Here is a 113,000-nt window from a genome sequence, read left to right on the forward strand (position 1 = left end):
CGCGCCGCACTCGGCGCCGAGGGCCTCTTCGTCCGCGACGTCGAGCGTGTGGAGCGACCAGAGCGCGACGCCGCGGAGGGCGGGCTTCGGGGCCTCGGCCGGCCGCTGCGCGGCGAGCGCGAAGATGGCGGCGGCCGCTGCGACGTACGAGCCTCTTGTTGCGAGACGCCTGCCCACGTGTGCCTGAAAGAGGGTGTACCACGGCCGGGGCCCGGGAGTGCAACTCGGGGGGCATGAACCACCTTCCGGTTCGAGGCGCTCGGGGCAGCGGAGCTCCGCGAAGCTGAACCGAGCGCGCGGGGGTGTGGGGGCAGAGGAAGGCCCGACGATTCTCCGCGCAGCGGAGAGTCGGCTCAGGGCCGACCGGAGCCCCCCACGTTGACCGATTCACGCAACCGTTTCGCGCCCCCGGGGCGGGCCGTGACGTTTGCGCGAAACGAGATCGGCTCTTCTCGAGAAAGCGCCTGATTTGCGCTCGGCATCGGCCCTGCATTGGCGACCCGCGCGCCTTTCCCCTCCCGCCGCCTCTTCGGCGGCGTGAACGCCCCGGGGCGCGAGGAGTCCCCATGGCCGAGAGCCGAAGTCCCACCGTCTTCGCCCACGCTCCGCGCCACCGCGAGCAGGACAAGCGCGAGCCGTTGACGCCCGAGCTCGAGCGCGACCTCGCCGACCGCTTCCGATGTGGTGATCGCGACGCCGGCCGCCGCATCGTGGAGGCGTGCCTGCCCTTCGTGATGACCATCGCCCTCGAGTACCGGCGCTGGGGCATCCCGATCGAGGACCTCGTCCAGGAGGGCAACATCGGGCTGCTGAAGGCGGCCGAGCGCTTCGATCCGTCGCGCGGCTGCCGGCTCGTGACGTATGCCGCGTACTGGATCCGCGCCGAGATCCGCGAGCACGTGGCGCGGGGCTACCGGATCGTGCGCCTCGGCTCGTCGAAGAGCGAGCGGCGCGTGCTGCGCATCTACCGGCGCACGCACGAGCGGGATCCGGACGTGCTCGCCGCGCAGAGCGGCCTGCCTCGGGAGCGCGTGGTGGCGCTCCTGCCGCTGCTCATGGCGCGCGACGTGAGCCTCGACAAGAAGAACCCCGAGGGCGACGCCCCGCTCGACCGCCTGGCCTCGCCGCTGCCCTCGCCGGAGGATCAGGCCTGCGAGGACGAGGCGCAGCGGCAGGTCGCCACGGCGCTGCGGCAGATCGTGACCGAGCTGTCGCCGCGCGAGCAGAAGATCGCGAACGCCCGCTGGCTGAGCGAGGATCCCGCGACGCTCGAGCAGCTCGGCGCCGACTTCGGCGTCAGCAAGGAGCGCGTGCGGCAGATCGAGGAGCGCGCGAAGAAGCGCGTCCGCGCGCGCCTCACCGAGCTCCTCCACTAGCCGCTCGCCCGCCCCTCCCCTCCCCTCTCCCGCCGGGAGAGGGGCTGGGGGTGAGGGGCGGGACGGGGGTGAGGGCTCAGATCTCCAGGACCAACCCTTCCTTCGCCGCGATCGTGTTCGGGAAGAGCTCCCGCGCGCGGCGCTCCTTCTCGCGGACCATCGCGTCGGTCTGGCTTGGATCGTGGTGGTGCAGGATGAGCTGCTTGACGCCCGCGGCATTCGCGAGCTCGCAGCCTGCGGCGAACGTGGCGTGACCCCAGCCCGTCTTCGGGCCGCCGCCGACCTCGCCCGCGTACTCCTCGGGCGTGTACATCGCGTCGAAGATCAGGACGTCCGCGCCCTGGGCGAGCTTGCGCAGCTTCGGGTCCACGATCGCGTAGTGCTCGGAGTCCGTCACGTACACGAGCGACTTGCCCTCGTGATCGACGCGGTACGCGTAGACGCCGTTCGGGTGGTTGCCGCGCGCGTTCGAGACGCGCACGTCTTGTTTCTTCCCGATCGTCACGACCTCGCCCTCGTAGAGGTCGCGGAAGGTCATGTTCGCGCCCATCTCCGAGAGGTGGACGGGGAAGCTCGGATAATCCATCTGGCCCGCGAGCGTCTCCTCGAGCGTGCGCGAGACGTTGAGGCCGCCGAAGAGGTGGATCGTGTTCTTGCGGACGAAGGCCGGCGTGAAAAACGGGAAGCCCTGGATGTGATCCCAGTGGACGTGGCTGAAGAACATCCACGCCTCGATCGGCATCTCCCGGAGGAGGCTCTGCCCGAGGAGGCGCAGACCCGTGCCCCCGTCCAGGATGATCAACGTCTCGCCGGCCCGCACTTCGTAGCAGCTCGTGTTGCCGCCGAACTCGACCGTGTCGGGTCCGGGCGTGGGGATGCTTCCGCGGACACCCCACATCTTGAGTCGCATCCTGATCGCCCTTCCGGCCCCCGCCCTTGGTCCGATTCCCCGTGATAAATGCCTTCCGGGCGCAACGTCAAGCGAGAGGTGGCCCTTACGTGACTTTCTGGCGGCCTGCCTTGGTTCGGCTATCGTCGCCCCGATGCCGGAGCGCGCAGATGCCATCGTGGTCCTCGGTTGCCGCGTGCTTTTTTCGGGTCGGCTCACGACCGCCGCGGCGCGCCGCGCCGCCAAGGCCGCCGAGGCCTATCACGCGGGTGTCGCGCCCCACATCGTGACCAGCGGCGGGCGGCGCTGGGGGGCGCAGATCGAAGCGGAAGCCTTGCGCCGCGAGCTCGTCCGTGCAGGGGTGCCCGAGGACGCCGTCACGAGCGAGCTCTGGTCGCTGACGACACACGAAAACGCGGCGTTCTCGGCGGAGATCCTGCGCAGGCGAGGGGCGCGGCGGGCTTGCGTGGTGACGTGCGCGTGGCACGTCGAGCGCGCGATCCAGGACTTCCGCGCCGTCGGCGTCGACGCGTGGCCGCTGCCGTCCGAGGGCGTGCGCGCCGGTCTTCTTCGACGCGTGTATCGACGTGGCCACGAGGTCGTGTGCACGTGGCTCGACAGGCGCGCCCTGCGCCGCGCGCACGTGCTCGTCCGCGCCGTGCCCGCGCCCGTCCCCCGTGTGTCCGGCGCGCGAGGCGCCGAGGAGAACGCGCGATGAAGTGCCAGGTTGTTCGGCGCGCAGGCCTCGTGATCGGCCTCGCCGCCTCACTCGCCGCGTGTGACCGACCGTCCACGAGCGCGACGGACGCAGGAGTCGACGCGGGATCCGACGCGGCGATCGTGGTCGCGGACGAGGCGCGGCAGCGGCAAGAAGCGCTGCTCGCCGCGGAGCATCGCCGCGCGGCCGCCGAGATCACGAGCACGGATCAGCAGAGCCGCGACGTGGGCGTGCGGCGCGCCGCGGCCCGCGCGCTCGCGAGGATCGGCGGCCCGGAGGCGCGACCGGGGCTCCTGCGCGCGCTCGCCGACGAGGATCCGGAGGTCGTCACGTGGGCGGCCTACGGGCTCGGTTTTTCGTGCGCGACGGGCGACAAGGCCGTCGTCGCGGCGCTCGTGGCCCGGTCGCTTTCGCTCGCCGAGACGAGCGCGAAGGGCGCCGCGGACGAACCCGGAGGCGTGAAGCTCGATCCCCGCGTGGCGATCGCGCGGGCCATCGGCCGTTGCGGCGCGGAGCAGAGCGAGCCGACGCTCGTCGCGTGGCTCTCGGGCACGGAGGCGCAGGCCTCGGCCGCGGCGTTCGCGCTGGGGGATCTCGCCGCGGTGAAGGAGCGGCTCCGCGAGGAGACGCTGGCGGCGCTCCTGAACCTCGCGGCCGGCAGCGCGTCGGCGCCGCCCGCGCCCGAGGGGCTCTTCGCCATCGGGAGGCTCGAGAACGTGCCGAACACGGTGACGACGCGCCTGCGTGATGTCGCCGGCGCGCGCCTCGCCGAGCCCGGTCCGTACCGGATCTTCGCCGTCCGCGCGCTCGGGCGCGCCGGGCCGGAGGCCGCGGCGGATCTCGGGCGTGTGCTCGCCGGGGCGACGCTCTTCAGCGCGGCCGAACGCGCGGAGGCGGCGCGCGCGCTCGCGCGGCTCGGCGGCGCGGGACAAACCCAGCTCGCGGCCACGCTGCCCGCGCTCGTCCCGCCGGGCGGGGCCGTCGCGCTCACGGCGCTCGGCGAGGAGATCGGCGTCCTCCTGGCCACGCTCGACGCGCTCGAGCCCAAAAACAAGGCGAAGAAGTGGCTCACGGATCTGGCCTCGATGGAGCCGCCGCCCTCCGCGCCGGTGACGGTGCTCCGGCGTCTGTCCTGGATCCGGTGCAGCGCGGCGGCGGCGCTCGCGGGCGCCGACGTGCGGGATCCCCGGCTCACGCGCTGCGACGTCACGGCGGCGCTCGCGGCGGGGGACGGCGCGGACGCGGGCGCGAAGGCGCCGGGGCAGCCCGGCTCGATCGGCGCGCGCGTGATGGTGAAGGTGCTCGATCGAGCGCCGATCGAGGGGGCGCGGCGCGTGGTGTTCCTCGCGCACGCGAAGGGTGGTGATCTGCGGGCGCGCGAGGCCGCGATCGAGCTCCTGCCCAAGCACGAAGAGCTCTCCGAGGAGGCGGCTCCGATCCTCGAAGCGGCGCTCACGGCCGAGGCGCCGGGCCTCGTCTCGACGGCGGCGGGGGTGATCGCGCAGAAGCCGAACCTCGCGTCCGAGCCGGAGAAGCGCAAGAAACGCGGCAAGAAGAAGAAGGGCGCGGAGGACGAGGCCGCCGCGGAGGAGGCCGTCACGCGGCCGCCGTCGCCCGCGATCGTGAAGGCGATCGTCGCGGCGCTCGGCCGCGCCGACGTGGAGAACGATCCCGAACACGTGAGCTCGATGATCGACGCGGCAGGCGCGCTCGGCCTGAAGGAGACGCTCCCCCGGCTCGAGGAGCTCTGCCGCTCGTCGTGGCCGGAGCTACGCAAGCGCGCGGCGAAGGCCATCGGGCTCGTCGCGGGCAAGACGCCGGCGTGCAAGGCGCCGGCGGGCGGCGGGCCGAAGCCAACCGAGCTCGACGCGCGCGCGGCGGGCCAGGTGACGCTCAGCCTGGAGACGGACGTCGGCGAGGCAACGCTCGTGCTCGACGCGGACGTCGCGCCGGTGGCCGTCACGCGGATCGTCGATCTGGCGAAGGCCGGATACTACGACGGGATGGTCGTGCACCGCGTGGTGCCGGGCTTCGTGACGCAGCTCGGCGCGCCCTTCGGCGACGGCTACGGCGGCCCGTCGGGCAAGGCGCCGCTGCGCTGCGAGACCTCGCCGATCCCGTTCGAGCCGCTCACCGTGGGCGTGGCGCTCGCGGGCCGCGACACCGGCTCGAGCCAGATCTTCGTGATGCACGCGCGCCACCCGCACCTCGACGGTCAGTACGCGTGGATCGGCCGCGCGACGGGGCCGTGGAGCTCGTTCGTCGACGGAGACCTCGTGCACAAGGTCTCCGTCAAGCCCTGAGCCCGCGAGGCTCAGCCTTGCTGCCCGTGTTTCTTCTTCTTGCCGTTCTTGCGGCGCATCTCGTCGCCGCTATCGCCGTGGCCCACCTGGAAGATGTGGAACCGCCCGCCCCGCGCGAGCACGTCGGCGGGCTTCGGCCGCTCGCGCGCGAGGTCCATGAACCGCTGCTGCGAGCGCACCGGCGTCGCGCCCGCGGGCGTCGCGACCCGCGTGTAGCCGCCGTCCGCGTTGAGCGCCCACGTCTTCGCCGTGTCGGCCGCGAGCGTCGCGAGCATGTCCTCGGCGCGTGAACGCGCGGCCGGGTCGAGCAGCGGCACGAGCAGCTCGACGCGGCGGTGGAAGTTCCGCGGCATCCAGTCCGCGCTGGAGAAGTAAAACTCCTCGCTCCCGCCGTTCGCGAACCGGAAGATCCGCTTGTGCTCGAGGAACCGGTCGATGAGCGCGCGCACCTGGATCCGCTCCGAGAGCCCCGGGATCCCCGGCCGCAGGCAGCAGATGCCGCGCACGAAGAGCCGGATGTCGACGCCGTGCTGGCTCGCCGCGTAGAGCGCGTCGATCACGTCCACGTCCACGAGCGCGTTCATCTGCGCCACGATCTCCGCCTTCCGCCCCGCGCGCGCGTGCTCCGTCTCGCGCGCGATGAGCCCGAGGATCGCCTCGTGCAAGCCGAGCGGCGCCACCACCAGCCGGTTCCACCGCGGCGGCGCGCTGTACCCCGTGAGCAGGTTGAAGAGCGAGGTCACGTCCTCGCCGAACTCGCGGTTCGCCGTGAAGAGGCCAACGTCCGTGTAGAGGCGCGCCGTGTGCGGGTTGTAGTTGCCCGTCGAGAGGTGCACGTACCGCCGCAGTTTGTCCTTCTCGCGCCGCACCACGAGCAGCGCCTTCACGTGTGTCTTCAGCCCGAGCAGGCCGTAGATCACCTGCGCCCCGCTCTGCTCCAAAGTCCGCGCCCACTGGATGTTCGAGGCCTCGTCGAAGCGCGCCTTGAGCTCGACGATCGCCGTCACCTGCTTGCCGTTTTCTGCGGCGCGCGCGAGCGCCTTCACGATCGGCGAGTCGCCGCCGGTGCGGTAGAGCGTCTGCTTGATCGCGAGCACGTTCGGATCGTCGGCCGCGCGCGAGATGAACTCGACCACCGGGTCGAACGAGTCGTACGGGTGGTGCAGGAAGACGTCCCGCTCGCGGATCACGGCGAACGGATCCTCCACCTCGCGCAGCGCCACCGGCACCTGCGGGGTGAAGCGCTCGTCGCGTAGATCCCGCCGGTCCTCCTCGCCCACCACCGAGACGAGATCCGCGACGCTGAGCGGCCCCGAGACGCGGTAGACGTCGAGGTTCGGGTCGATGCCGAGCGCGCGGCAGAGGCGCTGCACGCTCGCGCCCACGCCACCACCGACGCCGATCTCCACGCGCACCGCGTTGCCACGATCGCGGCGGCGCAGCTCGGCCTGGATCGTCTCGAGCAGGTCCTCGCCCTCCTCCTCGTCGATCTCGAGGTCCCAGTTGCGCGTCACGCGGAACGGGTACGTGCCGCGCAGCCGCGAGACGGGGAAAAACTCCTTCACGTGACGCGCGATCACGTCCTCGAGGAGCACGAACGCCCGCGCGCAGCCCTCGACCTTCACGCGCATCAGGCGGCTCAGCATCGGCGGCACCTGGATCACGCCGAAGCCGGGCTCCTCGCCCTCGTGCTCGCGGCTGAACATGATGCCGAGGTTGATGCTCTTGTTGCGCAGGTGCGGGAACGGGTGGCCGGGGTCGATCGCCAGCGGCGTCAGGATCGGGAAGATGTCCGTGCGGAAGCGCTCGTCGAGCACCGCGAGCTCGTGCGCGTCGAGCTCCTCCGGCCGCACGATGCGCACGCCGACCCGGTGCAGCGCCGGCAGCATCTCCGTGTTCCAGAGCCGGTAGGCGTTGTCGAAGAGCGCGTGCGCCCGCGTGCTGATCGCGTCGAGCTGCTGCTTCGGCTTCATGCCGTCGGGCGGGACCTCGGTGATCGTGCGGTGGATCTGCGCCTGCAGGCCGGCCACGCGCACCATGAAGAACTCGTCGAGGTTCGAGAAGAAGATCCCGAGGAACTTCAGCCGTTCGAAGAGCGGCACCTCCATCGAGCCGGCCTCGGAGAGGACACGCGCGTTGAACTCGAGCCACGAGAGCTCGCGGTTCAGGTACTGCGCCGGATCCGAGTCGCCCGGGGCCGGGAGCATGGACGAGTTGCGCGAAGGGACGACGACATCGGGCGTGGGAGGGGTCTCGACCGTCACGGCCGGTAGTCTAGCCCAGTCGATCGCTCGGAGGCTCGTGAGAAGGCAGCTCGCGGCAGGCCGCTCGGCTCCTTGCGGCGTGTGCTTTCTGCTAGCGTGGCGCGCCATGGAGATCTGGCGCTCTCCTCTGGACTTTCGCTCTGCGTGTGAAGAAGCGCGGCGGCGCGGCGCGCGCGTCGGCCTCGTTCCCACGATGGGAGCCCTGCACCGCGGCCATCAGACGTTGATCGAGGAGGCCCGCAAGCGCGCCGACTTCGTCGTCGTCTCGATCTTCGTCAACCCCACGCAGTTCGGCCCGAACGAAGACTTTTCGCGGTATCCGCGCGACCTCGAAGGGGACGCGGCGAAGTGCGCGGCGTCGGGCGCGCGCGGCGTCTTCGCGCCGGCCCCCGCGGACATGTACCCGCCCGGCGACGAGACACGCGTGCGTGTCGGCGCCACGGCCGCGGGGCTCTGCGGCGCGCACCGGCCCGGTCACTTCGAGGGCGTGGCCACGGTGGTCGCGAAATTGTTCGCGCTCGTAGGACCCTCCGTCGCGCTCTTCGGTCGCAAGGATTATCAGCAGCTCAAGGTGATCGAGCGCTTCACGCGGGACCTCTTCCTGCCCGTCGAGGTCGTTGGTGTACGAACGGTGCGCGAGCCGGACGGGCTCGCGATGTCGTCGCGCAACGCGTACCTCTCGGCAGAGGCCCGCGGGCGGGCGCTCGCCATCCCGCGCGCGCTCGCGGCGGCCGCGCGCGCATTCGAGGCGGGGGAGCGTCGCGCCGGCATGCTGACGGCGCTCGCCCGCGGGCACGTCGCGCCGGTCGCGACGTCGATCGACTACGTGGACGTCGCCGACGCGGACTCGCTCGCCGTGCTCGGCCCCGAGGAGCACACGCCCGATCGGGCGCTGCTCGCGCTCGCCGTCCGCATCGACGGCGCGCGGCTCATCGACAACCTGGTCCTCGGCGAGGATCCGATCCCGCTCGAGCCTGAAGGAGAACGTCATGCGTGAACGCGAGGACGGAAACAACGGCGTCTTCGTCGTCTTCGAGGGGATCGACGGCGCGGGGACCACGACGCAGGCCGACAGGTACGGGTCGTTCTTGCGCGGGCGACGCCGGCTCGCGCACGTCACGCGGGAGCCGAGCGGCGGACCGATGGGCTCGTTGCTCCGGCTCGTGCTCACGCAGCGCGTGAACCTGCCGTCGAGGCACCGCGACGCGACGATGGCGCTGCTCTTCGCGGCCGACAGGCTCGATCACATCGAGGCCGAGGTCGCCCCGCACCTGCGCGACGGGTACGTGGTCATCTCGGATCGGTACGAGCTCTCGAGCATCATCTACCAGTCGATCGGCCTCGAGGACGAGGGGGCGCGCGCCGACATGATCGCCTGGATTCGCCACGCGAACCGCCACGCGCTCAAGCCCGACGTCACGGTCGTCGTCGACGTCGATCCGGAGGTCGCCGCGCAACGCAGGCGCGCCCGCGGCGGCGCGAGCGAGCTCTTCGAGGAGCCCGAGCTCCAGGCCCGCCTGGCGCGCGCTTACCTGCGCGCCGACGAGATCATCGGCGGGGATCGCCTGGTGCACGTCGACGGCAACGGCGATGTCGATACGGTCACCGACGCGATCATCCGCGCGCTCGAGCCGTACGTGGGTGAGGGGCCCTGACGAGCCGCTTCGCATGAGCGACACGGGCCACGCGCATCACTTCCTCTCGCGGCTCGACCGGCTCTCGGTGCCGCACCTCGATCTGGCCCTGTCCCTCTACCGCGACGACGCCCTGCTGCGGCACATCCTGAGCACCTCGCGTGTCCCGGAGGGCGCGGAGCGGGTGGCCGTGTCGCTCGCGGATCCCGTGAAGGGGCCTTTCCTGGTCGTCACGCGTGACGGGAAGTTCGTCACGTGCCTCGGCGAGGGGATGAGCGCCAAGAACCTCCACGTCGTCACCCGCGAGCGGCTCGACGCGGTGATCGGCCGGGTCACGCGGTTGCGCGAGCGCAGCGAGCGCGCCATCGCCGCGCAGGACAACGCCCGCGAGTTCATGAGCGCGCTCTACGATCGCGGGCCCTGGTTCACCCGCGAGCAGTTCCAGGCCGTCGCGGCGATGCAACCGTTCCTCGCGACCCACCTCTTGCGGTGGATCATCGAGGATTTCATGGACGTCCAGACGATGCGCCAGCGCCTCCTGCGCGAGGTGCCGAAGAGCGGGAAGCTACATCGGAGGTTCGACGAGCTCTTGCACGTGTTCTGGTGCCGGAGCTGGACGCTCGGGCACCTGTCGGTGCTCGCCGCGATGGACGGCAGAGCTCCCTACGAGCACCTGCCGGAGGCCGCGCGGGACCCCTTCCTGAGGCTCTCGTTCTCGTGGCTCAGCGTCTCGCAGTCGCTCGTCGGCAACGCGCTCCGTGGCCTCTGGAGCGCGGCGCGCTTCGGCAAGGAGCTGCTGCCGGTCTACAAGAAGGACAACGACAAGGCCGACACCCTCCTCCAGACGGTCGACGCCGTGTTCACGCTCGCGGTGATGGGTTGTCGTCATGCGCGGCTGCGGGCGGAGATCCGGAAGGCGCTCTCGCCGAACGACCTCCCGCCGGAGGCGCCGCGCTTCGTGGCGGCCATCCGGACGCTCGCGCTGCAGGTCCTCGACGCCGAGGACAAACACGGCCCGACGTCCGTCCTCCATCAGCACGGCCGGGAGGGAGCGACACGCGCGGTCGCGTTCGCGAAGCGACTCCCGCCGACGTCGCCCTACCATTTCAAGGAGATCGAGGACGTACCGCCGGAGATCGCGTATCGCGTCCTGCTGCTCGACGGGACGGACTTCGTGAACCATCGCGAGGCGATCGTGCCGATGACGTACGCGCTTCAATGGCTCTCGCACGCGACGGCCGACGATCTCTACCTGCCTGCCGATTACATCGCCGCTGTCCGCACCCCGTACGACCCGAGCCACGTGCTCGCGATCCTCCGCGACGATCGCAAGATCGAGAAGTCCGCCCTCGCGGAGGCGGCGAAGGCGCAGCAAACCGGCCCCGCCCGCAGCGCGCCGTGCCCGTGCGGAAGTGGGAAGAAATACAAGCGCTGCTGCGGCGAAGGCTGAGCGGGCCTCACCCCCCAACCCCCTCTCCGCACAGCGGAGAGGGGGCGAAATGCGCTGGATCCAGGTGGATACTCCCTCCCTCTCCACTGTGTGGAGAGGGAGGGTTGGGGTGGGTGAGGCCCGTGCCTGTGGAACCCCCTCTGCGCGCCCCGCTCTTCACGGGTGCCTCCGCGCTCTTCACGGGTGCCTCCACGCTCTTCACGGGTGCCTCCGCGCGCTTCACGGGTGCCTCCCCGCTCTTCACGGGTGCCTCCACGCTCTTCACGGGTGCCTCCGCGCGCTTCACGGGTGCCTCCGCGCTCTTCACGGGTGCCTCCGCGCTCTTCACGGGTGCCTCCGCGCGCTTCACGGGTGCCTCCCCGCTCTTCACGGGTGCCTCCCCGCTCTTCGCAAGGCCCTCCCCGCTCTTCGCAAGACCCTCCCCGCTCTTCGCAAGGCCCTCCCCGCTCTTCGCAAGGCCCTCCCCTCAAGGCGCGTGGCAAACCGCCTCGATGTTGTGCCCATCCGGGTCCAGCACGAACGCCCCGTAATAGTTCGGGTGATACATCGGCCGGAGCCCGGGTTTGCCGTTGTCCTTGCCTCCGGCGCGGATCGCGGCCTCGTAGAACGCGTCGACCGTCGCGCGATCCTTCGCGACCAGCGCGACGTGCTGGCGATACCCCACCTCGCCCCCCGCGCCGAGCCAGAAATCCGGCTTGCCCTTCTCCCCGAGCCCACACACGCCGGGGAACTCCATCATCACCGCATACCCGAGGGGCGCGAGGGCGGCCGCGTAAAACGCCTTGCTCTTGTCCAGATCACGGACGCCAATCGAAACGTGGTCAATCATGGGCGGGAGGATACCCGAGCGAAGGAGCCGTGTCGCCACGAATTCCTTCGCCCGGGGCGCCTCCCCGACAAACGCCCCCGTCAGTAAGCGCTCGAAGGCTCCGACGACGGCTCCGGCGCCGGCGTATCCGCGATTTCGCAGACCGCGTTCGCGATCGTCACGTCGTCGAGGTTCCAGCCCGACACCGTGAAGACGCCGCCGTTGCCCACCTCGAAGCCGAAGCGCACGCGCATCTGGGGGTTTCGGTATGCCGTGAGGTCGTACGTCACGAGCGTCCACGCCGCGTCCTTGAGCGCCGGAGGCCCGCCCGAGTTCCACACGTTGACCCACGCGTTGCCGTCGAAGACGTCGACGGTGTTCGTCATGTACGGGCCGTAATCGCTGTTCAGCCAGCGATAGAAGGAGAGCCAGAGCGAGCCCGTGCCGCTCGTGTCGAGCACGGGGCTCACGAGGTACTCGGGCGGGTGGACGGCCTCGGCCGCATATCCTCCGATGTTCACGCCCGCGATGCCGTTGTCGGCCGTCGACGTCCGGTCCGTGTCCGGGTCCTCGGCGCCGTGCGACGCGTTGCCCGGCGAGGCCTTCGCGGGGCCGATCTGCCACTCGCCTTCGAGCGTCCAGCCCGCCGCGTTGTCCGCGAACGTCTCGTGCAGGTACACGACGTACCCCTCGGCCTTGCCGCCCGTACACGACCCGGCCGAGCACGTCTCGCCCAGCGTGCACGCATTGCCATCCTCGCACGCTCCGCCCTCGTTGACCGGCACGGCCACGCAGACGCCCGTCGCGTCACATTGACCCACGTTGCAGTCGTTCGCGGCGGACGCGCAGGCCACGCCGGGCGTCGGCACCCGCTGACAAACGCCCGACGCGTCACACATCCCCGTGTTGCACTCGTCCGCGACCTCGCTGCACGCGCCGCCCTCGTTCTTGGGCGCGCCCACGCACGCTCCCGTGGCCGCTTCGCAAACGCCCCTGTTGCAGTCGTCGCCGGCGCTCGTGCAGTCCTTCGGCCCTCCCCCCTGGCAGGCGCCGGCGGCGCAGGTCTTGCCCGTCAAACACGGGTCGCCGCCTTGCTCGCAGGCGAGGCCCTCGTTGCCGGGGACGGGCTCGCAGGCCCCCGTCTGGGGGTCGCAGACCGCGACGTGACAATCGTCGGGCACGGGCGCGAAGTGACAGCTCTTCGGCGAGCCGACGCAGGCGCCGCCCTTGCAGGACGACGAGACCGTGCAGGCGTCGCTCGACACGCATGGCGCTCCGTCGAGCGCGGGCCCTTCTTCACACGAAGCCGTGGCCTCGTTGCAGGTCACGACCGAGCAGGTCGCGGCCTTCAGCCCGCAGTCGTTCTGCACGCCCCCGACACAAACGCCGGACTGGCAGGTGTCCCCCACGGTGCAAAAGAAGCCATCCTCGCAGGAGGTCCCGGCCTGGCGCGGGATGACGGCGCAGCGCCCGGCCTCCTCGTCGCAGACGGACACGAGGCAGGGCGGCGTGTCGACGAGCGAGCAATCCGCCGGGCAGCTCGTGGCCCCGAGGGTGCTCTCGCCGCCGCCCGCGCCGCCTTCGCCTTCGCCTTCGCCCTCTCCCTCTGCCTCGGTCTGGCCGCGCGTGACATCAAACGACGGCCGCGCGCACGCCGTGGCGACGACGCACACGGACGCGGCGAGAATGCGCCCCCAATTCATCCATTCCCTCATCGTGGACCCTCCAAAGCGCCGCGGGGAGGCCGGAGTCCTCGCCCGCGCGGCGCGACGACGCACCCTTGTCCGGAACGGCGCGCGTAGCCGCGACGCACCAGTTTTTCCAAATTGCACGTTGGTGATCGCAATCAGACGTCGCCCGATTGCGATCCAGACCCCGTAAGGCCATCATTTCGGCCAATGCCGCTGGTTCGATGCCCTCGTCGAAACCCATCTTCCATTCGTGGGTGCTTGCCGCGCACGTCCGTGCCGTATACATCGATCTCGCTCCGTCGTCGCCTCCCGAGCGCCTCGCGCCCTCTGAACTTCGCGGCCTCCGGAAGCGCAAATCACCCCGATCGGTAATGGACACGAGGCACCGAGCGGATGGTCGTCATTCTCCAGATTCGCCAGGAGTAAACATGTTTTTCCGCGCATCCCGCATCACGAGCACCACGCAGGTCGGACATCCGGGGCAGAGGGCCACCTCCGGCTTCCTCGGCCCCAGGACCCTCTGCGCCCTCGCGGCGCTCTGCGTCTCCTCGCTCGGCCTCGCGTGCAGCGCCTCCGGCGACCGTGATGGCCGGGCTTTCGGCAACGTGGAAGAGACGAGCGGCGCGGGGGACGGCGGAGGAGGTTCGAATCAAGGCGGCGCCCCCGGCACGGGCGGCGACATGTTCGATTTCGACGGCGGCATGCTGGGCACCGGCGGAGGCGGCGGCGAGGAGGCCTGCGCCCAGACCGGCGGGAAAGCCGAGCCCGTCGAGCTCGATCTCATCATCCTGCTCGATCGTTCGGGCAGCATGTACGGCCAGAACTGGAACGGCGCGACCGCCGCGCTGAAGCAATTCGTCGAGGATCCGGCCTCGGCGGGGATCAACGTGGGTATCCTCTATTTCCCCATCGATACCCCGCCGGACGGGCTCGTTTGTAACTTCAAACATTACGACGACCTCTCCGTCCCGATCGGGGCCTTGCCCGCGAACACGAACGCCCTCGTGCAGTCCATCGACGCCGAGAGCCCGAACGGCGGCTCGACGCCCATGTACGGCGCCCTCGAAGGCGCGCTCTTCGCCGCGACCGCCTACAAGGACGCGAACCCGAACCACAAGGTCATCCTGGTCTTCGCCAGCGACGGCGATCCCAATAGCTGCCCCGGCAACCAGAACGACATCCCGAGCATCGCCGGCCTCGCGAAGAGCGCCCTCGACTACAACGGCGTCGAGACGTACGTCGTCGCCATCAATGGCGCGAGCGTCCTCAACCTCGATCAGATCGCCGCCGCGGGCGGGACCCAGAAGTCATTCGACGTGACCGGCAACATCTCGCAGTTCGCGCAGAAGATGAACGAGATCCGCTCGAAGGCCCTCGCCTGCGAGTTCCTCGTCCCCGAGCCCCAGGGCGGCCAGCCGCTCGAGCTCGACAAGGCCACCGTCAAGCACACGAGCGGCCAGGGTATCGCGAAGGAGATCCCGCAGGCCCAGGGCGCCGCCGACTGCGGCGTGGGCCCTGGCTGGTATTACGACGACCCGAAGGACCCGAAGAAGATCATCCTCTGCCCCGGCTCGTGCCAGGTCGTCCAGAGCGATCCGGACGCGAAGCTCGACGTCTTCTTCGGGTGCAAGCCCGACATTCACTGAGCTACGGCTTCTTCTTCAACGCCTCCAGGGCCTCGCGCAGCTCCTCCTCGGTGAACGGGAGCCGCGCGAGCGCCGCCTTCTCGTCGGCGAGCGCGAGCTCGAGCGCGCGCTCGGCCTCGCGCGCCCGACCGATCCAGGCCGACGCTTCCCCCGTCCGATCCCCGAGCCGCGCCGTCCCCTTCATCATGTCGAGCCCCTTCTCGAGGAGCACGCGGTACCGCAGCCGCATCGCCCCCTCGAAGAGCTGCTTCTCGCGAAGCGTGTCCGCCGCCGCGGGCGGAGGCACCCGCATCACGTCGCGGTGGAGCTCCTGGTAGAGCTGCCCCACGCGGTAACCCGCCATCGCCGACCAGTGGGCGTCGAGGCTGCGCATCGCCTCGGTGTACGCCCCCTGCGCGTCGAGCAGGCCCTGGCAACGCTTCTCGAGCGTCTCGGCGAAGTTCGGCGGCACGGGCACGAACGTGATCGCCTCGCTGCGCTTGCGCCGCACCTCGCCCACCGCGAACCAGAGCTGCGCGAGCTCGATCGGAGGCTTGCCCGACACGCCGAGCCGCTCGCGCTCCACGAGGTCCCGCGCCACCGAGACCTCACGCGCCGCCTCGTCCACGAGGTCCTGCTCGACGAGGCCGAGCGCCCGCGCCCCGCGCGCCTCGATCTGCTCGAGCACCACGAGGTCCTTCCGCGCGAGGAGCTTGTCCGCCACCACGACGAGCTCGCTCCAGCGCTCGAGGTACGCGAGGACGCGACCGAGACGAAAGAGCGCGCTGCGCTCGAGCGCGTGGCCGGGGAAGCGACGCAGGAGCTCGCGATGCCGCGCGGCCGCAGTCTCGCGCTCCCCGAGCGCCTCGTAACCGACGGCCGCGTTGTAGAGGCTCGCGGCCCCGATCTCACCGTCCGGCGCGAACCGCTCGAGCTTGTCGAAGACCTCGGCGGCCTCGTGGTGTTTTCCGGCGAGGAGCAGCGCCTTCGCCCGCTCGAACTCCGCGACGAGCTCGGCTTCGCTGTAGGGCGAGACCACGACGGGCGAGACCTCGACCACGGGTCCGACCGCTGCCTTCGGCGCCGGGCGCTTCGCCTCGGGGCGAGGGCCGGACGAACCACAACCGGCGAGCAGGCCGACGAAAAGGAGCACGAGGACCGTACGGGGAGAATCCATCATAGGACGGCCGGGGGCATCGCGGACGAACTCGGCCCTGCGGAACGGCGGGCGAAGAAGCACATGAGCCGCGCGGAAAGGGGATCCGAGGCCCCTTGTCCTAGGGTACCTTGAAACCATCGCGTGCGGCTCCCCGACCTCGGGGGGCGGCTCGATGATGGACCAGCAAGCGGGGCTCCTCGAGATCAGGACGGGAGCCCTCACCTGGAGGTGGGCATGATGAAGCGGGAGTACGGGACCGATTCCGATGCCGAGCGGCTGAACCATGCAGAGATGCGCCATCGGGAGCTCGACGCGCGTCTCGCCGAGCTCGGGCGACACGCGTACCTGACGCCCTCCGAGCAGCTCGAGATGGCCGAGCTGAAGAAACAAAAGCTCAAAGCGAAGGACGAGATTCACGCCCTCCGCCGGGGAGCGTCCTGACCCGAGGACGACCGGCCGCGGGGCGATCGCCCTTCGAACGAACGAGAGCGCCGATCGGCGAGGCCGATGCGGCGCTCTCGGCGTTTTACGAGCCCTACTTCGGCGACGCGGCAGGCGCGGGCGCGGCAGGCGCGGGCGCCGCAGGCCCGGGAGCCGCGGGAGCCGCAGGCCCGGGAGCCGCGGGCGCCGCAGGCCCGGGCGTCGCGGGAGCCGCGGGCGTCGGAGCGGCGGGCGGGGTCGCGCTGGGATCGTCCTTCTTCTCGACGCCCTCTTCGCCCTTCTTCTCGTCCTTCTTGTCGGAAGGCGCCGCGTCCTCGACGCTCTCGATGCCGCCGTACACGTCCTTGTTGAGATCAGTCAGCGCGTCTTCGAGCCGCTTCTTCTCGTCGCCCGTGAGCCCGCCGGGCGTGTTCTTCTCGATGGCGGCGGCGACGGCGAGCCAGTGGCGCGCGTTGTCACGGAAGTTGCGGCGCGGATCGGCCACGCCGCCCGGCACGCTGGCCGCGAGCGCGAGCCCCGCGAGCCGGTAGTCGGTCATGCCGCGGAGGTAGGCGTACTTCGCTTGCTCGGCGTCCGAGAGCGAGTCGATGTCGGGCTCGAGCACGCGGAAGAGCGCGAGCGCCTTCTCGTACTGGTTCTCCTCGTAGTGCTTCTGCGCCCGCTCGAGGTCCTGACGGTACGTGGCGCAGCCGAACAGCACGCTGCCGCCGAGCGCCAGCGCAGTCGCGATCGAGACGAGCGAGGAAAACCTACGCATGGCGGGACGATATCCCCGGGCTCGCCCGGTGATCAAGTGTCTCCCGCGGACGAAACGCGGCGCCTCGCCCCGAGGGCCCCGAGCGCGGCGAGGGCGACGAGCGCCGCGACCCCGCCCCCGTCGCCGGCCGAGCTGCCCGGGGCAGCGCAGGCGCACGTGGTGCTCGCTTGTTGCGGCGGCGGCGTGGCCGTCGCGCCGGGCTTCTTGTCGGCGGATGTGCAGGACCAGCGCTCGGCCCCCCGGTAGCTGCATGGCTCGATCACGGTCCCGCTCGCGCGGCGGGCGAGGATCTTCACCTCGGGGCCGTCGATCGCGACCTCGAGGAAGTGGTGCACCGACTCGAAGAGCTGCGTCTCCGGGCCGCGGCGCTTCTGCTGGTAGAGCGGCGCGCCCGCGCCCCCCGACACGACGTACTTGAGCCCCTGCCCTTCGCCGCGCTCGTAGGCGTGATCGTGCCCCGACACGACGAGCTCGACCTTGTTGTCGCGCAGCATCGGGACGATGCCTTGTGACGCGAGGCGCGTGTTGCCTCCGTGAGGCCCGCTCGAGAACGGCCCGTGGTGCAACACGGCGATGCGGTGCTCGAGGCCCGGCTCGTCGAGCGCGCTCGCGAGCTCGGCCCGGAGCCACTCCTTCTCGTCGCCGGTCCACGTATCCATCGCGTTCAGCAGGAAGAACCGCGTGTTCGACCAGCGAAACGAGCCGTAGAGGTGCGGCCGCTCCCGCCCATCGGCCTCCGTCGGCGCGAAGTAGCGGAGGAAGTTCACCTGCCCCGTGGGGTCGGGCGCCGTCAGCTCGTGGTTGCCGACGGCGACGAACACGCTGCGGCTCGCGAGCAGGTCGCCTTCGATCTGGAAGAACTCCTGCCACTGCGCCTCGTTGTCGCCGTCCTGGACCATGTCGCCCGTGTGCACGAGGAAGTCGGCCGGCGCTCGCTCGATGGCGCGGATCACGGCCGCGTGCGAGGCCGCGTCCGAGCGGCTGTCGCCGTACACCACGAACTTGAAGGGGCGATTGTCGGCGGGCGCCGTGGTGAACTCCACGGGCTTGCTCTCGGCGTCGCCGATCTTCACGCGGTAGGCGTAGGTGGTCGCGGGCGCGAGGCCCTCGACGCGGATCGCGTGGAAGCGCTTCTGCGTCTCCGAGGCCTTGGAAGCCTGGAAGCCCGAAGGCCCGGTCACGAGGACCGTCGCCGGCTCCGGCGTCGCGATCTCCAGCTTGATCGTGACGGCCGTCTGGCCGAGCGCTTGCAGGTACGGCCCCTTGCGGATCGAGGCCGCCTCGGCGGAGCCCGCGATCACGAGCGAGGAGGCCGCGATGGCGAGCGCGAACCGGATCAAAAACGAGGGGGGCACGACGCTGCCTAGCATGGATCTTGCGCTCATTTCCAGCCGGAGGGCGCGCGACCACGACGGAGGTGTGATGGGGTGCGCGGCTGGAAGAATCCGTCGACACAGGGAACCACCATGTCATGATGCTGCGCCGTAGCCTTACGGACAGACGGGATTAGGGGATGGTGCAGCGCGCGGGCGGAGAGCCACAGGACGACGCGGGGATCAACCTGGCCGCGTTCCCTGAAGAGAACCTGCCGCGCCAGTTCGGCAAGTACACGCTCCTGCGTCGGCTCGCGGCCGGCGGGATGGCGGAGATCTTCCTCGCCTTGCACCGCTCGGTGGCGGGCTTCGAGAAGCTCATCGTCATCAAGCGCATCCTGCCCTCGATGAACCACGACCAGGCGTTCATCGAGATGCTGCTGCACGAGGCGCGTGTCGCCGCGACGATGTCGCATCCGAACATCGTGCAGACCTTCGACGTCGGTCAGGTCGACGGGACGTACTTCATCGCCATGGAGCACATCCACGGCGAGGACATCCGCTCCATCGTCCGCGCGATGCGCAAGAAGGGCCTGACCGAGTTCCCGCTCGAGCACGCCGTCGCGATCGGCCTCGGCACCTGCGCGGGCCTCGCCTACGCGCACGAGAAGCGTGACCTCGAGGGCAACCTCCTGCACATCGTGCACCGCGACATCTCGCCGCAGAACATCGTCTGCACGTTCTCGGGCGACGTGAAGATCGTCGACTTCGGCGTGGCCAAGTCGAGCTCGCAGGTCGGTGAAGACACGAAGGACGGCCAGCTCAAGGGCAAAGTCCCGTACATGTCGCCCGAGCAAGCGTCGGGCGGCGACGTCGACTGGCGCAGCGACATCTTCGCCGTGGGCGTGCTGCTCTTCGAGCTCACCACGGGCAAGCGGCTCTTCAAGGGCTCGAGCGAGTTCGAGACGCTGAAGCTCATCTGCGAGAAGGACTATCCGCGCCCGAGCCAGGTCAAGCCCGGCTACCCGCCCGCGCTCGAGCGCATCGTGATGAAGTCGCTCGAGAAGAAGCGCGAGGAGCGCTACCAGAGCGCGCGCGAGATGCAGAGCGACCTCGAGGCGTTCGTGCGCGAGGAGCGGATCCCGGTCTCGCAGATCAGCCTCACGCAGTGGATGCAGTCTCTCTTCCAGGACAAACTGGAGCAGCAGAAGGAGGCGCTGCAGGACGTCAAGCAGCTCGCCGACATCATCGCCATGCAGCACAGCCCCTCGATGTACGAGGGCACGGTGACGAGCGGCGGGGGGCTCTCGGCGAGCGGCGTGGGCAGCTCGCAGCCAAAACGTTCGAGCGTCGGGCTCTGGATCGCGCTCGCGACGGTGGTGCTCGTCGGCGTGGGTGGCTTCTTCTACATGCGCAAGCAGGCCGCGGACCGCGAGGCGCAGATGCGCGCCGAGGCCGAGAAGGCGCAGGCCGTGCGCGAGAAGGAGACGAAGGGCGCGGTCGACATGAAGTGCGGCGGCGACGAGGGCTGCTCGATCTGGATCAACGGCGAGCTGCAGAAGCAGGTGACGCCGGCGAAGCTCGAGGGGCTGCCGCTCGACAGCGAGATCAAGCTGAAGCTGACGAAGGAGGGCTTCGAGGCGCACAGCGAGTCGATCACGCTGTCCGAAAAGGAGCCCACGCGCGCCGTGCACGTCGAGATGAAGACCGGCTCGGTCACGGTGGTCTTGAAGGTCGATCCCCCCGCGACGGTGTGGCTCGACAACAAGCCGCTGAAGGGCGTGGTCGACAAGATCGAGGGCCTCTCGGCGGGCGAGGAGCACAAGGTCGTGCTGCAGCTCTCGGGGTACGTGCCGAAGACGATCTCGTTCACCGCCGAGAAGGGCGAGACGAAGGTCATCCAGGAGCGGCTCGTGAAGGCCGACCCGACCGCGGCGGCGGCGGCGAACACGGGCAGCCCGAGCCCCGGCGGCGGCGGCAGCGGCAAGGTGCGCGTCACGTCGAAGGGCGGCTTCTGCAACGTGACGATCAACGGCGTCGGTTACGGGTCCACGCCGGTCGAGGCGCAGGTCAACGCGGGCACGGCGCGCGTGAACTGCAAGCCCGACGGCGGCGGTCCCTCGCAGTTCCAGGCCGTCCAGGTGAAGGCCGGCGAGGTCGCGCGCGCGGCGTTCAAGTTGAACTAGTCGCGGTCGAGACGCGCCGAGACGCGTCTCGACGAACTCAACGCGGCCGGCGTCGATACCGCAGCCGCGTCACGGGCAACCCGTCCGCGATCGCGTGATGCTCGCGCGGGCTCCTCGCGCCGTACGGGTTCTCGGCCATCCGCGCCGAACCCGGCTCGTCTCCGCTCGGCTCGAAGGCCTCGTGCGCGCCGATCTGCGCCTCGTACATCTCCGCCCGCTCCGCCACGTCCGTCTGCACGTAGAACGCGCCGCCGTCACGCAAGAGCCGCGCGATCGAGTCGAGCAGGCCCGGCCCCATGACGAGGCGCTTCGCGTGCTTCTTTTTCCACCAGGGATCGGGGAAATGCATGAAGAACGTGTCGATCGAGGCGTCCGGACCGAGCCGGGAGAGCGCCTCGCGCGCGTCCGCGTTGAGCACGCGCGCCCGCGCGCCGAGGCCCTGCTTCTTCAGACGCTCGTCCACGATCGACGACCACTTCAGCCGGATCTCCAGGCCGAGGAGCCGGCGATCCGGCGCGGCCGCGGCGCGCTCGAACAGGAAGCCGCCGCGGCCCGGGCCGATCTCGATCTCGACAGGAGAATCCCCCGGCAAGATCGAGGCGATGTCGACCGGACCCTCGTCGGGGAAGCGAGCAGCGTGAGCGTAGGGATGGTTGGGGCGCGGCCGGAACACCATGACGGGCGCAAACAAGCACACACGCGGCCGGATGGGTAGCGGGCCTGTGGTTCGGCCGGTATGGTCGCGCCCGTGACGCCTCGGGACGTGGGCAGACGCCTGGCCCCTTACGCCTTCCCCCTCGCAGCGAGCCTCGTCCTCGGCGCCCTCGCCGTCCGCGGCATCCTCGAACGCGCAGGCCGCCCCGCGCTGCCGCTCGACGACGCCTTCATCCACCTGCAGTACGCGCGTCGCCTCGCCGAGGGTCACTTCTTCTCGTACATGCCCGGCGAGGGGTACACGACCGGCGCGACGAGCTTGCTCTGGCCGCTCGCCCTCGCGCCGCTCCACCTGCTCGGCCTGCGCGGGCTCTCCTTCGTCTGGGCCACGTGGCTGCTCGGCACGCTCGCGCACGCGGCCCTCGCCGTCGAAGCCGGGCGCCTCGCGCGTCGCCTCGCAGGCCGCGCCGCGGGCGTCGGCGCCACGCTCATGTGCCTCGGCTTCGGCGCGTTCGCCTGGTTCGCCTGGAGCGGCATGGAGACCATCCCCTTCGCGTGGATGCTCCTGCGCACGGCGCGCGTGTCGGCCGCGTATTGCGAGCCCGATCCGAGGGCGCCCGCGCCGGGCCGTCGCCACGCGATCGAGGTCGCCGCGTTCGGCTTGCTCACGCCCCTCGTTCGCCCCGAAGGCGCCGTCGCCTCGGCGCTCGCCGTCGCCGCGCTCGCCTCGCGCCCGAGCGGCGAGGGCAAACCGCGCAGGCTCGTCGCGCTCGTCCCCGCCATGGGCCCGCTCGTCGTGCCGCTCTTGCACCTCGTGATCGCGGGGCACGCGGCCTCGTCGACCACGATGGTCAAGTGGCTCCCGGCGAACCCCGCCTACGACCGCGCCGGCGTGATCACCTTCGTCCAGTCGAACCTGCGCCTGCTCTGGCAGAGCGTGCTCGACGGCGGCGAGTGGAGCGCGGTGTTCGTGCCCGAGAACTTCCTCGTCCCCACGATCCTCGGCGTCGGCGCGCTCGTCTTCCGCGCGCACCGCGAGCGCCTCCCGTGGCATGGCGCGTTCGTCCTCGCGCTCGTCCTCGCCACGGCGCTGCCGTGCACGTACCTGAGCTTCCTCTGGAACCGCGTCCGTTACGTCTGGCCCTTCTACGGCGCGCACTTCGTGCTGCTCGCCTGCCTCGCCCGCGAGATCGGCGGACTCGCGCGTCGCTTCGGCAAGACGCAGGCGCCCGTCACGCCCATCGTCCTCGGCCTGTTCACCGGCGCCCTCGTCACCAAGCTCCCGTGGACGCTCTCGGACCTCGCGACGAGCGCGCGCGCGATCGATCACCAGCAGGTCACGCTCGGCTTCTGGGCGCGCGAGAACCTCCCGCGAGACGCGCGTATCGGCGTGAACGACACGGGCGCGATCGCCTACGTCTCCGAGCGCCGCACCTTCGACGTCGTCGGCCTGACGACCGAGGGCGAGTCGCGCTACTGGACGTTCGGCGCGGGCTCGCGCTTCGAGCACTACGAGAAGCTCTCCGCGGAGCGGAGGCCCACGCACTTCATCGTGTACCCGCAGTGGATGGCCTGTCCACCCGTGCTCGGGGAGGAGCTCCACCGCGAGACGGTCGTTGATCAATCGATCCTTGGAGGTCCAACGATGATCGCGCACGAGGCGCGCTGGGACCTGCTCGGCACGGGGGCGCTGCCGCGCGTGGCGACGCCGGAGGGCGCGCTCGCCGACGAGATCGACGTCTCCGACCTCGAGTCGGAGGAGACCCACGGCTACGCGCGGCTCGGCGCGTCGGACCAGGACAACGTCGCGGTGATGGCCGAAGCGCCCCGAGGAGAAGAAGAAGATACGCCCCCCGCGGAGATCGCCGACGGAGGGCGCATGCGCCGCTCGCTCGACCGCTTCAGCACGAACCTCGCGCAGGGCCGCGCCGCCGCGCTCGTCCTGCGCGTCTCGGCCGACACCGACGTCGAGCTCGTCGTGCGCGCCGGCGGCATCGAGGTCGGATCGGCGCGGATTCCGGCCGGACCGTGGGTCGAGCGTGTGGTCATGATCCCGCCGGATCGCGTCTGGGCCCGGACGGAGCTCGAGGTCACGCCGCGTGAAGGCGGCGTGTTCCATGCGTTCCACTACTGGCTCTACCAGTGACGCGCTCGGCTCCGCGGATCACGGTCCGTCCAGCCGATGCGTGGCGTTCACGCTCGCCAAGGTCTCCGTGACCGTCGCGATCGCCCGCCGGATCGCGCCCTGTGGCAGCGGCTCCGGCCGCGCGGGCGCGATCGCCGCGCAGAGCGCCAGCGCCGTCACGTAGAGCGCGCCCATCACCGTGAGCAGGCGGCGCGTCTCGCTCGGGATCCGCACCCGCTCCTTGCCCGTCGCCTCGATCGCCACGAGCCTCGCGCGGATCTGCACCGGCCCGAGCACGATCACCGCCCGATCGCCCTCCTCCACCTCGAGCGAAACCGGGCCCATCACGAGCCGGCCGAGCCCGTCTTTTCCGTGTGTTCGTCCTCGCGCGCGCGGCGGCACGTGGAGCGTGAATTGCCCCTCTCTCACCTCGGCCACGGCGATCGCCTGACCTCCGTACTCCGCCGTCGGGATCCGCGCGAGCGTGTCCGGGGCCTGCCCGATCCAGCACGCGCCGCCTTCGAGCACGTGGCGCACGCCGAGCACCTCGGTGCCACGCAGCGCGACGAGCTCGAGCGCCTTGTGTGCGCCCTCTGCCGCCTCCACATCCCGACCCGCGGAGGCCTTCTCCCCCTCCGTCCTCGACGCGAAAAACGGCTCCTTCGCCATGGTTCCCTCGTAAACCTTCCTGGTTCCGGGGCGGCTCGATCGGGAGTGCGCGCGCGGCGCGTGATCTGCCATGCACGATGGACGGACACCTCCGTACGTTGTAAATGCAGCCCGTGCGAAAGCGGCCTCTGGGCAAAACCTCCCTCGAAGTCTCCGAGCTCGGCCTCGGCACGTGGGGGCTCTCCGGCGACGGCTACGGGCCCGTCGTCTTGCCGGAGGTCGATCGCGTCCTCGATCGCGCCGTCGCGTCCGGCGTGAACCTCTTCGACACCGCCGACGTCTACGGCCGCGGCGCGATGGAGAAGAAGCTCGGCGCGCGCCTGCCCAAGGACAAGACCTACGTCGTCACGAAGATCGGCACCGACCTCGAGGCCTCGCCCGCGCAGAAGCGCTTCGACCCGAGCTACCTGCGCGTCGCCTTCGAGCGCTCACGCGAGCGGCTCGATCGCAGCCCGCTCGACGTGGTCCTCCTCCACAACCCGACGGAACACGCGCTCGCGAAGACCGAGACCGTCGCGTTCATGAAGGAGCTCGAGGAGCGCGGCCTCGTGCGCGCGTGGGGCGTGAGCGTCGGATCGGTCGAGGTCGGGCGCGCCGCGATCCGCGCGGGCGCCAGGGTCATCGAGCTCGCCTACAACGTCTTCTTCGCCAAAGACCTGCACGCGCTCTCCGCGGACGTGAAGGAGCACGGCACGGGCGTCCTCGCGCGGAGCGTCCTCGCCCACGGCCTGCTCACCGGCCACTGGAGCCCCGAGCGCGAGTTCTACGCGGGCGACCACCGCGCCGATCGTTGGAACTCCAAAGAACTCGCCCAGCGCATCCAGCAGCTCGACGCGCTCCGCCCCTTCGCCAAGGCCGAGGACGTGGGCACGTTGCGCAGCGTGGCGCTCCGGTTCGTCCTCGCGAACCAGCTCGTCTCCTCGGCGATCGTCGGGCCCCGCTCGGTCGCCCAGTTCGATCAGCTCGAGCGCGAGGCGGGCGAACCGCCGTACCTCAAGGACACCGTGATGGTCGAGCTCGCCGCGCGCCTCAAGGCGGTCGGCGTCGAGGTCTGACGGAGCGAGCGCCGAGGCACCATGGAGAGCGCCAGCATGGATACCGATCTGGAGGCCGTGCTCTCCATCGCCCGCGAGGCGGCGGAGATCGTCCGCGCGGTCTACCGGACGCCCTTCGCCGTGGAGATGAAGGGCCCGAACGATCCGGTCACGCGCGCCGATCGCGAGGCGAACACGCTCATCTGCGCGCGCCTCGCCGAGGTGTTCCCGGGTGTCCCGATCATCGCCGAGGAGACGCCGCCGGAGAGCCTGGCCGAGGCGCGCGAGATGGTCCGTCACGAGCGCGTCTTCTTCGTCGATCCCCTCGACGGCACGCGCGAGTTCGCCGATCGGAACCCCGAGTTCGCCGTGATGATCGGCCTCGCGATCGCGGGCCGCGCCGCGCTCGGCGTGGTCGTGATGCCCGAATCGGGCGAGGCGCTCTGCGGCCGCGTCTCTTCGTCCCCCGTGGCCTTCGTCGAGGGCCCGGACGGCGCGCGCCGCCCGCTCTGCGTCACGGATCAGCGTGATCCCACGAAGGCCACGATGATGGTCTCGCGCTCGCACCGCCCGCGCCTGGTCGAGCCCGTGGCCGAGCGGCTCGGCGTCCGCCGCATCGTCCCGTGCGGATCGGTCGGCGTGAAGGTCGCGCGTGTCGCCACGGGAGAAGCCGAGATCTACGTACACGGCGGCAGCGGCGCGAAGCTCTGGGACACCTGCGCTCCCGAGGCGATCCTCGTCGCCGCGGGCGGCCGCTTCTCGGACCTCGACGGCGATCCGATCGACTACGCCTACGGCGGGCTCGCGCTGGAGAACGGCCTCGTCGCGACGAACGCCGCGCTGTTCGACACCGTGATCGAAGCCCTCACCGCTTTGCGCTAGGCTCTGCGCAGCATGCGCGAGCGAGCGAGCGTGGTGATCGTGGGGGGCGGGATCATGGGCCTTTCCGTCGCCTGGCACCTCGCGAAGAACCACGGCATCACGGACACGGTCGTCGTCGAGAAGGGCTACCTCTGCGGCGGGGCGAGCGGCCGCAACGGCGGCGGCGTGCGGGCCCAGTTCGGCAGCGAGGAGAACATCCGGCTCATGCAGGAGAGCATCCGCATGTGCCGCGACTTCGCGGCCGAGATGAAGATCAACGTCTGGTTCCGCCAGGGCGGCTACCTCTTCCTCGTCCGGAACGAGCGCGCGCGGAAGAACCTCGAGAAGAGCGTCGCCCTGCAGAACGAGTGTGGCCTCGCGACGCGCCTGCTCGAGCCGAAGGAGGCGCAGCGCATCGTGCCCGAGCTCGACATCGAGGGCGTCTTGCTCGCGAGCTACAACCCCGACGACGCCGTCGTCTTCCCGTGGCCGTTCGTCTGGGGGTACGCCGAGGGCGCGCAGCGGCTCGGCGTCGAGATCGAGACCTTCACCGAGGTGACGGGCTTCGAGACGCGTGGCTCGCGGATCGAGGGCGTCGTGACGAACAAGGGCACGATCCGCGCGCGCCGCGTGGTCAACGCCTGCGGCGCGTGGAGCCCGCTCGTCGCGGCCCTGCTCGACGTGAAGCTGCCGAACCGCCCGCACCGCCACGAGATCTGCTCGACCGAGCCGCTCAAGCCCTGGCTCAAGCCCCTCGTCGCGGACCTCTCGAACGGCCTGTACTTCTCGCAGTCGATGCGCGGCGAGATCGTCGGAGGCATCTCGAACGAGGACGTCCCCGAGGGCCTCGACATGGGATCGTCCCACAGGTTCCTCGCGCTCTACGCGCGCGCCCTCACGGCGGCGGTGCCCCTCCTCGGCAAGGTGAAGGTCTTGCGCCAGTGGGCGGGCTGCTACGACCTCACGCCGGACGCGAACCCCATCGTGGGCGAGGTCGACACGATCGAGGGGTTCTACCAGGCCTCCGGCTTCATGGGCCACGGCTTCATGATGGCGCCCGTGATGGGCAAGCTCCTCGCGCAGCACATCGCCGAGGGCACGAAGCTGCCCCTCTTCGACCGCTGGAACCTGCGCAGGTTCGCCGAAGGCAAGCTCCTCTCGGAGTCGATGATTATCGGGTAGACTCGGGCCCGTGGGCGAGCTTGTCCTGATCACGGGGACGTCGAGCGGCATCGGTTTGTCCGCGGCGATCGAGTGCGCGGCGGCGGGGCACAAGGTCGTGGCGACGATGCGCGACATCGACCGGCGCGAGGCGCTCGAGCGGGCCGCGAGGGCGCGCGGCGTACGGGTGGACGTCGAGCAGCTCGACGTCGTCTCCGCGACCGCGGGCGACAAGATCCGCGAGCTCGTCCTGAAGTACGGGCCCTTCTTCGCGCTCGTCAACAACGCGGGGATCGCCATCGGCGGGCCGTTCGAGGAGCAATCCGAAGAGGACGTGCGCCTCCAGCTCGAGACCAACCTGCTCGGGCTCATGGCGACCACGCGCGCGATCCTCCCCTCGATGCGCGGCGCCGGCCGCGGCCGCATCATCAACGTGTCGAGCACCTCGGGCCGCGTGGCCATGCCTTGCCTCTCGATCTACGCGGCCTCGAAGCACGCCGTGGAGGGCTTCAGCGACGCGCTCCGCTGGGAGGTCGAGCCCTTCGGGATCGACGTGCTCGTCGTCGCGCCCGGCACCTTCCGCACGCCGATCTTCTTCGAGAACCTCAAGCGCGGCGCGCACGTCGCCGCCGAGGGCCCCTACGCCGCGCTCATCCGCAGGGTCGAGGCGCTCGCCCTCGATGGAGCGCGGCGCGCCCCGCCCCCCGACGAGGTGGGTCGGACCCTCTGCCGCCTCGTCGGAGAGCCCTCCCCCCCGTTCCGGACGATCGTGGGTCGCGACGGTTTCGCGATGACGACCCTACGCGGTGTGATGCCTGACCGTTTATTCGCGCTGGGGCTCCGCCGAGCGCTCTCGCTTTCGCGGGTTCGTTGACACGTCGAGCGACCACGAATAGCGTGCTGCGCGAGATCGCAGGCTAGCTGGGTCGCTTTCTGCAGTCATCCGGGGGACTTGGCCTCCGGGGGAATCGGCTCACTCGTCTTCGGCATCGCGCTGTCATTCGTTTCCGCTCTTGAGTGGCGCCGTGGTCGTCGTGATGCGGGGGGCATCTGGGGCCAGTCCAGCGCACGCCCGCCGTGCCGAAGCCGCTTCTGAGGGAACGCCGGAGGAAGACATGTTCCGCAATGCACGCCGAATTTACCCCACCCTTCGCTCGCTCCTCTTGGGGGCCGTCGTCGCCTCGGGGGTGACCGTCGCGACGAGCGCCGTCGTTGGCTGTGGCGGGGACGAGAATGATCCCGCGACGCACGTCAAGAAGCTCTCGGATCCGGCCACGCGCGTGCCTGCCGTGAGCCGCCTCGTCCAGTTCTTCGAAGACGCGATGACGAAGGACAACAAGGACAGGAACGGCCCGAACGTCAAGCCGCTGCTCGACAAGATCGTCGAGCCGATGTCGCAGCTCTGCGCGACCGGTGATCTCGACGAGAAGACGCAGTCGAAGGTCGTCAAGTTCCTCTCCGACGCGCGTGATGCCCGCGGCGCGCCGTGCCTCATCAAGACGCTGAAGGACTACAAGCCCGACAGCACGGAAGAAGACGTCCGCGCCGCGGCGCGTGGCGTCGGGCCGATGAAGGCGAAGGAGGCGGCGGGCCCGCTCTTCGAGGCGTTCACGAAGCTCCGCCACTCGAAGCCGAAGGCGTCGCTCATCACGCGCGACGTGCACGACGCGCTGCTCGATCTCGCCGATCCCTCGTGGGAGAGCCAGTGCACCACGATCATCGGCAAGCCGATCGCCGACCGCAAGGACATCAACGTCCTCAAGGACGAGTTCTACCACCAGATCACCTGCGCCGAGATCCTCGGCCAGTTGAAGGCCGCGAGCGCGGTCAAGCCGCTCATCAAGATCGTGCTCTCGCCGGTGAAGGCGGACGCGCAGGCGACGGCGATCTACGCGCTCATCAAGATCGGCAAGCCCTCGATCGATCCGACGGTGAAGCTCCTCCAGGGCGGCGACAGCGAGCTCATGGACTACGCCAAGGGCGAGTTCCTCAAGGCGAACACCGGCGCGGACGGCAAGGTGCAGGACGCCGCGAAGAAGATGGCGGACACCGCGTACGTCGCGCCCGCCGCGCTCATCCTCGGCAGCATCGGCCGCGAGGAGGCGGTGCAGCCCATGATCGACGCGATCGCGAAGGCCGACGACACCGGCAAGGTCGTCATCGCCCGCGAGCTGCTCAAGCTGCCGACCTCGGACACGGCCCTCAAGGCGGTGCAGGGCGTCTACGAGAAGACCTCGATCACGATGACGATCCCGCCCGGCGTCGGCGCGCGCGAGCAGCTCCTCGAGACGATGGGTTACCTCTTCGACGCGAGCCTCGTGCCGTGGATGGTCAAGAACGCGCTCGACGCGAAGGGCGAAGACGCCGACCTCGAGCCGATGCGCGCCTCGACGCTCCTCGCGGTCACGAAGCTCATGAAGGCCGACCAGGTCGCCGAGGTCGACAAGCTCTTCAACTCGAAGACCACCGGCCCCGACAACAAGCCTTCCACGCTCGGCAAGGGCTTCGAGAAGGAATACAAGATGGCCACCGAGCTCCTGAAGGAGTGCGGTGACAAGCTCGACTGCTACTTCGGCAAGCTCGCGGATCCGAACTCGCACGTCGGTGACAAGCAGTTCATCGGCATCAAGAGCGCGTACATGGTCGGCGTGCTCGGCGGCGACGCCGCGCGGCCGAAGCTCGTCGAGCTCCTGCCGAAGATCACGAACGCCGCCACGAAGTTCATCTCGGTCCAGGTGATCGACCGCCGCTCCGCGAAGGGCGACGCGACGATCGCGGGCCAGCTCCAGAAGATGGTCGACGAGGCCGAGGCGACGAAGGACTCGAACAAGATCGCCGCGGTCAACCCCTTCAAGACGGTCATCTACCGCCTGAACGCGCGCGGCCAGTAACAAACGCGCGTCGGACGCCGGACCCCCCTCTTCCACCGGAGAGGGGGGTTTTGTTTTTCTGCACGGTGAATCCAGGCGTAGTATCCGGCCGCTTTATGCTGGTGCTGGAGGTAACGCAGGGGGTCCTCGCGGGGCGGACGTTCGAGGTCGGCGAGGAGGTCGTTCGTATCGGACGCGCGCCCTCGAACGACGTCGTGCTCGAGGACCAGCACGTCTCCGGAGAACACGCGCGGATCGTCGTCGGTGCCGAGCGCGCGCTCCTGCACGACAACCGCTCGACGAACGGGACGACGCTCGTGCGCGGCGATGAGCGCAAGCGCGTGACGCCGGAGACCGGGCCCGTCGAGCTCGAGTCCGGCGACGTCGTCGAGCTCGGCTCCGGCGACAACGTGGCCGCGCTGCGCGTCAGCCTCGAAGGCGACGGCGACAAGGCCCGCGTCGTGCAGCTCAAGCCCATCGAGGAGATCGTCCCCGCCGCCGCCAAGCTCGAGCGGGATCCGAACCAGCTCGGCAAGCTCTACGCCGCGCAGAAGCGCATCGCCGCCGGCAGCGATCTCGATCAGGTCCTCATCGAGGTCGCAGACGCCGCGCTCTTCCTCGTCCCGAGCGCCACGCACGTCACCGTGATCCTGCGCGACGACGAGGACGGCGGTGATCGCGGCGCCGTCGCCTACGTGCCCGTCATGACCCGCGTGCGCCTCGCGAGCGGCGCGGGCGGCCCTCCGCGTGGCCCCGTGCCCGTCGCGCGCAGCGTCTACCGCAAGGTCGTCAAGGAGCGCGCCGCCGTGCTCGCCGCCGACGCGCCCACCGACGTCGGCCGCACCGAGTCCATCATGGGCGCCTCCATCCGCAGCACGATCGGCGTCCCCCTCTTCCGCGGCGAAGACATCATCGGCGTCCTCCAGATCGACAACCGCAGCGCGCCCGGCATGCTCCACGCGCACGACGTCGAGCTGCTCGGCGTCCTCGCGTACAACGCCTCGCTCGCCGTGGCCAACGCGCGCCTCATCAAGCGCCTCGTCTCGGCCGAGGAGCGCCTGCAGAAGGAGAACACCTTCCTGAAGGGCCGCGAGGAGAAGCGCCGCGGCGGCAAGGACGTCGTCATCATCGGCCAGAGCGAGCCGATGCAGCGCGTCCTCGCGCAGCTCCAGAAGGTCGTGAACACGCGCGTCACCGTCCTGCTCGAGGGCGAGACCGGCACGGGCAAGGAGGTCATGGCGGCGCGTATCCACTACACCTCGAACCGCCGCGACAAACTCTTCGTCGCCCAGAACTGCGCCGCGCTCGCCGAGACGCTGCTCGAGAGCGAGCTCTTCGGCCACAAGAAGGGCTCGTTCACGGGCGCGACCGAGGACAAGAAGGGCCTCTTCGAGATCGCCGACGGCGGCACGCTCTTCCTCGACGAGATCACCGAGACGCCCCTCTCCTTGCAATCGAAGCTCCTGCGCGCATTGCAGGAGGGCGAGATCCGCCCCGTCGGCGCCACGAGCCCGAAGCACGTCAACGTCCGCATCGTGACCGCGACGAACAGGAACCTCGAAGAAGAGGTGAAGAAGGGCCGATTCCGCGAGGATCTCTACTACCGCCTGAACCAGTTCCCGATCCGCCTGCCGCCGCTCCGCGAGCGCCGCGAGGACATCCCGCTGCTCGCCTCGCACTTTTTGAAGCGGTACGCCGAGGAGCTCGGCAAGCACGTCGGCGGCTTCGCGCAGCAGGTGATGGAGCTGATGATGGCCTACGACTGGCCCGGCAACGTGCGCGAGCTCCAGAACGAGGTCCAGCGCATCGTGATCCAGCTCGATCCCGGCGCCTTCGCCACGCCCGACCTCCTCTCGCCGCGAATCCGTCAGGTCGAGGGCCTCGTCAACCGCGCCGGCGTCACCCGCGGCACGCTCAAGGACATGATGGACGTCGTCGAGAAATACCTCCTCCTCGAGGCCCTCCGCGATCACAACAACAACAAGACGAACGCCGCCAAGACCCTCGGCATCACCCGCGAGGGCCTGCACAAAAAGCTCCGCCAATACGGCATCTGAGCCGAGCGTATTGCCAGGACAACCCCGCCGGTTTGTCCCTCCACGATCCGTCTCGGCCTCACCCCTCGGCCGCGCCCTCGGCCCGTTCGTCGAGGCCCGCCCGCGGCGCACGCCGGCCTTGAGGGGAAAGCGCAACTCGGTTACACTTCGTCCGAACGATGTACAGCATCGAGAGCCACGTCGGCAGGCTGATCGAGGTCCGGTTCTGGTCCCCGGTCGGCGAGGGCGAAGCGATGAGCTGGCGGCGTGATCACGACGCGATGCTCCAGTCGGTGGTCGGCAACTACATCGTCCTCGTCGATATGACCGACGCCAACGTCTTCCCCCCGGACATGGTGGAGGCGTACGTCGCGACGATGCGCAACGAGCCACGCCTGCTACGCGCGGCGCTCGTCCTCAGCGCGAGCCCGACGCTCTCGCTCCAGATCCAGCGAATCCTCCGGGACGCCTTCCACCCGCATCGCCGCACCTTCCGCGACGTCCGCGAGGCCGAGCTCTTCCTCGGCGAGGTGGTGACGCTGCCCGAGCGCGCGCGGCTGCGGGAGATCATCGAGCGTCGCGCCGAGCAGGGGGCGCCGATCAGCGCGCAGCCGGCGAGCGTCGGAGCTCCTCCGAGCGCGGGGACGCCGCCGAGCTTTCGCGGGCCGCTCACCACGCGCACGCCCACGCCGGCCACCGTGCGAATCCCGGCCACCCCGCGTTCGTCGTCGAGCGGGCACGGCGAAGGGTAATCTGCGCCGCGGCAGCCTCGCTCCTCCGCTTCGCCTCGCTCCACGCGCCGACCCCTCATGACGACCTCGCCCACGCCTGCCTCGCGGACGCTGCTCGCGGCGCTCGCCGTGGGGACCGCCGGGGGGCTCGGCGCGACGGCCGTCGACGCGGCGTTGCTCGTCCTCCGCTCCCGCACGCCGCCCGCGCCTTTGCGCGAGGTCGCGGGCGCGATCGCCGCCGCGGGCGCCGTTCATCTCGGCGCGGGCCTGCTCGGCGGCCTCGGCTTCGCCCTCGCGGCCCTGCTCGCTCGGAAATTCGACCCCGCGTCCGCGGCCCTCGCCCCCGATTCCCCCGAGGGGCGCGCCCGGCGCGTCGATCGCGTGGCCGCGCTCCTCCTCCTGGCAGGTTTGTCCTTCGTGGTCATAACCTTGACAAACCGGGCGACCATGCTCCCGGCCACGCTCAAGCGGCATGCGTTCGTCGCGGCGGGCGTCGTCCTGGCAGCCGCGGCCGGCGCCCTCGTGTTCGGGCTCGCGCGGCGCGCCGTCGCGGTCGCCTGGTCCTTCCTCGCGCCCCGGCGCTGGGCCCTGCTCGCGCTCTGCGCCGCGGGCGAGCTCGCCGCGATCTTCGCCTTCCTGCGCGCCCCGCACGCGCAGCAGACCTACGTCGCGCTGCTCGCCGCCTCGTTTTCCCTCGCCGGCCTCGCCTGCCTCGCGACCGTCCGCCGCATCCCCCGCGCCGCGCAGATGGGCGCGGCCGTCGGCGGGCTCGCCTGGGTCGTCACGATATCCATGCAAGGCACCTCGGCGCGGGCCTACCACCTGCTCCGCATGGGCCGCACCTTGCCCGCGGCCGTCCTGCGCGAGCTCCCGAGCGTACGCCCCGAGCCCTTTGCCGACGACGTCGCGCACGCGGTCACGCTGGCCATGACCCCGCCGCCCACGACCGCGTCGGCCGAGGACAAACCATTGCCGATCCCGACCGGCTCGACCGAGCGGACGAACCTCCCCGATATCGTCCTCGTCACCATCGATACCCTGCGCGCCGATCGCCTCTTGGGCCCGGCCGGGCTCACCGATGTACACATGCCCGCCCTCGCCGCGTTCGCCGCCGAGGGCGTGGTGTTCCGCAATGCCTTCGCCGCCGCACCGGCCACGATTGGCGCCGTCACCCAGATCATGACGGGCAAGCACCAGCGCGACCTCGTCCACCTCAGCGTGCGCAGCAGCGTCGCGGCGCCCCTCTCCCCCGACACGGACACGCTCGCGCGCCGCCTCGGCGCCGTCGGCTACGAGACCCTCGCCCTCGTCGGCGGCCGGCTCGTCTCGTATTACCCCTCCGTCGCGCTCGGCTTTTCCCGCGTCCTCGAGGACAGCGGCCCGGCCCGCGCCCCGCTCCGCGCCCCGGACATCGTCGACGCGTTCACCCGCATCGCCTCCCGCCCCGACCGCCGCGCGCCCCTCTTCGCCTGGCTGCATTTCATGGAGCCGCACGACCACGCGATGCTCCCCGCCCCGATCCCCGCCGGATACGCCGCGGCCGTCCGCCTCGTCGACGCCGAGCTCGGCCGCCTCTTCGCCTTCCTGCGCGCCTCACCACGCTGGAGCGCGACCACGCTGCTCGTGCTCGCCGATCACGGCGAGGGGCTCGGCGAGCGAGGCCTCGTCCACCACGGCCTCGCGCATCCCCTCCACATCACCATTCCTTTCGTCGCGCGTTTCCCCGGGATCGCGCCGCATATCGAGCCCGCGGCCGTCTCGCACCTCGACGTCGCCCCCACGCTCCTCGCCGCCGCCGGCGCCTCCGCCCGCGATCTCCCCGGCCGCCCGCTGCAGCACGAGGGCCTCTCCTCCAGGCCGATATTCTTCGAGAACGTGGGTTATGCCGAGACCTCGATCCCCGTGGAGATGGGCGTCGTCGAGCTCCCCTGGTTTTATTCGTTCGACGTCCGCGCGCGCCGGAGCGTGCTCGTCGACCTCGACGCCGATCCCGCGGGCCTTTCGAACCTCGCGGACGAGCGGGCGGACGAGGCGGCGCGGCTCGCGAAGCTCCTCGCCGCGTCGCTCCGCGCGCGCGACTGACGCCTCTGCTCGTCACGTGCCGGTCTTGCGGAGCGGTATCTCGGTCGCGTCCACATTTCCTTCCGAGACGACCTCCGCCACCTCCCGCCGGACCGTCGTGCTCACGGGCTGCTCCTCGAGCTCGGTCGCCTTCGACACCCGGATCTCCTCGGTCACCACCGGGCGCTTCGACACGTCGACCACCTCCTCGCGAATGGGCACCACGACCGCCTCCTCGCGGAATGCCGTCCCTCCGGCGGCCGACGCCTGGACGCCCTCGGCCGTGGCGGGCAGGCGCTCGACCGTCACCACCTCGCGCGATACGGGCACCGAGAGGTGCCGCTCCTCCGTCACCACCTCCTTGCGAATGCGGACCTCGCCGACCTGCTCGGTGTGCGTGGTCGCCTGCACCTCTTCCTCGTGCAGCGTCACGCGGGCCGCCTCGCTCGCCCGCTCGGCCTCCTCGAGCCGCAGCGCGCTCTGGAGCGGCTCGACCTGGGACTTCTGCCCGCCGCCGAGGCCCACCGACTCGAGGATCCCCTTCTCGATCCCGAGCTCCTCCCGCCGCTGCGAGAGCACGATCTTGCCTTCGCGGACCTCCGCGATGACATCGCAGGAAATCAGGTAATCCTTCGGGAAGAAAAAGCCCTTCTCCACGAGGAAGCTGTCCGCCTGGATCGACACCACCTTGCCGAGCTTGTGCCCATCCACGCTCCAGACTTCCATGCCCTCCCGGACCTGACCGACGAACGGGTTCGCCATGACGCGACCTTTCATGCAAAGGGTTGCGACCGCCCGATCGCATTCGCGGGCGTGCCCCGCGGCGACCGTCGTCGGTGGAATTGCAATGGTTATGCCTCGACAGCGGCGCCACGCCTGGGGACGCGCGGCCGGGATGTTCCACGGCTGACCCCGGCGCCGTTCTGCCTTGGCGCCGCGGCCGTCCGGTGATAAGGCCCGCGCCATGATCGTTGGCGTGATCGGCTCGGGATCGATCGGCCCGGATCTGGCGTATGGCTTCGTATCCGCCATCGCCAGAGAAGGTGGCCGCGTCTATTTGCACGACATCAAGCAGGAGGCGCTCGACGCGGGCATGGCTCGCATCGCGACCTACGTGACGAAGGCCCTCGCCCGCGGCAAGCTCTCGGAGAGCGCGGCGCGCGCCGTCAAAGAGGCCCTCGTCCCCACACTCTCCCTCTCGGATCTCGCCTCGTGTGATTACGTGCTCGAGGCCGCGACCGAGGACCTGCCCATCAAGCGCAAGATCATCGCCGCGCTGGAGTCCGTGGTCCGGCCCGACTGCCTGATCGGCTTCGCCACGAGCGGCATCCCCCGCGCCGAGATCGTGAAGGACACGAAGCACCCCGAGCGCTGCTTCGTCAACCACCCCTTCTATCCCGCGTGGCGCAGCTTGCCGGTCGAGGTCGTCCTCTCGGGCGACGACGCCTTCGGGGCGCGCATGATCCGCACGCTGGAGAAGCTCGGCAAGGTCCCGATCATCACGGCCGACGCCGCGTGCTTCGCGGCCGACGACATCTTCTGCAATTACGTCTCCGAGGCCGCGCGGATCGTCGCGGAGGGCGTGGCCACGCCGGCGCAGGTCGACGCGATCGTGAACGACGCGATCGGCGGCGGCGGCCCGCTCAACGTGATGGACTTGACGCGCGGCAACCTGCTCACGGTCCATTGCCAGGAGCTCATGCGTGACGCGCCCACGGGCAGCCCCTGGTTCGAGCCGCCCGCCATTCTGCGCGAAGTCGGCAATCGCCCGTGGCACGACCCGAAGAACCGCGGCGACGGCCGGTACGACGAGGCGCTCGGCAAGAAGGTGCTCGATCGTATCCTCGCCGTGCTCTTCGCGCGCACCTATTTCGTCGCGGATGAGAACATCTGCGCGCCGTCGGACCTCGACTGGCTCACGCGTATGTCGCTCGGCTTCCGCAAGGGCCTGCTCTCGCTCGCCGAGGAGTACGGCATCGACCGCGTGCACGCCGTCTGCGTGGCGTACGCGGCGGCGCACCCGGGCTTCCACGTGCCGAAGAGCATCACGCAGAAGAGCCTGCCGCGCTTCCGCAAGAACGTGGTCGTCACGCGGGACGCCGATCTCGCGATCGTCTCGGTGCGCAGGCCCGAGGTGCGCAACGCCTTGAACCGCGAGACGCTCGCCGAGATTGAATCGGCGATGAAGGAGCTCGCGGCGGACGATTCGGTCTCCGGCGTGATCTTCACGAGCCAGGACGGCGCGCTCGCGGGCGCGGACATCGGCGAGCTCGCCTCGCTGAAGACGCCGGCCGATTGCGAGGGCATCTGCCATTTCGGGCACGCGGTGCTCGAGACCATCGCGTCGATGAAGAAGCCCGTCGTGGCGGCCTTGAACGGGCCCGTGCTCGGCGGCGGCGCGGAGATCTCGATGTCGTGCCACGGCCGCGTCGTCGGCCCGGAGCTCGTCCTCGGCCAGCCCGAGGTGAACCTCGGCATCATCCCCGGTTATGGCGGCACGCAACGATTGCCGCGGCTCATCGGCTTCGAGCGCGCGCTCGACCTGCTCCGCACGGGCCGCTCGGTGGGCGCCAAGGACGCGCACGCCTTCGGCTGGGCGACGGTCGCGCCGACGAAGGATTTCCTCGGCGAGGCGAAGGCGCTCGTCCGGAGGCACCTCGCGGGCGAGGTGAAGCTCGGCCCCGTCGATCCGGCGCCGCTCTCGGTCCCGGAGAAACTCCCTGCGGTCGACCTCGGCCATCATTCGCGGGCGATCGACGCGATCCTGGTCTCCGTGGTTCGTCGTGGCAATGCCTTGCCGCTCGCCGAGGGCCTCGCGCTCGAAGCGAAGGGCTTCGGGCAATGCAAGGAGACGGTGGACCTCGACATCGGCATGAAGAACTTCATCCAGAATGGTCCGCGTGTACCTGCGGCCTTCCTCCACGAATGAGATCGGAGCGATCGATGAGCAAGCAGCAAAGCATCGTCATCCTCGACGGCGGCCGTCGCACCCCGCGCGCCGACATCCTCGTGGACAACAAGGCCCCGGGCCTGTTCTCGCGTTTCTCGACGACGCAGCTCGGCGGCATGGCCATCAAGGCGACGCTCGGGCACACGAAGATCGACCCCGGCCTCATCGGCCACGTGGTCATGGGCATGGCCCAGCACAGCCACCGGGACTCGATTTATGGCGCGCAGGGCATGCGATGGCGCGGCGGGCTCGGGAAAGACGTCCCGGCGCTGACCGTGGCGCGTATCTGCGGCAGCGGCGCCGAGGCGATCTGCGTCGGCGCGGAGATCCTGCTCGCGGGGCTTCGCAATGACGAGGAGCGCCCGTTCTCCGTGGTCGGCGGCGCCGAGAGCATGCAATACCCGTTCAGCCTCTACGATTACCGGGGCAAGAAGGTCGGGGCGGCGACGCAGAAATACGGCCCCATCGAGGCGAAGAGCTTGCCGGCGGGCACGCACCTGCAGGACATGCTCCTCATGAGCCTCTACGACCCGAGCGCGAAGATGGCCATGGCGAACACGGCCGAGGAGCTCGGCCGTCGATATGGAATCAAGCGCGAAGAGGCCGACGCCTTCGCCTATCGCTCCCACAAGAACGCGAAGGCGGCGCGCGACGCGGGCCATTTCGACGAGGAGATCGAGCCGGTGTCCTTGCCGTCGGAGGACGGCGGCGATCCCACGGTCGTCAAATACGACACGCACATCCTCGAAGACCCGAGCCCGGCGAAGATGGCGCGCCTCTCGCCTGCCTTCGAGGCGGGCGGCATCATCACGGCGGGCAACGCGAGCGCGGTCGTCGACGGCGCGGCGGCGATGCTCATCGGCAAGGAGTCGGACGCCGAGCGCCACGACGTCCGCCCGCTCGCGCGTATCGCGGGGATGGGCGTGGCCGCGTGCGACCCGCAAATCATGGGCTGGGGCCCGGTCCCCGCCGTGAAGAAGGCGCTCGCGAAGGCTGGGATCGAGGGCAAGGACGTCGACATCGTCGAGATCAACGAGGCCTTCGCGCCCCAGGCGCTCGCCTGCGTCCGCGATTTCGAGAAAATGGGCATCGACCCGGAGCGCGTGAACCCGATGGGCAACGCGATCGCGCTGGGACACCCGCTCGGCGCGACGGGCGCGATCCTGACGCTCACCTGCGCGTATGCGCTGCGCAGGACGAAGAAGCGTTATGGCATCGTGACGATGTGCATCGGCGGCGGGCAGGGCATCGCGCTCGTGCTCGAGTCGATGGGCTGAATCGCCCTCGTTCGCGGCAGGCCGCGCAGCACGCGCGGCCGCCGCGAATCCTTCAAAGCTCGTCCTTCCCCCCCGTCAGCATCGCCTCCAGCCGATCCGCCTGCTCGGCGATGGCCATCGCGATCGCCACGAACCTCGCTCGATCCAGCACCCGCAGCGGGTATCGCGCCACGATCGTGTAATGCTCGGCTCGCTCGCAGAGCGCGCCCACGTCGAGCGATCGGCTCCGGCGCAGCGCCTCCTCCGGCGTCAGGCGGTTCTTGGGACAAACCGGGCTCTCCAGCGTCACCCACGTCGCCTCGCCCCCGTTCTCCTCCTCGAATCGCGGCGTGTGCGCGTGCGCCAGCAGGCCCTGCGTCCGCCCCACCGGCTTTTGCCAGGCGATTGTCACGCCAAACGCCGTCTCTCCGCGCCCGTCCAGCGAGAACAGGTGGCGCGCTCGTCGCGCGAGATCGTCGAACGACTCCGGCTTGCTCCACGGATCCGCGTCGATTTCGAACTCCTCTTCCTCGGCGTCCTCCCCCGCGGCCACGGCGGCGAGGTCTCGCACGCTCGCGAGCATCGTCTCGGCGATCGCGAAGATCGCCGGCAAGACGGCGCTCGAATCACGTGGGTCCACGACAAGCGACACCGCCTGACCGTCGAATCGCACCGAGAGCGTCCCCGTGCGGGGCGCGTCACCTGCGGCGTCGGGCAGGAGCGAGGGGCCGAGCTCGATATCGACGTCGAGCCCCTGCGGAGCCTCCTGCTCCATATCGACGATGGCACGCGCGATTCGCGCGTCTGGAAAGGCGGCCATGGCCTCCTCCAGGCTCGCGAGCGCGTGGGCCGGGGAGAACCGAGCGTAGGGCAACGTGAAGCAGAACGGGCGCGGCATGTTTTTCTCTCAGGAACGGGCGAGCTTGCCCTCTTCGATGGCGAGGCCGAGGATGTCCGCCTGCTCGGCGAGCGCCAGCGTGATCTCCAGAAACAGGGACGCGTCGAGCGCGCGCACGGGATAACTCGTGGACAGGAGGTACGTCTCGCCGTCGAGCGAGATGTGGAAATCGGCGGCCGTGTTGATGCCGACCGCCTCTTTCGGGGCGAGCGCCGACAGCGGGCAGACCTCGCATTCGAGCGCCACCCACGAAGCCCCCGCGCCCTCCCCCGCGGCGAACGCAGGCTCGAATGCGCGCACCCGCACGGCCTTCTTTCGCGGCGGCTCCTCCCAGGCGACCGAAAACGAGAATGTATCGCCGTCGCCTTCGACGGCCCCGAACGTGCGCTCGGCGACGACACGTAGCGATTCGAAGAATTCTCCGACCTCGTCCTCGATTTCGCCTTCGTCCTCGTCCTCTTCGTCCTCGTCCTCGCCCTCGTCGAGCTCGTCTTCGTCTTCCTCTTCGTCGAGCTCCTCGTCCTCGTCGTCGTCGAATTCCTCGTCCTCGTCGAGATCGTCCTCTTCGTCTTCCTCGTCCTCTTCGTCCTCGTCCTCATCGATCACGTCGAGCCGGCGCAGGACGTCCTCGACGATCTTGACGAGTACGGGCATCACGTACGCGTTTCGCTCGAGATCCACGGCGAGCGTCGTCTCTTCGCCTTCCGCCGAGAGCGTGATCTCGGCGGTGGGCAACTCCTCGCCTTCCGGCAATTCGGGATCTTCCGGCGCGCGGTGGCGCTCCACGAGCGGCCGCGGGAGCACGATCTCGATGCCGCAGAGCGGTTCGTCGGGATCGTCTTCGGCGTCGAGCTCGACGAACGTGACGCGGGCGCCGGGGAACGAGGCGAGCGACTGCTCCAGCGTCAGGAGGAATCGCGGCAGCTCGAGGCCTTCGAAGGGCAGGGTGAAGGTCGACCAGTTCGACATGAGCGGCGCGGAGGATACACCTTCGCAGCCCGACGTCACGCGCGAACGGCCCGAACCGCGCGGTGAAGCGCGCCGGCGATGGTGAGGCGCGCATCCGAATCCCGTACCAGGTGGATTAGCAAACCGACCTGCCCCCCGGGTCGCAATGTTATGTTGCCCTCGGGCACGTGCCACGCTCGCAGGAGCTCTCGCCCGAGCGCGGCCGGGAGAAACGGGTCCGCGAGGCCGAGCACCGCGTGAATACGCTCCGGCGCAATGCCAGGTTCGCTCGGGGGATCGAAGAGGTCACGCAGGCAAGCGAGCGCCTCGCGGGTCCAGCCGGCTTCGAGGATCGCTCGGGACAGACCCATTCGTTCGGCGAGCGGCGCGTCGAGGATCACCTCGTCGAGCCTCAGGGCCGCGCCGGCGAGGAAGGCGGCGTCCGGGCGCATGCCGCGTGGAAAGCTCCGCGCGCGGCCACAAAGCGCCTGCGCCACGAGCGCCCCGATGCTCGCGCCCCCGACGCCGACGACGGACGAGCCGAGCTCGCGGGCCCACGCAATGAGCACCGCCATTTCCTGCGCTCCGGCCGCGCAGAGACGAAAGAGCCCCTCGGGCCCCGTCGAGAGGATCACCTCGCCGCTCGCCTTTCCAGGAGGCGCGCGCCGGCCGTGCCCGGGCAACGCCAGCAGCACCACGCGGTGCCCCCGCGCAGCGAGCCCTCGCCCCATCGCCTCCTCCTCGGGCCAATACACGACGTCGTCGCAAGCCGAGAAGAGGCCACCCGCGTAGATGAACGTCGCCGGGATGTCCTCCTTTCGCTCGGGCTCGAAGACGCGGGCGTGGACCACGTCGCCGATCCGCGAGGGCGAACGAAATCGAAGGAGGTATTCGGGGCCGGCGGGGCCGGGGAGCGAGCGGGATCGCTCGATGGCGGGCAGCTCCGCGGGCAAACCATACAGGAGCTCCGGGTGGGCCAGCTCCTGCGCCCATTTCGACGCGACCTCGCCCGGCGAGGGGACGCCGTAGGCGATGGGCTCAAAAGGGACCTTGGACGCGAAAAACCCCAGCGTGGCGCGGGGGAAGAGGCAGCGCCGCGCGCGGATGCGGCGCTCGAGCTCGAGCTCGACGAGCGCCTTGCGATCGGGCGGCGGCCAGGGTTCGCCCCAGAACACCCGCTCCCAGCGACGCATGACGTCCTCCCGCGCGGCGCGGGCCCGGGCGAACCGCGCGAGCCCCCGGGCGAGGCGCCGCCGCATTTTCGACGAAACCTCGCCCCGCGCCCCGAGGCGCGTGATCAATTCGTCCGCGTCGGAGGAGCCGAGGGCCGAGGCCATCGCGCCGAGGCGGAGGAGCCGCAGCTCGAACGGCAAACGTTCGAGCTTGAATCGTTCGTACGTGGGCGTATCGAGCAGGGCCCCGAGAGGCGAGCTGATCAGCCGGTGCACGGTCGAGGTCGGGAGCCGCGCTCGCATGAGACAGGTCTCCCCACCATGCACGTCGCTTGCCGCCGCGGCTCCCGGCAGGCCCCTGCCAGAAAAATGCGCCGGCGGCAAACCGTCACCGCGCCGACATGCTCCCCTCGTGCTCTTTCGCGGTAGAGGAGCGCGCCACATCCGGCGTAGAATCGCCGCCATGAAAACGCGCTCGGCTCTTGCATCGGCTTCCCTCGCGCTTTTTTCTTTCGTCGCGCTCGGCGCTTGCACCGGCGTCATCGGCGGGACCGACGGCGCGGGCCCCGCCGACGGCGACGGAGGCTCGGCGGGCGCGGGCAGCGGCCCTGCGACGAACGGGGCCGGCAGCGGGCCCGGCGCGAGCGTGGGCGTAGGCGGCGCAGGCGCGGGCGGCGCGGGCATGGGCGGCGCGGGCATGGGCGGCGCGGGCGTCGGCGGCGCAGGGCAAGCGAGCTCGTCCGCCTCGACCACGGCGAGCTCCGGCGGCGGCGTGAGCTGCGGCGACGGGGCTTGCAACGGGAGCGAGAGCTGCGCGACGTGCCCGATGGATTGCGGCTCGTGCTGCGGCAATGGGGTTTGCAGCGCTCCCGAGACGTGCATGAATTGCCCCGCCGATTGTGGTATGTGCGAGACGTGCGCGGGCGCGGGCCCCGAGACGACGCCGCTCGACGCCGAGGAGCAGGCGTTCCTCGCGATGCTGAACGATTACCGCGCGCAGAACGGGCGCGGCCCGCTCACGGCGTGCACCTCGCTGAGCCGCGCGGCGCAGGGGCACAGCGAGGACATGCGCGACCAGAATTACTTCTCGCACACGGGGAAAAACGGTTCGAGCTTCAGCAAGCGCGCGTGTGACTCCTGCTACGACAACGCGTGCCCCCTGCAGACCGCCATGGCCGAGAACATCGCCGCGGGCAACTCCTCCGGGAGCGCGACGTTCACGCAATGGAAGAACTCCTCCGGGCACAACGCGAACATGCTCGGGAGCGCGTACACCGTGATCGGCATCGGCCGCGCCACCGGCGGAGGCGATTACGGCGTGTACTGGACGACGGTCTTCGGCGGGGCGGACGAGCCGAGCTGCAATTGAGAGCGTAGCCGCCAGACGATCACGTGACGACGCGGAGGCGCGTCCGCGGCTGGAACGAGGCATGGCTGCCCGTCTGGGGCGTGCGCATCTCGGGGCTCTCGGCGCGCGGCGCGGGCGCGCTCCAGGCGGCGTAATCGGGCGGGAGCGGCCCCGGGAGCATGGGCTGCGCGGTCCGCTCGAGGAGCTGGAACTCGTTATGCGCCTCGAGCTCGAGCGGCGTTCCGCGCAGCGGCCCCGCCTGATCGAGCCACGCCTTCACCTTCTGCACGTTCCGGACGAGCACCCAGTGCTGCGGATCTCGGCGCCAGGCCTCGGTGAAGAGGTCCTGCATCTTCTTCCACGCCGCGCGCCGGGCCGCGATCACCGCGAGCATGTTCAGGCAGAGCCCGGGCAAGGGGTGACCGAGCTCGAGCGCCCGCGCCGCGTGCCGCTCGGCCTCGTCCAGGTTGTTTTCCCGGTAATGAGCGCTCGCGCAATCGAGGTGCGCCGCGTGGTGCTCCCCGAGCCGCGCGAGGATCGCCTCGCATTCGGCCGCGCTCTCTCGGTAATGGTCGCGCAGGCCGCTGTTCTCGCGGAACCAGTCGCTCATGAGCCTCGTGTCCTCCTCCGAGGCGTCGAAGGGGACCTTGAGCTCCTGGAAATCGCCCGTGAAGTACACCTCGGGATCGAGCCATCCGGCCGCCGTCGCCTCCTCGTAATCGCGGGTGCCGGGGTAAATCGAGAGGCACGAGAAGATGTACTGGTGGGGTCGCGCGCGGTCGAGGAAGGCGAGGGTCTCCCGGAACGTCTCGGCCGTCTCGCCGCGGTTGCCGAGCATCATGTAGAAACGCACCTTGATTCCGTATTTCTTCGCGAGCTCGGTCGAATCGATGATCTTCTGGACCGTGATCTTCTTGTCGACCGCCTTCAAGATCCGCGGCGATCCGCTCTCCACGCCGAGCGAGAGCCGCTCGCAGCCCGCGAGGCGCATCTCGTGAAGGAGCTCCTCGCCGAGCACGTCGACGCGCGTGTCGCAGCTCCACAAGAATCGGAGGTTCCGCTCCCGGATGCCGCGGCACAGCTCGAGGACACGCTTTCGGTTCGTGGTGAACGTGTCGTCCTTGACCAGGATCATCTTGACCGGCAAACGCGCCACCGTCTTTTCGAGCACGTCGAGCACGTACGGCACCGAATGCCCGCGGAACCCTCGTCCCCAGGTGTTCTCCGCCCCGCAGAACGTGCACGCCCACGGGCAGCCGCGGGACGTCATCAGGATGTGCGTGTCGAAATGTTCGTGCGGCGAGGCCAGGGTGTCGAGATCCTCGATGGAGGCTCGGCTCGGCCCCATCTCGACCCGGCCTTCGAATCGATACGCCGCGCCCGGGATCCCGCGCAAGCTGCGGCCCGCACCCAATCGATCCACGATCTCCAGGAACGTGATTTCACTCTCGCCGATCGTCGCGACGTCGACCTCGGGCCAGTGTTCGAGGATCTCCCTGGCGAAGGGGCTCGCGTGGGGCCCTCCGACGACGATGGGCGCCCCGGGGCGCCGCGCGCGGATCGCCTTCGCGACGAGCGCGACGCCCCGACGGTTCGCGGTCCAGCACGACATCGCGTAGAGATCGGCGTCGAGCGCCGAGAGCACCTCCTCGACCTTCGCCCACGTCATCGCCGAGAGGTTCAAGACCTTCACCTGATGACCGGCGCGAATGGCCTGCGCCGCGATCGAGAGCAGGCCGTAAGGCATCTGGTAGAAATCCGCGTCGAGGTCCCCCTCGCGGTACTCGGCCGGCGGCCCGTCGCCGCGCGTATCGTGCGGCTCGCCGCGAGCCGGGATCTTCCAGGGCGGGGGATACAGGAGCGCAATACGCATCGGTGCCTCTCGACGGACCGATTGTAACGGTTCGTGGACCCCGCGCGCGCAAAAATCGCCCCGCTCGGCCGCCGAGCCCTGAACGGGCGCAAAAGAAAACGCGCCGCGTGGACCTCGGGGGGGGACAGGTCGACACGCAGCGCGCCCGGACTTGATAGCAGGGGGGCAGAAGGCGTGCAAGAGGGACGAACGGCGCGCCCCCGATTTCATTCCGTGGTCATGCCGGGCGGCAGCTCCCCGCTCCACACGGGGATCCCGCGCGCCAAGAGCTCACGTGCGAGCTCTTCCGCGCGGGCCGCTTGCCACGCAGGGTCGCGTGTCCGGGCAAACCGTGGAGGCCTCGGGGAGCGCGGCGAAGACCGATAGATCCTGCTCCACGAGGCGACAGCGCGTGAGCACGAGGACGGGGCGCGGCGAGCGAGCGGCCCCGATGGTCTCGAGGCACGCGCGGGTGAGCCCGGGTGAGCCCATAACGGCGCTCGATCGGATGGTAGGGATCACTGACGATCGGGCAGAACTTGATCGGCCATCGCGGGAGGCGCTCGAGCTCGTCCGCGAGCACCTCGGGCGCATTGATGCGCACGTCGACGTACGAGCCCCAGGGGACCTCGGGCAAACGAGCGAGGCGTCGCGACTCGACCACGCGCGACTGTGCGTAGCAGAAGCGGCACCCCACGAGGCAGCCGACGTACGGGCTCAAGGTATGGTGCCGCTCGCCCGGCGCGCCGGCCGTCGTGAGCAGACACGAGACACGCACCTCGCGCACGCGCGCGCCCGCCTCGTCGAGCTCGCGCGCCGACGCGCGCGCGGCGAGGGCCTTGCAAAGCGCGAGGCCGAGCGCGGGATCGACGTCGCCGCGACCCGCGCCGTCGCGGTACCGGAAGAGCAGCCGCTCGGTCCGGGCGGCGAAGCGGCCTCCATCCTCGACGCGGGCGATCTCGAGGTGTACGTCGCGCCCGCCGACGTCCACGGTGACGCGCAGGCCGAGCTCGGTCGAGAGCGACGTGATACGCGCGCCTTTCATGAGCTCGTCCCCGGGCGCGAGGGGCGCGAGCAGCGCGGCGAGGTGACGATCGAGATCCATGCGCGGCGGCGCACGATAACGTACCGATGGGGCGAACGAAGCCAGGAAGCTCGCGTCGCTTCCGGAAGAGGCGCGAGCTCTGGTAGCATCGGAAACCGATGGAATGCCCTCGTTGCAAGATCGAGCTGACGAACGACCCCTACCGCGGCACCGAAGAGCGCCACCGCCGGCGCGTGCGGCTCCAAGTCGTCGCCCACGAGGCCGGCGTGGAGATCGACCGCTGCAGCGGGTGCGGCGGCGTCTTCCTCGACCACGGCGAACTCGCGAAGATCCAGAACGCCGCGTCGCAGGGCGACACGAAGCAGACGGTCGCGCCCACGACGACGATCCAGCGTGTCTACGCCCGCGGCCGGGAGCGCGGCGCGGAGACCGATCCCGAGGCCGCGGTCGCGCTCGTTTGCCCGGCCTGCGGGGGCGAGATGGCCGGGCGCAACTGGGGCTTCGGCTCCGAGGTGATGGTCGACACGTGTATCGAGTGCCGCGGCGTATGGCTCGATTTCGGCGAGCTCGAGGCGCTCGAGGGACTGTTTCGTTAGAAGCCGAGCCCCGCGTGCATGCCGAGCTCGACCCAGTTGAGCGGCGTGTAGACCGAATAAACGCCTCGATCGAGCGTGCTCTGCACGGCCACGTACCCCGCATGCACGCCGACCTTGACGATCGACGCGCTGAAATCGACCGCTCCGCCCAGGTCGTACGTGGGCCCACCGACGTCCCGTTGCACGATGGCGAGCCCGTAATGGGCGAAGATCGAGGGCTGCACCACGCCGCGCAGGGCCACGCGCGCCCCCACGACCCCGCGCATCGGCGTCTCCACCTGGTTCAGGCGCAGGTACGATCCCCCGAGCTCCGGGGTGATCGAGAAGACCCCCACGTTCGCGCGATACCCGATCCGCCCGCCGATACCGCTGCCGACGTCGCCGAGGGGTCCGCCGCCGCTGGTCACGACCCCCACGTTCATATCGGCGTTGAGCGACAGGCCAGCCTCTGCCGTGGAGGGCAGGGCCCCGACCACGGCAATGCTGACCATCACGAAAAACAGCAATTTGGGGTTTCGGCGCATGCTTACCTCCAGGAGCGTCCCTGCAGTCGTAAGCACGTCCGGCGCCGCCCGGCTCAGGCGGCCTCGGCCCTGGCCCAATCCTCGACTTCGTAGAGGAAACGCGTGCCGCCGATGAGCTTGCGGTTGTACGAGGTGCTCTGGACGAACACCATGTATTTCTCCAGGCTCGCGGGCTTGATACGCACGGTCGAGCCGGGCGGCAGGCCGAGCATCTCGCGGGCGCGCTCGCCGCTGTAGAGGTCGCCCGTCTTGCGGTCCATGAGCACCACCTCCTTGTGCCCCTGGATCGTCTCGGTCTTCGTGAACTCGTAGAAGCCGCGGCCCGCCTTGAAGGTCAGGCCATTCTCCAGGACGAACTGCTTGATGGGCATGTCGCGGTCCACCTCGAGCGCCTGGAATCGCCCGGGCGGCACGGCGCGGAGGTCCGTATCGCCGTACTCGACGGAGGCCTCGCGCTTCATCATGGTGCCGAACATCTTGTCGAGGCCGCGGTTCATGCGGCCCTGCTTCTTCACCTCGCGCTCGTAATCCTGGAGCTTCTCGTCGGACGATTGCTTGTAACAGACCGCGAGGATCATGTCCGTCACGTAGGCGAACTGGTCGAGGCCGATGTGGAAGCCGCCGCTCTTCCGCGCGAGCTCCGCGTAAAACGGCGTCGCGTGGCGGCGGCCGAGGCATTGCACGCCGTAGACGGGGATCCCCGCCGCGCCGAGCGCGTCGACCTCCGCGCGCCAGTCGAGCTTCTTCGGGTTCTGGTTCGGCCCGTGCGGCACGTCGTCGCCGATGAGCACGAAGACCTTGGTATAATCACGGGTCCAGGACATCGACCGCGCCTCGTGCAGGACGAGCTCGTAACACTCGGGCGCGTCGCCGCCGCCCGTGGGGCCGACCTTCTCCACGAAGCGCACGATCGCGTCGCCGTCGTCGGTCAGGTCGAGGGCCTTCGTCACGTACGACGAGCCGGCGTCGCAATAATCGCCGTGGGCGATGATGCCGATCCGGATCCCCGGGATCTCCTTCATCAATCGCTTCACGGTATCGCCGACCTTGCGCCGGACCTGCGTCAAGCAGGGGTACATGCTGCCGGTGGTGTCGAAAGAGAAGACGACCTCGATCCTGTTGTCGATCATGCCCAAGCCCTCCGATTGTCGCGACCGCGTCGCGATTGGTTCGTCCAATGTGCGACCCTTCGACGCGATTGTCCATTGACGATTCACGATGGTCGGACATTGTCCGTCACTCGATCGGGCAGCGGCGAACGGCGCCCCGCGATTGCCGCGAAAAGTGCGGCAGAATCGTTATGGGACATTGTTCGTCCCACCCGAGGGACAACCGGGCGCGCCTCCGCTTTACGAGCGGGCGCCCCTCCGGTAACGTCGCGCGCCCCGGGCGCACCACGCGCGCCGCCCTTGCGGCCCTCGGCTTGCAGGGCGTATGAAGACGGCCCCCTCCGGCCGATCCGCGCACGATGAGCCCCTCCCCCGCGATCGAGGTCCGCGACCTCTCGAAGCGCTTCGGCGACGTCGAGGCCGTCCGCGGCGTGAGCTTCACCGTGAACGAAGGCGAGATCTTCGGCTTCCTCGGGCCAAACGGCGCCGGCAAGACCACGACCATCAAGATGCTCTGCACGCTGCTCGCCCCGACGAGCGGCGTCCTCCGCCTCGCCGGCCACGACGTCACGAAGAGCCCCGCGGACGTGCGGCGCGCCATCGGCGTCATCTTCCAGGATCCGTCCCTCGACGATCGCCTCACCGCCGAGGAGAACCTCGAGCTCCACGCCGTCGTCTACGGCGTCCCCCGCGCCGAGCGCCGCGCCCGCCTGGACGAGGCCCTCGCGTTCGTGGACCTCTCGGACCGGAAGAGAGACCTCGTCCGCACGTTCTCGGGCGGAATGAAGCGCAGGCTGGAGATCGCCCGCGGCCTCGTCCACCGCCCCCGCGTCCTCTTCCTGGACGAACCGACGACCGGCCTCGATCCCCAGACACGGAAGGCCACCTGGGAAGTCTTGCGAGACCTGCGAGCCCGGAGCGGCCTGACGTTGTTCCTGACGACCCATTACATGGACGAAGCGGAGCACTGCGATCGCATCGCGATCATCGACCACGGGCGCATCGTGGCCGAGGACAGCCCCGAGGCGCTCAAGCGGGCCGTGGGCAAGGACGTGGTGTTCGTCCGGACGAACGAGCCCGCGGCGCTCTGCGAGATCCTCGCCGAACGTTACGGCCTCTCGCCCGATCGGACCGACGAGGGGCTCTGCTTCCGCGTGGAGGACGGCGAGGCCTTCGTCGTGCGGCTCATCTCCGAGGCGCGCGCCCCGCTCACGGGCATCGCCGTGCGACGCCCGACGCTCGACGACGTGTTCCTCGCCCTCACGGGCCGTCAGATCCGAAACGGGAACGGCGAGGCGGGGCGCCTCGCGATGCGCGCCATGGCGCGGCGGAGATGAGCATGCACGCGGAGGTCGTCTACCACCTCGCCCGCCGCGACGTCGTGAAGTTCCTGCGCGATCGGCAGAACGTCGCCGCCACGCTCGTGCGCCCGCTGCTCTGGATCCTCGCCGTGGGCTTCGGCCTGCGGCGCGCGTTCGACCCGGGCGCGACCGGCGTCGATTTCGTCTCCTTCCTCGTGCCCGGCGTGGCCACGATGGCCGTGCTCTTCTCCAGCATGTTCTCCGCGATCTCGATCGTGTGGGACCGTGAGTTCGGGTTCCTGAAGGAGCTGCTCGTCGCGCCGGTCCCGCGCGCGACGCTGGTCTTCGCCAAGATGATCGCGGCAAGCGTGACGGCGCTCTTCGAGGTCTCGGTCGTGCTCCTCGTCTCGCCGCTGCTCGGCGCGCGGATCGACCCGCTCGGCGCGTTGCTCTCCATCCCCGTGCTCGTCGCCTTCGGCATGGCCGTGAGCGCGCTCGGCATCACCGTGGCCTCGCGCATGAAGACGTTCGAGGGCTTCGGCGGGATCGTGAACTTCCTGATCCAGCCGGTGTTCTTCTTCTCGGGCGCGCTCTACCCGCTCGAAGGCCTGCCGCCCGCGCTCTCCGCCGTCGTGCGGCTGAACCCGATGTCGTACGCGGTCGACGCGACGCGAGGCCTCTGCGTCGGCGTGCACCATTTCCCGATCGCGCTCGACGCGGCCGTGGTACTCGGGACGCTCGTGGTGCTCGGTGCGCTCGCGGTGCGGTCGTTCTCACGGATGCAGGCGTGACTCGAGGGCACGACACATCGAGCGCGGTTCCAGCGAGACAAACGGTGCGCTTGAAACACCAGAAAACGAGCGCGGCGCGAGCTTGCCCGCGCCGGGGGGGCGGGTGTACGCTTGCATGGAGGACAGCGAGCATGACCCTTGCGCTCCCGCCCGGCTGGGCTCTGCCAGCAGCGATCGAGGCTTACAAGCGACGGCAGGACATCGCGTCCGCTTGGCGCTCCGTGCTGAACGTGATCGCGGGCAAGAAGCGGCACGTGGTGGTCACAGGAATGTCTGGGGCGGGCAAGACGATGTTGCTCTCTGCGCTGACAGGAGCGGCGGAGCGACGGGGGTTCAGGCCGCCGGAGCGATCGCTCGGGGTCGAACGAGCGCGGGTGCAGGCGAAGGAGCCGCGAAGGAGGATCGCGCTTGCCGTGGTCCCGGGGCAACCGGGCTACCATCGCGTGGCAGCGCAGGATGACCTCCTGCTCTCGAAGAAGCCGGTGGATGGCGTCGTGCACGTGGTGTGCAACGGCTACGCCGCCTTCCACGCCGAGGCCGTGGCGATGCTGCGACGCCAGGGCGCATCGAGCCTCGAGAGCTTGCGGACGTACTATCACGACCGAGAGGCCGAAGACTTCAAGGAGACTCTCGATCTGCTCCGGAGAAGCTGGAAGAAGCACCACAAGCCGTTTTGGATGATGGTGGCGGTCGCAAAGGCGGATCTGTACCAGGAGGGGCTCCCAGAAGCAGCCGCGCGATATGCTCCCGGCGGCGACGGTCCCTTCATCGACCTGCTGCGGGAGTTCCAGGGACGGATCGGCTCCGACAATTTCCAGTGGGACGCGCAGCCGGTGTGTTCGTGGTTGGAAACGTTCACGTACGGCGATGTGACGATTAGCCCGCAGATTGATATGATGAAGCGGGACCACTCACTGGCGATGTTCGCATCGACCCTGGAGCGTCACTGTGTCTAGCGCGCAAGGTCCCAAGAAAGCGGAGCCGGAGAAGGACGAACTGTCGCCCGTCCCTGCGGGTCCCGTCTCGGCGACGGTGCCGTCGTCTCACAGCCACAGCACGGAGGAACCGAAGGAGAAGCCTGTTTCTTTCGACGAGCTGCAGGCACTCCTCACGCTCGCGGAGCGGCTACAGGAAAGTGTCGACGCAAAGCGGCTCAGATTGACGATCTTATGGGGATGCATCTTCCTGCTACCGCCCTCCGCTATATTTTTATCCGTTTCTGGAGCGCTGCTGGCAGACAAAATCATCCCTGACGCACGCACTACCATTGCGTACGCTGCCGTATTTACCGCCATAATTGCAACCGGACTAGGCGCATTACATTGGATAATCCTACTGAGCCGCACGAGAGCGTTGCTGGACCGCGACAACCGCGCCCTCGCCGACGTCGCTGACATGCTGCGCGAAGCCGGAGGTGCCCTCGGCAAGGATCTGTCATCCGTCGGCCGCTTCATCATGCGCGTCCAAACCTGGCGACTCGACATTGGCGTGAACCCCGACCCCAACGCTCCCCGCCCTCCCGGCGGCCGCGCCTCGCACCTCCCCCGAGCGTAGGTCCTTCCGCGCTACCCCTTCGCGCCCCCCTCCGCCGGCACTTGACGCCGGGCGCGTGAATCCCGTACGCCTTGAAACGTCGTTCGATCGAAATGCGAAAGGCTCGCCGACTCTCCGCCCTCGTCCTCGCCCTCTCCCTCGGACTCGCCGCGGCGGGCTGCGGGCGCTCGTTCAAGCTCGCCATGCAGCGCGGCGACGCCTTCGCGCGCGCCGGCGACTGGGACGCGGCGGCCGCGCAGTACGAGCGCGCCACGCGTATCGATCCGGACGAGGTCGAGGCGCAGCGCAGGCTCGCGAACGCGCGGCGCAAGCAGTCCGAGGCGCGCGCGACCGCGAGCCGCGAGGCGCTCGCGCGCGGCGAGCTCGACAAGGCCCTCTTCCTCGCCCGTGACGCCGCCCTGTTCGACCCCACGAACCAGGACGCGCGCCGCGCGTACGTCGAGGCGCGCGCCGCCGTCTTCGCCAAGGCCGAGGCGCTGCTCGCGAGCGGCCACGACGACGCGGCCCTCGCCCTCGCGCGCGCGGCGCGGAAGTGCGATCCGCGCGATCAAGCGGCCGTCGCCCTCGAAGGCCGCATCCTCGACCGCATGGCGACACGCGCCTACGACCGCGCCCTCGCGCACCTCGCCAAGGGCAAACGCGGCAACGCTCTGCTCGCGCTGCGTGACGTCGAGGCCGCTCGCCCGGGCTTTCGTGACGCGAAGCAACGCGCCGAGGAGCTCCGCCGCGCGCTCGAGGACGAGCTCCGGTTCGTCCTGGTGATCGAGAAACCCGCGGAGACGAAGGCGAGCGGCGTCTCCTCTCGTGTCGAGGCCGAGCTCTTGCGATGGTCGCCCGACGCGCGCGCGCGGCTCGTCGCCACGACCGAAAACGCGCCTCCGCCGAACGCGCACGGCGTGCGGATCCAGGCTGCCTTCGACACGATCGCGCGGGGCCACGACGTCACGACGCAAGCGCGCACCTGCGATTACGTGTGCGGCCAGGATCGCCTCCCGAACCCCGCCTACGACGCGGCCTCCCGCGAGGTCGACGAGGCCGAGCGACGCGCGCGCGCCTCCGAGGGCGCCGCCCGCCGCGCGAGGAAGCTCGTCGAGACCACGCGCCGCGCGCTCTCCATGGCGACGAACGCCCGCGAGCGCGCCAAGGCGCAGAACAAGCGCACGTCCGACGAGCTCCATCAGTGCCGCCTGACGGAGAAGGACTTCGCCAAATGCAAAGCCGCGGAAGATCGCGACGACGAGGCGCGTCGTGCCCGCAGAGCCGCGGAGGAACGCGAAGACGAGGCGAAGCGGGAGCTCGACCGCAAGGAGCAGGAGCTCTCGGACGCCGAGCAGGACGTGAGGCGGCAGCGGAGCGACTGGGAGAGCGCCGTCTCGCTTCTCCGCAGGACGCCCACGACGATCCTCGTCGATCGCATCTGCGCGCACAACTACGGCGTCGAGCTGCACGCGTGGAGCGCCGCCACCTCGCTCTCGCTCCGCGCCCACGTGCTCGGCGACGCCGACGCCGTGACGCTCCCGCCGGATCCCATCCGCACGAGCACGACGGACGAGACCTTCCGCGCCGAGTCCGGGCGTTGCCTGGAGATCGCCGCGGGTGATCCCTTGCGGATCCCCTCCGACGCGGACATCGAGGCCGCGCTCGCCACGCGCGCGGTCGAGAAGATCCGCGCGCAGGTCTTCGTCTGGTACGAAGGGTACGTCCAGAGCTACGCGGACGACCACGCGCGGGAGAAGGCGGCCGGCCGGCTCGAAGAGGCGAACGAGGCCTGGGTCCGCCACAAGCTCACGGGCTCGGGTCTGCCTCCGCTCCCTCGCTGACGAGCGCGCGCCGCGCCGCGAGCACCCGCTCTGCGGCCTCCTCCGCCGTCTCCGCCATCGCCACGAGGTGCCCCATCTTTCGCCCCGGGCGCGCCTCGGTCTTTCCGTACAGGTGAATCTTCACGTCGGGGAACGCCGCGGCCCGCTCCCAGCGCGGCTCGCCGTGCTCCCACAGATCGCCGAGCAGGTTCGCCATCGCCGCGGGCCGCAGCAGCGTCGGCTCGCCGAGGGGCAGACCGCAGACGGCGCGCAACTGTTGCTCGAACTGGCTCGTCACGCAGGCGTCGAACGTGTAATGCCCCGAGTTGTGCGGCCGCGGGGCGAGCTCGTTGACCACGATGTCGCCGTTTGGCAGGTAAAACATCTCCACGCCGAGCACGCCCACGAGCTCGATCGCCTCCGCGATCTCGCGCGCGAGCTCCGTGGCGCGGGCCCGCGCCTTCGCGGAGACGGTCGCGGGGGCGAGCGAGACGTCGAGGATGTGCCGCGCGTGCCGGTTCTCGGCGACCTCGAAGGGCACGATGTCTCCCGCCTGCGAGCGCGCGACGACCACGGAGAGCTCGCACGCGAACGGGACAAACGCCTCGAGCACGCCGAGCTTGCCGGAGAGCGCCGCGAACGCGCGGCCCGCGGCCTCGGGCGCGTCGATCCGGACCTGGCCCTTGCCGTCGTATCCAAACTCCGCCGTCTTCAGGATCGCCGGTGTGCCGAGACGAACGAGCGCATCGCGCAGATCATCCTCCGTCCGTATCTCGGCGAAGCCCGCGACCGGAAAACCCCCCTTCGCGAGGAAACGTTTTTCGTGGAGCCTGTGCCGGCACGTATCGAGGACGGCGGGCGAAGGGTGCACGGGCCGGAGCTCCGCCACGGCGGCGAGCGTCTCGGAGGGGACGTTTTCGAACTCGAACGTCACGACGTCGACCGCCTCGGCGAAGCGCCGCGCGGCGTCCACGTCCTCGTACGGCGCGACGACCTCGACGTCCGCGACCTGCCCCGCGGGTCCGTCCTGCGAGGGATCGAGCGCGTGCACGCGATACCCCATGCGCCGGGCGGCGATCGCGAACATACGGCCGAGCTGGCCGCCGCCCAGGATACCCACCGTGCGTCCGGGGAGAATGGGCCCGCGTGAGGTCACGGCGTCAAACCTCGCTCTCGAGCGCGGCCCGGGTCTGCTCCGCGCGGAACGCCTTGATTCGATCCCGGAGCGCCGGCTCGCGCAGCGCGAGGATGGAAGCGGCGAGCAGCGCGGCGTTTTTGGCGCCCGCGTCGCCGATCGCCAGGGTCCCGACGGGAATGCCGCCGGGCATCTGCACGATGGAGAGCAGCGAGTCGAGCCCGTGCAGGGCGTGCGACAGGATCGGCACCCCGAGCACGGGCAGGACGGTCTTCGACGCCACCATGCCGGGCAGGTGCGCGGCGCCGCCGGCGCCTGCGATGATCACCTCGAGGCCCCGCGCCTCGGCCTCCTCCGCGTAGCGGAACAGGAGGTCCGGCGTGCGGTGGGCGCTGACCACCCGCATCTCGTACGGCACCTCCAGGCGATCGAGCATCTCGGCCGCCTTGCGCATGGTCGGCGCGTCGCTCGTGCTGCCCATGATGATCCCCACGCGGGGGGCGCGCTGCGTCATGGCGGGTGTTCTAGTCGGTTTTGACGCGCACGTCACCGGACTCGAGGCTCGGGCACGACCGCCCGGTGAAACGAGCGGACGAACCCGGGCCTCGAGCGCTACCCTGGGACCCCGAGCCCGGCGTGAGCTCGGGGTCCCCGCGGTTCGCCCTGGATCAGTCGCAGGGGCCGATGTCGTTGAACGCGAACTCGCGGCCGGCGATGTAGAGCCTCATGCGGGTGAAATCGAGGCCGCCCGCGTAGGCGCCGCCGCCATCGCAGAAATCGCCGTAGTAGTCGCCGAGCCCGATCTGGCCCTGCCAGATGTTGCCGTTCAGCGGCTGCGCGTAATAGGCATCGGTGACGACGTCGCTGAACGGCGCGTACCCGCCGTACCAGCCGCCGCCCCCGCCGCCGCAGGTCGCGCCGCCCGTGAGGAACGCGTACATCTCGAGCTGGTTCACGCTGCAATCGTCGACCGCGAACGTGCAGTAGATCGTGCCGCCGTCGAGGCAGACGTCGACGTCGCCGAACACGAGATCGTCGTCGTAGCCGTAGCCGGGGCCGTAGCCGTAGCCGGGGCCGTAGCCGGGGCCGTAGCCCGGGCCGTAGCCGCCGCCGTAGCCCGGGCCGTAGCCGCCGCCGTAGTAGCCGCCGCCGGGGCCGCCGTAGCCGCCGCCGTAATAACCGCCGCCCCAGCCGCCGCCGTAGTCACCGAACCGGCCCTTGCCGTAACCGCCGCGGTACCCGTGGCCGTATCCGCCGCTGAATCCAATGCCGCCCTTTCCAAACCCGCCGCGGTATCCGTGCCCGCCGTAGTATCCCTGCCCGAACAGGTCATCGTCGCCCCAATCACCAGCGACCGCCTGACCGGAGGCGGCGAGGAGCATGGCAGAAGCGAACGCAGCGGAAAGGACGCGGAGCGACTTCTTCATGAAAACCCCCTTTTCGGTTCTCTGCCTCTTCTCGCTACAAACATCGACGCGAGAAGGGCCGGCGTCTCATTACAACCAAGCTGCGGCTCGCCGGCCGTGCCGCGCGCCACACCGCATTGCAAGGTCGTGGCCGCGACGGCAGCGCGCCATGGTCGTTCAGGAGCGTGCGATATGGGCTCGCACGCCGGCTACGCAGCGGGTCCGCGAACGTATTTCGGTCCGCGGACGTACGTGGGCCGTGCAATGAAAAACCATACCGCCCGCGATGCGCGTCGCCCCGGGATCGAGGACGGAGCCTCGCGCCCCGCGCGAACCTCCGGGGCGGCCGGGACGCCGCGGGCGGCGCGCCCGATCGTCACGAACGTCCGCTCGATCGGCCGAGCGCCTACCCGAACCTTTCGAGCGCCTCTCCGACCGTGGGGAGGCGCGGCGCGCGCAGCAGGCCACCTTCGAGGGCCTCGGCGCGGACCGGATCGAGCAGGTGCGTGTCCGTCGGCCGGCCTTCGAGGTCGACGCAGAGCACGTCGAGCAGGACGCCGTCGGTCTCGGCCACGTGCCAGTGCACGTTGTCCCGCTCGTCGGAGATACTCGTCGCCTCGCCCGGGCCGAGGATCCTGTCGATCGTGGGCCGCAGGACGATACCGCCGGGCTCGTCGCGCACGCGATCGTAATGGCGCACGCGGAATCGACCCCGGAGCACGTAATGCATCGAGACCATGTTGTCGTGCGCGTGCGGCGGGTTCGCCCGCCCGGCGCGCAGGACGAAGAGCTTCGTCACGATCCGCGGCCCCTCGCCGCCGGGGAACGAGAGCGCGAAGGGGACCACCGCGGCGCCGCGGGCCGCCGCGCGCGCGCGGGTGAGGAGGGATTCGACGTCGATGGCCCGGGCGATTTCCTCGACGGAGGCGCCGCGGAAGGCCCGCTCCACGAGCTCCTGCCACGTCGTGGGCGAAAGTCGCCCCTCGGCGAGGGCCCGAGACGCCTCGCGGGCCGCCTGAAAGACGTTCTCCGCGGCGCGGCGCTCGGCGGGCGCGGCCGAACCCGCGGAGAGCGTGTATCTGGCCAGCGCGCCGAGGGCCGCGGTCAGGCAAGCCCCCATCACGACGCGGCGCCCGACGTGGCCCTCGGCGCGCGGAGCCCCCGCGGCCGTGGGTCGGTCCCGGAGCACGAACGTGCGTGGTTCGCTGGGCATCTCCGCGCGCATTACGAGATTCCGGGGCGAGAGTCAAGAAACCCCACGATCACGGCGCTGCTTTCCGTCTCAATGCGGGAAAGTTCCAGCCGGGAGGTCCCTCCGGCGGACGAACGCAACAAGGACGGCCCGCAAAGCCCCGGCGGCCCCGCGGCGCGCGAGGCCCGTTGGACACGCGAGTTACCACCCGCGGGCCTTTCCAGGTTGACCCGCCCTCCCGGGTGAAAGCGCCCGCGTTCCTCGCAAGGCCATTGCCAGCGCCGCAGCGCCGTGGCAAGAGCGCGGTATCGTGACAAACGCTCCCCTCATTTTCGGCGATTATCGCGGCCTCGTGCAGTACGAGATCGGCTCGGCGGAGGATCTCGCGCGGATGCAAGCGGTCCCGCCCGCCCGCTGGTCCTCGACGAGCGTGCCCGTCGAGCAGCTCCTCTGCGACGAGGCGCTGCTCCGTTACATCGACACCGACGAAAACGGGCGCATTCGCGTGCAGGAGCTGCTCGACGCATACGACTGGCTGAAGGCGCGCCTCCGGAACACCAGCCGCATCGCCGCGCGGACCGATACGGTCCACCTCGACGACCTCGACGCCTCGCAGCCCGACGCGGCGCGCCTCCGCTCCCTCGCGCGCAAACGTATCAAAGCGACGACCGGGCAAGCGGCCGGAGCCGGCGCGACGATCTCCCTCGCCGACATCCGCGCCTTCCGCGACGGATACGCGAAAAAAGCGCCAAACGGCGACGGTATCGTGGCCCCCGCGCAGATCGGGGACGCGGCCCTCTCGCGCCTCGCGGCCCTGATCGTCGAGGTGACGGGCGGGGTGGCGGATCTCTCGGGTGACCTCGGGGTGGACGAGGCGAAGCTCGACGCGTTCCTCGCGCTCGGCCGCGCGCGCCTCGCGTGGGAGGCGGAGGGCGCGCTCTCCGCGGGCGCCGAGACGAGCGACGTCTTGCCGTTCGGCGCCGGGACCGCGGCGGCGTCCGAGGTCGTCGACAAGCTCGCCGGCAAGCTCGATCAATTCTTCGCGCAATGTGATCTCCTCGGGCAAGGCCCGGTCGCGGAGGAGCGGCTCGCCGTCAAGCCGGAGAGCCTCGCGGCGCTCGACGTGAACGATCCCGCGGCGATCCAGAAGTTTCTGCGAGAGGCCCCGCTCGCGCGGCCGAGCCGGGCGGGCGTGCTCGATCTCGACGCGTGGATCAATCCACTCTTCGTGGACGAGGCGCGGCGGCTGTCGGTCGAGGTATTGCCACGCGCGCTCGGCGAGGCGGGCCCCGTGCGGAAGCTCGACCCCAAGGGCTGGGAGAAGGTCCGCGCGCTCTTCGGGCCCTACCGGGCGTGGCAATCGAAGAAGCCGGCGGCGATGCCCGGGGATCTCGCGGGCGCCGAGCTCTGCGCCCTGATCGAGGGCCCCGCGCCCGAGGCGCTGCGGGCGCTGGTGCAGGAAGATCAGCAGGCCTCGGCCGAGCTCGTGGGGCTCTCGGATCTGGAGAAGCTCGCGCTCCTGCAGCGGTGGATCCTCGACCTCGCGAACAACATGGTCAGCTTCCCCGCGCTCTTCTCGGCGAAGGAGCGGTGCTTGTTCGAGGTCGGCACGCTCGTGCTCGACGGCCGCGAGATCAACCTCTGCCTCCGCGTCGTCGACAAGGCCGAGCACAAGCCGATCGCCGAGACGAGCAACGTGTTCGTCGCGTACGTGGATCTGGAGCGCAAGGAGGGCGACGCGACGCGGAAGATGCACGTCGCGGCGGGCGTGACGTCGGGCACGCGGCGCGGCATCGGCGTGGGCAAACGCGGCGTATTTTACGACCGCGAGGGCAAGGAATGGGACGCGAAGGTCACGGACGTGATCGTCAAGCCCATTTCCATCCTGGAGGCGGCGCTCGCGCCCTTCGTGAAGCTGCGCGAGCTCGTCGTCGACAAGATGACGAAGCTCTTCGGCTCGAAGCTCGAGGCCGCCGAAAAGACCATGACCGACGACGTGAACAAGACCCTCGTCGCCGCGCCCGCCGCGCCCGCCGCGCCTGCCGCGCCTGCCCCGGCGCCGCCCGCGGGTGGCCTCGGAGGCACGCTCGTCGGCGGCGGCATTGCGTTCGCGGCGATCGGCTCCGCGGCGGCGTTCGCGCTCCAGACGCTCGCGAGCATCAACCCGCTGGACGCGATGCTCGCCGTCGGCGGCGTCGCGCTCGTGGTGATGACATTCTCGGGTTTCCTCGGCTGGCTCAAGCTCCGCAAGCGCGACGTCTCCACGCTGCTCGAGGCCTCGGGCTGGGCGTTCAACGTCCGCATTTACCTCCGGCGCAACCTGAGCCTCCGGTTCACGCGCGTGCCGCCGCTGCCGCGCGGCAGCATCCGCAAGCCCCGCGTCACCCCGCTCTTCGTCTCGGGCGAGGAGCCCGCGCCCGTGGGCCGTATCGTCCTCGCCGCAGCGCTGCTCTCGCTCGGCGCCGCGGCCGGGTGGTATTACCGCGAGGTGATCGTGACCTGGGTCCGGCAACTCTTCGGCTGACGGACCCCCCTCTCAGTTCTTCGCCGCCGCGATCACCGTCGAGGCGTGCTCCTTCGGATCCACCTCGAGCCATACCTGCTTGATCTTGCCGTCCTTGCCGATCAGGAACGATTGCCGCGCGGCGAACGAGAGGCGCATCGGCACGCGGAACGCCTTGGCCACGGCGCCGTCCTCGTCCACGACGAGCGGGAACGGCAGCTTGTGTTTCTCGATGAACGCCTTGTGGCTCTCCGCGTCCTGCGTCGAGACGCCATAAACCTCGAGCCCGGCGGCCTGGATATCGGTCCAGCCATCTCGCAGGCCCTGCGCCTGGGCGGTGCAGCCGGGCGTGTCGTCCTTCGGATAAAAATAGACGAGCACCTGCTTGCCCGCGAGGCTCGACAGCTTGACCTCTTTGCCGTCCGTGAGCTTGAACGTGATGTCGGGCGCGGGATCTCCCGACTCGAGCGGCTTCGTCTCGTCGACGGCGTGGGGATTCGCCGGATCGGGTTTCGCCGACGCGGGCTTGTCGTCCTTGCAGGCGGCGAGGCCGAGCGCGGCGATCACGAGGAGCGGGAGGAGGCGGGGCAAACCGTTCATGGCCGGGAGGATGGCGTAGGAGCGCCGGGTGATCAAGGCTTCTTCTTGCGAGGCCGCGGGGGCGGCAGCGTGGTGAGCGGCCGCGTCGTCGGCATGTAGCCGCCGAACGGCTTGTCGAAGCGCCAGAGGATCTCGATCGGCCGCGGCGTCTCCTCGTCGGCATACTCGAGGGGCACGCCGCGCATGCCGAACCAATCCAGTTTGTCCGAATGGATCTCGTAGACTTTTTCCCAGCGGCTGACGCCCGTCTCCGCGTTGAAGGGATACGAAATCGACCCGTCCTCGGCCACGGCGATGACCAACCACCCTGCCTCGAAGCCCGGCGGCCGCTCGTTCATCTGCGCGTAGCTGAAGACGTGGATTTGCTTGTTTCGTTCGACGCTGCCCATCAGCTCGTCCTCGAGGTCGACGAGCTCCAGGAGCTTGCCCGCCTTGAAGACGGCGAGGGCGGGCACACCGAAGAACGTATAACCAACCTCGACGTCGCCGAGCCTCCGCTCGGGCACGTAAAGGGGGCGCTCCGAGGTCGCGACGGCGGCGCCGTCCTTGCCCAGGTGACCGGTGATCTCGATGTGGCCGGGGTCCGCAGGCGAATACGAGATGCCGAGCGGTCGAAGCAAGGTGAGGTTCTGCCGGTAGACCTCGGCGCGGAGCTCGGCGTGGGGCTCGAAATGGACGGGCTCGGGGACGCCGATACGAATCCAGCTCTCGCGGGCGAGCTTCGGGGGCGCGGCGGCCTCCGCGGCGACGGCGTGGACGAGGACCTCGGTGATCGGGGCCGCCGCGGCGCGGGGATACGCCGCGACAGGGATGCGGGCCTCGAGGGTCGTGCCTCGCTCCGTGAATCGCATGTCCACGACCGAGCCCACGACCGGGACGAGCGCGCCGCTCTCGCTCACCTGGGAGAGGCCCCGTTTGTCGAGCCGGAACACCCTTTCGAATCGTGTATCGTCGGCCCGCGCCCCTCCAGTCCCTCCAAGACCAAACACGAGCCAGATCCCGTCCTTCGCGCGCTCGACGAGCTCCGCCGCGACGAACGCGCCGTCCTTCGTGAGCGCGAAGCTGAGGCGCGAGGGCGCGTCGGGCTGCTTCGGATCGGGCGGCGGCGCGAGCGAGCCCCACTCGGAGACGTCGCCGTCGATCGAGAGGTTCGCCGGGAGCTTCTCCGGCGCCGTCACGCGGACGAGCGGCGAGGGCTCGCGCGGCGTCGCGAGCGTGGGCGCGGACGCGGATGCGACCTGGAGCGCCGGTTTCACGGGTTTTCCCGCGTCCTCGGGGGCCTTCGTGGGCGCGCAGGAGGCCACGAGCATGGCGAACGAGGAGGCGAGCGCGGCGAGACGAGCGCGGTCCATGTCTTCCGCGTCTAGCATACCTCTTGACGTCTTCGCCGTCGTGATCTCCCCTCCGCGAGTGCAACCGGAGGATCGACGTTGAAGATCACGTGTATCGGCGGCGGACCCAGCGGCCTCTACCTCGCCATCCTGGCCAAGAAGCGTGATCCCTCGCGCGAGGTCGTGGTGCTCGAGCGCAACCGGCCCGACGACACGTTCGGCTTCGGCGTCGTCTTCTCCGACGCGACGCTCGACGGCCTGGAGAGCGTCGATCGGCCCGTGTACGACGCGATCCGGAGGAGCCTCGCGCACTGGGACGACATCCACACGTTCGTCCGCGGCGAGCGCCTCGTGTCGACCGGGCACGGCTTCAGCGGGCTCTCGCGCCAGCGCATGCTGACGATCTTGCAGGCGCGCGCGGAGGAGCTCGGCGTGGTCTTGCGCTTCGAGCACGAGGCCACGGACTTCGAGGCGATCCGGCGCGAGAGTGACCTCGTCGTCGCGGCCGACGGCGTGAACAGCGCGGCGCGCAGCCGCTACCAGCCGCACTTCGGCACGCGTATCGACGGGCGGCCGAACCGGTTCGTCTGGCTCGGCACGACGTTCCCGTTCGACGCGTTCACGTTCTACTTCGACGAGAACGAGCACGGCCTCTTCCGCGTACACGCCTACCGTTACGAGCCCGAACGATCGACGTTCATCGTCGAGTGCCGCGAGGAGACGTGGCGCCGCGCCGGGCTCGATCGGGCGAGCGAGGACGAGACACTCGTGTACTGCGAGGAGCTCTTCGCGCCGCGCCTCGCGGGCCACCGCCTGCTCAAGAACAGGAGCGTCTGGCGGAGCTTTCCCACGGTGACGAACGAGCGCTTCTCCTTCGAGAACGTGGTCCTCTTGGGGGACGCCGTGCACACGGCGCATTTCTCCATCGGCTCGGGGACGAAGCTCGCGCTGGAGGACGCGATCAGCCTGGCGGACGCGCTGGACGCGCACCCGCGCTTGCAAGACGCGCTCGCCGCATACGAGGTCGACCGGCGGCCGAAGGTCGAGGCGCTCCAGCGCGCGGCGCAGGTGAGCCTCGAATGGTTCGAGAACACCGAGAGGTACATGCAGCTCGAGCCGCTCCAGTTCGAGTTCAGCATGCTCACGCGTAGCCTGCGCGTGACCCACGAGAACCTGAAGGTGCGGGATCCGGCGCTCGTGCGAAGCGTGGACGCGTGGGTCGCCGAGAAGGCCGAGGCGCAATCGGGCGCGCGTATCGAGGGCAAGAGCAAGGAGCCACCTCCGCCGATGTTCACGCCGTACCGGCTCGGCAACTTGCTGCTCGACAATCGCGTCGTGGTCTCGCCGATGTGCCAGTATTCGGCGGAGGACGGCGAGCCGAATGACTGGCACCTCGTGCACCTCGGCAGCCGCGCGATCGGCGGCGCGGGCCTCGTGATCGCCGAGATGACGGACGTGAGCCCCGAGGGCCGCATCACGCCCGGATGCACGGGCCTCTACCGGCCGAGCCACGCGCCGGCCTGGCGCCGGGTGACCGATTTCGTGCACCAGCATTCGACGGCGAAGATCGGCGTGCAGATCGCCCACGCGGGCCGGAAGGGTTCCACGAAGCGATTGTGGGAGGGCATGGATCAGCCACTCGAAGAGGGCGGCTGGCCGCTCGTCGCCGCGTCCGCGATCCCCTACCTGCCGCACAGCCCCGTGCCTCGCGAGATGGATCGGGAGGACATGGACCGGGTGAAGGCCGATTTCGTGACGGCCACGAAGATGGCCGACGAGGCGGGGTTCGACCTCGTCGAGGTGCACATGGCCCACGGGTATCTGCTCGCGAGTTTCCTCTCGCCGATCACGAACCGCAGGACCGACGAATACGGCGGCTCGATCGAGGACCGGATGCGATTCCCGCTCGAGGTCTTCGACGCGGTGCGGGCGGCCTGGCCAAAGGACAAACCGACGAGCGTGCGTATCTCGGCGACGGACTGGGCGCCGGGCGGGATCACGCCGGAGGACGTGATCAGGCTCGCCGTGGCGCTGCGGGAGCACGGGGTCGATATCGTCGATGTATCGGCGGGGCAAACCGATCCGTCGTCGCGGCCGGTGTACGGGCGGCTCTTCCAGACGCCGTTCAGCGAGCTCGTGCGGCTCGAGGCGAAGGTGCCGACGATGACGGTGGGCAACATCCAGAGTTACGCCGACGTGAACAGCATCATCGCCGCGGGCAGGGCCGATCTCTGCGTGCTGGCGCGCGCGCACCTCTTCGATCCGTACTGGACGCGGCACGCGGCGGCGGAGCAGGGATACGTGATGAAATGGCCGAACCAGTACGTGTCGGTGGAGCGTTACGTGCCGCGCATGAAATGACGGTCAGCCGCGGCGGCGCACGAGCGCGAAATAACTCGGCAGCGCTTCGATCTCGTCGCGTGTCCGGAGCGGCAGCGTGTACATGACCGTGGGTCCGCTCGAGAGGATCTCCCACGCGGCGCCGGGGAAGTATTCACGCACCTCGGCGTCGCCGAAGCGGGAGGGCGGCCGGACCCCGGCGGCGATGACCTTGCGCACCGGCTCGGGCAGGTAGGTCGGCGTCGCGCCCTGCAGGACCATGTGATCGAGCGGATCGCCGTGGATGCTGCTCTCCGAGAGATAAAACACGCCACGCGGCCCGAGCGCGGCGCGGATGTTCTCGATCGCGACGGCGCGGCGCTTCGGGTCGAGGACGTGCAAGACGCCACGCATGAAGACGTTCGCCTCGCCGAGCTCGTCCGTGAGCCAGCGCAGCGCGTAGGGCACGCTGACGTCGGCGACGTGAAACGATACCTTCGTGACCCCGCGCGACTCCTGCCGCGCCTTCTCGACGGCGTGGCTCGAGACGTCGACGCCGACGACCCTCGGGAACAACGCGGCGAGCCTCCGCGTGAATCGCCCATTGCCGCAGCCGACGTCGATCACGGGGAGGTCGGGCGCAAAAAAAGCCGACACGCGCGCGTCGACCTCCCCGAACTCACGCGGCTCCTCCGGGTCCCAGAGCACCTCGCCGCCTCGACCCGTGCGGCGGACGCCGTTCCAGAAGCGGTCCCACGCCTTCGCGGGTTCACGGGGCGCGCGGACGGCATAAGCGAAGAGCTGCGGGAGGAGGAGGTATTTCTGGAAGGACATGGCTCGATTCAGACGTCGCTCGCGCTGCGGAAGCGCTGGACCACGTAATCGACGAAGGCGCGCACCTTCGTGGGCATGTGGCGCCGGTACGGGTGCACGACGAAGACGTTCGTCTCGCCGAGCGCGTGCTCGGGCAGGACGCGGCGGAGCCGGCCCGCCTCGATGTCGGCCGCGACGAAGGAGCGCGGCAGCCGCGCGACGCCGATCCCGTCGAGCGTCGCCTGGCGGAGCACGGCGATGTTGTCGGCGATCAGGCTGCCGGAGACGGGGACGAGCTGCGTGCGGCGGCCACATCGAAAGGCCCACTCGCGCCGGACCGGCGAGAGGCGCAGGCAATTGTGGTGCACGAGATCCTGCGGCGTCTCCGGCGTCCCGCGGCGCGTGAGGTAATCGGGCGACGCGCAGACGATCATCCGCACGGCCCCGATGCGGCGCGCGACCAGGGCCGAGTCTTCCAGCGTATCGGCGACACGAACGGCGACGTCGAAGCCCTCCGCGACGATGTCGACGCGGCGCTCGGACAAGGAGAGGTCGACGACGAGCCGCGGGTATCGCTCGTGGAGCTCGCGCAGGATGCTGGGGAATTGCAGGATCCCAATGCCCACCGGCACGGTGACGCGCACGACGCCCTCGGGCTCCGCCGAGGCGCTCGCGAGCACGCCCTCGGCCTCGTCGGCCGCAGAGACGAGCCGCGCGCACGTCTCGTAGAGCCGCGCGCCCTCCTCGGTGAGCGAGAGCCGCCGCGTCGTGCGATGCAAGAGCCTGACGCCGAGCCGCTCTTCCAGCGCCGAGATCCGCGCGCTCACGACCGACTTCGAGAGGCCGAGCAGGGCCGCCGCGCCCGTGAAGGAGCGCGCCTCCACGACCCGCGCGAAGACCGCCATCGAGACCACATCGTCGAGCGCCGCCGTCATCGATTGTTCGACCTGCCGAACAGTGTGGACCGAGCCGCCCCCCTAATCAAGCAGGCGCTCCGGGCGCATGCTGCGCGCTCGAAACCACCCCGAAGGGACGCTCCGACATGCAAACGATTCGTACGGTCCTCCTCGCCGCCGCTGCCGTCTCCCTCCTGTCGCTGACGGCTTGCGAGGACCCGGCCAAGGACAAACCCAAGGCGACGGTCGCGCCGGCCTCGTCGGCGCAGCCGGCCGCAGACAAACCCGCGAGCGCGGCGGCCACGGAGGCGCTCGACGTCGACGCGGCGGGCTCGACGATCGGCTTCATCGGCTCGAAGGTGACGGGCAAACACGAGGGCAAGTTCGAGAAGCTCTCCGGCAAGATCACGCTCGCGGACGGCAAGGCCGAGGGCGGCAAGGTCACGTTCGAGGTCGAGACGGCTTCGGTGAAGACCGACGCGGCGGACCTCGACAAACACCTGAAGAACGCCGATTTCTTCGACGTCGAGAAGTTCCCCAAGGCGACGTTCACGTCGACGGAGATCAAGGCCGGCGGCACGAACGGCGCGACACACACGATCACGGGCGACCTCGATCTGCACGGCGTGAAGAAGTCGATCACGTTCCCCGTGACGATCACGATCACGCCCGAAGCCGCCACGGGCACCGCGGAGTTCTCCATCAACCGGAAGGACTTCGGGATCGTGATCGCCGGCAAGCCCGACGACCTCATCCGCGACGACGTGCTGCTCAAGCTCTCGCTGAAGGCGCCACGCAAGAAGGGCTGATTGCCCGCGCGCCTCGTGCGCTTGCCGCCGAGCCGCCCGCGCTTGCCTTCACGGCAGCGACGTTTGCAGCTTCACTCCCCGCCTCTGCACACACGCCGCCCGCGCTTGCCTTCAAGCCGCCAACGTTTGCAGCTTCACCCCCCGCCTCTGCAAACACGCCGCCCGCGCTTGCCTTTGCGGCGCCGACGTTTGCCGTCTCACCCCCCGCCTCTGCAAACACGCCGCCCGCGCTTGCCTTTGCGGCGCCAACGTTTGCCGTCTCACGCCATGCCCTTGCATTTGTGTCGCCCGCGCTTGCCGTGACGCGCGCGTGTCCTGCCGTCACAGCAGGTGGCGTGCCTTGATCTCGAGGTACCGATTGATCAGCGCCGGGGTGAGCTCCCCCGGCGCGACGTCGAGGACGAGGGCGCCGTGTTGCTTCAAACGGCGCACGAGCTTGTCGCGAAACGAGAGGATCTCGGCCGCCGCGCCGCGCAGGTAGGGGCCGACGCCGGAGAGCGCGCGGGTTTCGCCCGCGTGGCCGAGCGCGAGGGCGTCGACGTCGACGTCACGCAGGAGCACGAGGAGCGGCAAATGGCGCGGCAAGAGGCCACGCATGAGCTTCTCGAGCTCGGCGGCGGCGACCTCGTCGACGACCTGCGTGAAGAGCACGACGAGCGTCCGCTTCTTCACGCGCACGGCGAGCGCCTCGAAGGCGGCCCGGTAATTCGTGGGGGCGAGGTCGGGCTCGATGTCATAACCGGCCTGCACGATCTTGCGCGTCGCGCGGGCGCCGCCCGTGAGCGGGGCATACGCGAGGACCTCCTCGGCGAAGGCCATCATGGAGACCTTGTCGCCGCCGCGCGACGCGACGTGCGAGAGCATGAGCGTCGCATTCAGGGCATGATCGAAGAGGGATAGATTCGCGAACTCGGCCGTCATGAGGCGGCCGGCGTCGATGAGGAAGACGACGTTCTGATCACTCTCGAGCTGGTATTCGCGGGCGATGAGCTTCTTGCGGCGCGCCGTGGCCCGCCAGTCGATGCTGCGGTATTCGTCCTCGCGTCGATACTCGCGGAGGCGCGCGAACTCGCTCTCGCCGCCGAGCCTGCGCGAGGCGCGCACGCCGGCCGGGTCGCGGTCCTGCCGCGCGAGGAGCTCGTAGCCGCGGACGGCCTCGAGGTCGGGATACACCTTCACCGGGGAGCGCGCGGCGATGGTGTATTGCCGGATCCAGAGGCCGAGGGGCGAAGGATAACGGACGTGATGGTCGCCGAGGACGTGCGCGCCGCGGCGGGAGGGCGTGACGCGGTATTTGAGGGTGGCGTGGCCACGCGGCGGGAGGTCGACCTCGAGGGGAAGCTCGTCGCTCTCGGCCGAGGGGAAGAGATCCTCCTGCACGCGGACCTCGAGCTTGCGGCGGGCGAGGGAGCGGACGTCGAGGGAGACGACGTTTGGCCGGCCAATCGAGAGGACGGCCGGCGCGCGGCGGACGACGGTGACGAGGCGGCGGCGCGCGAGCAGGGCGTCCGTGAGCGCGAGCAGGGCGATCGCGGCGTCCGTGAGGAGCATGGGGACGAGCAATCCCCGGTCGAGCAGCGTAAAAAAGGAGAGGACGAGCGGACCCGCGAACAGGAGGACGAGCGCGCGCGAGGGGACCATGATCGAAATCAGGCCGCGGTGCGCGGGACCTTCGCCTCGCGCAGGATGTCCTCGACGCAGTCGTCGGCGCTCGTGCCTTCGATCTCGGCGTCGGGGTGGAGGATCAACCGGTGGCGCAGGACGGCGGGGGCGAGCGCCTTGACGTCGTCGGGCGTGACGAAATCGCGGCCCTCGCTGGCGGCGCGCGCGCGGGAGGAGCCGAGCAGGCCAATCGATCCACGCGGGGAGGAGCCGAGGTAGACGGCGCGGTGCGCGCGGGTGCGCGAGACGATATCGGTGATGTATTCGATGATGCCCTCGTCGACGCGGACCTCCCCGAGGGCGCGGCGCATGGCGAGGATGTCGTCGGCCGAGGCGATCGGCTCGAGGCCGGCGCGGTCGAGCCGGGCGGCGGAGAAGCCCTCGACGTGGTGGCGGAGGATCTGCTTCTCGACGGCGGGGCCGGGGTAACGGACGTGCAATTTGACGAGGAACCTGTCGAGCTGGGCCTCGGGCAAGGGATAGGTGCCCTGCGATTCGACGGGGTTTTGCGTGGCGATGACGAGGAAGGGCTCGGGCAGGGGGCGCGTGACGCCGTCGGTGGTGACGGCGAGGTCCTGCATCGCCTCGAGCAGCGCGGATTGCGTCTTCGCGGGGGCGCGGTTGATCTCGTCGGCGAGAAGGAGCTGCGTGAAGACCGGGCCCTCGTGGAAGACGAAGCGGTCCTCTTTCTGGTCGAAGACGTTGCCGCCGGTGACGTCGCTCGGCATGAGGTCGGGGGTGAATTGAATGCGGCGGAAGCTCGCGCCGAAGACGTGGGCGAGGGTGCGGACGAGCAGGGTCTTGCCGAGGCCGGGGACGCCCTCGATGAGGACGTGGCCGCCGCTCAGGATCGCGAGGAGCGTGGCCTCGATGATGTCGTCCTGGCCGAGGAGGACCTTGCCCGCCTCGCGGCGGATGCGATCGAAGGTTTCGCGGAAGAGGGACAGGTTCATGCTTTTCGGGTCTTCTTGCGGGAGCGCTCGCGGGAGGTCTGGGCGAGGAAATGGTCGAGGGCGCGCATGACGGCGAAATCGGCCGCGGCCTGGGCTCGGTCCTTGCCCCGCGCGCGTCCGGGGGGCGCGGCGCCGCCGGAGCGGAGGGACGCGGGGGCCGCCTCTTTTTGCGCCTCGGTGGCCTCGACGAGCACGGTCATGACCTCGCCGGTGCTCTTGCCGGCGCGGACGGCCACGGCCTCCGCGAGCCCGGACAACCCATGGCGGCCCTCGCGCGGGACACGCTCGCGGAGGCGCTCGATGGCCCACGCGGCATAAAGGCCGAGGGCATGGCGCGAGGCGCCGGCGCGAGCAAACGCGAGGCCGAGGGCGCGGACGTGGTCGGAGAACGCGCGCCTCCGATTCGCGGGCGGATCCCGCAAGACGCCGAAGGCGCGGCCCTGCCAGAGGAAATAGAGGCCGAGGAGCAAGAAGAGCTGGAGCAGAATGGGCAAGAGGCGCGCGCGGCCGAGGGTGTCGAGCGGCGTGTCGGCGCCGAGGGAGGTCCAGCCGTCGCAGAGCTCGACCTCACGGTGGAGCGGGCGGAAGAGGGAGATCAAGAAGGCCGCGTTGTCGCCGGCCGTCAAGGCGACGTTCGTGAAGAGTTTGTCGTCGGCGAGGACGATGACGCGGCCGTCGCCGAGCTGCTTGAAGGAGGCATACGCGCCCTCCCCGCGGACGAGCATGCGCTGGGCGTCCGTCAGCGTGAGCGTGGGCCCGGGCGGGAGGGAGAGGAGAATCGCGCCGAACTGGTATTCGTACCGCGTCGTCGGGGCGATGTCGTCGGCGACGACGGGATCTGGTTCGAGGGACGCGCCGGTCCAGGCAGGGAGGTCGGCCGCGCCCGCGATGACGAGGTCGCCGCCCGCCTCGACCCAGCTTTGTAAGCGGCGGAGATCGGAGGCCGAGAGGTCGAGGTCGGGCAAGAGGACAAGCGTCGCGTCGTCCTCGTCGGGCAGTTTGTCGAGGGGATCGCGGCGGTGGCGGAGGTCGATGCCATACGCCCCGAGCACGGCGCCGAGGGCGTGCGTGCCCGAGGGGGATGTGTCGCCGCGGAAGGCGCCGTCGGATTCGTCGAGCGCGGCGACGCGGCCGCAGGAGAGGGTCGCGGAGAGGCCGAGGAGCACGGCGAGCGCAGAGAGGGCGCGCGAGACGAGCGGGACGACGCGGTCGTGGATACGAGCGAAGGCCTCGGCCGAGGGCGCGCGGGATCCGAACTGGACACTCTCCACGTCGGCGACGATCGTGCGCACGTCGGAGGCGATCTCGGGCCGATCGCGGCGGAGGGTCCGCACGTAATCACCATTCGTGCGCGACGCGTGGATCTCGATGAGGCCGTCGCCGTCGAGGCGCCGGAGGAGCGCGGCATACACGTCGTCGATGGCGGGCCCGAACGCGCCACGCTGGGCCGCCACGCGGGCGCGGGCGAGCAGGCGCGCGACGTCGGTCTCGACAGGCCCGCGTGGCCCCGGGCGGCGTGCGCCCGAGGCATTTTCGGGCAAATCCTCGGGCGGCGCCTCGTCCTCGGGCGCGTCACGCTCGGAGAGGACGTTTTTCAGGACCATCCACGCGATAAAAGCCCCGAAGCCGCCGAGCAGGATAAAAAAGAGGACCCGGGCGAAGCCACTCGCGGCGCTGGCCACGGCAGGATCCGCAGGCGCGGGCGGCGGCGGCTTCGCGGCTCCGGGTTCGGCCTGCCCCTTCCCTTCCCCCGCGCCGGGGTCCTTGCCGGGCCCGTCACCACTTTTGCCCGAGCCCGCCTCGCCGCCGCCGGGTTTGCCCGGGCCAGACGCGTCTCCGCTCCCGTTCGGGCCCGCCTCGCCGCCGGATTTGTCCTGCCCGGGTTCCCCGGTGCCGGGGCTCTTTCCCTCGCCGCCGGGGCCCGCCTGGCCTTTCCCGTCCCCGCCCGGCGCTCCGTCCCCCGGGGCGCCGCCGCCCGCAGCATTCTCGAATCGACGCACGGCGACGCGGTCGTCGCGGCCGGACGATCGTCCCGCCAAACAGCGGGAGCCGGCCTTGCATTGCGGGGCGATGCCGGACGGCGGGCCGCCCTTCTCGATGGGCGCGGGCTCCTTGCGGCAGGCGGCAGGCAACGAGGGACATACCTCGCTCGTCTCCCCGACCAGCGAGCAAAAGGCGCGCTCGTCGCCGCCGAGGGGATAATCGTCCTCGTGGCAGAAGCGGTATCGATCGTCGGCGAGGACCTCGCGGACGCGCTCGTCGGCGTTGTAAACCGGGCTCGCGCCGAGGGCCGAGAGGAGCAGGACGAACTTGATCACGCAGCCCTCCTGCGCTCCTGCTCGGCCCGAGCGCGGATCGAGGTGAAGCGGAGCTGGATGTCCCAGCCGTCCTCACGGGTGCGGGTGTCGATGTAATAGAGGAACCGCGCCGTGGAGACGAAAGGAACGGCGAGGAAAAACCCTACGAGGGCCGCAGGAGAGCCGCCGTCCTCGAAGAGCCAGCCGAAGGGACGGCCGAACTGGAGGAGGTCGTTCACGAGCCCGTCGAAGAGCAGCTCGGCCGTGAGGACCCCGCCGAAACGCGCGCCGAGGAGCATGAGGAGGACGAGGAACGCGTCGCCCGTGCGCAAGGAGACGAGCCGCTTGGCCCGCTCGTGCGCGCGCGTGCCGGAGAGGCCCTCGAGCAAACAAGCCTCGTCGAGGAGCAGGAGGCGAATGCCAACGAATGGCAGGAGGAGGAAAAACGTGAGCGCGGCGATCACGAGGCCCACGCCCCGGATGACGAACGAGCCGAGGAGCGCGCCGAGGCGCTTGCGAAAGAGGGAAAAAACCGCGCGCGGGGTGATGGTCGGCGAGAAGATGATCTGGCTGATGGCAATCGTGAAGAGGGCCTCGACGAAGGGCACGGTGAGGAGAGCCGCGAGCCAGACGAGGAGCCAGGAGGCGTCGAACGCATACCGGAGGGCGAGGATGCCCGCGAGCAGCGGGGCGACGACGTAAAGGGTGAGGCGCGTGTAGAGGGAAAACGCGAGGGAGAAGCAGAGGCGGAACGCGAGGTCCATGACCTCGGTGAGGCTCCGGGGGCGCAGGACGATCGCGGAGTCGCCGAGGTTCAAGTCGAGGCCCTCCGCTCGCGGCCGGCGAAGAGCAAATAAGCCGCGACGAGCACGGTGAGGAGGGCGGAGGTGGCCCATTTGACGGGCGCCGGCGCGGCCGAGGGGGACCAGAAACCCTCGATGGCCGCGGCGATGAGGAGCATGACGGCGGCGCCGACGACGAGGCGGACGATGTCGGGCGCGCTCTCGCGCAGGGAGCCGAGGCGGGTGCGGCCGCGGGTGACGACGAGGGAATGGCCCATGCGGAGGCCCGCGGCGCCCGCGATGACGATGGCCGTGAGCTCGAAGGGCCCGTGGCCACACATGAACGTGCCGATATTCCGGCCAAACCCGGCCGCCGTGACCCAGCCGGTCACCATGCCGATGTTGAGGCCGTTGTAGACGAGGAAAAAGACGCTGCCGAGGCCGAAGAAGATGCCGGTGGCGAAGCAACGAAACGCGATGCCGACGTTGTTGTTCACGTAAAACCCGGCCATCGCGGAGTCGGCCCCCTCGCCGCGGCCCGCGTCGAAGCCCTTCGAATACATGTCGGCCATGCCGTCGAGCATGCTGCGCGGAAGGACCTGGGAGGCGGCGTCGGGGACGAAGAGGGCGAGGACGATGCCGATGGCGCAGGGGACGAGGAAGAGCGCGGAGGAGAGCGCGAAAAACGAGGCGTTCTTGCGGAGGGCGCGGGGGAAGTCGCGGGCGAGCAGGGCCCCGAAGGCCGGGACGCGGAAAGGCTCGGCGCCATAAAGCGCGCTGTGCGCGCGGCCGGCGAGGTTGTCGAGGTACGCGACGAGATCGGGGGTGCAGCGGGCGCGGCAGAGGACGAGGTCGCCGGAGAGGGCACGATAAAGCGCGGCCGCGCGGGAGATCGAAGCGCCGTCGAGGTGATGGAGGGCCTCGGCGCGCGAGACGAGGTTCTCGAGCTCGCGCCAATCGGCCGAGCGGGCCGCGAGGATCTCGTCCTGGCTCCTCAAGCCGGCCTCCTGCGCTCACGGGAGCGCGCGTGGATCAAGGCGAGGAGGCGCGCCGCGTCCTTGTTCCGGATGCCCATGCGGCTCGCGAAGAGGGGCGCGACCATGGCCGCGAGCTCCTCTTCCCGCGCGGGGCCGAGGCCATCCTTGCGGCGGAGAAAGAGCTCGATGGCCTCGAGCTCGTCGCCCGAGAGCGGGAGGCGCTGCGGGAGGTTCGCGAGCTCCTTCGGGGTGGGCGGAGGGTCGATGCGGATCGCAGAGGCCACGGCGCGGCGCTCCTCGACGATGACCATGGTGCCCGCGACCATGTCGCCGAGGCGCCGAAAGCGGCCGTCTCGCGCCATGGCGACGAGGCCGAAGGCATAACCGAAGGGGAGGAAGTCCGCGGCGCGGAGGAGGTTGCGGAGGAAGCTGTCGCCGATCCGCAAGGGATGGCCAAAGGCGGTGACGACACGGAGATCGAGCGCGCGTTTGCCCGGGGTGCGGCCATTCCAGGCGACCTCCCAGAGCGTGTAATAGACCCACTCGAGGAGGAAATGAATGACGAGCAGGAAGCCGGTGGAGAGGCCGGAGACGGCGTCCCCGACCGCGAGGCCGCCCAGGAGGGCGAGGATGGCGAAGACGACGAGGATGGCGCCCCGGATGAGGAGGTCGATCAGATAAGCGACGACGCGGCGCGCAGGGCCAGCGACGGGGTAATGAAACCGCACGTGCTCGGGGGTCTCGATCTCCGCGGTGGTGTCGATCGGCTGGAGGCGTCGGGCAGGCTCCGCCATGGGGCGGAGGGCATCACATCACGAGGGAGGGGTGGGGGTCAAAGGAGAACGCCGGGGGATCAGCCCCCCGCGGCGTACAGCACGAGCGCGATCAACACGACGAGGACGAGCGCGCCGAGCCCGGCCGCGACGTACAAGAGAATGGCGCGTGACCCCGCCGGCATGGCGCCCGGGGCGACGACGGCGCCGGGCACCGGGGCCCCGAGGGGCGCCCGCGGCGGGGCGGGAACACCACGCTTCTGGAGCCAGGCGAGCAGCACGTCGTGCATCTCGCCGGCGGTCTGGAAGCGCGCCGCGGGGTCACGCGCCATCGCGCGGCGGATGATCATCGAGAGCTCGGGATCGAGCGTGGGCACGTGCGTCTCGGGAGGGGGCGGGTCCTGCGAGACGACGCGGAACGCGAGCTCGACCGCGTTTTTCACGGCGAACGGGACGTTGCCGGTGACGCATTCGTAGAGGATGACGCCCGCGGCATACACGTCGGCCCGCGCGTCGACCTTGTCGGAGCTCCTGATCTGCTCGGGCGACATGTACATCGGCGTGCCGACCATGGCCCCGGTGCGGGTGAGGCCCTGGCCCATGTTCGTGAGCTTCGAGGCGCCGAAATCGAGGATCTTCAAGAAATCGCCGCCGCCCGCGCCACGCACGAGGAAGAGGTTCGCCGGCTTCAAATCGCGGTGCACGATGCCGAGCGCGTGCGCCATGGAGAGGCCCGCGAGGAGCTGGAGGAGCAGCGACGCAGCCTCCTCGGGCGGGAGCGGGCGGCGGCCCCGCAGGCGATCGGCGAGCGTCGCGCCGTCGAGGTATTCGAGGACGATGAATCGTCCCTCGGGGGCGCTGCCGGCGCCATGGACGAGGACGATGTGCTCGGAGCCGATGCGGCTCGCCGCCTCCGCCTCGCGCTCGAACCGCTGGACGATCTCATTGTTCTGGGAGAGCTCGCGGTGGAGGAGCTTCACCGCGACGCGATGGCCCCGCACGTCGTCGGTGGCCTCGTACACGGCGCTGACCGCGCCCTCGCCGAGGAACCGTACGACCCGGAAGCGCCCCGCGATGAGATGGCCAGGCTGGAGCTCCATCGTCCATCAAGCCTCGAGCACGACGGCGCTCTTGGGCTCCCAGCCGACGACGACCTGCGTGCCCGTCTCGATATGGCCATGCGAGGCGGGAGGCTCGGTCGCGACGACACGCTCGCCGCTCGAGAGGCGCACGACGGTCTTCCAGACGGAGCCGATGAAGACGGTCTCCTCGACCGTCCCGGGGAGCGATACGCCGAGCGATTCGCCGCCCTCCGCCTTGCGAACCGTGACCATTTCGGGCCGCACGCTCAAGGAGACGCCGCGGCCGGCCTCGAGGACGGCGTCGGGCTCGATCGGGATCCGCGCATCGCCGAGGGAAAACACGTGGGCGGCGCCGTCGCGCCGGACCTCGCCCGCGAGCAGGTTGGTCTCGCCGATGAAATCGGCGACGAACCGGGTCTTCGGGCGGTTGTAAATGGCGACGGGCGCGTCGATCTGCTCGATCCTCCCGCCGTTCATGACCGCGACGCGATCACTCATCGTGAGCGCCTCCTCCTGGTCGTGCGTGACGTAGACGAACGTCATGCCGAGCTTGCGCTGGAGGCTCTTCAGCTCGAATTGCATCTCCTTGCGGAGCTTGAGGTCGAGGGCGCCGAGGGGCTCGTCGAGCAAGAGCACGGAGGGGCCGTTCACGATGGCGCGGGCCACGGCGACGCGCTGCTGCTGGCCGCCGGAGAGCTCGCGTGGCTTGCGCGCGGCGAGGCCGTCCATGCGCACCATGGCGAGCACGTCCGAGACCTTGCGCTCGATCTCGGCCTTGGGCAGGCGCTTCTGCTCGAGGCCATACGCGACGTTCTCGCGCACGGTCATGTGGGGGAAGAGGGCGTAGCTCTGGAAGACCGTGTTGACGTCGCGCTTGTAGGGCGGGAGCGCGCTGACCTCACGGCCGCTCAGGAAAATCTCGCCCGAGGTGGGCATCTCGAAGCCGCCGATCATGCGGAGCGTGGTGGTCTTGCCGCAGCCGCTCGGGCCGAGGAAGGTGAGGAACTCCCCTTTCTCGATGGATAAATCGAGCGATTTGACGACCTCGACGTCGCCGAAGCGCTTCACGACCTTGCGTAGCTCGACGATCCTCAATGTAATGACTCCTTGTCGCGGCCGCCGAGCGCGGTGCCGAGCAGGATGAGGGCGATGGATCCGGCGAAGACGAGGGTCGAGATGGCGTTGACCTCGGGAGAAATGCCCCGGCGCATCATGGCCCAGATCTGGATGGGCAACGTGTTGTCGCCCGCGATGAGGAAAAACGTGACCGGAATCTCGTCGAGCGAGAGGGTGAACGAGAGGAGCGCCGAGCCGATGATCGCCGTCTTGATGTTTGGCAGGACGACCCGCCGGAACGTGGTGAGCGGCGGCGCGCCGAGGTCCGCCGAGGCCTCCTCGAGCGAAGGATCGAGGCGCTTCAACCGGGCATAGACCTGCGTGAGGGTGATGGCGATGAGGAAGGTGCCGTGGCCGATGAGCACGGCGAGCAGCGAGACGGGGACGCCGATGAGCGGGAAGAAGCTCAACATGGCGACGCCCGTGACGATGCCGGGCAAGGTGAGCGGCAGGAGGACGACGCGCTCGAGGACACGTTTGCCCGGAAAATCGTGGCGCGCGAGCGCGATGGCGCCGGGGACGCCGAGCAAGAGGCCGATCGCCGTGCCGCCGAGCGCGATGAGGACGCTGATCCGTAATGCCGCGAGGAGCTCGTCGTTCTCGAAGAGCTGCTGGTACCAGCGCAGGGAGAAGCCGCGCATCGGGAAGACGTTCACCGACTCGGGGTTGAACGAATACACGACGACGACCACCATCGGCAGGTAGATGAACGCGAGGACGGCCGCCGCCGCGCTGCCGACGAGGAAGGTGGGCAGGTCAAAGCGGCGCACTAGCGCGCTCCTCCGAACCGGCCGCGGCCCGTCTCGAGGCTCGCGAACGCTCTCTCGGCGCGGGACGTGCTCTCGAGGAGCAGCACGACGACGACGAGCAGGACGATCCCCACGACGGAGCCGAGCGGGCGATCGTTCGAGGTGCCGAACAGGTTCTGCACGACGTTCGAGATCATGAGGTTGTTGGTGCCGCCGAGCAGGACGGGCGCGAGGAAATCACCGAGCGTCAAGACGAACGCGAAGGTGCCGCCGGCGATGAGGCCGGGTAACGAGAGCGGCAGGACGATCCGGAAGAACGTGGTCAGGCGGCCGGCGCCGAGGTCCTTCGAGGCCTCGACGAGCGGGCGGGGGATCTGCTCGAAGGCGGTGTACACCGGCATGAGCACGAAGGGCGTGTAGATGTGGACGAGGCCGAGGATGATGGCCCATTCACTGTAGAGAAAGGCCTCGACGGGCGCGTCCGTGATCTTCGCCCATTGCAATGCCGAGTTCAGGATCCCCTCGCGGCCGAGGATGATCTTCCACGCATACGCGCGGACGATGTAGCTGACCCAGAGCGGGACGATGATGAGGCTGTAGAGCAGCTCCTTGTAGCGGCGCACCTTGAACGCGATGAAATACGCGAGCGGCACGCTGCAGAGCACGGCGAGGGCCGTGACCATCGCCGCGATCTTGAAGGTGTAGAGCAACGTGTCGCGGTAGAGGTCCTTCGTGAAGAAGGATTTCCACGGGTCGAGCGTGGGCTCGAGGACGACGTCGCCGATGTCGTTCGTGCTGAGGAAGCTCTGGAAAAACAGCGACAGGTAGGGGATGACCAGGAAACAGACGAGCCAGAGCGCGGGGGGGAGGACGAGGAACAGGAGCGCCCGCCTCTTCGGCGGGGTGATCGCTTGATCCGATGCCTTCGCGGCGGGCGCCGTATCCATCGCCGAGGACCTACTTCGCGCTCTTCACCTCGTTCCAGAGCTCGTTGTACTTCTTGCGGTCCTTGACCTGCTGCCAGAAATTGAGGCGCTTGAAGTAGTTGTCCGCCTCGGTCACGCAGGGGCTCTTCTTGAGGTCGTCGGACATGTGCTCCTTGGCCTTCGCGTTCGCCACGCAATACCCGCCCGTCGCCTCGAAGACGAGCGCCTGGGCCTTCGGCGTGGTGACGTAATCGAGGTACGCGAGCGCGAGGTCCTTGTTCTTCGAGGAGGAGGTGATCATGAGCCGATCGATCCAGCCCGTCGCGCCCTCCTCGGGGATCACGGCCTTGAGGTTGCCGCCCTCCGCGTTGACGTCCTTGACCGTGAGCGGCCAGCCGACGGCCAGGGCGATCTCCTTGTTCTTGAAGAGATCCTTGAGCTCACCCGCGGTCGCCCAGTACTTGCGGACCTGGGGCTTGAGCGCGACGAGCTGCTTCTTCGCCTCGGCGAGCTGCTCGTCCGTCATGTTGTAGAGCGCCGCCTGATCCGTCTTGTCGAGCCCCATCATCTGGCCGACGAGGTAGATGTTGGAGACGTCGTCCCAGAGGCTGACCTTGCCCTTGTATTGCGGGTCGTTGAAGACCTTCCAGCTCTTCGGCTCCTCCTTCACGACGTTCGCGTCGTAAATGAGGAAATCGGGGCCCCACGTGAAAGGCACGCCGTAGACCTTGCCGTCCTTCTTGACGTCGTCGCGGTTCCGGAGCGCCTCGGCGAGCTCGCCGTAGCTCGCGATCTTCGTGGTGTCGATCGGATCGACGAGGCCGCCCTGCACGAGGGTCGTCGCGACGTCCGAGGAGGGCGAGATGACGTCGTACACGCCCGGGCTCGACTTGAGCTTCGCCACGAGCTCGTCGCTCGTGCCGAAATACGTGTACTTGACGGTGACCTTGTACTTCTCCTCGAACCCCTTCGTGAACTTGGGATCGGCATACCCCTCCCACGTGAGCAGGTTCAGGGTCTGACCCTTCCACTTCTCGGCCGGGTCGGCCGGCTTCTGCGCGGGCGCCGCGCTGCCGGTCGGAGCCGCGCCCTCCGGCTTCTTTTCGCTCTGGCAGCCGAGCGACACGATCCCGAGCAGGGCGAGGCCCGCCGCCGATACCCACGAAGACAATCGAATCATCGCGAATCCTCCAATCCCGCAGACGGGTTCAACCCCGATACGAAATAACGGTCTTCCGCTCGCTGTACTCTTCCATCGCGTAGCGGACGCCCTCACGGCCGAGACCGGACTCCTTCACGCCGCCATAAGGCATGTGATCGGCGCGATAGGTGGGGACCTCGTTGATCATGACGCCGCCGACCTCGAGATCCTCGGCAGCGCGACGCGCGACGCGCAGGCTGTCGGTGAAGACGCCCGCCTGGAGGCCATACTTCGAGCGGTTCACCGCCTCGATGGCCTCCCCCACGTCGCGATACGTGAGCAGGTTGAGCACGGGGCCGAAGACCTCCTCGCGCACGATCGCGAGCGCCTCGCCCGGTTTGTCGAGGACCGTCGGCGGAAGGACGTTGCCCTCGCGCTTGCCGCCACAAAGCACGGCCACGCCCGATTTCTGGGCCTCGTCGATCCACGTCGTGATGCGATCGGCCGCCTTGCCGTCGATCACCGGGCCCACGAGCACGCCCTCGGCGCGCGGATCCCCCGTCTTGATGCGCGAGACCTCGTCCAGCAGAAAGCCGCGGAACGCCTCCTCGACGCTCTCCTCGACCCAGACGTTTTGCACGGAAATGCAGACCTGCCCCGCGTACGCGAAGGCGCCATACGCCACGCGCGAGGCCGCGCGGACGAGGTCGGCACCGCCGTGCACGATGACGGCCGCATTGCCGCCGAGCTCGAGCACGACGCGCTTGCCACGCGCCATGCTTTGGATCGTCCAGCCGACGGAGGCGCTGCCCGTGAAGCTGACGATCGCGACACGTGGATCACGGATCGCCCGCCCCGTGACCTCGTTCGGCGCGGTGATCGTCTGGAGCGCGCCGAGCGGGATGGTCTCGCGGCTCTCCGAGACCTCGTTCGCCGCCGCCTCGAAGACCTCGGCGAGCAGGCGCACCGCGCCCGGCGCCTGCGGCGCAGGCTTGACGAGCACGGGCGCGCCAATCGCGAGCGCAGGCGCGACCTTGTGCGCGACGAGGTTCAACGGGAAGTTGAAGGGCGTGATCGCGAGGACGGGCCCACGCGGGACGAAGAGGCTCGTGCCAGGCTCGTACGCGCGGCCGGCCGCGTCGATGTCGATCGGGAAGACCTCGCCGCCATACCGCTTCGTCTCCTCGGCGGCGACGGTGAAGGTCGTGATCGCGCGGGAGACCTCGGCGTCCGCGAGCGCCGCGGGCTTGCCGGCCTCGTCGACGATCGACGCCACGAACTTCGCCCGGTCCTCATCGATCCGCCGCGCCATCGCGGCGAGCAAGCAGCTACGGAGGTACCGGCTCGTCTTGCGGAAGCGCGTCTGCGCCGCCTTCGCCGCGGCGAGCGCGCGCTCCATGAGCGCGTCGTCGGCCTCCTCGGCGACGGCGACGATGCGGCCGCTGTAGGGCGATTTGATGGTATGCGTCCGGGTCGACTCCCGCCACGCGCCGTCAATGAAGAGCAGGTGTCGACTCATGTGTTCCTCCCGTCAACAATCGGGGCTCCGGGTCGCCTCTCGGCGCCCTGCGCCCCGAACCCGAGTTCCACGAGCCCCGCTTCCAGGACCGCGAGCCCCTCGTCGAGCTCGTCGTCTTCCAGGGTGAGCGGCGGGGCCAGGCGAATGACGTTGCCGTAGGTCCCGGCGCCGAGGACGACCAGGCCGTGCTGATAACAGTACTTCGCGAGCGCCCCGGCCGCGGCCTTGTCGGGCTCGCGTGTTTCCCTGTCCCGCACGAGCTCGATGCACCGCATGGGGCCGATGCCGCGCACGTCGCCGACGACCGGGAAGCGCTCTTTCCAGGCCGCGAGGCGCGCGCCGATGCGCTCGCCCACGGCGCGGATCCGCGCGAGGATCGCGCCGCCGCCTTCCTCGAAGCGGTCGAGCACGGCGAGCGCCGCCGCGCAGGCGAGGGGGTTTCCGCCGAAGGTGCCGCCGATCCCGCCCTCGACGGGCGCATCCATGATCTCGGCGCGCCCGACGACCGCGGAGATGGGCAGACCCGAGCCGAGCCCCTTCGCGAGCGTGACGAGGTCGGGCTCGATGCCGTAGTGCTCACACGCGAAGAGCGCGCCGGTGCGGCCGAAGCCCGTCTGGATCTCGTCGACGACGAGGACGATGCCGTGCTCCTTGCAGAAGCCCGCGAGCTCCTGCACGAACGCCGCGGGCGCGTCGACGAAGCCGCCCTCGCCGAGCACGAGCTCGATCACCACGGCGGCGACGTTGTTCGCGCCGACGTGGTGCAGGACGAGCTCACGCAGCTCGCGCATGGCCCACGCGGAGGCGTCGGGCTCGGGCGAGCGGTACGTGTACGGGAACGGCGTGCGGTAGACCTCGGGGCAAAACGGGGCGAAGCCCTGCCGATAGCCGACCTTGCTGGTCATGCTCATCGCGAGGTACGTGCGGCCGTGGAAGGCGTGGTCGAAGACGACGACGGCCTGCCGCTTCGTGTGCGCGCGGGCGATCTTGATGGCGTTCTCGACGGCCTCGGCGCCGCTGTTCGCGAGGAACGCCTTCTTCGCGAAGGCGCCCGGCGTGACGCGGCAGAGGCGCTCGCAGAGCGCGACGTAGCCCTCGTAAGGGACGACGTTGAAGCTCGTATGCAAGAACAGCTCGGCCTGCGTTTGCACGGCCCGGACGACGTCGGCCGGCGTGTGGCCGAGGTTCGTGACGGCGATGCCGGAGGCGAAATCGAGCAGCTTGTTGCCGTCGACGTCCTCGATCACGGCGCCGTGCGCCTTCGCGACGAAGATGGGCGTGCCGTGGAACGGCCCCCGGGCGACCGCCGCGCGGCGCTGCTCCATGAGCGCCCGGCTCCGAGGCCCCGGGATCTCGGTCTTCAATTCGATCCGCATGCGGGTCTCTCCCGAAAAACGCCGGCTAGTACCAGCCGAGCGGGGCCTCGTCCAGGTTGATGTTGACCTGCTTGGTCTCGAGATACGCCTCGATCCCGTAGAGCCCGAGCTCGCGCCCGGTGCCGCTCTGCTTGTAGCCGCCCCAGGGCATCTCGTTGAACGTCGGGTGATAGGTGTTCACCCAGGTGATGCCGGCGCGCAGCTCGCGGATCACGCGGTGCGCGCGCGTGAGGCTCTTCGTCCAGACCGCGGCGGCGAGGCCGTACTCGGTGTCGTTCGCGAGCGCGATGGCCTCCTCCTCGGTGTCGAACGGCGTCACCGTGAGCACGGGCCCGAAGATCTCCTCGCGCGCGATGCGCATGGTGGGCTTGACGTCGACGAAGATCGTGGGCTCGAGGAAGTGCCCGTTCGCGAAGGCCGGATCCGAGGGCCTCTTGCCGCCGCAGACGAGCCGCGCGCCCTCCTCGAGGCCGATGCGGATGTACGACTCGACCTTGTCGCGGTGCGCCGCCGAGACGAGCGGGCCCATCTTCGTCGCGGGATCGAGGCCATGGCCGACCTTCACGCGCGGGATCTTCTCGACCATCGCGGCGACGAGTTTGTCGTGCAGCGAGCGCTCGACGAGCAAGCGTGATCCGGCGGAGCAGACCTCGCCCTGGTTGGCGAAGGCGCCGAAGAGGGCGCCGTCGACGGCGGCCTCGAAATCGGCGTCGGCGAAGACGATGTTCGGGTTCTTGCCGCCGAGCTCGAGCGTGACCTTCTTGAGGTTGCCCGCGGAGGCCTGGAGGATCTTGCGCCCCGTGACGGTGCCGCCGGTGAAGGCGACCTTGTCGACGCGCGCGCTCTCGGCGAGCTCCTCGCCCGCGCCGGCGCCGGGGCCCGTGAGGATGTTGACGACGCCGGGCGGAAAGCCGACCTCGCTCATGATGCGGCCAAGCTCGAGGGCGGTGAGGGGCGTGAGCTCGGAGGGCTTGAGCACGCACGTGTTGCCCGCGGCGAGGGCGGGGGCGAGCTTCCAGGCGGCCATGAGGAGCGGGTAGTTCCAGGGGATGATCTGGCCGCAGACGCCGAGGGGCTCACGGACGACGAAGCTGACGCTGTTGGCGGGGACGTTCATGGTCTCGCCGGCGATCTTGGTGGCGAGCCCGCCGTAGAACTCGAAGCAGTTGGCGGCGTCGGCGACGTCGAACTGGGCCTCGGCGAGGGGCTTGCCGCAGCTCTGGACCTCGAGGCGCGCGAGGGCGTCGGCCTCCTTGTTGACGGCGTCGGCGAGCTTGAAGAGGAGCTTGGCCCGATCGAGGGCGGTGGTCTTGCGCCAGGGCCCACGATCGAAGGCCTCGCGAGCGGCGTCGATGGCGCGGCGCGCGTCGTCGCGGCCGGCCTCGGGGACGGTGGCGACGAGCTCACCATTGGCCGGGTCGCGAAGCTCACGCGTCTGCCCGGACAGGCTGTCCACCCAATTCCCACCGATGAGCATCTGATAGCGTTTCATTTCGCGGCCTCCTCCTCCCCTCGGAAGGCGGGGAGTCTACCCGGGAAGCCGGCAGCGGCGGGAGAAAAAAGGGGGCAGGGGCGGAGGAGGGGGCGAGGGGGACGGGAGGGGGAGCGGGGGCGGGGGTGGCTGGAGGGCCAAACCGGGGGGGCGGGACAGAGCCTCCGCTCGGCAGGAGCACGATTGAGCGCCGGAATGGCGAGCTCGCCAGGTTCGATCACCTGGCGAATCGGCTCAGCCTTCCGCCGTCTCCTCCTCCACCGCCTCCGGCCGGCTCACCTTCCGGAAGAACTGACCCGCCCAATCACGCGGCAATCCTCGCTCCCGCGCGCGGGCCGTCAATGCGTCGTGCAGCTCGTCACGCTCGCGCGTGAGGTCCGCCGCGAGCTCCTCCCGCCCGATCCGAACCTCGCCGCGCACGGTAGACACGGCCGCCGTCTGTGCGATCGCGGCGTCCGCGGCCTTCGCCCAGGGCTCGAGGTCGGCGCGGTGCTTGTCGAGCACCGGATCCTTCGAATCGAGCCAGCCGATCACCCGCGTGACCTGCTTTGGTAATGCCTGGCGGACGAACTTGCTCACCGTACGCGTGCTCGAAAAGAACTGGGTCCACCGCGCCGACGAGCGATTCTTCTTCACGGCGAGGTAAAGATCGTCGCCGAACCGCTCGCACGCCGCGTCGAGCCGACCGTTGGCGACGATCCGCGCGGCGTCGGCGTCGGCCTGCGCCTCGCGCGCCGCGCGCTCCTTCATTCGCACGACGTCGACCTTGGCGAGCCAGCCGTCCGTGAGGGGAAGGAGATCGTACGCGTCAGGGTCGGCCTTGAGGCCGGAGCGGGTGAAAAAGACCTCGCCGTCGACCTCGTCGAGGGGCTGGGTGGGCTGAATCTTGCGGGGATGAGACATGGAAACCTCCAGAATGGGGAGACGTCGGAGACGCCGTGGGGCTCATCACGAACTGCCCCATTAGACGATCCGACCCAGGCGCCCATGCCCGGAGAGCACACTCCCGACGGAAACTTCCCGAGCAAGCGTCACGAGACCCGTTTGCACCGCGTGCAAGGGGGTTTCGAAGCGTCACGAGACCCGTCTGCACCGCGTGCAAAGGGGTCTCGGACCGTCACGAGACCCGTCTGCACCGCGTGCAAAGGGGTTTCGAAGCATCACGAGACCCGTCTGCACCGCGTGCAAAGGGGTCTCGAAGCATCACGAGACCCGTCTGCACCGCGTGCAAAGGGGTTTCGAAGCGTCACGAGACCCGTTTGCACGCGGTGCACGCGGCAGTCTGCTCGATCGAAGTTACTCCGCGAGCACTTCGGCCATCGACCCGACCGTCGCGGCCCGGACGAGCCAGCGCTGGAGCGTCTCGGGTTCGGTGCAGGACCGGACGCGCTCGCGGTCACCCGCCGAGCAGGAGATCCCCCGGGCCGCGACGATGGCGAGCAGGCTGTCGTGCAGGCTCGTGAGGGCTTGCTCCGCCTCCGTCCGCGCTTGCTCCGCCTCCGTCCGCGCTTGCTCCGCCTCCGTCCGCGCTTGCTCCGCCTCCGTCCGCGCTTGCTCCGCCTTCGTTTCCAGGCTCTGCATCATGCCCTGGAGCCGCCCGATGAGGTCCTCGGTCCCGAAGATCGCGGCCATCCCATAAAAAAACTCGAGCCTGCCGTCCACGATCGCCAGGTCGAGACCGAGCACGCCCGACGCATGACGGCCGCCCTGCGGCACGATGCGCTGATAACGACGCGCGTCCGGTGACGGGAGGCGATACCCGCGGAGGTCTTGCCTCTTGCGATCGTAGACGAAATACTCGGGGATCCCGAGGCGCGCATATCGCTCCACGTTGTCCACGAGATCCTTCTTCCGGTTGCCCTCGTAGACGACCTCGATCGCGAGGTCGATCCCCCGCCCTTCATCGACGACCACCCACGCCATGCGCTCGTCGTCCTCGGGCTCAGGCACGTCTAGGACGGCAAGGATGTCCGGGCAAAAGGCTCGCTCGCCGGGGTAGAGGACGTTCATCTCCTCCGCCAGGTAGATGACGCGATGAAGGGCGTCGAAGTGCCTGCGCAGGCGGTCGGTCGCCCGGCGCTTGGCGTTGAAGTGCGGCCGGCCGTCGCCCATCGTGAGCCGAGGATCGGAGAGCGCGTCGATCACCTCGACGAGGAACTTGTGCCGCGCCTCGGGCGTCATCCCGCGCCACGCCTCCTCCGACGGCGTCACGGGCGGTTCGGGCAGGACGTCTTCGGGCTTCTCGGCCGGAGGTGCCATGCGCGAGGGTATACCACGTCCCTCCCCTCGCCGTCGCGAATCACTGCCGCGTCGCGTCCCACCGCCCGCCGTCGGCTTCACTCTGGAGATTGCCCCAGGTCCCGGCGAGGTTCGGGTCCGACGTGGAGGCGCGCCGGAGCGAGGCGCGGCCGGCGCCGGGGCGCGGGACGAACGTCATCCAGGTGCAGGAGAGCGCGACGCTCCCCGCGTCCTTCACGCAATCGAGGCGGCCCTGCGCGCCCCCGTCCTGGAAGCTGCAAGCCACCATCGAGGTGTTCTCCGCGCATTGCATCGGCCCGCGCGTGCTCGAATAGGTGCCCGTGAACGATACCGGCGCGGCCGGGACCGGCGGCGGCGCAGGCGCAGGCGCGGGCGTGGTCGTGGTGGGCAGCGGGAACGAGGTGGGGAAGGGCAGGCTCGGCAGAGGAAACCCCGCCATCGGGAACGGGAACGAGGTGCCGGGGAAAGGCAGGGTCGGCTGCGGCACGGGCAACGCCGGCCCCCCGCCGTCGCCGTAGAGCGCCCCGATCGCAGCCCGATCGAGCTGGGAGAGGCCCTCGCGCTGGCCGATCTTCGCATTCGGGTCGCGAGGGACGATCGTCGGCCGGCCGGTCCGGCTGAAGGCGCGGGCCGAGTAATGCATGATGCTCTGGTAATCGTAGGACCCGATGTCCTGCCCCGCCCCGCCCTTCTTCTCGAAGTTCCACCGATACGAAGGGTCGATGTCGTCCCACATGACGGTGATGAACTGGTCGCGGTCATTGCGCGATTGCTCGTGATAGAAGCCAGCCGCGTGCAGGACCTCGTGGACGACGCTGCCGCGCCCGCAGTCGGCGACCTCGATCTCCTGGGGGCCCCCGATGCGGCCGACGTACGAGCTGCACCCGCTGCCCGCGCCGCTGCTGCGGAAAACCACGTAATCAGCGTCGCCCGCGTGGGGGCGGAGGCGGAGCTGGGTGGTGTTCAAGTGCGCGACGGCCCAGTGGATCGATTCGACCGTGGAGGGGTGCACGGAGCCGTCGATCACATAAGGGATCTCACCCCGCGGCCAGAGGTCGGCGCGGCTCGCGACGCCCATCGCGCCCTTGACGTCCCCGGCGGGGCGCTGCGGCATCCCATGACGGAAGGGCACGAGCGTCGCCGGGCCGAGCATCATGTCGCCCTCCATGACGGCCAGGCCGTCGACGACGTCAAAACCCACGAGCTGCCTGGACACGTTGTTGGCGAGGTAGATAAAAGCGCTGCCAATATGCCGCGGCGCGGCAGGACGGTATACCTCGGCCTGCTGGGGAGACGCCTGGGAGGCGCCCGTCCATGTGCCGGAAGGCTGGCCTGCCGTTCGAGCCGGCGCGTACGAAGGAGAGCTCTTGCCGCACCCCGCGAGGGAGACGAGCACCACGAGCGCACCACAAACGGAACGGAGACCCTCGCCCATGCTCGAACTATTCCAGGCGTGGCCCGAAGATTCCAGGAAATCCGCGCGGGAGATCGAAGAATGAGGTACGCTCCACGCGCCATGGCCTCCGCATTGCGTCAAGCGCTCCTGAGCGCCGCCCTCTTCACCGCCGCCTGCGAGCCGAGCGCGACGCAGAGCAGCGCCACCGTCCCCGTCGGCGCGACCACGGAGGAGGCGAACCCCGACGCGCCACCCGTCCCGACGAGCGAGGCGAAAGAATCACCCGCGAAACCCGGGCAGAAGACGCTGTTCGTGCGCGAGCAGCGGGTCGACTGCGAGGGCGAAGGCCCGATGCGGTGCATGCAAGTCCGCGCGTCGGCGGACGCGGAATGGGAGCTCTTTTATGGGAAGATCGAGGGGTTTTCCTACGAGGAGGGCTACACCTACGAGCTCAGGGTGGCGCCTCTGGCGGCGACGGGGCCGAGGGCGGATGGGCCGTCGGGCAGGCTCGAGCTCGTCGAGATCGTGTCGAAGGAGAAGGTCGAGCCGTAAGCGACGAATCTACCGTCGTCCGCGACGGCCTCCGCCCCCACCCCGACGAGCCCCGCCGCCCCCCTTCCCCGCCGGCTTCTTCTGCGGCGGCGCGGGCGGAGGCTCCTTCGTATACGCGATCAGCACGGCCCGCCCGCCCCGGTATTCAGGCGTGATCTGCGTGTAACCGTTCTGCTTGCCAAACCCCGCCATGTCCCCCTTGTGCTCGCCCATCCATTCGCTGAAGCGCTTCCAGAGGTCGCGCGCCTGGTCGTCGGGGAGGGCCACGCCGTCCACGAATGCGGCGAGGTTGCCGGGCTGCTCCTGGGTCGTCATTGGATTCCGTACTCCTTCAGGCGTCTATAAAACGTGCGGCGCGGCAATCCCACGAGGCGCGCGGCCTTCACGCGGTTCCAGTTCGATGCCTGGAGCGCCGCGAGGATCCGCTCGCGCTCGTCGGCCTTGTGCGCCTCGAGCGAGCTGAGCTTGCGCGAGGCCTCGGCAGAAGCGCGCGCAGGGCCGTCACGCAGGCCCTCCGGCGCAGGCGGCGGCGGGCGCTGGCCGAGGCGCGCCTCCGGGAGCTCGAAGTCCTCGGGCTCGAGCTCCGCTCGATCGGAGAGCACCCACGCATTCAAGAGGACGTTCTCGAGCTGGCGCACGTTGCCCGGCCAGCCATGCGCCATCAGCCGGCGAAGCGCGGGCCGCGAGACGCTCCGGCGCTCCCGACCATACCGCGCCGCGAAGATGCCGAGGAAATGGTCGATCAAGATCGGGATGTCCTCGATGCGCTCGCGCAGAGGCGGGACGCGGACCTCGACGACGTGCAGGCGGTAGAGGAGGTCTTCGCGGAAGGTGCCCGCCGCGGTCATCGCCACGAGGTCGCGGTGCGTCGCGGCGATCACGCGGGTGTTCACGGGCTCCTCACGCGCGCCGCCGACGGGTCGGACGACCTTCTCCTGAAGGACGCGGAGGAGCCCGGCCTGCATCTTCGGCGGCATCTCGCCGATCTCGTCGAGCAAGATCGTGCCGCCCTCGGCCTCGCGGAAGAGGCCGCGGCGATCGCGGTCGGCGCCGGTGAAGGCGCCACGCACGTGGCCGAAGAGCTCACTCTCGAGGAGGTGCTCCGGGATCGCGCCGACGTTGATGCCCACGAAGGGCTTCTTGGCGCGAGGGCCCGCGTTGTGAATGGCGCGGGCCACGACCTCTTTGCCCGTGCCACTCTCGCCGATGACGAGGACGGGGATGTCCGTGTCCTTCACGCGATCGATGAGCGCGTAGACGCGGCGCATGGCCTCGCTGCGTCCGACGAGGCCCTCGTAGCCGAAGTGGCCCTTGATGACGGCGCGCGCCGAGCGGAGGTCACGCTTCGTGGCCTTGAGCTCCTCGGTGCGCTGGCCGAGCAGCTCTTCGAGCTCGGCGCGGGCCGCTTCGAGGTCGCGGTTCGCGCGCTCGAGCTCCTCGCTCTTTTTCTCGAGCTCCCGCGCGCGCCGCGCGTTCTCGCCGACGAGGCGCGCGGTCTCGATCGCGATGGCCACCTGATCGGCGAGCGCGACGAGCGTGGGCAGCTCGTCGGTGAAGCCCATCGCCGGGCGCAGGCGCGTCTCCAGGTAGAGCGCGCCGATCACCTCGCCGCCACGCGCGCGGATGGGCACACACGCGATCGACTGGAGCATGAGCTGGTGGACCGAGACGTACCCGGCCATGCGGGCGTCCTCGCGCGCGCTCACCGTGACGATGGGCTCGCCGATGTGCACGACACGCTCGGCGATCGACTGGGAGAAGCGCGCGTGCGGGTCTTCCCCCTCGCGGCCGCGGAAGGCGTGGACCGAGAGCGCGAAGGGGAGCGCAGCGGAAGGCTCCGCCTCGTCCTTCGGGGCCTGCGCGCTCTTCAAGATGACGAAGCCACGCTCGGCGCCGAGCAGGGCGATCGCATGATCGGTGACCTTCTCGAGGAGGCGCGCGAGGTCGACCTCGCCCGCGATCGCGCGGTTGATCTCGAGGATACGCGCGAGGCGCTCCTCGGTCGGCGCCTTGCGGACCGCGAGCGTGCTCGAAGGTGAGGCGTTCGCCGGGACCACGAGCGGCGCCGAGGTCTGCGGCGTGTGCACGGAGGGCATGCAGAAGGCGCGCAAGGCGCGGCGGCGGGGGTCGTCCCAGAAGACCTCGCGCAGGTCACGCGGCAAGACCGAGGCGATCTCCTCGAGCACGGCGAGCGCAGCCTCGCGGTCGCGGCGCGCGAGCATGGGCTTGCCGCCGTCCTCGTGCAGGGCCGCGCGCGCCTCGAGGGCACGGGCGATGAAGTCCTTCTGGCCGGAGGCGCGCGCCGCCTCGAGCGCCTCCTCGCAGTGCGCCGCGGCTTGCCGTTCGTCGCCGCGCAGCGTCGCCACGCGGGCGCGCGCGAGCGAGAGCAGCGGGCGATGCGCCGAGCCACCCCCGAGCGCGGCGACCGCACGTTCGATCTCTTCTTCGAGCTCGCCCGCGTCGTCGCCCGGAGACGCAGGCGCCACGAGCACACGCTCGAGCCGCGCCTCGGCCGCGTCGACGCCTCGGCCGAGGCTCTCCCAGCTCTCGGCGCAGGCGCGGCAGAGGCGCTCGGCCGCGGCGGGATCACCCGAGCGCGCGGCGTGTTCGGCTTCGAGCGAGAGGAGCTGCGCGCGCTGGCTCGGGCCGAGCTCGCTGCGCTGGAGCGCGAGCTGATCGATGGAGACGCGCGCCCGCGCGAGCCTGCCGAGGTAGAGCTCGAGGTTCGCGAGGTTCAGGAGCGCCTGGCGAAGCGTGGGGACGCGGCCCGAGCGGTGGCCCATGTCGACCGCGGCTTCGAGGTGCATGAGCGCAGCGGCGAGGTCACCACGCGCCTTGGCGATGCCCGCGAGGTTCAGGCGCGTGGTCGCCACGCTGCCCGCGTCGCCCGCTTGTTCGGCCGCAGCGAGCGCCTCCTCGTAGGCGGCCTTCGCCGGGTCGAGCTGGTCGTCGCGCTGGAGCGCGAACGCGAGCGAGCCGAGCGCGACCGAGAGGATACGCGGCTCGGCCACGGCACGAGCGAGGCGCACGGCGCGCGCGAGTGTCCTCTTCGCGTCGTCGTGCCGCGAGGAGAAGCTCTGCGCGAGGCCCGAGACGGCGAGCGCGTCGGCGGCGATGGCGAGCATGGCGAGCGCGCGGCGACCTTCCGCGCGGGGCAAGGGTGCTGCGTCATCGGCGGCCGCCGAGAGGCCCGTGCGCTCGGCGGCGGAGCTCGCCTGGGTCTCGGCGCCCGCGTAGTCGCCGGCGCGGAGCAGCGCGCGCGCGGCGTGCAGGCAATACGAGGCGGCGATCTCGGCGTCGGCCGCGAGGGCCTCGTCGTGCACGCGCTCGAGCTCGGCGATCGCGCGCATGGCGTCGCCGCGGCTCGTGAAGAGGCGGGCGCGGGCGATCGCCACGGCCGGCGAGGGGTCGTCTTCGAGGCGCGCGAGCACCTCGGCGGCCTCGTCGACGTGGCCCTTGTCGAGCAGCTCGACGACGCGCTCGCGATCGGAGCCGCGCTCGTCCTCCTCGGCGAGCAGGCGATCGACGTCCGCGGCGCTCGCGACGGGGGCACGCGCGATCGCCTCGACGATCGCGCGGATCTTGCCAGGCAAATGCCCCGCGCGCCGCGCGACGTGATCCGCGACGACGTCGCCGAGCGAGGGGATCGCCGAGCGCACGAGATCACGCGCGCGTGACTCTTCGAGCGGCGGGACGGCGAAGAGCTCGAGCGTCGGACCCGGCAAGCTGGGCAGCCGCTCGGGATCGAAGGTCACGACGAGGCGAGCGCCGGCCTCACGCAGCGCGGCGAGGCGCTCGAGGTCGGGCTTGGCCAGGCGATCGGCGTCGTCGACGAGGACGATCGGATCGTCCGGGTCCTCCGTGCCCGCGAGCTCGAGGTCCATCGCTTGCCCCGGATCGGGCGCGACCGCGGCCTCGACCCAGGCGACCGCGCGCCCTTTCACCCCGAGCCACCACGCCACGCGCCGGAGGAGCGTGCTCTTGCCGGCGCCGGGCAAACCCGTGACCACGATGCCGCCGCCCGCGCGCAGGCCCTCGACCTGCGCGTCGAGCGCGGCGGCGTGCTCGTCGAGGCCGACGATCGGCCAGACGAGCGCGTCACGCGGGGCGAAGGCCTCGGGCATCGGCAAGGAGGCGGCGCGGCGGATGGCGCTCGCGAGCTCGTCCGCGCTGGGGAAGCGGCTCGTCGGATCGGTCGCGGTGGCGCGACGGCAGACGTCTTCGAGGGCCACGACGACGGCCGGATCGAGCGAAGGTCCCACGGCGGCGAGGGCCTCGCGCAGGGTGACGCCGAGGGCGTAGATCTCCGCGCGAACGCCGAGCGGCGCGCCCGAGAGCAGCTCCGGAGCGGCGTACCGGGGCGTCAGGCCCGAGGGCCGCTCGCCGACGTCGCGGAGGTTCGCCGCGAGCCCGAGGTCGACGAGCGTCGCCTTGCCGCCGGCCCCGACGATGATGTTCGCGGGCTTGAGGTCGCCGTGGAGCAGGAGCGCGCGATGCAGCCGCGTGAGCTGATCGGCGGCCTGCGCGATGGCGCCGAGGATGTCGAGCGGCGCCTCCGGCTCGACGAACCGATCGGCCAGGCTCTCGCCGACGACGAGCTCACGCACGAGGTACGCGCGGCGGCTCTTCGGCAGGCGACCGAAGCCGAGGATACGCGGCACGCCGAGGCCTTCGAGGCCAGAGAGCGCGACGGCCTCGCGCACGAGGGCGAGCATCTCCGGCTCGCTCGCTCCCTCGGCGAGGACCTTCACGGCGACGGTCACGCCGGTGATGCGGTCCTTGGCCGACCACACCTCTCCGCCGCCGCCTTTTCCGAGGGGCGCGATGGGCTCGTATCGGGGCGGGAGCTGCAACGTTCCCGGGCCTCTTTCCTCAGAGAATGTAGTCGATGCTGGCGCCGAAGTAGACGCCCGAGCTAATGGCGAAGCCCAGGTCGGCGCGCGCTTGCAGCATCTTCATGGGCTTGTAGCGGAAGCTCACCTGCGGGATCGCGATCCACGGGAAGACCAGCGGCAAAGACCCGCCGCTCGCCCAGCTCGGCTCGCTGTAGTCGCCGAAGTGGCCGTTGTCGACCTCGCAATAGGCGCCGTTCGGGACGCCGAACGACGTGCAGTCGTTCCACTGCGACGGGACCGCGGGATCGTTGCCCGAGCCCGGGTAGACCTGCGTCCGATAGAGGTTACCGATCACGCCGCCGATGCCCACGCCGCCGCCGAAGAGCAAGGAGAAGCGGCTGCGGTCGTCGAGCGGCACCTCGTAGAGGATCTCGACCTTCCCGAAAATCACGGCGAGGTCGCTCCGCACACGCTCGTACGAAATGTCGGGCTGGCCCTTGCCTTTGAAGAGCATCTCGCCCGACGAGTAATCCGCGTACGAGAGCGAGAAGATGTACTCGAGCCGGTCGCGCCGCGTGCCGAACTCGAGGCCCCCCATCGGCACGTGCACCGTGGCGCCGCCGTCGGTGAAGATGTTCAGGATCGCCTTCGGGACGATGGCGTGGCGGTAGCGGACGCCGACGTACCGGTACGCCTTCGTGGGGTCCTCTTTCGTGTCCCAGATCCCGGACGCGCCGCCGTCCTCCGCTTTTTTCTCCTTCTCGCCGGGCATCTCGTCGCCGGCCTTCGCCTCCTCCTTGTCGTTCGCCTTTGCGGCCATCGTATCTTCGGGGTCCTTGTCGAACCCATCCTCGGAGGGCTGGGCGAACGTGGATCCGGCCACGAAGAGGGACGCGCCGAGTGTCAGGAGGGCGACGGGGGAAAGCAGGGCCTTGCGGGACATGGGCGCTCTTTCGTCCTGTGTTCGAGGAAGGAGAACGCCGAGACAGTACACGAGCCCGCCCGTCTTGAAAGGCCATTCGACGCCCCCACATCACCCAGAACCCCGCAGAGACGGCCCGGAGCGTAATACAACCAACACGACAAGAGGCCCGCGCCGGCCATTACGGGCCATCCCTCGCGGGGCTTCCCGGTTTTCCCGAGAAACGCGCGGCTCGCGCGGGGCAACGAGGGACCGAGGCGTGCTCGGCCCGTTGCATGCTCGGCACATTCTTGTAGGTAATCGGAGGGCACCGATGATCCTGCACCAGATCCGGGTCGAACAGGCGATCGATCGCGACGCGCGCGGGCGTTTCGTCAAAGAGCTGTGCATCGTGCGGGGCGGAGACTCCGGAGACGGGGTCCCGCTGGCGATGGTACGAAAGCGCTCGGCGGAGCTCGGCGGCACGCGGGGGAGCGTGCTCCTCATTCACGGCTACGGGCAGAATCGGTACGCCTGGCATCTGCCCGCCCGCAGCCTCTCGAACTACCTCGCCCGCGAGGGCTTCGACGTCTTCAACCTGGATTTGCGGGGACACGGGCGTTCCCGGCACCTCGGCGCGCGGCGGCCCACGGACGTGAGCGAGTTCGTCGAGCAGGACGTCCCCTGGGCGCTCGAGGAGGTGCAGAAGCTCGCAGGACCGAGGCCCGTTTTCCTCGTGGGACACTCGCTCGGCGGGCTCGTGAGTTACGCGGCGGCGTCGATCGCCGAGGGCGCGGTGGGCGGGGTGGTGACGCTCGGGAGCCCGTACCATTTCACGCGCGGCTCGCTCCCACTCACGCTGGCCGGCCACGTCCTCCTGGCCGTGGACCGGCGGATGTCGTTCGGGCACGGCGCCCTCGGCCTGCGCGCCGTCGGCGAGGTCGTCAGGCTCGCCCGCGTGCTCGTCGAGAGCCCCGTCTTCCCGCTGCCGATCCGCGGCTTCCGGCCCGGATCGATGGAGCCCGTGGTGCTCGCGCAGCACATGTCGCTGGCGATGGATAGCGGCAGCATCACGGTGCTCCGGAACATGTTCCTCGCGGCGGCCGAGGCGCGGCAGAGCGGGCACCGGCTCGGAGGTTTGTCCGGATTCGTGGAGGGGTTCGAGGCGGCGGACGTGCCGCTGCTGGTGATCGCCGGCGAGAGCGACGACCTCGCGCCGCCCGCGTCGGTCGAGCCGGCGTATCGATCGAGCCGCTCGCGGGACAAGACGTACCGCGTATTCCCGCAAGGTCACATCGATCTGATCATGGGGAGCCGCTCGACGCAGACCGTCTGGCCGCTGCTCACGCGGTGGCTCGGCGCACGCGCCGCCCATTGAAAGAAAATGCAATCACCAGCCGACGGTGATCGCCAGCGGATCGGTGGAGGAAGGGGGCGCCGAATCCGGCGCGGGCTCCTCCGGCTGGCGGAGGACGACGCGGATCGGGCGCGGCGGCGGCGGCAGCGATTGCGCCTTTCGCCCGAGGGCCACGGCCACGGTGATGTCGGTGACCGGCATGATGACCTCGGCCCACGGGACGTACCCCGGCGCGACGGCGCGGAGGATCCGCCAGCGGAGCTCGCAGGGGATACGCCCGCGATGTGGCCCGACGGAGATCAGCATGTCGTCGAGGTATATCCGGGCGTCCGGGGGCGTGACCTGGACACAAAGCAGGACCGTGGAATCGGACGGCGCCCCGACGGAACGCGCGGTCGTGGGCTGCGTCGACGGCGGATCGTCCTCGGAATCACGGCCGCCCGGTGCACGGCCGTTGGCGAGGCCCTTCGATTGCATTCGCTCCCCTCCCCCAGCAGGCGCGCCGTAAATATCCGGCGCGAATGGCTCTGCAGACTCTGACAAACGTAACCACAAACGCAAATCGAACCAACGATTTATGGGAGGACGGGGGAGCGGCGCCGCCTCGGCTGCACCCCGGGGGCTCGCCCCGCAACGTTTGATGCTCTAGGCTCCGTCCATGTCCATCAAGGATCGGATCGTCTCCGAAGGGATGAAGCTCGCGGGGAGCCCGCAAGTCGCGAAGCTCATGCAGGACGAGCGCTTCATGAAGCTCGTGATGACGGCGATGAGCATGCCCGGACGGGTCTCGACGTTCACGACGGAGCAAAAAGAAGCGTTCGCCAAGTCGATGGGCCTGGCGACGTCGGACGAGGTGCGGGACCTCAAGCGGATCGTCTCGTCGCTCGAGCAAAACGTGGCGCGGCTGCGCGCCAGGATCGAAAAAGACGCGGAGTAGCCCCGCTCAGGGCTCGGTCTGGCGGACGTTCTGCAGGAGCGTCCCGTCCTCGGCGGGCTCCTCGCTCGCCTTTGCCTTGTCCTCGGCCTCGACGCTGGCGAGCCGCACCCGCGCCACCTCGAGCTCGCGCTTCTCGTCGGGCCGCAAGGTGCCGGGCTGCCTGGCCTCGATCTCCTCGGCGAACGCGAGCCAGCGCTCGGCGCCGTCCCGATCCCCGAGCATCAAGAGCGACAGCCCGAGATACAGCCCGTAGCTCACCTGCTTGCGCGGCGAGAGCCTGGCGACCTCGCCCTCGTGCTCGCCGAGCTCCTCGGCCACTTCGAGGTAACGGCCGTCCTGATATGCGCGCTGCGCGCTGCCGAGGTATCCCCCGCAGCCGGCCGCGACGAAGAGAAGCAAGGACGAAACAAGGAGCGCGCCGAGGCGTCGCATGCCCGATCTATAACAGGGGAGCGCGGAGGACCCAATGGGAAGATCCGCGACGATAGGCGCGAAAATGGTTTTGCGCAGCGCGAAGGGGGCTGCGCAGCGCCGTGTTTTGCGGCGTTTCGCGCGTATTCGAGGGCGGAGGGGCGCTCGCGGCGCAGCGCGGCATGAATAAAAAAGGCCCCCCGCTCGGGAGAGCGAGGAGCCTTCGGGGACACGCGGGCGCGCCGGCTACTTGGTGTCGCCGCGGGCGTAGATGCTCGCGACGTAGTCGAGGACGTCGCGCGCGGAGACCTCGTTGTAGCCGAAGTACTTGATCATCCGCGTCTTGATGATGTCGATCTTCTCCTGGGTCTCCTTGTCGATGACGCTGGAGACGAGGGTCTGGAGCTTGATCGCGTCCTTCTGATCCTCGAACAGCTTGAGCTCGAGCGCGCGGCGCAGGCGGTCGTTCGTGTGCCACTCGAACTTCTTGCCGTCGACCGCGAGCGCGCCGATGTAATTCATGATCTCGCGGCGGAAGTCGTCCTTGCGGTTCTCGGGGATGTCGATCTTCTCCTCGATCGAGCGCATGAGCCGCTCGTCGGGCTCGACGTCCTCGCGGGTGAAGCGATCCTTGACCTTCTCCTTGAGGGTGTAGGCTTTGATCGAGTCGATGTAGTTCGCCGCGAGCTTCTGGATCGCGTCCTCGTCGGCGCTGATGGCGCGCTGGACCTCGTTCTTGACGATCTCCTCGTACTCGCGCTTCACCATGCCGATGCACTCGCCGAAGCGCTTGCGCTGCTCGTCGCTCGAGATGAGCGAGTGGTGGCGCAGGCCCTTCTCGAGCTCGGAGAGGACCATGAACGGGTTGATCGTGCCCTCGCCGATGTCGTTGACGAGCGCGTTCGAGATCTTGTCCTGCACGTAGCGCGGGCTGATGCCCTCCATGCCCTCGCGCGGCGCCTCCTTGCGCAGCTCCTTGACGGTGTCCTGCGTGTAGCCCGGCAGGACCTTGCCGTCGTAGAGCTTCATCTTCTGCACGAGCGAGAGGTTGTGCTTCTTCGGATCCTCGAGCCGCGTGAGCACGGCCCACATCGCCGCGACCTCGAGCGTGTGCGGGGCGATGTGCTTGCCGCGGATCTTCTCCTTGTTGAAGTCCTTCTCGTAGATCCGGATCTCCTCCGACACCTTCGTGATGTACGGGATGTCGATCTTGATCGTGCGGTCGCGGAGCGCCTCCATGAACTCGTTGGAGAGGAGCTTCTTGTACTCGGCCTCGTTCGTGTGGCCGAGGATGACCTCGTCGATGTCCGTCTGCGCGAACTTCTTCGGCTTGATCTTGTGCTCCTGCGACGCGCCGAGCAGGTCGTAGAGGAACGCGACGTCGAGCTTCAAGACCTCGATGAACTCGACGATGCCGCGGTTCGAGATGTTGAACTCGCCGTCGAAGTTGAAGGCGCGCGGATCCGAGTCCGAGCCGTACTCGGCGATCTTGCGGTAGTTGATGTCGCCCGTGAGCTCGGTCGAGTCCTGGTTCTTCTCGTCCTTCGGCTGGAAGGTGCCGATGCCGATGCGGTCCTTCTCGGTGAGCACGAGGCGCCGCACGCGGATGTGCTGCATGACCTTGCCCCAGTCGCCGCCGTAACGCTCCATCAGCTTGTTGAAGATGAAGCGGCAGGCCGGATCGAGGTCGCCGTCGACGCGCACGTTGAACGTCGGGTTGCTGAGCTCGAGCTCCTTGATCGCGCGCTCGCGCCACGAGGGCGGGATGAGGCGCAGAGGCTCCTCGTGCATCGGGCACTTGAAGCGGCCGCTCTCCGGGCCCGCCATGCCCACACCGTCGAGGTTCACCCAGTCGAACGTGTAGAGCGCGCCGTCCGACGACATCGAATATTGCTCGATGCCCTTCTTCATCAGGCGCGCGATCGTCGACTTCGACGAACCCACCGGGCCGTGAAGGAGGATGACGCGTTTCTCCGGGCCGTACCCCTCCGACGCCGCCTTGAGCACGTGCACGAGGCGCATGAGCGGGATGTCGAGGCCGTAGATCGCGTCCTGACCGCCGTTCAGCTCGTCCTTGAAGAAGTTGTAACGGACGAGCTTCTTCTTGTTGTCGGTGTACTCCTCCGTGCCGTACCGGATGATCATGTCGTACGCACGCTGGAACGCGTTGCGCGTGACTTGCGGCTGCTTGCGAACGAGAGACAGGTACTCCTCGAAGCTCCCTTCCCAAGACAGGTCGCGATACAGGGCGTAGTCCTGCATCGCCGCGATCTTCCCCACGAGACTTTGCGCGTCGCCCATGGGGATACCTTACAACACGGATCACGGTGACGCGAACGCCGCCGCACCGTTCAGGAACGCCTTCCATGAGGCCTTTTCCTGACCCTGCTCGGTGTAGAGACCGAGCGAGCATGCGTAAGCTGCGTACGCGCCGTCCACAGGCTCGCCTAGGACGGCCGCGCGCTCTCCGCACCGGACGGGACCGAGGTCGTGCAGCGCCTCGACGTTCACGAACACGAACCGATCACGCCGAGGCGCGAGCGCGCCGAAGAAGGTCTCGAGGAAAAGCGCCTGCTTGTCCTGCGATCCCCCGACGACGGACGAGCTCGGATACCCGACCGACTCGAGCACGAGAGGCTTGTCCGCGGCGCGCTCGAGGAGCGCGTCGGCATGCGCGGAGAAGTCACTCGCAGGACCGACCTCGACGCCCCCGAGCCGAGGCAAGTACGAAGCGACCGCGACGTCGCTCGCATCGAGGAGCTGCACGAACGAGGGATCCGGAGCATGCACGCCCTCGAACGAGAAGCCCACGCCCACGCGGACAGAAGGCGCCGCGAGCGGATGCGCGCGGACGTAGCCGAGCACGTCACTCGCGAAGAGCTCGAAGGCCACGCGCTCGTCAGGGCGCTCGGCGAGGCGGACGTCGACGTCACGGCCGAGCACGACGAACCGCGCCGCGCCGCCGAGCGCCGAGAACGCCACGTCGATCGCCGCGCGCGTGTACGCGAGGACCTCGGGCGCGTTCCACGGGAGCTCCACGAGCTCGGGCGGGAGGAACACGACCGAACGATCCACGACGACGAGCGAGAAGCCAACGACGACGCCACGCTGGGTGAAGAAGCCCGTCTCCTCCACGAGCTTCGCGACGCCACCCTCCGCGGCGAGCTCGAGCGGCGTGCGCCGCACCATGGTGGCCCGCGCGCCGAGGGCGAGCGCTCCGAGGCGCGCCGCGATGACGTCACCAGGCTTCGGAGGACCATCACCCACGGGGGTCGGCGTGAGGCCAATCAAGACGGGCGAAGAGGCCGCGTCCGTCGCGTCCGCGTCCCCGCCGTCGACGTCGAGCAGCGCGTCGGGCCCGGCGGCGTCGAACGAAGGACCACCGTCGCCCGAGTTGCCCGGACCCACGATGATCTCGGGGTAGCCGGTGTCGTCACACGCGAGCGGCGCGAGGGCGACGCCGAGGGGCACGCCGCCGAGGAGGAGCCAACGAAGCAAAGCGCGCACGAGGTGGATCGTAACGAATTCTTCGCGCCGTGGCTCGCTCGCGGCTCGTCAAGGCGGGCCGCCGTACCGCGGCGGCGCAGGCATGCTCGCCCCGGACGGCAGGCGTGAGGACCACTCCACGACACCCGGCGTGGCCTGCGCAGGCGCCCAGGCCATGCCGCCTTTCTCGATCACGCCGGGCCAGGAGTCGACGTACTTCGGAGGCTCGGACGGCCCGGAGGCGTCGATCCAGAGCGCGTGCCCCGTGCCGGGCCGGCGCACGTCGACATGGACGAATTTGCTGTTCGGATAGAAGCCGCAGCCGACGTCGTCGAGCTTGCGGCAGATCTGGAAGACGGTCGCGTTCGGGATGCCGTGGATCTGGATGTCCGCCGCGCGCGCCGCCGCGTGCATGCTCTGGTGGCCGGTGCCGGCGACCTTCGCGCCGGGGCGATAGCCGCTGTAGATGTAGATCGGCCGCCAGGGGAAGGCGTCGGCGATCTTCTGCAGGGCCCAGAGCAGCCGCGGGTGCACGAGGCGCACGTCGGTGATCCACTCACCCTTGCGCGTGGCCTCGGGATCGGGCTCGTCAGGGAGGAGATCCCCAGGACGCGCGACGTCGGCCGGGCGCATCATGATCGAGAGGCGATCGAGGGCCTCGGGCGCGACGGACCCGTCACAACGCACGAGCGGAAAGACGTCACGCTCGCCGGTGCCGCGCACGAAGATCACGGGGCGACGACGGCAACGCCAGTCGCGGACGGGCTTCGGCGGAGGCGCCCAGAGCGAGTCGAAGCCGTTCGAAACGAAGCTCGGCCCGGTCGAGGCGAGCAGCAGCGGCGCGCGCGCCGGATCGAGGCCGCTGAAGGTCCAGGCAGGCACGACGTCGGGCTCGATGCGAAGGAGCTCTCCGTTCCCGGAGGCCGCGCGAAAGACGGGCAACGTGCCGGACCCTGGCTCGACGTCGAGGAGGCGGACGCGGCCCGCGCCGAACGCGTGGAGGTCGTCCTCCTCGTCGTGGGGTTCGTCCGCGGCGTCTCCGGCGGTGTGCACGGGGCGCCACGCGAGCTGCCACCAGGGCTCGTTGCGCCACTGGCCGAAGGGCCCCCAGATGTAGCGGCGCAGCGGGCCAGGGCGCTCGATCTCGGCGTTCTGGTACGAACGAAGCAAGCCGAGGCGCGGCGCGGACGGGTCGTCGAGCTTGAAGGTGTAGAGCTTGGGCGGCAGATCGAGGAGCCGGCCCGCGTGGGCCTCGGCCGCGGCGACGGTCGCGAGCGCCGCGAGGCCGAGCGCGGGGAAGAGGGACCGCGTCGAGCCGCGCCTCGTGTGCGCGGGACGGTGCGAGGTCTTTTCCGAACGAACTACGAGCTTCGTCATCCCAGAGAGCCGCTCCCCGTTTTGCCACAACCCGCGAGGGGGCGTCAGCAATTCCCGCGCTCAAGCCGCAGAGGCGCGGCGGAGGCGGTCGTGGACGGCCGCCCACGCAGGCCCCGCCGGAGGCGCTTCGACCACGACGCTGTCGCAGCCCGCGTCGTCGAGGCGATGGAGCGCCGCATAAAGCGCGGACGCGTACCCCTCGGGGTCCGCGGGCAAGATCTCGACGGGAGGCTCGAGCAAAGCGCCAGGCGCGCGCAAGACCGCGCCCGTGACGAGGCGACGCGCGCGGCGGCTCGCGATCTCGGCGAGCGCGTCGTCCGGAGGCACGACGACGAGCGCGGCGCGGGGCGCGTAGTGCCGCGCGGAGGTGCCCGGCGAAGGCGCGCGTTCGTCGAGAGGCACGGTGATCGCGCCGGGATCGACGATGTCGACGTGCCGGCGGAGCTCGTCGAGCGAGACGGCGCCCGGGCGCAAGAGGACGAGGGGGCTCCGCGAGACGTCGACGATCGTGGACTCGATGCCGTGCCGGCAAGGGCCGCCGTCGAGCACGAGAGGGATGCGGCCGCCGAGCGATTTCAGGACGTGCTCGGCCGTCGTGGGAGAGAGCGAGGTCGTGCGGTTGGCGCTCGGCGCGGCGACGGGCACGCGGCACGCTTCGAGGAGCGCGCGCGCGACGGGAGCCGCTGGCACGCGAAGGGCGACCGTGGGTCCGCCGGCCGCGACCTCGTCGGCGACGGCGCCCGGGCGGCGCGTGACCACGAGCGTGAGCGGGCCCGGCCAGAAGAGCTCGGCGAGGCGCTCGGCGGCAGGCGGGAAATCGAGGGCGAGCGCGCGCGCCTCGGCGACACCGGCGACGTGGACGATGAGGGGGTTCGTCGCGGGGCGACCCTTCGCCTCGAAGATGCGACGCACGGCCTCGCTCTCGTCGGCGCGCGCGCCGAGGCCGTAGACGGTCTCGGTCGGGAACGCGACGAGGCGCTTGCCGCGGAGGAGCGCGGCCGCGCGCGCGACGGCCGGCGGGTCGAAGGGCAGGAGCTCGGTGCGGATCACGGCGGGCGCGATCATGGAGCAAGGCGGGCGCGCATCAAGCGCGGAGGTAACGCGGCTCGAACGGCGCGAGGGCGGCGAGGGTGACGAGCGTGACCTGCTCGGCGACCGCGCTCATGCCCGCCTGGCAGTCGGGCGGGATCGTCACGACGTACCCACGCTCGAGCGCGTCCTTCGCGGTGGCGAACATGCCGATCTCGGTGGCGCAGCCCGTGAGGATGAGCTGATCGGCGTGGAGCTCGTCGAGCAGGGGCCCGAAGGAGCTGCCGGTGAAGGCGCTGTAGGTCCGCTTGTGCACGACGTGATCGCCGGGCGAAGGCGCGATCTCGGGCCACACGTCGGCGCCCTCGGTGCCGAGGACGGCGTGGCGCGGCCAGTCGCGGAAGTCTTCGTCGTCGGGCTCGTGCGCGTCGCACACGTAGATCACGGGCACGTGTCTGTCGCGCGCCCACGTGATGCGTTCCTTCACCGCCGGGACCACCTCTCGCGCACGCGGGACCTCGAGGGGGCGGCCGGGCGTGAGGTAGTCGTTGATCATGTCGAGCACCACGAGCACCGGCCGCCGGGGGCCGCGCGGACGCGGGCGCGTGGCGAGCAGGCGTTCGCGCAGCCGCTTGGGCGGCTCGACGGCGGGCGCGGCGAGCGCGAGCGTCGCGAGCTCTTCGCGCAGCAGGGCGAGATCGGCCTGGTCCTCGGGCGAAGCGGCCGTGAGCGACGCGAGGGCCCTGTCGGGCGTGCCCGCGAGCGCGAGTTCGAGGAGCCGTTCTCTGCCGAGCCGATCCACCATGGAACGTGCTCTTTTTCCGTAGCACGTCCGCGCGGACGAACCCACGGCGGAGGCGGGCGCGCCGCCAGTTCCTTTCGTCGGGCGTGATCGCCGCCGCGCTCAGGGCGCGGGCGTAGCTCCCTCGGGATCAGCCGCAGCGGGCGCGGGCGAGGCCTCGGGGCCCACGGTGATCGTCGCCTGCGTCACCTCGCCCGAGCGCACCTCGATGGGGACCCGAGCGAGCGAGCGCAGGCCTTTGCCGCGTAGATCGAGCTCGTACGCGCCCGGAGGCGCCTCGGCCGCGACGCTCGGTTCCGGAACGGAAGGCCCGATCCGGAGGAAGGGCACGAGCGTATCCCGCGGGGAAAGGAGATGTACGCGCGCCTCGGGCGGCGGAAGCGGCTTGCCCGCTTCGTCCACAAAACGCAGCTCGATCGCGCCCGGGAGACGCTCCTCGCGGACGAGGGCGAGCTCGGTGAACACGCCGAGCGTGTCGCTCCGCGGCGCCACCACGAAGAGCCGCTCGTACCGCGCCGAGCCGCCGGGCGGGAGCGTGACGTCACGGCCAAAGCGGAGGCTCGTGGCCTCGGCCGTGGCTTCGATCCCGAGCGAGGGTCGATCGTCGGCGGGCGCGATCGCATACGCGACGGCGCTGCCGAGCGCGGCGACGAACGGTGCCTCGGCGACGGCGTTCGCAGGAGGCGCGGGCTCCGTGCCGGCGGCGGACAGCGGCTCGGCCAGTCCCCAGCGGACCGCGTCGCCGAGGCTCGGGATCACGATCGGCGCGTCGGCCTTCGACGAGACGATCGTCGAGACGAGGAGCACGCGCGCGCCCGGGACGAGCATGTAACGCGTGGCGATCGTCACGCGTGGATCTCCCTCGGCGTGGCCACGCGCGACGACCGAAGCCGATCCGTCGCGCCCTTGCTCGGCGCGGATCGTCACGCCCGTCATGCAGCCGAGCGGCGCGCCGAGGCACGTGGACACGCGCCCGAGCGCGTCCTCGCGGACGAGGGCGTCGGCCGCGTCGACGAGCGCGCCGTCGGCGCCGATCACGGCCGCGATCGCGCCGTTGTCGAGGAGGACGTCGCCCTCCTTCGCCTCGACGAGCGCGCCCGTGAACGGTCTCTTGTTCCCGTCGATGCGCGTGATCACCACCGCCGCGGGCGCTTCCGTCTCCGGCGCGCAGAAGCCCGCCTTGCCCTCGGCGCCGCGACGGAAGCGGCACATCGCGGCCACGCGCGCGCCTTCGCCGCCGTACATGACGACGCCGCCGTTCTGCAGGGGCTCGACGCATCCGGCGAGCGCTGCCGCGAGGGCGAGGAGGGTGGGGAGCGGGAGGCGCCTCTGCGTGGTGCCGGGCGGCATGATGGACCAGAGACGCGCGAAGGCGCCGGATCTTGGGAGGTTATTCGTCGTCGACCATCTCGGGGTAGTCGCCGGGCGCGAGGTTGTCGAAGCGCGTGTACGACGAGGCGAAGCGCACGAGCACCTTGCCCGTGGGGCCGTTACGCTGCTTCGCGATGATGATCTCGGCGATGCCCTTCGCGTTCGTGGTCTCCGGGTTGTAGTACTCGTCGCGGTAGATGAACATGATGGTGTCCGCGTCCTGCTCGATGGCGCCGGACTCGCGCAGATCGCTGAGCTGAGGGCGCTTGCCGTTGTCCTTGCTCGTGCGGGTCTCGACGGAGCGGTTGAGCTGCGAGAGCGCGATGACGGGGACACGGAGCTCCTTGGCGAGCTGCTTCAAGCCTCGGGAGATCTCGCTGATCTCCTGCTCGCGGCTGTTCACGCCGTCGCGGCCCTTCATGAGCTGGAGGTAGTCGATGATGACGAGCCCCACGCGCCGCTCGGGCTGCCCCGGCGCCGCCGCGCGGTTGTACTCGGCCTGGATGCGGCGGACCTTGGCGCGGACCTCGAGCAGCGTGAGCGCGGAGGTGTCGTCGACCCAGATCGGGAGCGTCGAGAGGTACGAGGCGCTCTCGGTGAGCCTGCGCCAGTCGTCCGGCTGCAAGAAGCCCTGGCGCAGCTTGCCGAGATCGACGCGGCCCTCGGTGCAGACCATACGACTCGCGAGCTGCTCGCGGGGCATCTCGAGCGAGAAGACGCAGACGCCGTAGCCGGGCTCCTGCCGCTCGTAGCCATGATCCGGCTCGTTCGGGCCGGCCGTGACCGTGCGCGGCGAGGCGACGTTGACGGCGATGTTGAGGACGAACGACGTCTTGCCCATGCCGGGGCGCGCCGCGACGATCATCAGATCACCGTCGTGCAGGCCCGCGGTCTTCGAATCGAGCCGCTCGTAGCCCGTAGAGATGCCCGTGATGCGATCACCACGCTCGGCGGCGGCCGTGATCTGCTCGAAGGCCGCCTTCAAGACCTGCGCGATCGGCTGCACGGTCGTCGACTGCGCGGTGCGCGCGAGCGCGTAGATCGACTGCTCGGCGTTGTCGATGAACTCCTGCACGGTGCCGACGTCGCCGTACCCCTCGGCCGCGACGCGCTGGCAGGTCGCGATGAGCTGGCGCAACCGCGACTTCTCGTAGACGACCTTGGCGTGCGCTCCGACGTGCGCGACGGCGGGCGTCGCGTCGGCGAGCTGCGCGAGATAACTGGCGCCGCCGATCTGGGCCAGCCACTCGCGATCCCGTAGCCAGGAGGCTATGGACACGATGTCGATGGGCGTACCGGAGAGGGCGAGCGCGGTCGCCGCCTCGAAAATGCGGCGGTTCGCGTCGCTGTAGAAATGTTCCGGCTTCAGGATTTCGAGCACTCGATCGAGCGCGTCACGCTCGAGGAGCACCGCCGAGAGCACCGCCGCCTCGGCGTCGAGGTCATGCGGGGGAACACGACCCGCGACGGGAGCCGGTTCAGTCGGTTGGGAACGTCCACGACGCTGCTGAGCGATCTGCATGGCACTTCTTCACCAGATGGCCCCAAGCAATCCCGAAGATATCCACATGGTGAGGCCCCAAATGGGAGACGCCCCGGAGGGAGGGCCCTCCGAGGCGTCGGGATTGACCAGCGATCTACCAGGAAACACCCACGCGCGGTACCCCGATCGGCAGGACGACCGCGAGGAAACGGCGACATCCACCGACGTGGTGTGTGTGGGTGAGGCGCTCTGGGATCTCTCCACCCCAACAGGGATGTCGCTCGACGACGCGACCGCGCTCTCCCTCTCGCCAGGCGGCGGCGCGGTGAACGTGGCGCTCACGCTCGCAGAGCTCGGCCTGCGCGCGGGGCTCGTGGCGGCGGTAGGCGACGATCCGGTGGGGCGCGCGCTCATCGCGCATGTGACGAGGCGCGGGGTCGACGTCTCGCGGGTGCGCACGACGAGCGCGATCCGCACGGGGCTCGTCTTCCTCACGCACGCGCCGCTGCGCGCCGTTTCGTACCGCGCCGTGCTGAAAGAGGCGCTCGCGCTGCGTGACGCCTTGCCGCGCTCCTTCGACACGAAGGTCGTCCACATCTCCGGGCTCCTCCCCTCCCGCGCAGGCCTGCTCGCGCTGGAACGAGCGGCGCGGCAGGCGCGGAGCGAGGGGGCGCGGGTCACGCTGGACGCGAACCTTCGACCACGCCTGTGGGCAGGCGACGCGATCAAACGCGCGGACCCACGGAGGCTCTTCACGGTGGTCGACGTCCTCAAGGTGAGCGAGGACGATCTGCGCCTGCTCGGCCTCTCCGATCCGCGTGATCTCACGCCCGTGCTCCGCCCCGAGGCGGTCGTGGTCGCGACGTTCGGCGCGGCGAAGACGCGCGCGCTCGGGCCCTTCGGCGAGGTGCGCGCGGGCGGCCCGGCGCTCGCGGTGGAGAGCACGATCGGCGCGGGGGACGCCTTCGTCGCGGGGCTGCTCTCGGTCCTCGCCCGCGAGGAGCGCGGAGAGCACCTGGATCGCGCGACGATCGAGCGCGCGATCCAGCGCGGCAACGAGGTCGCCCGACAATCGCTGTCGGGGCAATCGTTGGTGGTCAAATGAACGCGGCCCGGACCCAGCGGCTCTTCGCCGCGAGGACCGGGCCGACGCCCTTTGCTTGTCCGATCAGGACTTCGCCGCGACCGTGACGTCGATCGTCGCGGTGACGCTCGTCGCGAGGCGGATCGGGACCTGGTAGGTGCCGAGCGCCTTGATCGTGTCGAGCTCGATGCGACGACGATCCACGACGAAGCCCTGCGCCGCGAGCGCCTCTTCGACGTCGCGCGAGGTGACCGAGCCGTAGAGCCGGTCGCCCTCGCCGACGGGCTTCGTGATCGTGAGCTTCACGCTCGCGAGCTTCTGCGCGAGCTCCTCGGCCGCCTTCTTGCTCTTGGCGGCGCGCGTCTCGGCGACGCGCTTCTCGTGCTCGATGCGCTTGACGTTCTCCGCCGTCGCGCCGACCGCGAGGCCGCGGGGGACGAGGAAGTTGCGCGCGAAGCCCGGGCGAACACGGACGAGCTCGCCGCTCTTGCCGACGTTGGGGAGGTCCTCGGTCAGGACCACGTGGATGTAGTTGGCCATGACGTCCTCCTGGTTACGCCGTCACGGTGAACGGCAAGAGCGCGATGTTGCGCGCCCGCTTGATGGCGAGCGTGACCTTGCGCTGATGCCGCGCGCAGTTGCCGCTGATGCGGCGCGGAACGACCTTGCCGCGCTCGGAGATGAAGTACTTGAGCGCCTGCGGGTCCTTGTAGTCGATGAAGAGCGCCTTGTCGGCGCAGTAACGGCAGACCCGCTTGCGACCGGTACGGCGGCGTCCGGGGGCGTCGGCGTTCAGATCCGGCGTCCGACCGAAATCGCGGTCGTCCATGTCCATGTTGCGGCTGCCCGAATCCATTCCTCGTTGGTTCATGGCTCAGGCTCCCTCTTCCTCGGTGCCGGTCATGTCCGCCTCGCCTTCCATGTCGTCGAACTCGCCCGAGGCCGGCGCCTCGCTGGTCCGCTCCTGACGACGCTCCGGCTCGATCAGGCCGAGCTGACGCTCCCTCGACTCGTCGCGCTCCTCCTCGATCGGCGGCAGCTCGACGCGCTCGAACTTCACGTCCTCCTCGGCGATCGCGATCCCCGCGACCTCCACGTCGTTGCGGACGAGGACGGTCTGGTACTTGATCACGGTGTCCATCAGGCGGAGGTTGCGCTCGATCTCGGAGACCACGCGACCCGTGCCGAGGTACTTGAGGTAGATGTACACGCCGCGGCGGTGCTTGCGGATGTCGTAGGCGAGCCGGCGGCGGCCCCAGTTCTCGACCTTGGTCAGCCGCCCTTGCTCACGGCCGATCACGTCGGACAGACGCGAGCCGACACGCTCGGCGGCGTCCGCGTCGATGTCGGGCTTCAGGATGTAGATCGTTTCGTATTCTCTGGCGCGGTTCGGCGCCGTCACGAGTCGACTCATGCTTCTCCTCTTGGACGATGGCCCCGGAGACGTCGTGCCCCGGAGCGAGGACGGCGAAGCGCGCTCAGGGCTACGACCCCTCGCGCTCTTCGCCAGGCGAAGGAGGTTTGTCCTCCGTCACCTTCACTTTCGCGGGCTCGGGCGACGTGCGCGCCTCGCTCCGCTCTTTCGCTTGCTTCTTGCCGGCTTTGGGCCGGCTGTTTCGAACGTTCATCGCGGCGTCGAGGCCGCGGGTCGCGACTTCTAGCACAGTTTCCGTCACGAGCTTCAAGATGTCGGGCAGGCGCGCTCGTTCGACCGCGTCGAACGGCGACAGCACGTAGTCCGCGACGTCCCCGCGATGCTCCGCCGGGGGCCGCCCGATGCCCACCCGGACCCGCGCGAAATCGCCCGTGCCGACGTGGGACATGATGGAGCGCAGCCCGTTGTGCCCGGCGTGTCCGCCGCCGAACTTGAGCCGCACGTCCCCGAACGGGAGGTCGAGCTCGTCGTGCACCACGACGAGCTCCCTGGGCGCGATCTTGAAGAACGCGAGCGCGGGCTGAACGCTGCGGCCCGACTCGTTCATGTACGTCCTCGGCTCGAGCAACACGCACGGCTCGTCGCCGAGGGTCGCGCGCGACCAGACGCCCGAGAACTTCTCGCGGAAGGCATCCGCCCGCGCGCGCGCCGCGATCTCCTCGACGGCCATGAAGCCGACGTTGTGCCGGTGCGACGCGTATTTCTCGCCCGGGTTGCCCAGGCCGACGACGAGCAGCATGACCAGGAAATCGAAGCCCCGAGACGAACCTGCCCCGCGGGGCACCTCGCTCGGAGGCGCGCGCCGCGGGGCGGATCCCTCGGATCGTTCGAGCTGAAACTACTTCTTCTTGGCGTCCTTGGCGGGAGCCGCAGCCTTCGCCGCGGGAGCCGCGCCCTTCGCAGCAGCCGCACCCTTCGCCGCGGGCGCCGCGCCCTTCGCGCCGGCAGCAGCCGCAGGAGCGCCCGGAGCGCCAGGCGCCGCAGCCGCCTCCTCAGCCTTCTCGGGCACGGCCACGACGACGACCGTCTGCTCCTCGGGAAGGCGCGTCTTCACGCCCTCGGGGAGCGGGACCGCGCCCGCCTTCACCGTCTCGCCGAGGTCGAGCTCGGTGATGTCGATCTCGACGAGCGCCGGGATCTTCTCGGGCAGGCAGCGGATGGGCAGCGTGCGGAAGATCTGCTGGAGGATGCCGCCGCCCGCGACGCCCTTCGACTTGCCCACGCAACGAACGGGCACCTCGACGTCGACCGGCTGGTCGAGCTTGACCTGCAGGAAGTCCGCGTGGACGAGGTCGCGCGAGATCGGGTGGTAGCCGTAGTCGCGCACCATCACCGTGAGCTTCTCGCCGTCCTCGACGGCCAGCTCGATGACCGAGTTCTTGCCGTGCGCCGACTTGAGCACCTCGAGGAGGGCCTTCGGAGAGACGGCGACCGGGAAGGCCTCGAGGCCCTTGCCGTAGCAGATGGCAGGGATGTTCCCCGTGCGGCGGAGCCTGTTCGACGGGCCTTTTCCGCTTTCCTGACGACGGGTGGCGCTGAGCTTGATGATTTCCATCATGGGACGACTCTCCGGTTCCGATCCGAGACGCGGCGCTATAGCAGAGATCGATCGGGTTGTGCGCCTCTTCCGACGATCCTCCGAGGCGAAGCCTCGAACCTTGGAGGAAACTGCACGGTTGTCCAGGCGCTGGGGGACGAATAGACGAACGAGAAGGCGAACGAGAAGACGGGCCTAGACGAAGAGCGAGCTCACCGAGTCCGAGTGGTGGATCCGGCGGATGGCCTCCGCGAGCAGGCGCGCCACGGTGACGACCTTGAACTTCCCGCACGCCCGGGCTTCCTCGGAGAGCGGGATCGAGTTGGAGACGATGACCTCGTGGAGCGGCGACTCCATGATCCGCGACAGCGCCGGGCCCGAGAGCACGGCGTGCGTGGCGCAGGCGGCGACGCTCTTCGCGCCCGCCTTCATGAGGGCGTTCGCCGCGTTCACGAGCGTGCCCGCCGTGTCGATGATGTCGTCGAGGATGAGGCAACGCTTGCCCTCGACCTCGCCGATGATGTTCATCACCTCGCTCTCGTTCGCGCGCTCGCGGCGCTTGTCGATGATGGCAAGGTTGCCGTCGAGCCGCTTCGCATAAGCGCGCGCGCGCTCCACGCCGCCCGCGTCGGGCGAGACGATCACGCAGTCGCGGCCGTAATGCTCACGAAGGTGCTGATCGAGGAACGCCGGCATCGCGTGGAGATGATCGAAGGGGATGTTGAAGAACCCCTGGATCTGACCCGCGTGCAGATCGAGCGCGACGATGCGGTGAACGCCCGCGGCGACGAGCAGGTCGGCCACGAGCTTCGCCGTGATCGGCGTGCGCGGCGCGGCCTTCCGGTCCTGCCGGGCGTAGCCGTAGTACGGGATCACCGCGGTGATGGAGCCCGCGGAGGCGCGCCGGAGCGCGTCCACCATGATGAGCAGCTCCATCACGCTGTCGTTCACGGGAGAGCACGTCGGCTGCACGACGTACGTGTCCACGCCGCGGACGTTCTCCTGGATCACGCAGAACGTCTCCCCGTCGGAGAACCGCGAGACGCGGCACTTCCCGAGCGGGAATTCGAGGCACTGGCAAATCTCCTGCGTGAGCGTGGGGTTCGCGTTCCCCGAGAAGATGCTCACTCTCTTGAACATCGGCCAGCCTCCCTGCCTGCTGAGGGTTCGTCCGTTGCTCGGCCTGTCCGAGCGACGAAGACAACCCCGAACGCCGAAGGGTTAACGGCGGCGCGGCTCTACCAGCCACCCCTACCTACGTCAAGGATCTTCTGGCCGATGCGTCACGGCACGACCTCGGCTTTGCGCTCGGCCTCGGGTTTGGCTAGGTAGCGCGATCGTGGATCGGCAGACGAGCGGACGATCAGGCAGCCTCGTGGTCATCGGTAACTTCGACGGCCTGCACCGCGGCCACCGCGCCGTCCTGGATGGAGCCGCCCGGATCGCCCGGGAGCGCGAGCTGCGGCCGATCGTGCTGACGTTCGATCCCCACCCGGCCGAGGTCCTCGGCCGGAGAGCGCCGCCCTTGCTCACGCCGCTCGCGCGCAAGATCGCGCTCTGCGAGCGAGCCGTGCCGGGGCTCGTCGTCTCGGTCGCGCCCTTCGACCGCGCCTTCGCCGCGCAGAGCCCGCGCGCGTTCGCCGAACGCGTGCTCGGCGGCCTCGACGCGCGCGTGGTGATGGTCGGGCAAAACTTCCGCTTCGGCGCGCAGCGGGCCGGCGACTTCGCGGAGCTCACCCGGCTCGGCGCGGAGCTCGGCTTCGAGACGCGCTCCCACGAGCTCGTCGGCGACACGAGCGGGCCGTGGTCGAGCACGCGCGCAAGAGAGGCGATCGCGCGGGGAGACCTCGACGAGGCGCGGCGCATCCTCGGGCGATGGCACGCGCTCTCGGGCGCCGTCGTGGCCGGGGATCAGCGCGGCCGGACGATCGGCTTCCCCACGGCGAACATCCTCGACGCGCCCGAGGCGCTGCCCCCGTTCGGCGTGTACGCCGTGCTGATCGATCGTTTGCCCGCGGAGGGCGAGCGCGGCGCGACGATGCTGGGCAAAGGCGTCGCGAACCTCGGCGTCCGGCCGACGGTGGATCCCGCCGCGGCGCGCCCGCGCCTCGAGGTCCACGTCTTCGATCGGGACGAGGATCTCTACGGCGCGCGGCTACGCGTACACCTCGTTCGCGCCATCCGCCCGGAGCAACGCTTCGCGGGGCTCGACGCGCTCAAGGCGCAGATCGCGCGTGACGCGGAGGAGGCGCGGCGCGCGCTCGAGGGGATCACGCCGGATCCCGAGGCCGGCGCGGCCTGGGCCTGAGGCGCGCTTCATCGCACGCAACGCACGCGCGCCTTCACCGTCGTGGGCTGGTGCTCGATGTGGCCCGTGAGGCCGTCGAGGAACCACGCCTCGTCCGGCGCGGCCGCGACGGGCGTGGACGACCAGAAGAGGGCGTCGCCGTCCTCGAAGGGCGGGGCCGGCGACGCAGGTTCCTCGCCGTGGCCGAGGCTCGCGAGCTCCTTGATGCTCGGCAACCGGAAGCCCGACGCGCCGCCGATCGAGAGCGACGCGCAGAACACGAGCGCGCCTTGCCACGTGGTGAGCTCGGACGTGCTCGACCGTTGCCAGACGAGGCCCGTGCGCCGGTCGATCATCGTCTCGCCGTCCGCGCCCTCGTGCAGACACGAGCCCCGCGCGGCGCCGACGACGCAGCGGACGCGCGCCGCGAGCGTGGGATCGAGCGAGGTCGACCCGCCGTCGACGAAGCCGATCCCCCACACGCCGTCCAGCGACGTCGTCGTGGTCCAGTAGAGATCCGTGGACGACGAGGGAACGGAGACCTGCGAGGGGTTGATCGCGGGGCCCTCGCGCCCGTAATCGACGAGCGAGACGAGCTCCACGCGCGTCGGGAGCCTCGCGCCTCCGCCGAGCTTCTCGCAACGCGCGCGCGC

At 69.9% G+C, this 113,000-nt stretch carries 97 protein-coding genes (2 of these 97 running past the window's edge); 35 read left to right on the forward strand and 62 right to left on the reverse strand.

Annotated features, from left to right (window positions below; genetic code table 11):
- Nucleotides 1–177, reverse strand: partial view of a S41 family peptidase gene (locus tag GF068_RS47140; RefSeq protein WP_338046555.1) — the 5' portion only. 1,716 nt of this gene lie to the left of the window's left edge; 177 of the gene's 1,893 nt are visible here — the first part of the coding sequence; the start codon lies at nt 175–177; the stop codon falls past the left edge of the window.
- Nucleotides 178–566: 389 nt separating this feature from the next.
- On the opposite strand from GF068_RS47140, the gene GF068_RS24865 reads away from it, so the two are divergent.
- Entirely contained in the window at nt 567–1,376 is an 810-nt protein-coding gene (locus GF068_RS24865; RefSeq protein WP_153821952.1) for a sigma-70 family RNA polymerase sigma factor, read from the forward strand.
- A 76-nt stretch (nt 1,377–1,452) separates the two neighbouring features.
- Here the strand turns inward: GF068_RS24865 and GF068_RS24870 are convergent, their stop codons facing one another.
- Nucleotides 1,453–2,286, reverse strand: a complete 834-nt coding sequence (locus tag GF068_RS24870; RefSeq protein WP_153821953.1) for an MBL fold metallo-hydrolase — start codon at nt 2,284–2,286, stop codon at nt 1,453–1,455.
- 133 nt (nt 2,287–2,419) lie between these two features.
- On the opposite strand from GF068_RS24870, the gene GF068_RS24875 reads away from it, so the two are divergent.
- Both GF068_RS24875 and GF068_RS24880 read left to right on the forward strand, forming a co-directional pair.
- The gene (locus GF068_RS24875) at nt 2,420–2,983 is read left to right on the forward strand and encodes a YdcF family protein (RefSeq protein WP_153821954.1); all 564 of its coding nucleotides are present in this window, start codon (nt 2,420–2,422) and stop codon (nt 2,981–2,983) included.
- The gene (locus GF068_RS24880; RefSeq protein ID WP_153821955.1) at nt 2,980–5,286 is read left to right on the forward strand and encodes a peptidylprolyl isomerase; all 2,307 of its coding nucleotides are present in this window, start codon (nt 2,980–2,982) and stop codon (nt 5,284–5,286) included. Before GF068_RS24875 ends, GF068_RS24880 begins: the two co-directional genes overlap by 4 nt.
- An 11-nt stretch (nt 5,287–5,297) precedes the next feature.
- Here the strand turns inward: GF068_RS24880 and ppk1 are convergent, their stop codons facing one another.
- Nucleotides 5,298–7,550 (reverse strand): polyphosphate kinase 1, encoded by a 2,253-nt coding sequence (gene ppk1 / locus GF068_RS24885; protein WP_338046556.1) that lies wholly within the window; start codon nt 7,548–7,550, stop codon nt 5,298–5,300.
- Between the two features lie 106 nt (nt 7,551–7,656).
- Here ppk1 and panC point away from each other — a divergent pair, with 106 nt between their 5' ends.
- From panC to GF068_RS24900, 3 genes are read left to right on the forward strand one after another with little or no spacing between them, the layout of a single operon-like run.
- Complete coding sequence (panC, locus tag GF068_RS24890; RefSeq protein ID WP_153821956.1) at nt 7,657–8,547, forward strand: pantoate--beta-alanine ligase; 891 nt, start codon at nt 7,657–7,659, stop codon at nt 8,545–8,547.
- On the forward strand, nt 8,540–9,205 hold the full coding sequence (tmk, locus tag GF068_RS24895) for a dTMP kinase (RefSeq protein WP_153821957.1): 666 nt from the start codon (nt 8,540–8,542) through the stop codon (nt 9,203–9,205). The genes panC and tmk overlap by 8 nt, the downstream gene beginning before the upstream one ends.
- Before the next feature lie 13 nt (nt 9,206–9,218).
- Nucleotides 9,219–10,634: a YecA family protein gene (locus GF068_RS24900; RefSeq protein ID WP_153821958.1), complete on the forward strand. Its 1,416-nt coding sequence runs from the start codon at nt 9,219–9,221 to the stop codon at nt 10,632–10,634.
- A 466-nt stretch (nt 10,635–11,100) separates the two neighbouring features.
- On the opposite strand, the gene GF068_RS24905 is transcribed toward GF068_RS24900, so the two are convergent.
- Together GF068_RS24905 and GF068_RS24910 are read right to left on the reverse strand one after the other, a co-directional pair.
- The gene (locus GF068_RS24905) at nt 11,101–11,463 is read right to left on the reverse strand and encodes a VOC family protein (RefSeq protein WP_153821959.1); all 363 of its coding nucleotides are present in this window, start codon (nt 11,461–11,463) and stop codon (nt 11,101–11,103) included.
- An 80-nt stretch (nt 11,464–11,543) separates the two neighbouring features.
- Entirely contained in the window at nt 11,544–13,157 is a 1,614-nt protein-coding gene (locus GF068_RS24910) for a hypothetical protein (protein ID WP_153821960.1), read from the reverse strand.
- Between the two features lie 404 nt (nt 13,158–13,561).
- On the opposite strand from GF068_RS24910, the gene GF068_RS24915 reads away from it, so the two are divergent.
- Nucleotides 13,562–14,779 carry a vWA domain-containing protein gene (locus tag GF068_RS24915; RefSeq protein ID WP_153821961.1) on the forward strand — a complete coding sequence of 406 codons (1,218 nt, stop codon included), beginning with the start codon at nt 13,562–13,564 and terminating at the stop codon, nt 14,777–14,779.
- Nucleotide 14,780: 1 nt separating this feature from the next.
- Here GF068_RS24915 and GF068_RS24920 read toward each other — a convergent pair whose 3' ends face one another.
- Nucleotides 14,781–15,938, reverse strand: a complete 1,158-nt coding sequence (locus GF068_RS24920; protein ID WP_206079540.1) for a tetratricopeptide repeat protein — start codon at nt 15,936–15,938, stop codon at nt 14,781–14,783.
- Nucleotides 15,939–16,151: 213 nt separating this feature from the next.
- Here GF068_RS24920 and GF068_RS24925 point away from each other — a divergent pair, with 213 nt between their 5' ends.
- Complete coding sequence (locus GF068_RS24925; protein ID WP_153821962.1) at nt 16,152–16,358, forward strand: HP1242/YdcH family protein; 207 nt, start codon at nt 16,152–16,154, stop codon at nt 16,356–16,358.
- Nucleotides 16,359–16,452: 94 nt separating this feature from the next.
- On the opposite strand, the gene GF068_RS44355 is transcribed toward GF068_RS24925, so the two are convergent.
- Together GF068_RS44355 and GF068_RS24935 are read right to left on the reverse strand one after the other, a co-directional pair.
- Nucleotides 16,453–17,115, reverse strand: a complete 663-nt coding sequence (locus GF068_RS44355; RefSeq protein ID WP_206079541.1) for an outer membrane protein assembly factor BamD — start codon at nt 17,113–17,115, stop codon at nt 16,453–16,455.
- Nucleotides 17,116–17,147: 32 nt separating this feature from the next.
- Entirely contained in the window at nt 17,148–18,485 is a 1,338-nt protein-coding gene (locus GF068_RS24935; RefSeq protein ID WP_170319659.1) for a purple acid phosphatase family protein, read from the reverse strand.
- A 143-nt stretch (nt 18,486–18,628) separates the two neighbouring features.
- Between GF068_RS24935 and GF068_RS24940 the strand changes: the two genes are divergently transcribed.
- Entirely contained in the window at nt 18,629–20,614 is a 1,986-nt protein-coding gene (locus GF068_RS24940; RefSeq protein ID WP_153821964.1) for a serine/threonine protein kinase, read from the forward strand.
- Nucleotides 20,615–20,651: 37 nt separating this feature from the next.
- Here the strand turns inward: GF068_RS24940 and trmB are convergent, their stop codons facing one another.
- Complete coding sequence (gene trmB / locus GF068_RS24945; RefSeq protein ID WP_240807376.1) at nt 20,652–21,206, reverse strand: tRNA (guanine(46)-N(7))-methyltransferase TrmB; 555 nt, start codon at nt 21,204–21,206, stop codon at nt 20,652–20,654.
- 156 nt (nt 21,207–21,362) lie between these two features.
- Here trmB and GF068_RS24950 point away from each other — a divergent pair, with 156 nt between their 5' ends.
- Nucleotides 21,363–23,414 carry a hypothetical protein gene (locus tag GF068_RS24950; protein WP_338046557.1) on the forward strand — a complete coding sequence of 684 codons (2,052 nt, stop codon included), beginning with the start codon at nt 21,363–21,365 and terminating at the stop codon, nt 23,412–23,414.
- Between the two features lie 18 nt (nt 23,415–23,432).
- On the opposite strand, the gene GF068_RS24955 is transcribed toward GF068_RS24950, so the two are convergent.
- The gene (locus GF068_RS24955) at nt 23,433–24,062 is read right to left on the reverse strand and encodes a hypothetical protein (protein ID WP_153821967.1); all 630 of its coding nucleotides are present in this window, start codon (nt 24,060–24,062) and stop codon (nt 23,433–23,435) included.
- Between the two features lie 104 nt (nt 24,063–24,166).
- Between GF068_RS24955 and GF068_RS24960 the strand changes: the two genes are divergently transcribed.
- From GF068_RS24960 to GF068_RS24995, 8 genes are all read left to right on the forward strand, one after another.
- Nucleotides 24,167–25,117: an aldo/keto reductase gene (locus GF068_RS24960; protein ID WP_153821968.1), complete on the forward strand. Its 951-nt coding sequence runs from the start codon at nt 24,167–24,169 to the stop codon at nt 25,115–25,117.
- Between the two features lie 36 nt (nt 25,118–25,153).
- Nucleotides 25,154–25,978 (forward strand): 3'(2'),5'-bisphosphate nucleotidase CysQ family protein, encoded by an 825-nt coding sequence (locus GF068_RS24965; protein ID WP_240807378.1) that lies wholly within the window; start codon nt 25,154–25,156, stop codon nt 25,976–25,978.
- 12 nt (nt 25,979–25,990) lie between these two features.
- Nucleotides 25,991–27,139 (forward strand): NAD(P)/FAD-dependent oxidoreductase, encoded by a 1,149-nt coding sequence (locus GF068_RS24970; RefSeq protein ID WP_153821970.1) that lies wholly within the window; start codon nt 25,991–25,993, stop codon nt 27,137–27,139.
- Between the two features lie 10 nt (nt 27,140–27,149).
- Nucleotides 27,150–27,992: an SDR family NAD(P)-dependent oxidoreductase gene (locus GF068_RS24975; RefSeq protein WP_338046558.1), complete on the forward strand. Its 843-nt coding sequence runs from the start codon at nt 27,150–27,152 to the stop codon at nt 27,990–27,992.
- 241 nt (nt 27,993–28,233) lie between these two features.
- A complete protein-coding gene (locus GF068_RS24980; RefSeq protein WP_153821971.1) occupies nt 28,234–30,009 on the forward strand; it encodes a HEAT repeat domain-containing protein in 1,776 nt (591 codons plus the stop codon).
- 95 nt (nt 30,010–30,104) lie between these two features.
- Nucleotides 30,105–32,045 carry a sigma 54-interacting transcriptional regulator gene (locus GF068_RS24985; RefSeq protein ID WP_153821972.1) on the forward strand — a complete coding sequence of 647 codons (1,941 nt, stop codon included), beginning with the start codon at nt 30,105–30,107 and terminating at the stop codon, nt 32,043–32,045.
- A 158-nt stretch (nt 32,046–32,203) separates the two neighbouring features.
- Entirely contained in the window at nt 32,204–32,776 is a 573-nt protein-coding gene (locus tag GF068_RS24990; RefSeq protein ID WP_153821973.1) for a hypothetical protein, read from the forward strand.
- Between the two features lie 57 nt (nt 32,777–32,833).
- On the forward strand, nt 32,834–34,837 hold the full coding sequence (locus GF068_RS24995) for a sulfatase (RefSeq protein WP_153821974.1): 2,004 nt from the start codon (nt 32,834–32,836) through the stop codon (nt 34,835–34,837).
- A 12-nt stretch (nt 34,838–34,849) separates the two neighbouring features.
- Here GF068_RS24995 and GF068_RS25000 read toward each other — a convergent pair whose 3' ends face one another.
- Nucleotides 34,850–35,578 (reverse strand): DUF2382 domain-containing protein, encoded by a 729-nt coding sequence (locus GF068_RS25000; RefSeq protein ID WP_170319660.1) that lies wholly within the window; start codon nt 35,576–35,578, stop codon nt 34,850–34,852.
- A gap of 202 nt (nt 35,579–35,780) precedes the next feature.
- Between GF068_RS25000 and GF068_RS25005 the strand changes: the two genes are divergently transcribed.
- Nucleotides 35,781–37,745, forward strand: coding sequence for a 3-hydroxyacyl-CoA dehydrogenase/enoyl-CoA hydratase family protein (locus GF068_RS25005; RefSeq protein WP_153821976.1), 1,965 nt, complete (start codon nt 35,781–35,783; stop codon nt 37,743–37,745).
- Between the two features lie 14 nt (nt 37,746–37,759).
- Complete coding sequence (locus GF068_RS25010) at nt 37,760–39,043, forward strand: thiolase family protein (protein WP_170319661.1); 1,284 nt, start codon at nt 37,760–37,762, stop codon at nt 39,041–39,043.
- 52 nt (nt 39,044–39,095) lie between these two features.
- Here the strand turns inward: GF068_RS25010 and GF068_RS25015 are convergent, their stop codons facing one another.
- From GF068_RS25015 to GF068_RS25025, 3 genes are read right to left on the reverse strand one after another with little or no spacing between them, the layout of a single operon-like run.
- Complete coding sequence (locus tag GF068_RS25015; RefSeq protein WP_153821978.1) at nt 39,096–39,920, reverse strand: hypothetical protein; 825 nt, start codon at nt 39,918–39,920, stop codon at nt 39,096–39,098.
- A 9-nt stretch (nt 39,921–39,929) separates the two neighbouring features.
- The gene (locus GF068_RS44360) at nt 39,930–40,889 is read right to left on the reverse strand and encodes a hypothetical protein (protein ID WP_206079542.1); all 960 of its coding nucleotides are present in this window, start codon (nt 40,887–40,889) and stop codon (nt 39,930–39,932) included.
- Between the two features lie 35 nt (nt 40,890–40,924).
- Complete coding sequence (locus GF068_RS25025) at nt 40,925–42,343, reverse strand: alpha/beta hydrolase (RefSeq protein WP_153821979.1); 1,419 nt, start codon at nt 42,341–42,343, stop codon at nt 40,925–40,927.
- A gap of 160 nt (nt 42,344–42,503) precedes the next feature.
- Here GF068_RS25025 and GF068_RS25030 point away from each other — a divergent pair, with 160 nt between their 5' ends.
- Nucleotides 42,504–43,409 (forward strand): CAP domain-containing protein, encoded by a 906-nt coding sequence (locus GF068_RS25030; protein WP_153821980.1) that lies wholly within the window; start codon nt 42,504–42,506, stop codon nt 43,407–43,409.
- Nucleotides 43,410–43,428: 19 nt separating this feature from the next.
- Here GF068_RS25030 and GF068_RS25035 read toward each other — a convergent pair whose 3' ends face one another.
- Together GF068_RS25035 and GF068_RS25040 are read right to left on the reverse strand one after the other, a co-directional pair.
- A complete protein-coding gene (locus GF068_RS25035) occupies nt 43,429–45,261 on the reverse strand; it encodes a B12-binding domain-containing radical SAM protein (RefSeq protein ID WP_153821981.1) in 1,833 nt (610 codons plus the stop codon).
- Nucleotides 45,262–45,478: 217 nt separating this feature from the next.
- Entirely contained in the window at nt 45,479–46,345 is an 867-nt protein-coding gene (locus tag GF068_RS25040; RefSeq protein WP_153821982.1) for a radical SAM family protein, read from the reverse strand.
- 98 nt (nt 46,346–46,443) lie between these two features.
- Between GF068_RS25040 and GF068_RS25045 the strand changes: the two genes are divergently transcribed.
- Nucleotides 46,444–46,881, forward strand: coding sequence for a TFIIB-type zinc ribbon-containing protein (locus tag GF068_RS25045; RefSeq protein WP_153821983.1), 438 nt, complete (start codon nt 46,444–46,446; stop codon nt 46,879–46,881).
- Here the strand turns inward: GF068_RS25045 and GF068_RS25050 are convergent.
- A complete protein-coding gene (locus GF068_RS25050; protein WP_153821984.1) occupies nt 46,878–47,405 on the reverse strand; it encodes a hypothetical protein in 528 nt (175 codons plus the stop codon). The two genes, GF068_RS25045 and GF068_RS25050, sit on opposite strands and share 4 nt — an antisense overlap.
- Before the next feature lie 53 nt (nt 47,406–47,458).
- Nucleotides 47,459–48,535, reverse strand: coding sequence for a vWA domain-containing protein (locus GF068_RS25055; RefSeq protein ID WP_153821985.1), 1,077 nt, complete (start codon nt 48,533–48,535; stop codon nt 47,459–47,461).
- A 338-nt stretch (nt 48,536–48,873) separates the two neighbouring features.
- Between GF068_RS25055 and GF068_RS25060 the strand changes: the two genes are divergently transcribed.
- The 5 genes from GF068_RS25060 (at nt 48,874) to GF068_RS25075 (ending at nt 53,980) form a co-directional block, all read left to right on the forward strand.
- Nucleotides 48,874–49,851, forward strand: coding sequence for an ATP-binding cassette domain-containing protein (locus GF068_RS25060; protein WP_153821986.1), 978 nt, complete (start codon nt 48,874–48,876; stop codon nt 49,849–49,851).
- A complete protein-coding gene (locus GF068_RS25065; RefSeq protein WP_153821987.1) occupies nt 49,848–50,606 on the forward strand; it encodes an ABC transporter permease in 759 nt (252 codons plus the stop codon). Before GF068_RS25060 ends, GF068_RS25065 begins: the two co-directional genes overlap by 4 nt.
- A gap of 131 nt (nt 50,607–50,737) precedes the next feature.
- Entirely contained in the window at nt 50,738–51,562 is an 825-nt protein-coding gene (locus GF068_RS25070) for a P-loop NTPase family protein (RefSeq protein ID WP_153821988.1), read from the forward strand.
- A gap of 76 nt (nt 51,563–51,638) precedes the next feature.
- Nucleotides 51,639–52,160 (forward strand): hypothetical protein, encoded by a 522-nt coding sequence (locus GF068_RS43705; RefSeq protein ID WP_170319662.1) that lies wholly within the window; start codon nt 51,639–51,641, stop codon nt 52,158–52,160.
- Nucleotides 52,161–52,252: 92 nt separating this feature from the next.
- The gene (locus GF068_RS25075) at nt 52,253–53,980 is read left to right on the forward strand and encodes a tetratricopeptide repeat protein (protein WP_153821989.1); all 1,728 of its coding nucleotides are present in this window, start codon (nt 52,253–52,255) and stop codon (nt 53,978–53,980) included.
- On the opposite strand, the gene GF068_RS25080 is transcribed toward GF068_RS25075, so the two are convergent.
- The 4 genes from GF068_RS25080 to GF068_RS25095 form a co-directional block, all read right to left on the reverse strand.
- The gene (locus GF068_RS25080; protein ID WP_206079543.1) at nt 53,946–55,115 is read right to left on the reverse strand and encodes a 5-(carboxyamino)imidazole ribonucleotide synthase; all 1,170 of its coding nucleotides are present in this window, start codon (nt 55,113–55,115) and stop codon (nt 53,946–53,948) included. The two genes, GF068_RS25075 and GF068_RS25080, sit on opposite strands and share 35 nt — an antisense overlap.
- A 4-nt stretch (nt 55,116–55,119) precedes the next feature.
- Complete coding sequence (gene purE / locus GF068_RS25085; RefSeq protein ID WP_153821990.1) at nt 55,120–55,608, reverse strand: 5-(carboxyamino)imidazole ribonucleotide mutase; 489 nt, start codon at nt 55,606–55,608, stop codon at nt 55,120–55,122.
- Nucleotides 55,609–55,762: 154 nt separating this feature from the next.
- The gene (locus GF068_RS44365) at nt 55,763–56,521 is read right to left on the reverse strand and encodes a hypothetical protein (protein ID WP_206079544.1); all 759 of its coding nucleotides are present in this window, start codon (nt 56,519–56,521) and stop codon (nt 55,763–55,765) included.
- A gap of 385 nt (nt 56,522–56,906) precedes the next feature.
- Nucleotides 56,907–57,713, reverse strand: coding sequence for a cupin domain-containing protein (locus GF068_RS25095; RefSeq protein WP_170319663.1), 807 nt, complete (start codon nt 57,711–57,713; stop codon nt 56,907–56,909).
- Nucleotides 57,714–58,002: 289 nt separating this feature from the next.
- Here GF068_RS25095 and GF068_RS25100 point away from each other — a divergent pair, with 289 nt between their 5' ends.
- Entirely contained in the window at nt 58,003–60,216 is a 2,214-nt protein-coding gene (locus tag GF068_RS25100; protein WP_153821992.1) for a hypothetical protein, read from the forward strand.
- A gap of 12 nt (nt 60,217–60,228) precedes the next feature.
- Here GF068_RS25100 and GF068_RS25105 read toward each other — a convergent pair whose 3' ends face one another.
- A complete protein-coding gene (locus tag GF068_RS25105) occupies nt 60,229–60,795 on the reverse strand; it encodes a peroxiredoxin (protein WP_153821993.1) in 567 nt (188 codons plus the stop codon).
- Between the two features lie 32 nt (nt 60,796–60,827).
- Entirely contained in the window at nt 60,828–62,147 is a 1,320-nt protein-coding gene (locus tag GF068_RS25110) for a hypothetical protein (RefSeq protein WP_153821994.1), read from the reverse strand.
- Nucleotides 62,148–62,225: 78 nt separating this feature from the next.
- Here GF068_RS25110 and GF068_RS25115 point away from each other — a divergent pair, with 78 nt between their 5' ends.
- Complete coding sequence (locus tag GF068_RS25115; RefSeq protein ID WP_153821995.1) at nt 62,226–64,487, forward strand: bifunctional salicylyl-CoA 5-hydroxylase/oxidoreductase; 2,262 nt, start codon at nt 62,226–62,228, stop codon at nt 64,485–64,487.
- A gap of 3 nt (nt 64,488–64,490) precedes the next feature.
- On the opposite strand, the gene GF068_RS25120 is transcribed toward GF068_RS25115, so the two are convergent.
- Together GF068_RS25120 and GF068_RS25125 are read right to left on the reverse strand one after the other, a co-directional pair.
- On the reverse strand, nt 64,491–65,279 hold the full coding sequence (locus tag GF068_RS25120; RefSeq protein WP_153821996.1) for a class I SAM-dependent methyltransferase: 789 nt from the start codon (nt 65,277–65,279) through the stop codon (nt 64,491–64,493).
- A gap of 8 nt (nt 65,280–65,287) precedes the next feature.
- Entirely contained in the window at nt 65,288–66,193 is a 906-nt protein-coding gene (locus tag GF068_RS25125; RefSeq protein WP_153821997.1) for a LysR family transcriptional regulator, read from the reverse strand.
- 107 nt (nt 66,194–66,300) lie between these two features.
- Here GF068_RS25125 and GF068_RS25130 point away from each other — a divergent pair, with 107 nt between their 5' ends.
- Nucleotides 66,301–66,963, forward strand: a complete 663-nt coding sequence (locus GF068_RS25130; RefSeq protein WP_153821998.1) for a YceI family protein — start codon at nt 66,301–66,303, stop codon at nt 66,961–66,963.
- 321 nt (nt 66,964–67,284) lie between these two features.
- On the opposite strand, the gene GF068_RS25135 is transcribed toward GF068_RS25130, so the two are convergent.
- The 17 genes from GF068_RS25135 to GF068_RS25215 all read right to left on the reverse strand — a co-directional run bounded on the left by GF068_RS25135 (nt 67,285) and on the right by GF068_RS25215 (nt 87,283).
- A complete protein-coding gene (locus GF068_RS25135; protein ID WP_153821999.1) occupies nt 67,285–68,604 on the reverse strand; it encodes a DUF58 domain-containing protein in 1,320 nt (439 codons plus the stop codon).
- A gap of 8 nt (nt 68,605–68,612) precedes the next feature.
- The gene (locus GF068_RS25140) at nt 68,613–69,578 is read right to left on the reverse strand and encodes an AAA family ATPase (protein ID WP_153822000.1); all 966 of its coding nucleotides are present in this window, start codon (nt 69,576–69,578) and stop codon (nt 68,613–68,615) included.
- Complete coding sequence (locus tag GF068_RS25145; RefSeq protein WP_153822001.1) at nt 69,575–71,896, reverse strand: DUF4350 domain-containing protein; 2,322 nt, start codon at nt 71,894–71,896, stop codon at nt 69,575–69,577. Before GF068_RS25145 ends, GF068_RS25140 begins: the two co-directional genes overlap by 4 nt.
- Nucleotides 71,893–72,693, reverse strand: coding sequence for a hypothetical protein (locus GF068_RS25150; protein WP_153822002.1), 801 nt, complete (start codon nt 72,691–72,693; stop codon nt 71,893–71,895). The genes GF068_RS25145 and GF068_RS25150 overlap by 4 nt, the downstream gene beginning before the upstream one ends.
- The gene (locus GF068_RS25155) at nt 72,690–73,655 is read right to left on the reverse strand and encodes a stage II sporulation protein M (RefSeq protein WP_153822003.1); all 966 of its coding nucleotides are present in this window, start codon (nt 73,653–73,655) and stop codon (nt 72,690–72,692) included. Before GF068_RS25155 ends, GF068_RS25150 begins: the two co-directional genes overlap by 4 nt.
- Nucleotides 73,652–74,428, reverse strand: coding sequence for an RDD family protein (locus GF068_RS25160; protein WP_153822004.1), 777 nt, complete (start codon nt 74,426–74,428; stop codon nt 73,652–73,654). The genes GF068_RS25155 and GF068_RS25160 overlap by 4 nt, the downstream gene beginning before the upstream one ends.
- 59 nt (nt 74,429–74,487) lie before the next feature.
- Nucleotides 74,488–75,507 carry a serine/threonine-protein kinase gene (locus GF068_RS25165; protein ID WP_153822005.1) on the reverse strand — a complete coding sequence of 340 codons (1,020 nt, stop codon included), beginning with the start codon at nt 75,505–75,507 and terminating at the stop codon, nt 74,488–74,490.
- A gap of 6 nt (nt 75,508–75,513) precedes the next feature.
- Nucleotides 75,514–76,584 carry an ABC transporter ATP-binding protein gene (locus GF068_RS25170; protein ID WP_153822006.1) on the reverse strand — a complete coding sequence of 357 codons (1,071 nt, stop codon included), beginning with the start codon at nt 76,582–76,584 and terminating at the stop codon, nt 75,514–75,516.
- Nucleotides 76,581–77,375, reverse strand: coding sequence for an ABC transporter permease subunit (locus GF068_RS25175; RefSeq protein ID WP_206079545.1), 795 nt, complete (start codon nt 77,373–77,375; stop codon nt 76,581–76,583). The genes GF068_RS25170 and GF068_RS25175 overlap by 4 nt, the downstream gene beginning before the upstream one ends.
- Nucleotides 77,375–78,301 (reverse strand): ABC transporter permease, encoded by a 927-nt coding sequence (locus tag GF068_RS25180; RefSeq protein ID WP_153822007.1) that lies wholly within the window; start codon nt 78,299–78,301, stop codon nt 77,375–77,377. The genes GF068_RS25175 and GF068_RS25180 overlap by 1 nt, the downstream gene beginning before the upstream one ends.
- 10 nt (nt 78,302–78,311) lie before the next feature.
- On the reverse strand, nt 78,312–79,460 hold the full coding sequence (locus tag GF068_RS25185) for an ABC transporter substrate-binding protein (RefSeq protein WP_153822008.1): 1,149 nt from the start codon (nt 79,458–79,460) through the stop codon (nt 78,312–78,314).
- Between the two features lie 28 nt (nt 79,461–79,488).
- A complete protein-coding gene (locus GF068_RS25190; RefSeq protein ID WP_153822009.1) occupies nt 79,489–80,940 on the reverse strand; it encodes an aldehyde dehydrogenase family protein in 1,452 nt (483 codons plus the stop codon).
- Nucleotides 80,937–82,316, reverse strand: a complete 1,380-nt coding sequence (gene gabT / locus GF068_RS25195) for a 4-aminobutyrate--2-oxoglutarate transaminase (protein ID WP_153822010.1) — start codon at nt 82,314–82,316, stop codon at nt 80,937–80,939. Before gabT ends, GF068_RS25190 begins: the two co-directional genes overlap by 4 nt.
- A 25-nt stretch (nt 82,317–82,341) precedes the next feature.
- Nucleotides 82,342–83,808, reverse strand: a complete 1,467-nt coding sequence (locus tag GF068_RS25200; protein ID WP_153822011.1) for an aldehyde dehydrogenase family protein — start codon at nt 83,806–83,808, stop codon at nt 82,342–82,344.
- 234 nt (nt 83,809–84,042) lie between these two features.
- Nucleotides 84,043–84,711: a hypothetical protein gene (locus tag GF068_RS25205; RefSeq protein ID WP_153822012.1), complete on the reverse strand. Its 669-nt coding sequence runs from the start codon at nt 84,709–84,711 to the stop codon at nt 84,043–84,045.
- A gap of 393 nt (nt 84,712–85,104) precedes the next feature.
- Nucleotides 85,105–86,067 (reverse strand): Uma2 family endonuclease, encoded by a 963-nt coding sequence (locus GF068_RS25210; RefSeq protein ID WP_153822013.1) that lies wholly within the window; start codon nt 86,065–86,067, stop codon nt 85,105–85,107.
- Nucleotides 86,068–86,107: 40 nt separating this feature from the next.
- Nucleotides 86,108–87,283, reverse strand: coding sequence for a M12 family metallopeptidase (locus tag GF068_RS25215; RefSeq protein WP_170319664.1), 1,176 nt, complete (start codon nt 87,281–87,283; stop codon nt 86,108–86,110).
- Between the two features lie 300 nt (nt 87,284–87,583).
- Here GF068_RS25215 and GF068_RS43710 point away from each other — a divergent pair, with 300 nt between their 5' ends.
- Nucleotides 87,584–88,015 (forward strand): DUF4377 domain-containing protein, encoded by a 432-nt coding sequence (locus GF068_RS43710; RefSeq protein WP_170319665.1) that lies wholly within the window; start codon nt 87,584–87,586, stop codon nt 88,013–88,015.
- Between the two features lie 9 nt (nt 88,016–88,024).
- On the opposite strand, the gene GF068_RS25225 is transcribed toward GF068_RS43710, so the two are convergent.
- From GF068_RS25225 to GF068_RS25235, 3 genes are read right to left on the reverse strand one after another with little or no spacing between them, the layout of a single operon-like run.
- Entirely contained in the window at nt 88,025–88,330 is a 306-nt protein-coding gene (locus GF068_RS25225; RefSeq protein ID WP_153822015.1) for a hypothetical protein, read from the reverse strand.
- Nucleotides 88,327–92,868, reverse strand: a complete 4,542-nt coding sequence (locus GF068_RS25230) for a sigma 54-interacting transcriptional regulator (protein WP_153822016.1) — start codon at nt 92,866–92,868, stop codon at nt 88,327–88,329. Before GF068_RS25230 ends, GF068_RS25225 begins: the two co-directional genes overlap by 4 nt.
- A gap of 19 nt (nt 92,869–92,887) precedes the next feature.
- Entirely contained in the window at nt 92,888–93,793 is a 906-nt protein-coding gene (locus GF068_RS25235) for a hypothetical protein (protein WP_153822017.1), read from the reverse strand.
- A gap of 292 nt (nt 93,794–94,085) precedes the next feature.
- Between GF068_RS25235 and GF068_RS25240 the strand changes: the two genes are divergently transcribed.
- Nucleotides 94,086–95,129 (forward strand): alpha/beta hydrolase, encoded by a 1,044-nt coding sequence (locus GF068_RS25240; protein ID WP_153822018.1) that lies wholly within the window; start codon nt 94,086–94,088, stop codon nt 95,127–95,129.
- A 12-nt stretch (nt 95,130–95,141) separates the two neighbouring features.
- Here the strand turns inward: GF068_RS25240 and GF068_RS25245 are convergent, their stop codons facing one another.
- Nucleotides 95,142–95,585 carry a hypothetical protein gene (locus tag GF068_RS25245; RefSeq protein ID WP_153822019.1) on the reverse strand — a complete coding sequence of 148 codons (444 nt, stop codon included), beginning with the start codon at nt 95,583–95,585 and terminating at the stop codon, nt 95,142–95,144.
- 181 nt (nt 95,586–95,766) lie between these two features.
- Here GF068_RS25245 and GF068_RS25250 point away from each other — a divergent pair, with 181 nt between their 5' ends.
- The gene (locus GF068_RS25250; RefSeq protein ID WP_153822020.1) at nt 95,767–96,045 is read left to right on the forward strand and encodes a hypothetical protein; all 279 of its coding nucleotides are present in this window, start codon (nt 95,767–95,769) and stop codon (nt 96,043–96,045) included.
- Between the two features lie 6 nt (nt 96,046–96,051).
- On the opposite strand, the gene GF068_RS25255 is transcribed toward GF068_RS25250, so the two are convergent.
- The 8 genes from GF068_RS25255 to dnaB all read right to left on the reverse strand — a co-directional run bounded on the left by GF068_RS25255 (nt 96,052) and on the right by dnaB (nt 106,043).
- Nucleotides 96,052–96,477 (reverse strand): hypothetical protein, encoded by a 426-nt coding sequence (locus GF068_RS25255; RefSeq protein ID WP_153822021.1) that lies wholly within the window; start codon nt 96,475–96,477, stop codon nt 96,052–96,054.
- 225 nt (nt 96,478–96,702) lie between these two features.
- Complete coding sequence (locus GF068_RS25260) at nt 96,703–98,757, reverse strand: PrkA family serine protein kinase (protein WP_153822022.1); 2,055 nt, start codon at nt 98,755–98,757, stop codon at nt 96,703–96,705.
- A 21-nt stretch (nt 98,758–98,778) separates the two neighbouring features.
- The gene (locus tag GF068_RS25265) at nt 98,779–99,963 is read right to left on the reverse strand and encodes a hypothetical protein (protein ID WP_153822023.1); all 1,185 of its coding nucleotides are present in this window, start codon (nt 99,961–99,963) and stop codon (nt 98,779–98,781) included.
- A 48-nt stretch (nt 99,964–100,011) separates the two neighbouring features.
- The gene (locus GF068_RS25270) at nt 100,012–101,319 is read right to left on the reverse strand and encodes a YcbK family protein (protein WP_153822024.1); all 1,308 of its coding nucleotides are present in this window, start codon (nt 101,317–101,319) and stop codon (nt 100,012–100,014) included.
- A 60-nt stretch (nt 101,320–101,379) separates the two neighbouring features.
- Nucleotides 101,380–102,384, reverse strand: a complete 1,005-nt coding sequence (locus GF068_RS25275; protein WP_153822025.1) for an L-threonylcarbamoyladenylate synthase — start codon at nt 102,382–102,384, stop codon at nt 101,380–101,382.
- 19 nt (nt 102,385–102,403) lie between these two features.
- Nucleotides 102,404–103,153 carry a cysteine hydrolase family protein gene (locus GF068_RS25280; RefSeq protein ID WP_153822026.1) on the reverse strand — a complete coding sequence of 250 codons (750 nt, stop codon included), beginning with the start codon at nt 103,151–103,153 and terminating at the stop codon, nt 102,404–102,406.
- A 99-nt stretch (nt 103,154–103,252) separates the two neighbouring features.
- Entirely contained in the window at nt 103,253–104,500 is a 1,248-nt protein-coding gene (locus GF068_RS25285) for a hypothetical protein (protein ID WP_153822027.1), read from the reverse strand.
- Nucleotides 104,501–104,540: 40 nt separating this feature from the next.
- On the reverse strand, nt 104,541–106,043 hold the full coding sequence (gene dnaB, locus GF068_RS25290) for a replicative DNA helicase (protein WP_153822028.1): 1,503 nt from the start codon (nt 106,041–106,043) through the stop codon (nt 104,541–104,543).
- A gap of 46 nt (nt 106,044–106,089) precedes the next feature.
- Here dnaB and GF068_RS25295 point away from each other — a divergent pair, with 46 nt between their 5' ends.
- Nucleotides 106,090–107,109 carry a PfkB family carbohydrate kinase gene (locus GF068_RS25295; RefSeq protein WP_170319666.1) on the forward strand — a complete coding sequence of 340 codons (1,020 nt, stop codon included), beginning with the start codon at nt 106,090–106,092 and terminating at the stop codon, nt 107,107–107,109.
- A gap of 63 nt (nt 107,110–107,172) precedes the next feature.
- Here the strand turns inward: GF068_RS25295 and rplI are convergent, their stop codons facing one another.
- The 6 genes from rplI to GF068_RS25325 form a co-directional block, all read right to left on the reverse strand.
- Nucleotides 107,173–107,628, reverse strand: coding sequence for a 50S ribosomal protein L9 (rplI, locus tag GF068_RS25300; protein ID WP_153822030.1), 456 nt, complete (start codon nt 107,626–107,628; stop codon nt 107,173–107,175).
- Nucleotides 107,629–107,641: 13 nt separating this feature from the next.
- Nucleotides 107,642–107,959 (reverse strand): 30S ribosomal protein S18, encoded by a 318-nt coding sequence (rpsR, locus tag GF068_RS25305; RefSeq protein ID WP_136929515.1) that lies wholly within the window; start codon nt 107,957–107,959, stop codon nt 107,642–107,644.
- Between the two features lie 3 nt (nt 107,960–107,962).
- Nucleotides 107,963–108,502, reverse strand: a complete 540-nt coding sequence (rpsF, locus tag GF068_RS25310; RefSeq protein ID WP_153822031.1) for a 30S ribosomal protein S6 — start codon at nt 108,500–108,502, stop codon at nt 107,963–107,965.
- A gap of 70 nt (nt 108,503–108,572) precedes the next feature.
- Complete coding sequence (gene pth, locus GF068_RS25315; RefSeq protein WP_153822032.1) at nt 108,573–109,262, reverse strand: aminoacyl-tRNA hydrolase; 690 nt, start codon at nt 109,260–109,262, stop codon at nt 108,573–108,575.
- A gap of 99 nt (nt 109,263–109,361) precedes the next feature.
- Complete coding sequence (locus GF068_RS25320; RefSeq protein WP_240807380.1) at nt 109,362–110,081, reverse strand: 50S ribosomal protein L25/general stress protein Ctc; 720 nt, start codon at nt 110,079–110,081, stop codon at nt 109,362–109,364.
- Between the two features lie 174 nt (nt 110,082–110,255).
- Nucleotides 110,256–111,200 (reverse strand): ribose-phosphate pyrophosphokinase, encoded by a 945-nt coding sequence (locus GF068_RS25325; protein WP_153822033.1) that lies wholly within the window; start codon nt 111,198–111,200, stop codon nt 110,256–110,258.
- Nucleotides 111,201–111,399: 199 nt separating this feature from the next.
- On the opposite strand from GF068_RS25325, the gene ribF reads away from it, so the two are divergent.
- Complete coding sequence (gene ribF, locus GF068_RS25330; protein ID WP_338046559.1) at nt 111,400–112,368, forward strand: riboflavin biosynthesis protein RibF; 969 nt, start codon at nt 111,400–111,402, stop codon at nt 112,366–112,368.
- An 8-nt stretch (nt 112,369–112,376) separates the two neighbouring features.
- Here ribF and GF068_RS43715 read toward each other — a convergent pair whose 3' ends face one another.
- Nucleotides 112,377–113,000: the 3' portion of an Lcl C-terminal domain-containing protein gene (locus GF068_RS43715; RefSeq protein WP_170319667.1), read on the reverse strand. The gene runs 393 nt beyond the window's last position; 624 of the gene's 1,017 nt are visible here — the last part of the coding sequence; its start codon lies beyond the right edge, outside the window; its stop codon occupies nt 112,377–112,379.

The sequence above is a fragment of the Polyangium spumosum genome, from assembly GCF_009649845.1.
GTDB classification, from domain to species: Bacteria; Myxococcota_A; Polyangia; order Polyangiales; family Polyangiaceae; genus Polyangium; species Polyangium spumosum.

What these genes read in the sequence shown, in the direction of transcription:
- GF068_RS25255 (WP_153822021.1), bottom strand. Translation starts at nt 96,477, where the DNA reads ATGCGACGCCTCGGCGCGCTCCTTGTTTCGTCCTTGCTTCTCTTCGTC.
- GF068_RS25060 (WP_153821986.1), top strand. Translation starts at nt 48,874, where the DNA reads ATGAGCCCCTCCCCCGCGATCGAGGTCCGCGACCTCTCGAAGCGCTTC.
- GF068_RS25200 (WP_153822011.1), bottom strand. Translation starts at nt 83,808, where the DNA reads ATGAAACGCTATCAGATGCTCATCGGTGGGAATTGGGTGGACAGCCTG.
- GF068_RS24925 (WP_153821962.1), top strand. Translation starts at nt 16,152, where the DNA reads ATGATGAAGCGGGAGTACGGGACCGATTCCGATGCCGAGCGGCTGAAC.
- GF068_RS25055 (WP_153821985.1), bottom strand. Translation starts at nt 48,535, where the DNA reads ATGATCGACAACAGGATCGAGGTCGTCTTCTCTTTCGACACCACCGGC.
- GF068_RS25040 (WP_153821982.1), bottom strand. Translation starts at nt 46,345, where the DNA reads ATGGATCTCGATCGTCACCTCGCCGCGCTGCTCGCGCCCCTCGCGCCC.
- GF068_RS44365 (WP_206079544.1), bottom strand. Translation starts at nt 56,521, where the DNA reads ATGAAGAAGTCGCTCCGCGTCCTTTCCGCTGCGTTCGCTTCTGCCATG.
- GF068_RS25125 (WP_153821997.1), bottom strand. Translation starts at nt 66,193, where the DNA reads ATGACGGCGGCGCTCGACGATGTGGTCTCGATGGCGGTCTTCGCGCGG.
- GF068_RS24940 (WP_153821964.1), top strand. Translation starts at nt 18,629, where the DNA reads ATGGTGCAGCGCGCGGGCGGAGAGCCACAGGACGACGCGGGGATCAAC.
- GF068_RS25005 (WP_153821976.1), top strand. Translation starts at nt 35,781, where the DNA reads ATGATCGTTGGCGTGATCGGCTCGGGATCGATCGGCCCGGATCTGGCG.
- gabT (WP_153822010.1), bottom strand. Translation starts at nt 82,316, where the DNA reads ATGCGGATCGAATTGAAGACCGAGATCCCGGGGCCTCGGAGCCGGGCG.
- GF068_RS25075 (WP_153821989.1), top strand. Translation starts at nt 52,253, where the DNA reads ATGCGAAAGGCTCGCCGACTCTCCGCCCTCGTCCTCGCCCTCTCCCTC.
- GF068_RS24985 (WP_153821972.1), top strand. Translation starts at nt 30,105, where the DNA reads ATGCTGGTGCTGGAGGTAACGCAGGGGGTCCTCGCGGGGCGGACGTTC.
- GF068_RS25180 (WP_153822007.1), bottom strand. Translation starts at nt 78,301, where the DNA reads ATGGATACGGCGCCCGCCGCGAAGGCATCGGATCAAGCGATCACCCCG.
- GF068_RS24960 (WP_153821968.1), top strand. Translation starts at nt 24,167, where the DNA reads ATGCAGCCCGTGCGAAAGCGGCCTCTGGGCAAAACCTCCCTCGAAGTC.
- GF068_RS25135 (WP_153821999.1), bottom strand. Translation starts at nt 68,604, where the DNA reads ATGGTCCCCTCGCGCGCGCTCGTCCTCCTGTTCGCGGGTCCGCTCGTC.
- GF068_RS25045 (WP_153821983.1), top strand. Translation starts at nt 46,444, where the DNA reads ATGGAATGCCCTCGTTGCAAGATCGAGCTGACGAACGACCCCTACCGC.
- GF068_RS25210 (WP_153822013.1), bottom strand. Translation starts at nt 86,067, where the DNA reads ATGGCACCTCCGGCCGAGAAGCCCGAAGACGTCCTGCCCGAACCGCCC.
- GF068_RS24915 (WP_153821961.1), top strand. Translation starts at nt 13,562, where the DNA reads ATGTTTTTCCGCGCATCCCGCATCACGAGCACCACGCAGGTCGGACAT.
- purE (WP_153821990.1), bottom strand. Translation starts at nt 55,608, where the DNA reads ATGACGCAGCGCGCCCCCCGCGTGGGGATCATCATGGGCAGCACGAGC.
- GF068_RS24900 (WP_153821958.1), top strand. Translation starts at nt 9,219, where the DNA reads ATGAGCGACACGGGCCACGCGCATCACTTCCTCTCGCGGCTCGACCGG.
- GF068_RS25240 (WP_153822018.1), top strand. Translation starts at nt 94,086, where the DNA reads ATGATCCTGCACCAGATCCGGGTCGAACAGGCGATCGATCGCGACGCG.
- panC (WP_153821956.1), top strand. Translation starts at nt 7,657, where the DNA reads ATGGAGATCTGGCGCTCTCCTCTGGACTTTCGCTCTGCGTGTGAAGAA.
- rplI (WP_153822030.1), bottom strand. Translation starts at nt 107,628, where the DNA reads ATGGCCAACTACATCCACGTGGTCCTGACCGAGGACCTCCCCAACGTC.
- GF068_RS24965 (WP_240807378.1), top strand. Translation starts at nt 25,154, where the DNA reads ATGGATACCGATCTGGAGGCCGTGCTCTCCATCGCCCGCGAGGCGGCG.
- GF068_RS25280 (WP_153822026.1), bottom strand. Translation starts at nt 103,153, where the DNA reads ATGGTGGATCGGCTCGGCAGAGAACGGCTCCTCGAACTCGCGCTCGCG.
- GF068_RS24990 (WP_153821973.1), top strand. Translation starts at nt 32,204, where the DNA reads ATGTACAGCATCGAGAGCCACGTCGGCAGGCTGATCGAGGTCCGGTTC.
- GF068_RS25270 (WP_153822024.1), bottom strand. Translation starts at nt 101,319, where the DNA reads ATGACGAAGCTCGTAGTTCGTTCGGAAAAGACCTCGCACCGTCCCGCG.
- rpsR (WP_136929515.1), bottom strand. Translation starts at nt 107,959, where the DNA reads ATGAACCAACGAGGAATGGATTCGGGCAGCCGCAACATGGACATGGAC.
- GF068_RS25295 (WP_170319666.1), top strand. Translation starts at nt 106,090, where the DNA reads ATGGTGAGGCCCCAAATGGGAGACGCCCCGGAGGGAGGGCCCTCCGAG.
- GF068_RS25260 (WP_153822022.1), bottom strand. Translation starts at nt 98,757, where the DNA reads ATGGGCGACGCGCAAAGTCTCGTGGGGAAGATCGCGGCGATGCAGGAC.
- GF068_RS24905 (WP_153821959.1), bottom strand. Translation starts at nt 11,463, where the DNA reads ATGATTGACCACGTTTCGATTGGCGTCCGTGATCTGGACAAGAGCAAG.
- GF068_RS25140 (WP_153822000.1), bottom strand. Translation starts at nt 69,578, where the DNA reads ATGAACCTGTCCCTCTTCCGCGAAACCTTCGATCGCATCCGCCGCGAG.
- GF068_RS24870 (WP_153821953.1), bottom strand. Translation starts at nt 2,286, where the DNA reads ATGCGACTCAAGATGTGGGGTGTCCGCGGAAGCATCCCCACGCCCGGA.
- GF068_RS25275 (WP_153822025.1), bottom strand. Translation starts at nt 102,384, where the DNA reads ATGATCGCGCCCGCCGTGATCCGCACCGAGCTCCTGCCCTTCGACCCG.
- GF068_RS25065 (WP_153821987.1), top strand. Translation starts at nt 49,848, where the DNA reads ATGAGCATGCACGCGGAGGTCGTCTACCACCTCGCCCGCCGCGACGTC.
- GF068_RS25185 (WP_153822008.1), bottom strand. Translation starts at nt 79,460, where the DNA reads ATGATTCGATTGTCTTCGTGGGTATCGGCGGCGGGCCTCGCCCTGCTC.
- GF068_RS25110 (WP_153821994.1), bottom strand. Translation starts at nt 62,147, where the DNA reads ATGGACCGCGCTCGTCTCGCCGCGCTCGCCTCCTCGTTCGCCATGCTC.
- GF068_RS25025 (WP_153821979.1), bottom strand. Translation starts at nt 42,343, where the DNA reads ATGCGAGCGCGGCTCCCGACCTCGACCGTGCACCGGCTGATCAGCTCG.
- GF068_RS25050 (WP_153821984.1), bottom strand. Translation starts at nt 47,405, where the DNA reads ATGCGCCGAAACCCCAAATTGCTGTTTTTCGTGATGGTCAGCATTGCC.
- GF068_RS25120 (WP_153821996.1), bottom strand. Translation starts at nt 65,279, where the DNA reads ATGTCCTTCCAGAAATACCTCCTCCTCCCGCAGCTCTTCGCTTATGCC.
- rpsF (WP_153822031.1), bottom strand. Translation starts at nt 108,502, where the DNA reads ATGAGTCGACTCGTGACGGCGCCGAACCGCGCCAGAGAATACGAAACG.
- GF068_RS43710 (WP_170319665.1), top strand. Translation starts at nt 87,584, where the DNA reads ATGGCCTCCGCATTGCGTCAAGCGCTCCTGAGCGCCGCCCTCTTCACC.
- dnaB (WP_153822028.1), bottom strand. Translation starts at nt 106,043, where the DNA reads ATGCAGATCGCTCAGCAGCGTCGTGGACGTTCCCAACCGACTGAACCG.
- pth (WP_153822032.1), bottom strand. Translation starts at nt 109,262, where the DNA reads ATGCTGCTCGTCGTCGGCCTGGGCAACCCGGGCGAGAAATACGCGTCG.
- GF068_RS25225 (WP_153822015.1), bottom strand. Translation starts at nt 88,330, where the DNA reads ATGACGACCCAGGAGCAGCCCGGCAACCTCGCCGCATTCGTGGACGGC.
- GF068_RS24995 (WP_153821974.1), top strand. Translation starts at nt 32,834, where the DNA reads ATGACGACCTCGCCCACGCCTGCCTCGCGGACGCTGCTCGCGGCGCTC.
- GF068_RS25015 (WP_153821978.1), bottom strand. Translation starts at nt 39,920, where the DNA reads ATGCCGCGCCCGTTCTGCTTCACGTTGCCCTACGCTCGGTTCTCCCCG.
- GF068_RS25325 (WP_153822033.1), bottom strand. Translation starts at nt 111,200, where the DNA reads ATGTTCAAGAGAGTGAGCATCTTCTCGGGGAACGCGAACCCCACGCTC.
- GF068_RS24970 (WP_153821970.1), top strand. Translation starts at nt 25,991, where the DNA reads ATGCGCGAGCGAGCGAGCGTGGTGATCGTGGGGGGCGGGATCATGGGC.
- GF068_RS24920 (WP_206079540.1), bottom strand. Translation starts at nt 15,938, where the DNA reads ATGATGGATTCTCCCCGTACGGTCCTCGTGCTCCTTTTCGTCGGCCTG.
- GF068_RS24910 (WP_153821960.1), bottom strand. Translation starts at nt 13,157, where the DNA reads ATGAGGGAATGGATGAATTGGGGGCGCATTCTCGCCGCGTCCGTGTGC.
- GF068_RS44355 (WP_206079541.1), bottom strand. Translation starts at nt 17,115, where the DNA reads ATGCGTAGGTTTTCCTCGCTCGTCTCGATCGCGACTGCGCTGGCGCTC.
- GF068_RS25070 (WP_153821988.1), top strand. Translation starts at nt 50,738, where the DNA reads ATGACCCTTGCGCTCCCGCCCGGCTGGGCTCTGCCAGCAGCGATCGAG.
- GF068_RS24875 (WP_153821954.1), top strand. Translation starts at nt 2,420, where the DNA reads ATGCCGGAGCGCGCAGATGCCATCGTGGTCCTCGGTTGCCGCGTGCTT.
- GF068_RS25235 (WP_153822017.1), bottom strand. Translation starts at nt 93,793, where the DNA reads ATGTCCCGCAAGGCCCTGCTTTCCCCCGTCGCCCTCCTGACACTCGGC.
- GF068_RS25000 (WP_170319660.1), bottom strand. Translation starts at nt 35,578, where the DNA reads ATGGCGAACCCGTTCGTCGGTCAGGTCCGGGAGGGCATGGAAGTCTGG.
- GF068_RS25010 (WP_170319661.1), top strand. Translation starts at nt 37,760, where the DNA reads ATGAGCAAGCAGCAAAGCATCGTCATCCTCGACGGCGGCCGTCGCACC.
- GF068_RS25285 (WP_153822027.1), bottom strand. Translation starts at nt 104,500, where the DNA reads ATGCCGCCCGGCACCACGCAGAGGCGCCTCCCGCTCCCCACCCTCCTC.
- GF068_RS24955 (WP_153821967.1), bottom strand. Translation starts at nt 24,062, where the DNA reads ATGGCGAAGGAGCCGTTTTTCGCGTCGAGGACGGAGGGGGAGAAGGCC.
- GF068_RS25035 (WP_153821981.1), bottom strand. Translation starts at nt 45,261, where the DNA reads ATGCGTATTGCGCTCCTGTATCCCCCGCCCTGGAAGATCCCGGCTCGC.
- GF068_RS24980 (WP_153821971.1), top strand. Translation starts at nt 28,234, where the DNA reads ATGTTCCGCAATGCACGCCGAATTTACCCCACCCTTCGCTCGCTCCTC.
- GF068_RS25105 (WP_153821993.1), bottom strand. Translation starts at nt 60,795, where the DNA reads ATGAACGGTTTGCCCCGCCTCCTCCCGCTCCTCGTGATCGCCGCGCTC.
- GF068_RS44360 (WP_206079542.1), bottom strand. Translation starts at nt 40,889, where the DNA reads ATGTCGAACTGGTCGACCTTCACCCTGCCCTTCGAAGGCCTCGAGCTG.
- GF068_RS24935 (WP_170319659.1), bottom strand. Translation starts at nt 18,485, where the DNA reads ATGCTAGGCAGCGTCGTGCCCCCCTCGTTTTTGATCCGGTTCGCGCTC.
- GF068_RS25320 (WP_240807380.1), bottom strand. Translation starts at nt 110,081, where the DNA reads ATGATGGAAATCATCAAGCTCAGCGCCACCCGTCGTCAGGAAAGCGGA.
- GF068_RS25245 (WP_153822019.1), bottom strand. Translation starts at nt 95,585, where the DNA reads ATGCAATCGAAGGGCCTCGCCAACGGCCGTGCACCGGGCGGCCGTGAT.
- GF068_RS25190 (WP_153822009.1), bottom strand. Translation starts at nt 80,940, where the DNA reads ATGAGTCGACACCTGCTCTTCATTGACGGCGCGTGGCGGGAGTCGACC.
- GF068_RS25160 (WP_153822004.1), bottom strand. Translation starts at nt 74,428, where the DNA reads ATGGCGGAGCCTGCCCGACGCCTCCAGCCGATCGACACCACCGCGGAG.
- GF068_RS24880 (WP_153821955.1), top strand. Translation starts at nt 2,980, where the DNA reads ATGAAGTGCCAGGTTGTTCGGCGCGCAGGCCTCGTGATCGGCCTCGCC.
- GF068_RS25205 (WP_153822012.1), bottom strand. Translation starts at nt 84,711, where the DNA reads ATGTCTCATCCCCGCAAGATTCAGCCCACCCAGCCCCTCGACGAGGTC.
- tmk (WP_153821957.1), top strand. Translation starts at nt 8,540, where the DNA reads ATGCGTGAACGCGAGGACGGAAACAACGGCGTCTTCGTCGTCTTCGAG.
- GF068_RS25095 (WP_170319663.1), bottom strand. Translation starts at nt 57,713, where the DNA reads ATGCCCAGCGAACCACGCACGTTCGTGCTCCGGGACCGACCCACGGCC.
- GF068_RS25030 (WP_153821980.1), top strand. Translation starts at nt 42,504, where the DNA reads ATGAAAACGCGCTCGGCTCTTGCATCGGCTTCCCTCGCGCTTTTTTCT.
- GF068_RS25250 (WP_153822020.1), top strand. Translation starts at nt 95,767, where the DNA reads ATGTCCATCAAGGATCGGATCGTCTCCGAAGGGATGAAGCTCGCGGGG.
- GF068_RS25130 (WP_153821998.1), top strand. Translation starts at nt 66,301, where the DNA reads ATGCAAACGATTCGTACGGTCCTCCTCGCCGCCGCTGCCGTCTCCCTC.
- GF068_RS25165 (WP_153822005.1), bottom strand. Translation starts at nt 75,507, where the DNA reads ATGGAGCTCCAGCCTGGCCATCTCATCGCGGGGCGCTTCCGGGTCGTA.
- GF068_RS24865 (WP_153821952.1), top strand. Translation starts at nt 567, where the DNA reads ATGGCCGAGAGCCGAAGTCCCACCGTCTTCGCCCACGCTCCGCGCCAC.